Origin of the sequence: Klebsiella oxytoca NBRC 105695 (assembly GCF_001598695.1) — a bacterium.
In the GTDB taxonomy this organism is placed as follows: Bacteria; Pseudomonadota; Gammaproteobacteria; order Enterobacterales; family Enterobacteriaceae; genus Klebsiella; species Klebsiella oxytoca.
Map to the genome: position 1 here is coordinate 230,687 of NZ_BCZK01000004.1, position 115,343 is coordinate 346,029.

Sequence of the window (115,343 nt, forward strand, 5' to 3'; positions counted from 1 at the left end):
TCAAACTTTTACCCCTCCTGGCATTGATTCACTTCGTTGGGTCTGGTATTTAACCAGCACATTTATTTCGATGCGCGAAATTATTCCGATTGGGATTTCCATAAGCTGAATCGATTTTATGATTTGGTTCAAGTCTTCCTTTAGCGGCATAATGTTTAATGACGTGGTAGACGTTAACGGCCTGAAGGTTTCCACAGCGATTCTCAGCTGCTGGTGCCGAAGCCGGACACGTAATGCCGGCGCTAACGATACAGGCTAAAGTTTGGCCGTTAGGCTAAACTTTAGGTCCACAACACTAAACCTATAAGTTGGGGAAATATAATGTTCCAGCAAGAAGTTACTATTACCGCTCCGAACGGTCTGCACACCCGCCCTGCTGCTCAGTTTGTTAAAGAAGCAAAAGGCTTCACTTCTGAGATCACTGTAACCTCCAACGGCAAAAGCGCCAGCGCCAAAAGCCTGTTCAAACTGCAGACTCTGGGCCTGACCCAGGGTACCGTTGTAACTCTCTCTGCCGAAGGCGAAGATGAGCAAAAAGCAGTTGAGCATCTGGTTAAACTGATGGCTGAACTCGAGTAAGTTCACGGGTTCTTTTTAATATCAGTCACAAGTAAGGTAGGGTTATGATTTCAGGCATTTTAGCATCCCCGGGTATCGCTTTCGGCAAGGCTCTTCTGCTGAAAGAAGATGAAATTGTCATCGACCGGAAGAAAATTTCTGCCGATAAGGTTGATCAGGAAGTTGAACGTTTTCTGAACGGCCGCACCAAGGCCTCCGCCCAGCTGGAGGTCATCAAAACCAAAGCTGGTGAAACTTTCGGTGAAGAAAAAGAAGCCATCTTCGAAGGGCACATCATGCTGCTGGAAGATGAGGAGCTTGAGCAGGAAATCATAGCCCTGATTAAAGATAAGCACATGACTGCCGATGCGGCAGCCAATGAAGTTATCGAAGGTCAGGCTACTGCCCTGGAAGAACTGGACGATGAATACCTGAAAGAGCGTGCTGCTGACGTACGCGACATCGGTAAGCGCCTGCTGCGCAACATTCTCGGCCTGGCCATCATCGATCTTAGCGCAATTCAGGATGAAGTTATCCTGGTTGCCGCAGACCTCACCCCGTCTGAAACCGCACAGCTGAACCTGAACAAGGTGCTGGGCTTTATCACCGACGCGGGCGGCCGTACTTCCCACACCTCCATCATGGCGCGTTCTCTGGAACTGCCGGCCATCGTGGGCACCGGTAGCGTCACAAGCCAGGTGAAAAACGGCGATTATCTGATTCTCGACGCTGTAAATAACCAGGTTCTGGTTAACCCGAGCGACCAGCAGATCGAAGAGCTGCGTAACCTGCAGGCTCAGGTCGCTGAAGAGAAAGCGGAACTGGCTAAGCTGAAAGACCTGCCGGCAATTACGCTGGACGGCCATCAGGTTGAAGTTTGCGCCAATATCGGTACCGTACGCGACGTTGAAGGTGCCGAGCGTAACGGCGCAGAAGGCGTTGGTTTATATCGTACTGAATTCCTGTTCATGGACCGTGATTCGCTGCCAACTGAAGAAGAACAGTTCGCGGCTTATAAAGCAGTTGCCGAAGCATGCGGCTCTCAGGCCGTTATTGTTCGTACCATGGACATCGGCGGCGACAAAGAGCTGCCGTACATGAACTTCCCGAAAGAAGAGAACCCGTTCCTCGGCTGGCGCGCCGTGCGTATCGCCATGGATCGCAAAGAAATTCTGCGCGACCAGGTACGTGCCATCCTGCGCGCCTCTGCTTTCGGTAAACTGCGCATCATGTTCCCGATGATCATCTCTGTTGAAGAAGTGCGTGCACTGAAAAAAGAGATCGAAATCTACAAGCAGGAACTGCGCGACGAAGGTAAAGCATTTGACGAAGCAATCGAGATTGGCGTAATGGTGGAAACCCCTGCCGCTGCGACTATTGCACGTCACTTAGCCAAAGAAGTTGATTTCTTTAGTATCGGTACCAATGATTTAACGCAGTATACTCTGGCAGTTGACCGTGGTAATGATATGATTTCACATCTTTACCAGCCAATGTCCCCGTCTGTGCTGACGCTGATTAAGCAAGTTATTGATGCTTCTCATGCTGAAGGCAAATGGACCGGCATGTGCGGTGAGCTTGCGGGCGATGAACGTGCTACACTTCTGTTGCTGGGTATGGGTCTGGACGAGTTCTCTATGAGCGCCATTTCCATCCCGCGCATTAAGAAGATTATTCGTAACACGAACTTCGAAGATGCGAAGGTATTAGCAGAGCAGGCTCTTGCTCAACCGACAACGGACGAGTTAATGACGCTGGTTAACAAGTTCATTGAAGAAAAAACAATCTGCTAATTCACGAGATGCGCGGCCCAAATTACTGCTTAGGAGAAGATCATGGGTTTGTTCGATAAATTGAAATCTCTGGTTTCTGATGACAAAAAAGACACCGGAACTATTGAGATTGTTGCCCCGCTCTCTGGCGAGATCGTCAACATCGAAGACGTGCCGGATGTAGTGTTTGCGGAAAAAATTGTGGGTGATGGCATTGCTATCAAACCTACTGGCAACAAAATGGTTGCGCCGGTAGATGGTACCATCGGTAAAATTTTTGAAACCAACCATGCGTTTTCAATCGAATCTGATAGCGGCATCGAGCTGTTCGTTCACTTCGGTATTGATACCGTTGAACTGAAAGGCGAAGGCTTCAAACGTATCGCTGAAGAAGGCCAGCGTGTGAAAGTCGGCGACCCGGTTATCGAATTCGATCTGCCGCTGCTGGAAGAGAAAGCCAAGTCTACCCTGACTCCGGTTGTTATCTCTAACATGGACGAGATCAAAGAGCTGATCAAACTGTCCGGTAGCGTAACCGTGGGTGAAACTCCGGTTATCCGCATCAAGAAGTAATTCTTGCCGCAGAAGAATGGCGCCTCTCAGGGCGCCATTTTTTTATCTCGCCGCTTTGAATGGCCGATAGCACTTCTCCCGTGAAAGTATTTTCATCCCCTCAGGGCCGCTTTCCAGAATCCGCTTCTCGCTATCAGAAACCTGTAAATCACACTGATATCCGCCAACGGCGCCAAATAGCGACCCCACTTCGCAAACATCCTCCAGCGCTTCGCTGCCGGTCGTCTCAAAATGGCCGACGACTCTTCCCTGCTGACGAACCACTAAACGATAGCTCTTCATATCCCCTCTCCTGCCGGCGGAAGAATAAGCTCGTCGCAGCCCTGTTCATCGGTCCAGGTCATTACCGCCAGCACCCGCTGCGCGGCGGCATGAGCGGCATCACCCAGCGGTATTCCGCACACCAGGCCGCTCGCCAGCTCGGCGCAAAAAAGATCGCCCGTTCCCTTAAGGTCGGTTTCTACGCGCGGATGTTCGATCACCTCGACCGATTCTGCGCTAACCACCAGCACGTTGATCGTGGCGCTATCCGCTCCCGGCGCGCTGGTAATAACGACCCATTTCAACGAATCCGAGAGCAGGCTGCGGGCGGCGACAATCGCCTCCTGCTGATTATGGCAAGGCAGTCCGCTTAGCGTCTCCAGCTCAAACAGATTGGGCGTGATTCCCTGTGCCAGCGGGAGCAAATGAGTACGATAGGCTTCCGGAATCTCGGCCTTAACATAAATACCGCTATCCACATCGCCAATGACGGGATCAACGAGAATACACAGCTCGGGATGATGCTCGCGAATGCGCTGCAGCCATTGCGCAAGGCGCTTAATCTGCACCGCGCTTCCCATATAGCCGGTCGTGACCGCCCGCAACTCGCGCAGGGCGTCACGCTCCTCCAGCGCCTTTAAATAACCGGCAAACCACTCTTCCGGGATGACGCCGCCATAGTAGGTGTCATAGTGCGGAGTATTGCTGAACAGCACCGTCGGCACCGCGATAACCCGCAGGCCGTGCTGCTTTATCGCCGGTATCGCAATACTGTTTCCTACGCTGCCGTAGACCACCTGCGACTGCACGGCCACGATATCGACCTGTAGTGCCCGACTTTTATCGTTGAAGAGCACCGATTGTATTTCATCCTGCTGGCCCATCCTTTCTCCCCCCCGCTGGACAGCGGGTCATACTCTGATTATCATTCGTCCTATGCTAAATTTCATTTTGTCATAGGTCAATAATGATCGTTGGAAAAACTGCCAGTGAGATCTTCGATAATATCCGCCATCTGGTGCAAAGCGGCGTACTCAAACCTGGCGATGTTTTGCCGCCGGTACGCGAACTGGCTGGCAAGCTGTCGGTTAACCGCAATACGGTCGCCGCCGCCTATAAGCGACTGGTGACCTCCGGTCTGGCCATTAGCCAGGGGCGTAACGGTACGGCCATTAAGACGCATAATACGCTTCCCGCCCTTGAAGGTGGCGATCCCTCTTCGCCGCTAAAAGATATCTCCAGCGGCAACCCCGATCCCACGCGCCTGGCGAACGTCAAAAACTACCTCAGCGCTATCGCCGCCGCTCCACGCCTGTACGGCGATGCGGCGGTTGACCCACGGCTGGCCGCGTGGGCCCATGCCTGGATGAGCAAAGATTCAGGCGTGGACGCGGAGATTAACCTCGCCAGCGGCGCTATCGATGCGCTCGAACGTCTGCTGTGCGCCCTGCTGCTGCCGGGCGATAGCGTGGCTATCGAAGATCCCTGCTTTCTCAGCAGCATTAATATGCTGCGCTATGCCGGCTTCACCCCCTCGCCGGTGCCGGTCGACGCTGAAGGCATGCAGCCTGATGCCCTTGAGGAGGCGCTGCGCAACGGCGCCCGGGCGGTGATCATCACCCCGCGAGCACATAATCCGACGGGCTGTAGCCTTAGCGAGCCCCGCGCCCGGGCAATACGCGATATCCTGGCCCGCTATCCGCAGGTTCTGGTGATTATTGATGACCATTTCGCCCTGCTCTCCTCAACGCCCTGGCACTCTCCGCTGGCCGCCGAAAGCCGGCGCTGGGCGCTGGTACGCTCGCTGTCGAAAACCCTTGGGCCGGACATGCGTCTGGCTATCGTTGCCAGCGATTGCGAAACGTCGGCGGCGCTGCGCCTGAGGCTTAATTCCGGTAGCCAGTGGGTCAGCCATCTGCTGCAGGATCTGGTCATCGCTTGTCTTAATGATGACGCATTTATGGCATCGCTGACGGAGAGTCGCCGCCACTATCGTCGGCAACATGAAAAGCTGATCGCCGCGCTCGCTCGCTGCGGGATAACCCACCTGACGCCAGGAGACGGCCTGAACTTTTGGTTTCCGCTGGAGGAACCAAGCCAGCCGGTAGCGCTTCGCCTGGCGCATGCTGGCTGGCTGGTCCGCGAAGGCGAAACGTTCGGAATTCGCGCCCCTTCACACGGGCTGCGGCTGTCACTTGCTACGCTCAGCGATGAAGAAATTAATAAGCTCGCCAGTGACTTATGTCAGATATTACAACAACAGTGACGGGAGTTAACGCTATGCAGATCCACTTTATCGTCCATGAAGTCTTTGAAGCGCCGGGAGCTTATCTGCACTGGGCGCAGGCGCGCGGTTACGATACCAGCTGGTCGCGGGTTTATGCCGGGGATGCGCTACCGGAAAATGCTAACGCCTTTGATATGCTGGTAGTGCTGGGCGGCCCGCAATCTCCGCGTACCACCCTAGCCGAATGCCCATATTTTGATACCCACGCCGAGCAGCGTTTGATTGCGCAGGCCATTGCCGCCGGGCGGATCGTGGTGGGGATTTGTCTCGGTTCGCAGCTTATCGGCGAAGCGCTGGGCGCGCCGGTCATGCAAAGTCCGGAGAAAGAGATCGGCCACTTTCCGATAACGCTCACCACCGCCGGCCAGCAGGACGGCAAACTGGCCCATTTTGGCCCGTCGCTGGTCGTGGGCCACTGGCATAACGATATGCCTGGCCTGACGCCGGAAGCGGAAGTGCTGGCCTCCAGCGAAGGCTGCCCGCGGCAAATTGTGAAATATCGCGATCGGGTTTATGGCTTCCAGTGCCATATGGAATTTGACGCTGAGGTCATCGAACTGCTGATCGCCCATTCACAGCAGGAGCTCAGCGCCGCCAGAGGCAGACGCTTCATCCGCAGCGAACAGGAGATGCGCGCCTGGGATTACCGCGAAATGAATCAGAAGCTGTGGACATTTCTTGATAAGCTGACGGAAAAGTAAGCAAAATGCTTTTATTAAAGCCCGATAATTTAAGGATCGCCTGAAATGCACAATCCCAATCCGCAGCTTAAAGCCGCCATTGAAGCCTGCGATCGCGCTATCTCGCAGGAAGATTACGCGACGTTGATGGAGTATTACGCCGACGACGCCGCGCTGGTGGTCAAACCGGGCATGGTCGTCAAGGGCAAAGAAAATATCCGTAAAGCGTTTATCGCCATTGCCGACTATTTCCAGCACCGGCTGGTGGTAACGCAGGGGAAAATGGAGATTATTGAAGGCGGCGGCAATGCGCTGGTGATCATGGAAACCCGGCTGGATATACCGACAGCGGAAGCCGGGATAACTCAGGTTACGCGCCGCGCAACCTACGTCTTTCGGCAGCAGGGCGAGCGCTGGCTGTGTACCGTTGATAACTCTTACGGTACGGATCTGCTTGACGCGCCCGAAGTTTAAATTCCCGCGCCCTGGGTAAAGTGCTCTTCGCCAAATACGCCGGTCGAAAGGTAGCGATCGCCGCGATCGCAAACGATCGCTACCACTACCGCGCCAGGATTTTCACGGGCAATGCGTAGCGCGCCCGCCACCGCGCCGCCTGAACTCACACCGCAGAAAATCCCTTCCTGCACCGCCAGCATCCGCATGGTGTTTTCCGCGTCCTGTTGATGAATATCCAGCACCGCATCCACCAGCCGCGCATTAAAAATCCCCGGCATATATTCGGCAGGCCAGCGGCGAATGCCGGGAATACTGCTGCCCTCTTCCGGCTGCAGCCCCACGATGCTCACCGCTTTAGCCTGTTCGCGCAGAAAGCGGGAAACGCCGGTAATGGTGCCGGTAGTGCCCATGCTGGAGACAAAATGGGTTATCCGCCCTTCTGTCTGCCGCCAGATTTCCGGCCCGGTAGTGGTGTAGTGGGCATAGGGATTGTCCGGATTGTTGAACTGGTCCAGCAGCTTGCCTTCACCGCGCTGGGCCATCGCCAGCGCCAGATCGCGAGCCCCTTCCATCCCCTGCTCTTTGGTGACCAGAATCAGCTCCGCCCCGTAGGCGCGCATGGCCGCACGTCGCTCCTGGCTCATATTATCTGGCATCAGCAGCTTCATCTGATAGCCTTTAAGCGCGGCGATCATCGCCAGCGCAATGCCGGTATTGCCGCTGGTTGCTTCAATCAATACATCGCCGGGCTTAATTTCGCCGCGCTTTTCCGCTTCAACAATCATCGAAAGCGCGGCGCGATCTTTTACCGAACCGGCCGGGTTATTCCCTTCCAGTTTGACCCAGATTTCGCTGCCGTTATCTGGTCCCAGACGCTGTAGCTTCACCAGAGGCGTGTTGCCGATTGTTTGTTCTAATGTATTCACGGTTTTGCCCAATAAAAAGGCCGGGAAGCGTTTACCCGGCCTGCAAACATCCCCGGATGGCGACGCAGGCGTCTTATCCGGGCTACCCAATCCTGCCGTTGCGAAAACGGCGATAAACATGCGGATTAAGCTATCAGGCCGATTCGGCCAGAGCAAGCTCCTCGCGCGGCTCAATACGCTCACGACCGTTGTACAGGCGGGCATTCTGCAAGCCGACAAACAGGCGTTCCCCGCGATACGGCGCCTCTTCGCCCTGATACACCACGGTGAGCGGTTCGTCATACCACCCGAGAGGCTGCACAACTAATTGGGTGTAGTGGCCTTTCGGGCTCGCTTCCAGCACCTGTACCGGCAACGGTGAATCCAGGCTGGTGCGCCGGCTGATATCCACTTCCCACGGCCGCAGGAACAGATCCACCGGCCCCTGATACGCCGGGGTATAGCCTAACGGCCAGCGATGCGCGCCCACGTGAAACTGTCCGCCGCGAATGGTGCCTTTCAGGCGGTTCACTTCGCCCATAAATTCCAGTACAAAGCGGGTTGCCGGCTCGCGCCATACCCGATCGGGCGCATCCGCCTGTTCAATATTGCCCTGGCTCATCACCACCACGCGATCCGCGACTTCGGTCGCCTCTTCCTGATCGTGGGTAACGAATACGCTGGTAAACTTTAGCTCTTCATGCAGCTGACGCAGCCAGCGTCTCAGTTCTTTACGTACCTGGGCATCCAGCGCGCCGAAAGGCTCATCCAGCAGCAGAATTTGCGGTTCGACCGCCAGCGCGCGCGCTAACGCGACGCGCTGCTTCTGTCCGCCGGAAAGCTGGGCCGGATAGCGATCGGCCAGATGCGCCAGCTGAACCATCTCCAGCAGTTTGGTAACTTTCGCTTTGATCCCGGCGGCATTTGGCCGTTCACGCTTAGGCAGCACCGTCAGGCCGAAGGCAATGTTGTCGAACACCGTCATATGACGAAACAGCGCGTAGTGCTGAAACACAAAGCCAACTTTACGGTCGCGAGCGTGCACCCGGCTGACGTCGGTACCGTGAAAACGAATGTGCCCGCTGGACTGATTCTCCAGCCCGGCAATGATGCGCAGCAGCGTGGTTTTCCCGGAGCCTGACGGCCCCAACAGCGCGACCATCTGTCCGGAAGGGATATCCAGCGAGATATCATTCAGCACCTGGGTGCGACCAAAAGACTTCTTAATATTGGCAATCTCAATGCTCATGATTTCCCTCCAGTTGCGCGCGTTTTTCCTGATTGGCCAAACGCCATTGCACCATACTCTTCAAAAACAGGGTCAAAATAGCCATTAACGTCAGCAGAGCCGCGGCGGTAAACGAACCAACGGTATTGTAGTCCTGCTCCAGTAGTTCTATTTGCAGCGGCAGCGACAAGGTTTCGCCGCGGATAGAGCCGGAAACAACCGATACGGCGCCGAATTCGCCGATCGCGCGGGCGTTAGTCAGCACCACGCCATACAGCAGCGCCCAGCGGATGTTTGGCAGCGTCACCCGACGGAACATCTGCCAGCCCGAAGCGCCGAGCAGAATCGCCGCTTCATCCTCATTACTGCCCTGGCTCATCATCACCGGCACCAGCTCGCGAACCACAAACGGACAGGTCACAAAAATGGTCGCCAGCACCATACCGGGCCAGGCAAACATAATCTGTAGGTTATGCTCATCCAGCCAGCCGCCAAGCGGGCCATTAGAGCCATAAAACAGCAGATAAACCAGCCCCGCCACCACCGGCGAGACGGCAAACGGAATATCCAGCAACGTCAGCAGCAGCTGGCGGCCGGGAAAGTTAAAACGCGTCACCAGCCATGCCAGCAGCGTGCCAAACACCAGATTCACCGGCACGGTAATTAAGGCGATCATCACCGTCAGCCAGATGGCGTGCAGCATGTCCGGATCGGCCAGGTTATGCAGCACCGGCATCAGACCTTTGCTGAAAGCCTGCACGAAGATATAGACCATCGGTACAATCAGGATAAAGGCGGAAACCAGCATCCCGATACCGATCAAAAACCATTTCCCCCAGTTAATGCGGGGGGCGTCATAACGCTTTAACTGAGCAACGATCGCCATTAATGACCTACCACGCGTCGACCAAAGCGACTTTGCAGGGTGTTGATTGAGAACAGCAGCAGTAACGATGCCGCGAGGATCACCGACGCAATCGCGCTGGCGGCAGGGTAATCAAACTCCTGCAAACGAATAAAAATCATCAGCGAGGTCACTTCCGTTTTCCACGCGATGTTACCGGCGATAAAAATAACCGCGCCGAACTCTCCCAGGCTGCGGGTAAACGACAGCGCGACGCCGGCCATCAGCGCAGGTGAAAGCTCCGGCAGCACCACTTTGCGAAAGCTCTGCCAGCGCGTCGCGCCCAAGGTTTCCGCCGCCTCTTCATATTCCGGCCCCAGCTCTTCCAGTACCGGCTGCACCGTACGAACCACAAACGGAATACTGGTAAAGGCCATCGCCACGGCGATACCCAGCCAGGTATAGGTCACTTTAATATCAAGCTTCGCCAGCCATTCACCATAAAAGCCGTTGACGGAGAACAGCGAGGCCAGCGTCAGGCCCGCCACCGCCGTCGGTAGCGCAAACGGCAGATCCATCAGCGCGTCCAGCAACGTGCGCCCCGGAAAGCGGTAGCGCGTGAGGATCCACGCCATCAGCAGGCCAAATACGCCGTTAAAGATCGACGCCACAAAGGCCGACAGCAGGGTGACTTTATAAGCGGCTACCACCTGCGGGTTGCTGATCACATCCCAGTATTGACTCCAGGTCATTTCCGCGAGCTGCATCACCAGCGCGCTCAGCGGCAGCAGCAGAATTAAGCACACGAACAGCAGGCTGGTGCCGAGGCTCAGGGTAAAGCCCGGCAGCACGCGCTTTGAGGCAACAGCAAACATTACTTACGCCCCGCCGCCAGCAGTTTGTCCAGCTCACCGCCGCTGGCAAAGTGGGTTTTCATCACTTCCGGCCAGGAGCCAAACTGGTCCTCCACGCGGAACAGCTCGGTCTGCGGGAATTTATCTTTCAGCGAATCCATCACCTTCGGGTTGTTCACGCGATAGTAATAGTCGGTGATGATCGTCTGCGCCTGCGGGCTGTAGAGCCAGTTCAGATAGGCTTTTGCCGCTTTCTCCGTTCCGTTAGCCTGAACGTTTTTATCTACCCAGGCCACCGGGAATTCGGCCAGGATATTGGTCTTCGGGATAACCACTTCAAATCCCTGATCTTCGTACTGTTTACGGATGTTGTTCACTTCCGATTCGAAGCTGATCAGCACATCGCCCAGACCGCGCTCGGCGAAGGTCGTGGTAGCCCCGCGACCGCCGGTATCAAACACTTCGACGTTTTTCAGGAACTGGGTCATGAACTGCTCGGTTTTCGCTTTATCGCCGCCGTCAGCCTTGTCCGCAGCGCCCCACGCCGCTAAATAAGTGTAACGCGCGTTGCCGGAGGTTTTTGGGTTCGGGAAAATCAGCTTCACGTCGGAACGCACGAGGTCATTCCAGTCGTGGATATTCTTCGGGTTGCCTTTACGCACCAGGAAGCCCATGGTGGAGTAAAACGGCGAGCTGTTATTCGGCAGACGGCTTTGCCAGTCGGCGGGAATCAGTTTGCCTTTGTCGTGCAGAATCTGTACGTCGGTCACCTGATTGTAGGTCACCACGTCGGCCTTAAGCCCCTGCAGAATTGCCAGCGCCTGTTTTGATGACCCGGCATGAGATTGTTTAATCGTCAGCTTATCGCCGCCGTTATCTTTCGCCCACTGCTGTTCAAACTGCGGGTTAAGGGCGGCAAACAGCTCGCGGGAAACATCGTAGGAGCTGTTCAGCAGTTCCGTCGCCTGCGCCTGCGCAACCAGCAGCACAGAAGCAGCCAGCGCCAGATATCCTTTTTTCAGTGATTTAACGGCCATTGCGCACCCTTATCAATATGATGATTTTCTGCTGATCATCATATTTATAACGGCTATGAAAGGAGTAACGGTTTTATATACCGTTTGGCGATTTGGAAGTCGAAAAGAGAATAAGAGAATGGCAAAGCTTATCTGAATCACGCATCCATAACCGGAAAACGGGCGACGCTTGCCGACCGCGCCGAACGTTTCCCTCTCCCTGCGGGGAGAGGGTGAGGAGGAGATCTTACAGCGCCAGCAGCCTATCCAGGGACGGCGCGAAGTAGTATCCGCCGGTCACCGGTTTGGTAAAACGCAGCATCGCGTCGCGCTTACCGTCGGTATCACCGAACATACTCAGCAGCTGCTGTTCAATATTGTGCAGACGCGCGCAGTAGGCGCAAAAGTAGAGGCCGTGAGTACCGCTGGCGGTACCGTAAGGCAGGCTCTGACGCACAATCTTCAACCCTTTCCCTTCTTCTTTTAAATCCACGCGGCTCAGGTGAGAGGTTTCCGGACGAGCATCGCCGTCAATCTCTTCGTTGACCTCTTTGGTACGGCCGATCATCATCTCCTGCTCGGGAACGCTCATGCGGTTAAGCTGCTTGAGGTTGTGCTCCCAGCGTTGCACGAATACGTAGCTGCCGCCCGCATCCACGCCATCCTGAATCACCGCCACTTCACGACGAGTCTCTTCCCCCGCCGGGTTTTCGGTACCGTCAACAAAACCGCTGAGGTCGCGCTCTTCAATCCAGCGGAAGCCGTGAATCTCCTCTTTGACCTCAATCGCGGCGCCAAAAGCGGACATGGCCGCCTGAGCGACGGAGAAGTTCAGCTCATGCTGCGCGGACAGGATATGAATCAGCACATCATATTGGGTCGACGGAGCCAGACCTTTACCGTAGCCCGGGAACGCTTTTAACTCTTCGGCCCCTACGCCGCCGCTCAGATGGCGCCAGACGTGATGACCGAAAGCGACGACTGCTCCCAGCTTAGCTTCCGGATATTTTGTCTGAAAGGTGGCTAACTTATCGGCAAACACTCTGCTGGCTTCGCGCAGTACGTCCACATCGCCTTTGACATTCGCTTCAATCCAAATCGCCGCACGGCAATGTTCCGGCAAAATGCCGCTCTGAACCTGAGACATCGCTCCTCCTGAAATAGTACAGCCACAACGCTGTGGCTTTTAAGGCGCTATTGTACCCGCTTTTTCAGGACGTCGAATCACTTCAGATCAAATTAGCGACGCCAGATAATTTTGCTCACCTTCCAGTTTTTCAGCGTGTCATCGGAAGGCATTAACTCCTCAGGGCCGCTCCAGTTACCGGTAAAGGCATAGCTAATATGCTGGCTGCCCTCGGCCTTACACTCCACCACCGCACCGTTATCGTTGCTGCCTTTCTGACAGTTGCCAAACGCTTTGCTGTAAATATCGCTAAACGGGGTCCCGATTTTCACGCCGCTGGCGGCTTTGATGTTGCTATCCCGCACGTCGATACGGCTAATAGTCCCGCTCTCGCCGTTAATGGTCAGCGCAACCTTGTCATCTTTTAACGCTTCGAAGTAGCGCACAATATTGCCGTTAGCCGTTTTCATGCCGCTGCGCAGGCGGTAGCTGCTGCCGAGCGCATCGCCGATCGCCTGCTCGTTCAGCGGCGTTGTCGCCGTCAGGTTGCCTACGCCCTGTTCGGTTACTTGCGTAGAGGAACCAAACCAGTTCCACGGATAAGCCGACGACCAGTTAACCGAGCTCATCGTCGAGCAGCCGGTTAACGCCAGCGGTAATGCGCAGAGAAGTAAACGTCGCGATTTCATGACTCAGTCCTTTCTGATTAATTCAACGCAAGTTGGAGTGCGCGATCGGCAAAAAGTGCCGTTAAACCTGCTCTTCGCGAAAACAGGCTTTCAACCGACGGTTGCTTAACAGCCACCAGAGCGCATAAAGATCCGCCGCCAGCAGGGAGATGGTCACCGCCGAGGGCGATTCTCCGCTCAGCCACAGCAGCGGCTGCCAGACCAGCAGCAGGCTCTGAGAAAGCACCAGAAGCCAGCGCATCATCGGCCAGAGGCGAGGAAAACGCTGACGATGACCGCTGATGAGAAATGCCAGTACCGCCGGGATGCCGGGCAGCAATCCCAGCCAAAAATTATCGTGATCCGGATAAAACAGATTCAGCAGCGCGTCACCCTGCTGCCGCGACGCGCCGGCCATCAGAAACAGCACCCACGTACGCGCCTGAAGCAGCAGCACGCACCAAAAAAGGAACGGCAAGCGCAGGCGGCCGTGGGTATCAAAATCGGCGGGGATAAACTCAGTATTCTTCATCTTCAATTAAGCGTTTGCCGAGGCAAAGCACGTCCGAATGCTCATAGCCAAGGCGTTCGTACATCCCCTGAACCACATCATTATCTTCGCGGATCATAATGTTTATTTTCGGGCAGCCGCGGGCAATCAGCTTTTTCTCCAGCCGATTAAGCAGCGCGTTAGCAATACCGCGACCGCGATATTCCGGATGCACGCCGAGATAATAAGCAGAGCCGCGGTGACCGTCGTAACCGCCCATCACCGTACCAACCACTTCACCGTTAACTTCGGCCACCAGAAACAGGCTGGCGTCGTGGTTCAGCTTACGCTCAATATCCATTTCCGGATCGTTCCATGGCCGCAGGAGATCGCAGCGCTCCCACAGGGTAATAACCTCTTCGAAATCTTGTTGGCGAAAAACGCGTATCTCCATGGTATTGCCCACCATTAACGGTTAAAAACAGAGATTATGGCGCGATTGTGCCCGCTAGCCAATATCAGGCGCAATGAGCCGCAAAAAATGGCATAATATGACTTTGTCATGTATTGAAATGAAAAGTAAAACAATTCTTATTTTGAATGGTCGTATCAAAAAACACGATACGATATAACATTAGTCACCACTTGTTTGCAATTCAGGCCGAATGAGCACTTTTAAACCATTAAAAATACTTGCTTCGCGCCGCCAGGTGCTGAAAGCCGGGCTGGCAGCAATGACGCTTTCAGGGATCGCCTCTCAGGCCAGCGCGAAAGAACAACAGCCATTGAAAACATCCAATGGGCACAGCAAACCCGTAGCGAAGAAAAAAGGCGCCAGGCGCGTCGTGATGCTCGACCCGGGCCATGGCGGTATTGATACCGGCGCTATCGGCCATAACGGTTCAAAAGAGAAGCACGTCGTGCTGGCTATCGCCAAAAACGTGCGCAGCATCCTGCGCAACAACGGTATCGATGCGCGTCTTACGCGCAGCGGCGATACCTTTATTCCACTCTATGACCGCGTGGAGATCGCCCATAAGCACGGCGCCGATCTCTTTATGTCGATTCACGCCGATGGCTTCACCAACCCGAGCGCCGCCGGCGCCTCCGTTTTCGCCCTCTCCAACCGCGGCGCCAGTAGCGCCATGGCGAAGTATCTCTCGGATCGCGAAAACCGGGCGGATGAAGTGGCCGGCAAGAAAACGACCGATAAAGACCATCTTTTGCAGCAAGTGCTGTTCGATCTGGTGCAAACGGACACCATCAAGAACAGCCTGACGCTCGGCTCGCACATCCTGAAAAAGATTAAGCCGGTGCATAAACTGCACAGCCGCAATACCGAACAGGCTGCGTTCGTCGTGCTGAAGTCGCCATCAATTCCGTCGGTGCTGGTGGAGACGTCGTTTATTACCAACCCGAACGAAGAAAAACTGCTGGGCACCACCGCGTTCCGGCAGAAAATCGCCACGGCAATAGCCAACGGCATTATCAGCTATTTCCACTGGTTCGATAACCAGAAAGCCCACTCGAAGAGACGTTAATGAAACCCGACGCGCACCAGGTAAAAGCTTTCCTTCTTCAGCTCCAGGATGACATCTGCCAAAAGCTTAGCGCCGTTGACGGTAGCGAATTTATCGAGGATAGCTGGCAGCGGGAAGGCGGCGGCGGCGGACGCAGCCGGGTACTGCGCAATGGCGGTATCTTTGAGCAGGCTGGCGTGAATTTTTCCCACGTGCACGGTGATGCAATGCCGGCTTCCGCAACCGCGCATCGTCCTGAACTGGCAGGCCGCAGCTTCGAAGCGATGGGCGTCTCGCTGGTCGTACACCCGCGCAGCCCGTACATCCCTACCAGCCACGCCAACGTGCGCTTTTTTATCGCGGAAAAAGCGGGTGCCGATCCGGTATGGTGGTTCGGCGGCGGCTTTGATTTAACCCCCTACTACGGTTTTGAAGAAGATGCCGTTCACTGGCATCGTACCGCCCGCGATCTGTGCCAGCCCTTTGGTGAAGAGGTTTATCCGCGCTATAAAAAGTGGTGTGACGACTACTTTTTCCTCAAGCATCGTAACGAGCAGCGCGGCATCGGCGGTCTGTTTTTCGATGATTTGAATACCCCGAACTTTGACCATTGTTTCGACTTTATGCAGGCGGTGGGCAACGGCTTCACCGAGGCGTATCTGCCGATTGTCGAGCGGCGTAAAGAGAGAGTCTGGGGCGAGCGCGAGCGCGATTTCCAGCTCTACCGTCGCGGGCGCTACGTGGAGTTCAACCTGGTGTGGGATCGCGGTACCCTGTTTGGTCTGCAAACCGGCGGCCGTACCGAGTCCATTCTGATGTCGATGCCGCCGCTGGTGCGCTGGGAATACGACTACCAGCCGGAAGCGGGCAGCCCGGAGGCCGCGCTAAGCGAATTCATTCAGGTACGTGATTGGGTTTAAAGTTGCCAGATGGTGCGATCCGTAGGCCAGATACGGCGCTGTTTTGCCTGATGGCGCTACGCTTATCAGGCCTACGATGACGGCACGATTCGCCAGCCGGTAAATAACGCGTAATCAAACCCACTGCCGCATCCGCTGATGCAGCGTCAACGACGGTTTCTCGGCGAACAGCTGTTGATAATCGGTGGCGAACTGGCCCAGATGCCAAAAGCCCCACTGCATCGCGGCATCTTTCACCGTTGCGCTCTGCGACCACGGGCTAATCAGCTCCCGGCGCACCGCGTTCAAACGAATGCGCTTCAGCCAGGCGTTCGGCCCGATCCCCAGAATCGCGTGAAAGGCATTTTGCAGCGTGCGGCGGCTAACGTGCAGCTGCTGACACAGATCGAGAACCGTCAGCGGCTCCGACATATTCTCCAGCACGAACTCCCGCGCCCGGGAAAGCAGCCGCCGGTAGCTCTGATGGCTGATGCTCTCGGCGGTGACCATCGGCTGCGCCTCCTCCAGCATCGCCCCCATCGCCAGCAGGAGATTATCGCCCAATACCTTGCGCACAGCGGGCTGATGAAGGTTTTCCGGATTCTCGCTAAACGTCGCCAGCGCCTGCTGCACAAAGCCCCATAGCGCTGCCTTGTGCTCCTCTTTGACCTCCAGCGCCGACTGGTTACGCAGCATATGCAGCACCCGCTCCGGGTGATGCAGGAAGCTGGCCTGACGGGAAATGACATCCTCTGAGATAACCACTCCCAGAATGGTGTAATCATCCGGCGTGCTGAGTTCGAACTCGGTGCCGCCGGGTCGGGTGGCGATCTCGGCGCTGCCGAGACACTGCGATCCTATAAACCCCTGCTCGCCGCGGGTTGTCGGGATACCGAACCAAAAAGAGTTCGGCCACACCAGGCAGGATTGACGCAGCGCCAGACCGGTATACTCGCGAAAAACCTGAATATCATCGAGCAGGATTTCGGTAAATTCACCGTGAAATTTCCCCGGATGCAGCTGATCGTAAATCTGCTGCCAGGCGGTAATCGTCAGGGCATGTTCATAGACATCGGTGGTCCGTCGCTGGTGGACGTTATCCACCTCGACCATCGGCGTCAATTTAACGTCTTCGGGTAATGCTTCATGATAAAGATGGTGCAGGCTGGCCGGTGTTTTCTTTTTCATGATCTTATCAACCGGGAGCGCTCTCGCGTTCCCGGCACCTCCGACTGGTTAATTTTTTAGACGATAGCGACTACTGCGTTTACGCAACGATCCGGTAGAAAACAGCTGTTCCAGCGCCTTTCTGGCTTCGTCAAGCGACCAGCCAAAATGGGCGGCCACCTCCCCTGCCGTCATTCCCTGACGCGTCGATGCCAGCAGCGCCAGTAAAGGCTCAGAGGACTCCGCTATCACCGGTGGCTGCGGGGCTTCCGGCTGCGGCTGAAAGCCGCCGATCAGCCGCTGGGTGTCCTCTTCCGGGCGCCCTATCTCCCGACGGCTAACAACGCGCCCCGTACGCTGCGCCGCAGCGCTTCCGGCATCCAGCGCCGCCCGGCACGCCGCCAGGTCGCCTTCCACCACGAGGGTTAACCTGCCGGGATCGAGAACCTCATGGCTGAGCAGCCGCACGTTGGCCGCCTTCAGCATCGCATCCGCCGCATCAACGGCGGCGACCATGCCGTCAACTTCCAGTAATCCCAGGGCGTTGATCATCGCTTCCCCCTTACGCGCGCTGGATTGGATGACGGGCAATATCCAGAACGGCATCGGTAAAGGCATTGCAGGCTGCCTTACAGGCGGCCTGGCTCCCCGTCAAGAAGGCGGCCGAATAGTTGGTTTCCGACGGCGGCGGCACGTAGGTCACCAGCTGCACGTCGGCCGATTTCATCGCCGCGTCAATGCCGAAAGTGGCCTCCAGCGGCGGCGCCACCAGATAGGCGATCGGATCGCCCAGCGCGATGCCTGAAGAAGACGAGAGATAAGAGCCGGTACGCGACACCACGTGCGCCAGGAACGCCGTATCTTCGGCATCGTTGGCCCACTGAAACGCCGCTCCGCTTTCGATATGCGCCATCATCGCGTCCAGGCCAGCGCGAACTTCCGCCGGGTTCGGGCCGCCCAGCATAATCAGCACTTCCCCTGCGGTTGGCGACGGGCCGTGAGCTGCGCCAGCGTAGAGGGAGCGCCCGTAAACCACTTCAACCATCGCCTGTTTTGTCGCTTCGTCAGCGGCAATATAGGTCACATCATCCGAATCCGCCGTGATGAGTCCGAGGCTACGTATATGCGGCGGTAATTTAAGCTCGCGGGCAAAGCCGTCATTTACCGAAGCAATCACGCGCATGGCCGTCACCGAAGGGCGAATTAAATCTAATGCAGGCATGATGCCTCCTTAACGAGTCATATTGATGCCGGAAGCTTTCTGCTCCAGCATGCGTTTGGCCAAATCGACGATCACCGCAGCGGCTTCTACCGGCGGCGTGCCGCCCTGGTGAATATTGGAAATACAGGTCCGGTCCGCTTCAACGGTGGTTGCCACGCGCGGCGAATACACGGCGTAACAGGAGAGGCTTTCCGACTGCCCCAGCCCGGGACGCTCGCCTACCAGCAGGATGACCACCTTCGCGCCGAGGATTTCGCCAATCTGATCTTCAATTTTGACCCGTCCGTAGCGGACGAAGAACGGCGTACCGACCTTCAGCCCGGCCTGCTTCAGCCCCGACAGCAGCGGCGGCAGGATCTCTTCATAGTTGACGGTAATCGCGTCCGTAGAGAGGCCATCGGATACCACCACCTGAACGTCAGGATTCGCCACGCACTGCGCCTTCAGCGCGTCAATCGCTTCCGGACTCAGGCGACGGCCCATATCCGGGCGCGTCAGGTAGAGGTTCTTGTCGCTAATCTCGGAACGCACCTCGAGCAATCCCTGGTTTTTCACCCACTCTTCCGGAACCTCTTTCAGCACCGTATCCTTGGAGCGCGAATGGTCGGCGAGGAAGCGCAGCAGCGCGAGGGTGCGCGGACGCGGGCCGGCGCGGCCGGTGCAAACGCGCGCCGCCGTGCTGCGTTTCAGTTCGGCCAGCACTTCCGCGCGATGCGGCTGCTGCACGCCAATCCAGCCTTTAGCCTCTGGCGATCCTAAATCCAGCGCGCAGCTCTCCGCCGCGACCTCACACCGGCTGCCGCACTTCGTCGCCGCAGCCTGAGGCGCCGCTGCGGCCGTCTGCGGTTGTCCCATTGACGCCATCACGCTACGTACAATTTCTTCAATCTGCTTTTGATCCATCATGTGTCATCCCCGCGTCATCAAAAGAACAGTGACGGATCGCCCGCCCGTTGGGTCAGACGACCGTTTGCCATAATGCCCATGGTTTCCAGCCAGCGTTCGAACTCCGGCGACGGCCGTAGATTCAGCAGCTGACGGACGGTGGCGGTATCGTGAAACGCGGTGGTCTGATAGTTGAGCATGATGTCGTCGCCGAGCGGCATGCCCATGATGTAGTTGCAACCGGCGGTGGCGAGCAGAATCATCAGGTTTTCATTGAGATTCTGATCGGCGTCAGCATGGTTGGTGTAGCAGCAGTCGCAGCCCATCGAGATGCCGCTCAGCTTGCCCATAAAGTGATCTTCGAGACCGGCGCGAATAATCTGCCGGTCGTTATAGAGGTACTCCGGCCCGATAAAGCCCACAACGGTATTGACGAGGAACGGATCGTAGTGCCGCGCCAGGCCATAGTTGCGCGCCTCCATCGTCACCTGATCGGCGCCGAAGTTCGCGCCAGCCGACAGCGCCGAGCCCTGCCCGGTTTCAAAATAGAGGCAGTTTTCTCCGGCGATACGGTTGAACTCGGCGCCGACCGCCCGCGCTTCATCGAGCATCGCCAGCTCCACGCCGAACTCTTTTAGCCCCTTTTCGCTGCCGCAGATGCTCTGGAAAATAAGCCCTCCCGGCGCGCCGCGGCGGATCGCTTCAATCTGGGTAGTGACGTGCGCCAGCACGCAGCCCTGAGTCGGGATATTAAACTTGTCGATAACGCCGTAGACGGTATCGAGGACGCGGGTCAGGTTCTCCACGTCATCGGTCACCGGGTTAACGCCGATCACCGCATCGCCCGCGCCGAACGAGAGCCCTTCGTAGATTTGCGCCGCAATGCTCTGCACGTCATCGCGGGTATCGTTCGGCTGCAGGCGACAGCTAAAGGTGCCCGGCAGGCCGATGGTGGTGTTGGCTTTTTTAATCACCGGCATTTTCTTTGCGCCGTAAATCAGGTCGGCGTTGGAACAGACCTTCGCCACCGCCGCCACCACTTCTGAGGTCAGCCCTTTGCGCACAAACGCAATATCGTCGCTGGTGACTTCATCGTTGAGCACGTATTCGCGCAGGTCGCTGATGGTCCAGTTTTTAATCCGCTGATAAGCGGTTTCGTTGACATCGTCCTGAATCAGGCGCGTCACGCAGTCCTCTTCATAAGGGATCACCGGGTTATTACGAATATCGGCGACCGTCATATCGGAGAGCACCTGCTTCGCCGCTACGCGCTGCTGCGAACTTTCTGCCGCCACGCCCGCCAGCACATCCCCCGAACGCAGTTCGTTGGCTTTAGCCAGCACCTCTTTTACATCCTTAAACTGATAAACATTGCCGAACAATGTGGTCTTTAATTTCATAAGTCGTTCCCTCAGGAAGGAAATGCGAGTGATTTCACCGTCACCGGCACAACCGATCCGCCAAAAAGAGGCGTACCAATGTCGATATAGTCCCCCGCCCGTACGCTCACCTCATCGATGACCGCCAGCGGGAGTTGTTGCAGCTGCGGGCGCAGCAGCATGCCCAGCGCTTTGCCAAAGTCCTGCTCGGCCACCACCAGCAGGGGATGCGGATTGGGAAAGCGCGCGACAAAAGCCAGTAGCGCGTCAATCACCACCAGCAGGGCGGCGTAGCGCACCGGCAACGAAGCAGGAAGCGCCAGCACGTAAGCATCCGATCCCGGATCCAGATCGAGCTGCAGCAGCGCCTGCTGCCAGGCGCTCAGCAGATCGGATTCATCAAGCGGGATCGCCACCGGCAGATTGCGCAGCGGGAGCTGAACCCCTTCCAGCCAGATAGTGCTGCCGGAAAGCGAGAGCGTATGCGCGCCGGCGCCAATCACCGTGGCGCGCACGGTTTGCGCCGGAAACTGCACGTTCATCTTCCGCAGCCGCGGATGCTCGTGCAGCGCCGTGGCCAGCAGCGGTCCGATATCCGCAAAACAGAACGGGTCGGCAGGCTGGTTGCGGTAGCACTCGCCCACTCCGCCGGAAAGGGTAATCACCTCGGGTACCGCGCCTGCGGGCAGCAGGCCGGTTTGCATCAGCCGTTGCGCCAGCGGAGAGAGCGTGCCGTCGATAACTTCGACGATCAGATCCGCCATCCGACGCGCTACCTGCGCTAACTGCGAAGCACTCAACGCGCGCGCATCGACGCCTGCGCCAAAAACCTCATCGACGATCATTTGCCCCGGCTGATGGGCATAAACCACCCGTCCCTGGCCGTCGGTCTCCAGCAGGCGTCCGCCAACGTTCAGGCAGGCGGTGGCGCTGACTTTTCCCGCTTCAAATAGCGCGTAATTTGAGGTACCGCCGCCGATATCAATGTTCAGCACCCGGCACATCCGCTGTTCAGAAAGGGTTTGCGCCCCGGCGCCGTGACCGGCAATCACCGATTCCAGATGCGGCCCGGCGCTGGCCACCACAAAGTCACCCAGCGACTGCGAGAGCGCCATCACCGCCGCCCTTGCGTTGCGGGTTTTCGCGCTTTCGCCTGTGATAATGATCGCCCCGGAGTCCACCGATTCTGGGGCAACCTCTGCGGCCTGATACTGCGCCAGAATCAGCGCCTTGAGTTCGTCCTCCTTCAGACCGCCCTGTTTATCAACCGGGGTAAAGAAGACCGGGCTTTGCCAGCTAATTTCGCGTTTGATGAATTCGTAGCGCGGCACCTGCGACACCGCCGCACGGTTAACCAGCTCAAGGCGGGAGAAGATCACCTGAGTGGTGGTGGTGCCGATATCGATGCCGACGCTCAGCAGCTGGCGAGTTTTCACGATTGCGTCTCCGCTTCGGTTGTCGCCGCCGCCGGTGCGTTTTCATCTTTCGGCACCAGCAGCATCGCCACGCCAATGGCGGTAACGCCGCCGATCAGCTTGCCGACGATCATCGGGAAGATCATGGCGTTCATGTTGGCGGCGGCGAAGCCTAAATGGTCGCCCAGCGCGAAAGCGGCGGAGACGGAGAACGCGCAGTTAATGACTTTGCCGCGAGTATCCATCTGTTTCATCATGCCGAACATCGGGATGTTGTTGGCCAGCGTCGCCACCATGCCTCCGGCGGCCATATTATTGATTTTCAGCAGATTACCGACGCGCATCAGCGGCTTTTCAAACCAGCGGGTCAGCAGCAGCACCATCGGATAAGCGCCGAGCAGCACGCAGGATATCGATCCAATGACTTCAATGGCGCGCATCACCTCGCCGGGCTGGTCGCCGGGAGCCATAAAGATCGGATCAAGTCCCGGGATCAGATCCCAGCCCAGCAGGAACTTGATGACCGCTGCCGCCAGGCCGATGGTGATCAGCGCCACCAGAAATTTGGCGAAGATCTGGAAGCCGTTGATCATTTTTTCCGGAATAAACTTCAGCCCCAGCGCGACCAGCACCGCGACGATAAGCACCGGGATCATATTCATCAGGATCAGCGCGAAGGTAAACTCTACCGGCTGACCGTTAATCTCCACGCCGGAGTACATGGCCACCAGACCGCCGGCGATACAGCCGATCGGAATCGTAACGATCCCGGCCAGCACGCCCAGCGCCAGGTAGCGGCGGTCAGAGGGTTCGATGATGCCGAGCGCGACCGGAATGGAGAACACCAGCGTCGGCCCCATCATCGCCCCGAGGATCAGGCCGGAATAGAGCCACGCCGCCACGTCGCCGCCCGCCAGCTCTTTGGCGAGGAAGAAACCGCCCATATCGCAGGCCAGCAGCGTGCCGGCAAACATCGACGGGTTGGCGCCGAGCATTTCATACAGCGGAATAATCACCGGCCCGAGCAGGTGCGCCAGTACCGGCGCCAGCGCGGTCATCCCGACCATCGCCAGGCCCAGCGCCCCCATCGCCATAAACCCCTCTTCGAACTGGCCGCCGGAGCCCTCAATGCTTTTACCAAACTTGCCGAGAAAGCGCGCCGAGCCGCCAAACTGCGACAGGATCCTGTCCACGGCGGCAATCAGCATAAAGAACATCATGATGTACATGATGATTTCGTTAATTCCCATAGCCCTTACTCCCTGTCATTCGTTATGTGTAAAGACGTCCCATGGGCATACAACCAACGCCAGGACGGTAGCCCGGCATCGCCTCCGGGAAATTCTGTAACGTTTTGCGCACTTCTCCCGGGGGCGGCGCTTTGCGCCTTGCCCGGGCTACGGGCTGGTAGCCCGGACAGACGCGCAGCGTCGCCTCCGGGATAATCAGCCGGGGTTAACGCCGCATCAGTGCGCCGCCGCGTACAGATCGATAATCTGCTCCCGGCTGGCGGTGCGTGGATTAGTGCGCAGACAAATGTCCTCCTGCGCCGCCTGCGCCCATGCGCTGAAATGTTCGGCCATCGCGCCGGCATCCGAGAGTCGTTTGCTCAGGCCCACTTCAGCAATCAGCTCGCGTACGGCGGCGATAGCCTCACGATCGTCGGTTTTCTTACCGGTTAACGCCCGGCCGATTTGGCTGAAACGCTCGCGGCGCACCATGCGGTTAAACTCCATCACCGTCGGCAGCAGCATGGCGTTGGCCTGGCCGTGCGGAATATGCAGCGCTGCGCCAGGCTGATGCGCCATCGCATGACATAAGCCCAGACCCGCGCTGGAAAAGGCCATCCCCGCCATACAGGAAGCCAGCAGCATACTTTCGCGCGCGGCAAGATCCTGGCCGTAGCCAACTGCCTTCGGCAACGACTGGCCGATCATCGCTATCGCGCCAATCGCCAGGCTGTCGGTGAAGGGCGTCGCGTTGAGCGCGCTGTATGCCTCAACGGCGTGGGTCAGCGCGTCAATCCCGGTCATTGCCGTCACCTGTGGCGGAACGCCTTCGGTCAGGGCGGCGTCGAGAATCGCCACGTCCGGCATGAGCGAGGCATGGGCCAGCACTTGCTTACGCCCGCTGACTGCATCGATAATCACCGTCACGTTGGTGGTTTCCGAGCCGGTTCCGGCGGTGGTCGGCACCGCAATCAGCGGCAGACGCGGGCGCAGTACGCTGCTTTCCGTCATCGCGCTTAACGTCTGCTCCGGGTTGGTGACTAACAGCGCGACCGCTTTCGCCGCGTCCAGCACCGAACCGCCGCCAAAGGCCACCACGCCGTCGCACTTCGACTCGCGCAGCTGCGCCACCGCCGCGCAGACATCGGTAATGCACGGTTCTCCCGGCGGACAGGGCCAGACGGTCATCGTCACCCCTTTCATTGCCAGGCTGCGAGCAAGCCCGGCGGTCATTCCCGCCTGATGCAGGAAACTATCGACCATCACCAGCAGATGGCTTAGGCCCCTCGCTTGCGCCTCCTGTCCGCAGGCGCTCAGCGCGCCGAGGCCGCACAGCGTTACCGGCGGCACGCTGAAGGTTTTCACCCGCTGCAGATTCAGGGTATCGAACGCCTGAAAGAGCGCCGTCTGCAGTTCAGCTTGCATAGATTCCCTCCGCTATCTCTCTCCCGCTGCTGGCTATCGCCAGCGGGGTCATAAACAGGCTGTGCTGCGGTAAATGCACCCGTAATTCCGGGAAGCGTTTGCGAAACAGCGCGTCCACGCCCGGCTGCATACAGGAGCCGCCCGCCAGCCATAAATCGGCAATGCCATGTCCTTCAATATGGTGAGCAACGATCTCCGCCATTTTTTCGTACACCGGCTTCACCACCGGCCAGATCTCCTGCGCGTTGCTGCGCTTGTACTGCTCCGCCTCTTCCAGCGGGATGCGACGATTTCCGGCGAGGGTCAGGGAGATATGATGGCCGCCGGTCGCTTCATCGGCGGAGTAGGTCACCAGACCCTGCTTAACGATGGCGATGCCGGTGGTGCCGCCACCAATATCCACCACGCCGGCGTTATCAAGCTGCAGCAGATCCGCCACCGCGGTCGGTTCATCCAGCACGTGGCTAACTTCCAGGCCGGCAGATTCGAGTACGTTGATCGAAATACGCGGGTCGGTACCCGGCGGAAACGAGGTCGCCGCATGGGTGAAGCGGCAGCCGAGCTGCTGTTCAAGAACGTCGAGATGGCGGCGCACGAGGGTAACGGCGCCGAAGAAATCCCAGACGATGCCGTCGCGCACGACGTCAGCCCAGTCCAGGCACACTGCAACCGGCTGGCCATCGCCATCGACCACCATCGACACGACATCGCAGGTGCCTAAATCCACGCCCAGCCACAGCGGCGAACCGCTGTTCGCAGGCGTCTGGTTACACAGGGCCGCGGCTTTTTGTAGCCTGGGAGTGAGCCAACGTTGTTCGTCGTGCGCCATCTCTTTCACTCCTTATACGATGCGGAACGCATCCACCAGCACGCAGCGACGCAGACGGACAAAGGTACGTGCGCTGGTTACCCCCTCCCCGGTCGGCGTAGTGATGGTCATGGTGGTCCAGCCCTCTCCGCCCAGCCCGAGCCCGGCAATGCACGGCCCGTTTTTGACGAAAATGCTGGTATCAATGGCGTTGGCCATCTGATTCATGTTGTCGATATTGCGCGAGTGCATCGCCGCCGTATGGTGGCAGCCGCCTTCCAGCTGTACCGCCAGCGCGATAGCGTCATTGACGCTGGCCACCCGTACGACAGGGAGTACCGGCATCATCAGTTCAGTCACGGCAAACGGATGGCTGGCCGGCGTTTCAACAAACAGCAGGCGCGTCTGCGGCGGAACGCTCAGGCCAATAGCGGCGGCAATCTTGCTCGCGTCACGTCCCACCCAGTCACGGCTGACCGTACCTTTGCCGCGCTCATCGATATTCTTCAGCAGCACCGGCTGAAGCTGCTCGGCCTGGGCCGCGCTGAGCTTCACCGCCTGCTGGCCTTCCATCAGGCGCATCAGCTCGTCGGCGACGCTATCGACGACAATCAGCACCTTTTCGTCAGCGCAGATAATGTTGTTATCAAACGAGGCGCCTTTGACGATGGACTGCGCGGCGCGCGCCAGATCGGCCGTTTCGTCGACCACTACCGGCGGGTTACCGGCCCCGGCGGCAATCAGACGTTTATTGGTATGCTTGCGTGCGGACTCCACCACCGCTTCGCCGCCGGTGACCACCAGCAGACCAATGCCGGGATACTTAAACAGCCGCTGGGCCGTTTCGATATCCGGGTTCGCCACGGTGACCAGCAGATTGGCCGGACCGCCCGCGGCAATTACCGCCTGGTTGAGCAGCATAATCGCCCGCTGAGAGACTCTTTTCGCCGCCGGATGCGGGGCGAACACCACGCTGTTGCCCGCGGCAATCAGGCTGATAGCGTTATTAATCACCGTTGCCGCCGGGTTGGTGGAGGGGGTGACCGAGGCCACCACGCCCCACGGCGCGTTTTCTATCAACGTCAGGCCGTTATCGCCGGTCAGCACCTGCGGGGAGAGACATTCGACGCCCGGCGTGCCGCGCGCCTGGGCCACGTTTTTGGCAAATTTATCTTCAACGCGTCCCATGCCGGTTTCGCTGACGGCAAGCTCCGCTAATTCTCTGGCATGTTTTTCGCCTGCCTCACGAATGGCGTGAATCGCCAGCTGGCGCATCGCCACGCTTTTCAGCCCCTGCTGAGCCAGCTTTGCCGCCGCGACGGCGTCATCAAGGGAGGCAAAGACGCCCATCTCATGAACGGCGCTGTCCGGCTGGCTGCTGTCCTTCATTTTCAGCAGTACGGCTTGCACCACCTGTTCAATATCCTGTTGGTTCATGATGTTCAGTCCTATTTATGGAAAATCACCTGGCCGCCGGCCACCGCTTCATCGACGATACCGATGACGCACAAATCCACAGGAGACGCGTCGCTGCGGTGTGCCTGTCGCGCCGAGCTGCCGCTGACCAGCAGCACCCATTCGCCGGGCCCCGCGCCGATGCTGTCGATGGCGACGGCGCACTGTCCGTCGGGCTTGCCCGCAGCATCAATCATCTCCACCATCAGCAGCTTGTCGTGCGCCAGCCCCTGATGGCGGACGGTGCAGACAATTTGTCCCGTGACGACTGCCAGTTTCATACCCGCCTCCCTGGATTGCGTGGTGAGTCATGGGCCGGATAAGCGCAGCGCCATCAGGCAATGGCGCGCGTTAATGCCGAAGGACAACCCCGGCGCGCCTTATCCGGCTAACCATCAGATGTTGCTGTCGCCTTTGAAACTGATGGGGAACACCTCCTCCAGATCGCCGTGCGGACGCGGAATCACGTGCACTGAGACCAGCTCGCCGATACGCTGCGCCGCAGCGGCGCCGGCATCGGTAGCGGCCTTGCACGCCGCCACGTCGCCGCGCACCATCGCGGTGACCAGTCCGCCGCCAATCTGCTTCACGCCAACCAGCTTCACGCGCGCGGCTTTTACCATCGCATCAGAGGCCTCAATCAGCGCAACCAGGCCCCGGGTTTCAATCATTCCTAATGCTTCCATTGTGTTTTCCTCTTGCGTAAGGGGGTCCAGAACGGGACCGTTCATTCAACCTGCATGGGTAAGCGGCAATCGCTGCTTACGTCACTCCGGCGCGGCACGGCTGCCACTAACGCCAGTTCGATAATTTCCTGCACGCTACAGCCTCGGGAGAGGTCATGGAGCGGTGCGGCCAGCCCCTGAATCAGCGGCCCGATCGCACGATAGCCGCCCAGACGCTGGGCGATTTTGTAGCCGATGTTGCCCGCCTCCAGCGATGGAAAAACCATCACATTGGCCCGTCCCTGCAGCGGGCTGTCGGGCGCTTTTTGCGCGGCGACCTCCGGCACGAAGGCGGCGTCAAACTGCAGTTCGCCATCCACCATCAGCTGCGGAGCGCGCTGACGCACGATCTCTGTGGCCTGCTGTACGTTGGCGACGTTGGGGTGGCGGGCGCTGCCGTTGCTGGAAAACGACAGCATCGCCACCCGCGGCTCCTCGCCGGTAATCGCCTGCCATGTCTCAGCGCTGGCGATAGCGATATCCGCCAGTTGCGCCGCCGTCGGCTGCGGCACCACGCTGCAGTCGGCAAATCCCAGCGCCGGTCCGACGTACTGCGGCAGCATCAGAAAGATCGACGACAGCGTTTTGCAGCCAGGCTGAAGGCCAATAATGCGCAATCCGGCGCGCAGTACGTTCGCCGTCGAGGAGAGATTGCCGGCAATACACACGTCGGCCTTTCCGGCGCTGACCATGGCGGCGGCGAACATCAGCGGGTCGTTGAGTTTTTCCTCCGCGTCCGGCGGCGTTTTTTCCCCGGCCCGATCCAGCCAGCGCCGGGCAAAGGCGGCGCGCATTTGCCGGTTGCTGTACGGATCGACAATCTGCATTCCGTCCATCGGCAACCGGTGGCTGAGGGCGAACTGACGCAGAGCAAAAGGGCTGGCGATCAAAATCGGCTTTGCCAGCCCCTGCTGCTGCAGGTAGTGCGCCGCTTTAAGAACGCGAATGTCCAGGGCATCCGGAAACACCACCCGGGCGGGCGAACGCAAAGCCAGCTGACGCGCGCGTTGGATAATCATTGCTCTCCTCCCAGGCTTTGTTGGATCTGGCTGACGGTTAGCGGATGGTTTGCCACGCATAAAATCATCATCACGTAGACGGTGCTGGAGAGGCGGTTGAGCGCCTGCAGAATGTCCGGTCGTAGGACCTCAAAGCTGCGGGTAATAAAGACCTGGGCGGCGATCGTTTCCGTCTCCCGAACCCGGGTGCGCAGCAGATTGAGCAAGGCGGCATCGCGGCCGTGAGCGGCTTCAGGCACCAGATGATCGTGGCCGAGATAGCGCAGCGGCTGGTGGGAAAGGCGATGCAGTTCATCCTCGTTCAGGCCGACGATGGACTGCGCCGCCAGCGGTTCATCCATAGCGTCGGCGCGCATAATATTGCCCAGACGCGAGCGGATATCCGCCAGCCAGGGCTGCCATGGCTCCGCCAGTTCAATTTGCAGCCATACCGCCAGGGCGATGGTGGCGTCGAGCGCGGCGCGAAAGCCCAGGCGCGGATCGCTTTTAGCGACCATTTTGTCCGCCGTCAGATGGGTCAGGGTGTCCGGTTTTTTTTCGACCGGCTGGCGGCACAGTTCGCAGCAGGCCTGCGGATGTGTGTCGCTGCTGGTTAAACCGTGTACCGGCTGCGGCTGCTGCGCGTCGTCATCGACAAACAGGCTTCCCTGCTCATCGAGAAACTTAATGCGCAAACGGCGGCTCTCCAGCAGTTCCCGGGCCGAAGGCGTCAGACGAGCGTCGGCGGGCAGATGAATTTCTGCCCCTTCGCTGAGCGTATGGTTCGCTCTGAGCCAGGCTTCGGTAATAAAATCTTTCATAGCGATTGCCAGTTCGCAGGCCAGGCGACGTACAGGAAGCGCACGGTCGATGGCGTGCCGAATTCAATGCTGGAGCCTTTCGGGATAAACATCACATCGCCGGCTTTGGCCACCATGGTTTCACCTTCATGGCGTACGTGGAGTTCTCCCTCCAGCACCATGTCGACTTCGTCATAGTTCAGCGTCCATGGGAAAAAGGCGTTTTCCCACTGCATAAATCCAGCGGCCATACTGCTACCGTCCTGCCCGGTGACTAAATCCGTTAAGCCGACGCAGTGCGGTTCCGCGCCGTCGAAGCGGCCAAATTTCACGCTGCTGCCGTCAATGACTTTGACGCCGCCTTTACCGGTGACCGCCTTAAAGCTGGGCTGCATATCGCCCAGCGCCAGCGACTGTTTTTCTTGCATCACCTTGTCCATCAGCTGCGCGACCAGACTTTCGGTAAACTGCCCTTCCGGCAGCTGGGCAATAATGGTTTCGCGAATGCGCTGGCTTTCGGTTTTGCCCTCCTCCACCGGTACCGCCGCTTCTGGCGCGGACTCATCGCACTCTTTGATGGCGACGCCCAGCAGCTCCGCGACTTCACGAGCTTCCGGGGTGATGATGCTGGCGCGCAGCACAACCGATATTTCCTCTTCACCTCGCGCGTGGGCCGCACGAATATCGTTAGCTGTGATTAGTTTCTTCACCTGCCCCTTCCTCCTTTTGGCTGAGCTCACTCAAGTAATTCACCAGCTGCTCTACGCTTTGCGGGTCGTGAGCGTTGAGCGCGAAAATTGGCTCTTGAAACCCCATCTCGTACAGCAGTTGCCGCACCGCGGCGACGTTAGCGTCCGGCATGTCCGTTTTGCTAATCGCGGCGATATGGCGTTTATTCGCCCCAATATCCAGTAACCCGGCGGGTAGACGACTTTCGGTATCATTTGCCGCGTGGACATAAATCAGCGTATCGACATCCTGCAGCGTGGTAATTAATGCGTGATACCAGCGAGGATGACTAAAATATTCTCCTGGGGTGTCGATATCGCCTTTTTCATTAAATTCCACGGCCTGCGTTTTTCTCGCGAGGGAATAATTCCCGTGCAGCGCATTAAATAGCGTTGTTTTTCCCGCGCCCACCGTACCGACAAATGCAATACGCTTCATCGCAGCCTCTAATTAGCTTTTAGTTAACTCGCAGAGGGTGTAATTTAATAATCGACCAAGCCCGCTAACCGTCTGAATCAGCGCCTCTTCAACCGCTCCCACTGAGCCGTAAATCACCAGCGCGCCGCTGAACCTGTCGAGAAAACCGATATGCACATCGGCGGCTTTCATCGCTAAATCACCGGCGATCATGGCGGTTTCGCCAGGGGTTAAGGTCATAATGCCGATAGCGCCGGATTCGGGAACGCCGATCTTTTTCGCCAGTTCTGCCCCAGGGTGCGCAATCAGGTGCGCCAGCGTCACCTGCTTGCCGGGGACAAACTCCTGAATGATGCGTTCTTTATCCATAACTCACCGCTCCGCTAAAACTTGCGCTTATCGTGACAAGTTTCCGCTGGAGTAAATAACAAAATTCGGCAAGTTGATTTGAAAAGTGAGATAGATCACTTATAAACAGAAATAAAAAAGCGCGGGAGAATTCCCGCGCCTGAATTAATTAAATGATAATTACAGCGGCTGAGTTTGCGCTTCAACAACCGCCAGCGCGACCATATTCACGATACGCCGTACCGACGCAATTGGCGTCAGGATATGTACCGGCTTTGCGACCCCCATTAGCACAGGCCCCACGGTCACGCCTTCCGAGCTGGAAACGCGAAGTAAGTTGTAACTAATACGGGCCGCTTCCATATTCGGCATCACCAGGATATTGGCTGAACCTTTCAGCGGGCTGTCCGGCATCCGCTCATTGCGAATGCTTTCCACCAGCGCGGCATCGCCGTGCATTTCGCCATCGATCATCAAATCCGGCGCCTGCGTCTTCACCAGCTCCAGCGCCTGGCGCATTTTGCTGGCGGACGGGCAGTCCGAAGAACCAAAGTTCGAGTGCGAAAGCAGCGCTACCCGCGGCTCAATCCCGAATCGACGAACGGTTTCTGCCGCCATCAGGGTGATTTCGGCAATTTGCTCCGGCGACGGATCGTGGTTAACGTAGGTGTCAGCGATAAAGGTGTTGCCGCTCGGCAGCAGCAGCGCATTCATCGCCCCTGCCGCATGAACCCCTTCGCGGTAGCCAAACAGCGGCTGTATTACGCTGTAGTGCTCGTGATAGTCGCCAATGGTGCCGCAGATCAACGCATCGGCTTCGCCGCGCTGCACCATGATCGCGCCGATGACCGTGGTATTGCTGATCACCGCCCGCTGCGCCTGCTCCTGGGTGATCCCGCGGCGCTTCATCAGGTTGTAATACTCGTTCCAGTACTCTTTAAAGCGCGGATCGGATTCGTTATTCACGATCTCAAAATCAACGCCGGCTTTGATCTGCAGCCCCAGCTTCTGAATACGCATCTCAATGACGCCGGGCCGGCCGATAAGGATCGGTTTCGCCAGCCCCAGGGAGACCAGTTCCTGAGTCGCGTGCAGCACGCGGGTATCTTCGCCTTCCGCCAGCACCACCCGCTTCGGCTCTTTGCGCGCCTGCGAGAAAATCGGCTTCATGAACAGATTCGTTTTGTAGACAAACTCGCTGAGCTTCTCGATGTAGGCATCAAAATCGGCGATTGGGCGCGTTGCGACGCCGGAGTCCATCGCCGCTTTCGCCACCGCCGGAGCAATCTTGACGATCAGCCGCGGGTCGAACGGCTTCGGAATGATATATTCCGCGCCGAAGCTCAGGTCCTGATCGCCGTAGGCGGAGGCCACCACTTCGCTCTGTTCTGCGTGAGCCAGTTCGGCAATCGCATGCACCGCCGCCAGCTTCATCTCTTCGTTAATCGCCGTTGCGCCGACGTCCAGCGCGCCGCGGAAGATGAACGGGAAGCACAGCACGTTGTTCACCTGGTTCGGATAGTCGGAGCGGCCGGTGCAGATAATGGCGTCGGAGCGCACCTCTTTCGCCAGCGGCGGCAGAATTTCCGGCTCAGGGTTAGCCAGCGCCAGAATCATCGGCGCGCGGGCCATCTTTTTAACCATTTCCTGGGTCAGCACTTTCGGGCCCGAGCAGCCGAGGAAAATATCCGCCCCGTCAATCACATCATCCAGCGTACGTTTGCCGCTGTCTTCTACCGCATAGGCCGCTTTCGTCTCCGCCATATTCGGCTCACGGCCCTTATAGATAACCCCTTTCGAGTCGCAGACCACAATGTTGTGTTTCTGCATTCCCAGCGCTACCAGCAGGTTCATACAGGCAATCGCCGCCGCGCCCGCGCCTGATACGACCATCCGCACGTCGGAGATATTTTTCTCCACCACCCGCAGACCGTTCAGAATCGCCGCGGTACTGATAATCGCCGTCCCGTGCTGATCGTCATGGAAGACCGGAATATTCATGCGCTCGCGCAGCTTCTGCTCAATGTAGAAGCACTCCGGCGCTTTAATATCTTCGAGGTTGATACCGCCGAAGGTCGGCTCCAGCGCTGCAACGACGTTGATAAATTTGTCCGGGTCAAGCTCATCAACTTCAATATCGAATACATCGATACCGGCGAATTTTTTAAACAGAACGCCTTTACCTTCCATTACCGGCTTACCGGCCAGCGCGCCGATATTGCCCAGTCCCAGCACCGCCGTGCCGTTGGACACCACCGCCACAAGGTTGCCGCGGGCGGTATATTTATAGGCTGCCAGCGGATCCTTCTCGATTTCCAGACAGGGGGCGGCGACACCCGGCGAGTAGGCCAGAGCCAGATCGCGTTGGGTAGCAAGCGGTTTTGTCGGGGAGACCTGGATTTTTCCGGGGACCGGGAATTCGTGGAAATCAAGGGCGCTTTGTTTTAACTGCTCATCCATTTTATCGTTCCTTTCACGTATCGATCGTAGGGGGTGAAACGTAATGGCGTACCTGGTGTTCACCCTAAAGGGCTACCTAGTATCTCGCCTGACGGCTTCGTAAACTTTGAACACCGCCATACTCTCGCCATAACAAAGTTATGTTTGTTATCGATTTATAATGTTTATGTAACTTAGATTCGGAGGCAATGATAGCCCCGTCTGCTATGCTTTTTAGTTATGCAACTCATCACCCTCTCTATCCTAAACCAATAAAAACTCATGCAACTCATTGTTTCAGGAGCACATTATGTCCCGTAGAGAACTAGCCAACGCCATCCGCGCCCTGAGTATGGATGCAGTACAGAAAGCCAACTCCGGCCACCCTGGCGCGCCAATGGGTATGGCCGATATCGCCGAGGTGCTGTGGAACGATTTCCTTAAGCACAATCCTGAAGACCCAAAATGGTACGACCGCGACCGTTTTATTCTCTCCAACGGTCACGCATCAATGCTGCTCTACAGCCTGCTGCATCTGACGGGTTACGATCTGCCCATCGAAGAGATAAAAAACTTCCGTCAGCTGCATTCAAAAACCCCGGGTCACCCGGAGATTGGCTATACGCCGGGGGTGGAAACCACCACCGGTCCGCTGGGGCAAGGACTGGCAAATGCCGTGGGTCTGGCTATCGCCGAGCGCACGCTGGCGGCGCAGTTTAACCAGCCGGAACACGAAATTGTCGATCACTTCACCTACGTGTTTATGGGCGATGGCTGCCTGATGGAGGGGATTTCTCATGAAGTGTGTTCCCTGGCGGGGACGTTAGGACTGGGCAAGCTGATCGGCTTCTACGACCACAACGGCATTTCCATCGATGGTGAAACGAAGGGCTGGTTTACCGATGACACGGCAAAACGCTTTGAGGCCTATCACTGGCATGTGGTGCATGAAATTGACGGCCACGACCCCGAAGCCGTGAAGAAAGCGATTCTGGAAGCCCAGAGCGTGAAGGACAAACCCTCGCTGATTATCTGCCGTACGGTGATAGGCTTCGGTTCGCCGAATAAAGCCGGGAAAGAAGAGGCCCACGGCGCCGCGCTGGGGGAACAGGAAGTGGCGCTGGCGCGTCAGAAACTCGGCTGGCATCACCCGGCGTTTGAGATCCCGAAAGAGATTTACCGGGCCTGGGATGCGCGTGAAAAAGGGCAAAAGGCGCAGAAAAGCTGGCAGGAGAAGTTTGCTGCGTATCAGCAGGCCCATCCGCAGCTGGCGGCGGAGTTTACGCGGCGCATGAGCGGCGGACTGCCTGAGTCGTGGGATGAAACGACGCAGAAGTATATCGCCGATCTGCAGGCTAACCCGGCGAAAATCGCCACCCGTAAGGCTTCGCAAAATGCCCTCGATGCCTACGGCCCGCACCTGCCGGAACTGCTGGGCGGCTCCGCCGACCTCGCGCCCAGCAACCTGACCATCTGGAAAGGGTCAACTTCGCTGAAAGAGGATCCAGCGGGTAACTATATCCACTACGGCGTTCGTGAATTCGGGATGACGGCCATCGCCAACGGCATCGCGCATCACGGCGGGTTTGTGCCCTATACCGCCACTTTCCTCATGTTCGTCGAATATGCCCGCAACGCGGCGCGTATGGCGGCGTTGATGAAAGCGCGGCAAATCATGGTCTATACCCACGACTCCATCGGTCTCGGCGAAGATGGCCCGACGCACCAGGCGGTCGAACAGCTGGCCAGCCTGCGCCTGACGCCAAATTTCAGCACCTGGCGACCGTGCGATCAGGTAGAAGCCGCGGTGGCGTGGAAGCTGGCGGTAGAGCGCCATAGCGGACCGACGGCGCTGATCCTCTCCAGGCAAAATCTGGCGCAAATGGCGCGCACGCCGGAGCAGGTACAGAATATCGCCCGCGGCGGCTACGTGCTGAAGGACGCAGGCGGCAAGCCGGACCTGATCCTGATAGCCACCGGTTCGGAAGTCGAGATAACCGTGCTGGCGGCGGAGAAGCTGCTGGCCAAAGGGGTGAACGTGCGCGTGGTTTCCCTGCCATCGACCGATGTCTTTGATGCGCAGGATGAGGCGTATCGGGAATCCGTCCTGCCCTCGGACGTCAGCGCCCGCGTCGCCGTCGAAGCCGGCATCGCCGACTACTGGTATAAATACGTGGGGCTAAAAGGAAAAATCGTCGGTATGACCGGCTATGGCGAATCGGCGCCGGCCGATAAGCTCTTCCCTTACTTCGGCTTTACCGTTGAGCATATCGTCAGCGTAGCGGATGAGCTACAGAACGGGTAACCCATAGCGTGGGCCAGGCGTCTGGCCCCTGCCAGTTATCGCACTGCGGCTGCTGCGCGTAGCGTACCAGGCTAAACCGCTGGCCGTCATAGCGCCAGCGCGTTTGGATACCGCAATCGCCGGGTGCGCGCCCTTTATCGAGGGTCACCAGTTCCTGGTGCCGATCGTCGTAGCTGGCGTTCACCAGCTCGACGTCACGCGGCGCATCGCCGGGTGGCTGGAAGGGCAGCGTGAGTCGTACCGGATGAGCAATATATGGCCGCTGGCGCGAAACCAGCCAGGCCAGCCAAATGGTATTATAGGCGCCCGCTTCGCAGCTGGTCATCAACAGGACCTTCTCGTCGGTCAGCGCGGACACCCGTACCTCGCGGCGAAACGGATCCAGCGAACAGGCGCTGCTGTTCATGCGCTCATTGCCATAATCCATCAGATCGTTAAGTTCATCGCGGCTCAGGGGCGACTGCGCCCCCTCCATTTTCACCACCGATCGCAGCGCCGGCGCAGGCGGTACGCTGAGCGGCGGCTCTTCCCCCTTGCCGACCCATGCGGTCTCGCTCCCCACCCGCTTTTGCCGGCTATCAATAAACAGCAGGGCGGCTTTGAGCCCCTGCAGAGAAACAGTCTGGAGACCCTTTTCAAGCGTGATGGTCTGCGCGTTTTGCACTTGCTGCAGGAATGCGTCAATGGTGACGTTATCGTCAGTTTTCAGCAGTTTGTCGGCAATCTGCCAGTGTGTATCGCTCAAGGCCAGGGGTTTGCCATCGAGCTGAAGCCGGGGCGCTATCGGCGCCAGCGCCGCCACCGGGTTGCCCACGCCTCCCTGCTCAATACGCAGGCTGGCGCTGGTTGCCGCTCCGGCGCTGCGGGTAAGGGTCATCACCAGGCCGTGGTGTAGCCCGACGTTGCGGGCTACGCAGAAGTTCTGATTGTTGCAGGTCACCTGCCAGTCGCTGAAGAGCTGTTGCGCCGGCGCCGCCCGCACCAGCGATGCCGGCAGCAAACCGCAAAGCAGAAACAAAATAACCCGATACCACATGAGCGGCACAACCCCGATGAACACGCCATAAACAGCGGCTATGTTCGCCAGCGGCGAGGTTTTACTCAATCGGATTTATCAGAGATCCCCGTTCATCAGCCCGGAGTTTTGCAAATATTGCAGCAGGATCACCGCTTTGCCGTCGCGGATTTCCCCGTTGGCCATCATCTCCAGCGCCCGATGATAAGGGAGCTCCAGCACCTCGATCTCTTCATCATCAACGCCGCCACCGTCGTTGGCCCGCTGGGTATCGTTATATTCGGCAATAAAGAAATGGATAAGCTCGGTGACGCCGCCGGGCGACATAAACAGTTCAAACAGTTTGCGCACTTCGCCGACTTCGAAGCCGGTCTCTTCAATGGCTTCTTTACGCACGCACGCCTCCGGCTCGTCGCTGTCCAGCAGCCCGGCGCAGGTTTCGATCAACATCCCGTCTTCGTTGCCGTTTACCCAGGTCGCGATGCGGAACTGGCGAACCAGCACGACGGTCTGCTTATGGCGGTTATACAGCAAGATGGTCGCACCGTTGCCGCGATCGTAGACTTCGCGTTTATGGCGAACCACGTTGCCGTCGCTGCGCGTCAGCTCATAGGTCATGTTGCGCAAAACGAACCAGTTTTCGGAGAGGATTTTATCTTTGATAATGTTGATATTGAGTGACATACGGGCCCCACAGCGTGAAATAACGATGTCATACTACGCTGCGGAACCCGCTTTGTCGTTAGTGAAGCGAAATCGGTTTAACCTCGAGGAAGTCCATGATCCCCTGCGCCGCGTGGCGGCCTTCCGCCATTGCAGTTACCACCAGATCGGCGCCGCGCACCGCATCGCCGCCGGCAAACACCTTACGATGAGTGGTCTGGTAACGATAGCGACTTTCCACATTGGCCTTTATTCGGCCGCGGCTGTCGAGCTTCACGCCCACCGATTCCAGCCACGGCATACCGTGCGGATGGAAACCGAAGGCCATAATCACCGCATCGGCGGGCATCACGAACTCGCTTCCGGGGATTGGCGAAGGGCTGCGGCGTCCCTGTGCATCCGGCGCGCCAAGCTGGGTTCGCAGGAAGCGCACGCCGTTGACGTGCCCCTCTTCGTTCAGCTCCAGGGTGACCGGCTGGACGTTAAATTCAAATAATGCCCCCTCTTCGCGCGCGTTTTTCACCTCTTTCTTCGAACCGGGCATGTTGGCTTCATCGCGACGATAGGCGCAGGTGACCTGCTTTGCGCCGTGGCGCAGCGCGGTGCGCACGCAGTCCATTGCCGTATCGCCGCCGCCGAGTACCACGACGTTCAGTCCCTCGGTATTGACGTAAGGCTCTTCCGGCAGCTCCAGCAGCCCCATAACCTGTTTAGTATTCGCGATCAGAAACGGCAACGCATCGTAAACGCCGGGCGCGTCTTCATTCGGCAGATCCGCTTTCATGGAGCGATAGGTTCCTGCGCCAATAAATACCGCATCATATTCATCAAGCAGCGTCGTCAGCGGAATATCCTTGCCTATTTCACAGTTCAGCTCAAAGCGTACGCCCATTTGGGTGAAGATTTCACGCCGCCGGGCAAGCAGGGATTTATCCAGCTTGAAGGCCGGAATGCCAAAGGTCAGCAGGCCGCCGATTTCCGGATGGCGGTCAAACACCACCGGGCTTACGCCGTTGCGCACCAGCCGGTCGGCGCAGGCGAGACCGGCTGGACCGGCGCCGATAATCGCCACCCGCTTACCGCTGTTCACGACCTGCGAAAGATCCGGCCGCCAGCCGTTGGCCAGCGCCTGGTCGGAGATATAGCGTTCAATGTTGCCGATAGTCACCGAACCGTGCTCATCGCGCAGCGTGCAGGCCCCTTCGCACAGGCGGTCCTGCGGGCAGACGCGACCGGTTATTTCCGGCAGGCAGTTGGTCTGATGAGAAAGCTCAACGGCGGCGGCGATATCCCCCTCTTTCACCCGCTCAATCCACTGCGGAATATGGTTGTGCAGCGGGCAGGTCCATTCACAAATGCTGTGTTCGCCGCATTTCAGGCAGCGTTCCGCCTCGTGATTGGCCTGTCCGGCGCTGAACGGAAGATAAATTTCGGCAAAATTAGCCTTACGCGCTGCGGCGGATAGCTTGTCGGGCTCGCCGCGCGGCGGCGTCGCGGCCATCTGTGCGACTTTCCCGGCGGAGCAAGATGCCATCGGGGCGCCGGGGTGACCCAGACGCGCCGCGCGCTGACGCCGCTGTTTCGCCAGATTCATCAGCGTGCTGTCCGTCGCCAGCTCCAGCGCCCCGGCCGGGCAGTTTTGCACGCAGGCAGGCCCCTCTTCGCGACCGTTACACAAATCGCACTTATGCGCCGTCGCTTTGACTCTGCCCTCCTGTACCGGCGTCAGGACGATTTGCATCACGCCAAACGGGCAGGCAACCATACAGGATTTACAGCCGATGCATTTTTCCTGATTCACCTGGACGCTGCCGTTAAGCTGGCTGATGGCGTCATTTGGACAACTGCGTGCGCACGGCGCGCCTTCACAGTGGTGACAGGTTACTGCGTTACGCTTTTGCTCATTTTTGATAACCGTAATGCGCGGCAAAAAACGCTGCGGGGTCAATACATGCTGCTCATCGTTATGCGCCATGACGCAGGCAACTTCACAAGCCTTGCATCCGATGCACTTATGACTATCGCTTAAAATAAAGTGGTTCATGACATCCTTCAGTCTTATTGGTGAATAACCCCTCAATTCGCATGACTATCTATTACCCGACAAGGCGGGGCTGGAACAATGTGCAATTGCACAGGTCGCCGATTTTTTGGTAATAACCCGAGTTGGATCAATTTTTTTGACTTAAATGAAATTACGTTTTATTTAGCTAAGTGATAATAGGCCGCGTCTGCGGCGACGCGCAGAAAGGATGACGTCGGTAGAGGGAGAAGGACGGTTCTTTACGCTGCCATAAAAGGCACACGATAAATTACACTATCTCCTTATTTTCTCCACGATTGCCTGCGCCCTTGCCGCTAGAGTGTCACAGGCTCTGCAATAACAAAAAAATGTGCAAAATGAGGTCCTAATTCTGATGGCGAATTTTTTTATCGATCGCCCCATTTTTGCGTGGGTTCTGGCAATCCTGTTATGCCTGACCGGTACGCTCGCAATTTTGTCGCTTCCCGTTGAGCAATATCCCGAACTTGCCCCTCCTAACGTCAGGATCGCAGCAAACTATCCCGGGGCCTCGGCACAAACGCTGGAAAATACCGTTACCCAGGTTATCGAGCAGAATATGACCGGCCTCGACAACCTGATGTACATGTCATCCCAGAGCAGCGGCACCGGGCAAGCCACCGTGACGCTAAGCTTTACCGCCGGTACCGATCCGGACGAAGCCGTCCAGCAGGTGCAGAACCAGCTGCAGTCGGCGATGCGTAAACTCCCGCAGGCCGTCCAGAACCAGGGCGTGACGGTGCGTAAAACCGGGGACACCAACATCCTGACGATTGCTTTCGTCTCTACCGATGGCAGCATGGATAAACAGGATATCGCCGACTACGTCGCCAGTAACATTCAGGACCCGCTCAGCCGGGTAAACGGCGTCGGCGACATTGACGCCTATGGTTCCCAGTATTCGATGCGTATCTGGCTCGATCCGGCCAAACTCAACAGTTTTCAGATGACGGCAAAAGACGTCACCGATGCCATCTCTTCACAGAACGCGCAGATTGCCGTCGGCCAGCTGGGCGGTACGCCTTCGGTAGATAAACAGGCGCTCAACGCGACAATTAATTCGCAATCGCTGTTACAAACCCCGGAACAGTTCCGCAATATCACCCTTCGGGTTAATCAGGACGGCTCGGAAGTTACCCTTGGCGACGTCGCGACCGTGGAAATGGGAGCGGAGAAATACGATTACCTCAGCCGCTACAACCGCCAGGCGGCTTCCGGGCTGGGGGTTAAGCTGGCCTCTGGCGCAAACGAAATGGCGACCGCCGAACGCGTCATCAGCCGTCTGAACGAGCTGTCGCAATACTTCCCGCATGGTCTGGAATATAAAGTCGCTTACGAAACCACCTCATTCGTTAAGGCGTCGATTACCGACGTGGTGAAAACGCTGCTCGAAGCCATCGCGCTGGTGTTCCTCGTCATGTATCTGTTCTTGCAGAACTTCCGCGCGACATTAATCCCAACCATCGCCGTTCCGGTGGTGCTAATGGGGACTTTCGCCGTCCTCTACGCCTGCGGCTACAGCATCAACACCTTGACCATGTTTGCGGTGGTGCTGGCGATAGGCCTGCTGGTGGACGACGCCATCGTGGTGGTGGAAAACGTCGAGCGTATCATGAGCGAGGAGGGCCTCTCGCCGCGTGAAGCGACGCGAAAATCGATGGGGCAAATTCAGGGTGCGCTGGTCGGTATCGCCATGGTCCTATCGGCAGTATTCGTGCCAATGGCCTTCTTCGGCGGCACCACCGGCGCGATTTATCGTCAGTTCTCGATCACCATCGTCTCGGCAATGGTGCTGTCGGTTCTGGTGGCGATGATCCTTACCCCGGCGCTGTGCGCCACGCTGCTCAAACCGGTGCATAAAGGCGAAACCCACGGGCAACGGGGTTTCTTTGGCTGGTTTAACCGCACGTTTAACCGCAACGCCAGCCGCTACGAAACCGCCGTCGGCAAAATTCTTCACCGTTCGCTGCGCTGGATAATGATCTACGTCCTGCTGCTGGGGGGGATGGTGTTTCTGTTCCTGCATCTGCCAACGTCATTCCTGCCGCTGGAAGACCGCGGCATGTTTACCACGTCGGTGCAATTGCCCAGCGGTTCGACCCAGCAGCAAACCCTGAAGGTGGTCCAGCAGGCGGAAGACTATTTCCTGAAAAACGAAAAACAAAACGTCGAATCGGTGTTCGCCACCATCGGCTCCGGCCCCGGCGGCAACGGACAGAACGTAGCGCGTATGTTCGTTCGCCTGAAGGACTGGGACCAACGCGATCCTACAACCGGTTCCTCTTTCGCTATCATCGAACGCGCGACCAAAGCGTTTAACAAAATAAAAGAAGCTCGCGTCTTTGCCAGCAGCCCGCCGGCCATCAGCGGCCTGGGCAGTTCCGCCGGTTTCGATATGGAACTGGAAGACCATGCGGGCAACGGACACGAAGCGCTGATGGCCGCCCGCGATACCCTACTGGAGCTGGCCGCTAAAAATAACCAGCTGACCCGCGTTCGCCACAACGGCCTTGACGATAGCCCGCAGCTACAGGTGGATATCGATCAGCGCAAAGCCCAGGCGCTGGGCGTCTCCATCGATGATATCAACGACACCCTCCAGACCGCGTGGGGGTCAAGCTACGTCAACGACTTTATGGACCGCGGCCGCGTGAAGAAGGTCTATGTTCAGGCGGCCGCGCCGTATCGCATGCTGCCGGACGACATTAATCTGTGGTACGTACGCAACAGCAGCGGCACGATGGTACCCTTCTCCGCTTTCGCCACCTCCCGCTGGGAGACCGGTTCGCCGCGTCTGGAGCGCTACAACGGCTATTCAGCGGTAGAAATCGTCGGTGAAGCCGCGCCGGGCGTCAGTACCGGTACCGCGATGACAATTATGGAAGAGCTGGCCCGCCAGCTGCCAAACGGCTTTGGCCTTGAATGGACGGCGATGTCGTATCAGGAGCGCCTCTCCGGCGCGCAGGCTCCGGCGCTGTACGCCATTTCGCTGCTGGTCGTGTTCCTGTGCCTGGCGGCGCTGTACGAAAGCTGGTCGGTGCCGTTCTCGGTGATGCTGGTGGTGCCGCTGGGGGTCATCGGCGCCCTGCTGGCGACCTGGATGCGCGGTCTGGAAAACGATGTCTACTTCCAGGTGGGACTGCTGACGGTGATCGGTCTGTCGGCGAAGAACGCCATTCTCATTGTCGAGTTTGCCAATGAGCTGAATCAGAAAGGCGAGGACCTGCTTACCGCCACGCTCTCCGCCTGTCGCCAGCGTCTGCGGCCGATCCTGATGACCTCGCTGGCGTTTATCTTCGGCGTGCTGCCGATGGCCACCAGTACCGGTGCGGGTTCCGGCAGTCAGCATGCCGTTGGCACCGGGGTCATGGGCGGGATGATTTCAGCCACGGTGCTGGCAATCTTCTTCGTACCGCTGTTTTTCGTGCTGGTGCGTCGTCGCTTCCCGCTCAAGGAACGGCCGCAATAATCAGGATGCGCCCTGGCGATATGTCGCCGGGGCCAAATAATAGAAAAGGCGACCGGATGTGTCGCCTTTTTGATGTGGTCGCTTCAACTGCATTATTATTCTGCCTGTGAAATCGCCATGCTTTTATTGCGGAAATCTATTTACGAAGCATGCCTTCGATAAAGTCTTTCCAGTTCCCCAGTTCATGTTCAATCATAATAGCCTCTCTTATTATTATGGGTGATTTTATGCAAATTCATTGATGGTTAAAAGCGCGTTTGCACTATCGTTCTGATAACTCTAATTACCCCCTGCGGAATGATTTCTTTCGTTCGTAAGTACTATGACCCGATTCCGGGCATTTTAATGTGACCGACAGCAACAATTAGCAACATTTGTTCATCAGCCAGAAGCGCCTGGCGCTGCCTTATGACCAGCACTGGTCGCGGCCAATCGCTCAAAAAACAGCCAGAATGTAACGTTAAATATCTCTGGCGGGGAAAAAACGATATTTATTAATGTAATTCACGTATTATTTATTCAGGGTTTATATATTCGGAAGATTCTTAGCTAATCATTTAATTCAACGGAAAAGGTTTAATCATGCTCACCATGTACGGGATAAAAAACTGCGACACCATTAAAAAGGCCCGCCGCTGGCTGGAAGCCCATCAGATAGAATATCGCTTTCATGATTATCGTGTCGATGGCCTGGATCGCAATTTATTAGACACCTTTATTGCCGAGCTCGGCTGGGAAGCGCTGCTCAATACTCGCGGTACAACCTGGCGCAAGCTGGACGAAACGGTTCGCACCGGTATCAATAACGCCGACGCCGCGGCGAAACTGATGCTGGAAATGCCGGCAATCATCAAACGCCCATTGCTCTGCGCGCCCGGTCAGCCTATGCTGCTGGGTTTCAGTGAATCAAGTTATCAGCAGTTTAACGAGGTGTAGTCTATGTCTTGCCCGGTCATTGAGCTGGCTCAGCAGCTTATTCGCCGCCCTTCCCTCAGCCCCGATGATGCGGGATGCCAGGCGTTAATGATTGAACGTCTGCGTGCGATTGGCTTTACCGTTGAACCGATGGATTTCGGAGATACCCAAAACTTCTGGGCCTGGCGCGGGCGCGGGGAAACGTTAGCGTTTGCCGGCCATACCGATGTCGTTCCGTCGGGCGACGCCGATCGCTGGATTAACCCCCCCTTTGAACCCACCATTCGCGACGGCATGCTGTTTGGCCGCGGCGCCGCAGATATGAAAGGCTCGCTCGCGGCGATGGTGGTCGCGGCAGAACGCTTTGTGGCTCAGTATCCGAATCATAAAGGTCGTCTGGCCTTCCTGATCACTTCAGATGAAGAGGCCAGCGCCAAAAACGGTACCGTAAAGGTTGTTGAAGCGCTGATGGCGCGCAATGAGCGCCTGGATTATTGCCTGGTCGGCGAACCGTCCAGCACCGAAGTCGTCGGCGATGTCGTCAAAAACGGCCGTCGCGGCTCGCTGACCTGCAACCTGACCATTCACGGCGTACAGGGGCACGTGGCCTATCCGCATCTCGCCGATAACCCGGTCCACCGCGCCGCCCCGATGCTGGCGGAACTGGTGAACATCGAATGGGATAAGGGCAACGAATTCTTTCCGCCGACCAGTATGCAAATCGCTAACGTGCAGTCCGGGACCGGCAGCAACAACGTCATTCCCGGCGACATGTTCGTCCAGTTCAACTTCCGCTTTAGCACGGAGCTGACCGATGAAATGATTAAAGCGCGCGTCGTGGCGCTGCTGGAGAAATACGAACTGCGCTACAGCGTGGACTGGTGGCTCTCGGGGCAGCCGTTCCTGACCAGCCGCGGTAAGCTGGTTGATGCGGTGGTTAACGCTATTGAGCACTATAATGAAATAAAACCGCAGCTGCTGACTAACGGCGGCACGTCCGACGGACGCTTTATCGCGCGTATGGGCGCGCAGGTGGTTGAACTGGGGCCAGTGAATGCCACCATTCATAAAATAAACGAGTGTGTGAATGCCGCCGACCTCCAGCTACTGGCGCGGATGTATCAACGCATTATGGAGCAGCTGGTCGCCTGACGGCATCAATAGAGAAGAGGTAAGCGCATGGATTGGCTATCGAAGTACTGGTGGGTCCTGGTGTTGGTATTTTTGGTGGGCGTGATGATCAACGTGATTAAAGATCTTACCCGCGTTGATCATAAAAAATTTCTCAACAATAAACCGGAGCTGCCGCCGCACCGCGACTTCAATGATAAGTGGGATGACGATGACGACTGGCCGAAGAACGACCCGTCAAAGAAGAAGTAAAATCTTGTTTTTGTAAGGTTTTCCCGGTAGCGCATCGCTGAGGAGGCAACGGGTTTACAGCCCGTCAGCGGGCCGGTAGCCCGGACAGATGCGCAGCATCGCCTCCGGGAAATGATTCCACTCTGCGCTCTTATCCCGGGGGCGGCGCTTAACGCGCCTTGCCCGGGCTACGGGTTTACAGCCCATCTGCGGGCCGGTAGCCCGGACAGATGGGCAGCATCGCCTCCGGGAAATGATTCCACTCTGCGCTCTTATCCCGGGGGCGGCGCTTGACGCGCCTTGCCCGGGCTACGGGTTTACAGCCCGTCAGCGGGCCGGTAGCCCGGACAGATGCGCAGCATCGCCTCCGGGTTTATTATTTATAGCAGTTCAATAATATCGCTGTCTTTCGGCGTGCTGCCGCTGAGCGCTTCGTCGAAATAGTGCTTCGGTACGGTAAAGCGCAGATGATCGAGAGCAAACTGCATGCTGCGATCGTCAATCGCGTGCCCCAGATCCTCAACGATATCCAGCGTCACATCCCCGCCGGCCTGCTGCAACGCCTCCTGCCCCGCAACCGCCCACGCCAGATCGATAACCCGATCTTCACCGCCGTGGATCAGGTGAATCGTGGTCGCGGTCGTCGCCGTCTCGGGCAGAGTCGCATAGCGGCCGTTGAAGGCAATCACCCGCGATGCCAGACCCGGTTCGGCTTTAATGCTTTCCAGCGACATAATCGCCCCCTGCGAGAAGCCGATCAGCGCCGTCGCCTGCGGGCTGACGCCGCTCTGTTGTTGCCAGTAGCGCACCGTTTCAATAAAGGTCGGCATAATCGCATCTACGCGCTGCTGGCGATTTTCTTCGCTGACGCCCTGGACAGAAAACCACTGGCGTCCCGGAGCCGGGCCGCACGGCTCCGCGCCGCCGATGCTGACGATAAGCGCATCGGGAAAGAGCGGCGCAAACCAGCTACCGATTTGCCCCATGGCCACCGGGTTATCGCCGACGCCATGAAACAGCAGCAGCAGTTGCTGTGCAGGTGTTGCGGGGCTTTGAACGATAAAATGATCGTGTTTCATGGCTTTCTCCTTAATGTCTGCAAGGAAGTTTACGCCGCGGAGGGAATATGACCATGCCATTTAACTGATGAAGTTAGTTAAAAAATTGCAACATCTGAACCTGCCGGCGCAGGTCGTTGGCGCGGTTTTCATCCAGGCTGAGCAGCGCCTGCGCCGCCTCTTCGCGCAGCCTGGCCAGCAGCGCTTTCCGTCCGGATAAACCTAACGTTCGGCAAAGCGCGGTCTCATCCTGCTGCTGCAGGCGGGCCCGCAGCGCCGGAAGCGGCAGCACCACCAGCATAAGCAGGCGATTGAGGCTACCCGCCGAGGTCAGCAGCGGACGATGGGCAAAAGCAAAACCCGCTACCTCCAGCCAGTCTTCTTCAGTAAGAATAGTCGCTTTCAGCGCCGTCAGCGGCACAGGTTCATCTCGCCACTCGCGCAGCCAGAATTCGTCGCGCTGCAGCCGTTGGGCTTCTTCGCTTGCCAGGCAATGTCCCGCTTCGCTGAGAGGATAGAGCGCCATCGCGGTGTAACAGCCACTGCTGGCTTCCCGATGCGTGCCCAGCCGCACCAGCGTAAAACCGCAGCTTTGCCAGAAACGCCAAAGTTCGGGAGTATAGCCAAAACTGACTGAGAGATAATCCCGGTCCGCAGCCTGAGCCGCCGCCCGGGCCACCAGCCGCTGCCCCAGCCCCTCGCGCTGGCGAGCCGGATGCACGGCAATACGGCTGATGCGCAGGCCCGTCAACGTGGCCGCCAATGGGCTACCGCCATGCGCCGCCAGCGACTGCGCCACCAGATTTCCGCGCGGACGCCGATAGCCGGCCCATACCGCCCGGCTAAGCGACTGCTCAAGACCGCCCTCCTCCACCAGCCACAACGCCCCGGCGATGCGCTCGCCGCTATGGGCGCAGGTAAAATGCTGTCCTGGCGCATCCAGCATGCGCCGGAGATCCAGCGGCGACGTGCGATAGTGGGCCCCGGAGAGCAGCTGATACATCGCTTCCGGTAACGCAGGCTGCCGCCGCCAGCACTGCTGGCTGACGTTCTCCAGCGCGATATCGCCGCCTGGCGCATGCTGGAAAGTCTCATCATTGAACAGCAGCAACTGTGCAATTGTCGCTTCCAGCGGACAGCCGCTAGCCCAGCGGATGGGCGTCGTGAGGCTAAACTGCCTTAGGTGCGCGAAGCTGGCGCAAAATTTAAGTAAAAAACCGCGTCCGGTCCCTTCATATCCCTGAACGGTGGTGATCAGCAGCGTTCTCGGGAAACGGGAAACAAGCTGGCGCAGCAGCGGCCCGGGGATGGCGGCAGCCTCGTCGACTATCAGCCATCCCGCTCGACGTCCGGACGCCAGTAATGCATCGGGCGCCATAAAGTTAACGCTCTCCCCGGCGAAAGCCGCCATCACCTCCGTCGCTCCGCGCGCCGGCGCGGTAACGATGGCGTCACCTTTTAACTGGCGGAGAAGCATTCCCGCGAGAGCGGACTTCCCTCGCCCGCGTTCGGCGGTCAACGCGGCAATACCGGGGGGGAAATCGGCCAGTTCGGCAAGAACGGCGGCCTGCTCCGCCTGCGGATGACCATCGGCGAAATGCCATCGCGGGCGCTCGGGAAATACGGGTACGACCCGTTCATGGCCCTGCCGCCAGAGAATGGACGCTTTATCCGCAACAATCTGTTGGCAAAAACGATAAACAAAGTTCGGCGTGGGAATGGGATCGGGAGCGTCGCTCCAGCGCCGGGAATCCGCATCAGGACGGGCCGGCCATTGGGCGAAGTCGGGGGTGAGCAATACCAGCCAGCTACCGGCGCGTAGCGTACCGGCTAACGCGGCGAAAGCGGCAACATCAAAGCCCGCGCGGGCATCGAAAAAGGCGTGCTGGTATTCGCGGCCCAACAGCGATCTCAGATCTGCAGGCGGGACGTACGGCGCAGGCATCGGCTGTGGGCCAACCCACAGTCCGTCTCCGGCCAGCGCTGTGCGTATTTGTTGCGCCTGAAGCTGAGTCCAGGCATCGTCGCCGCTGAGAACCAGCAGACGACGAATGCCTTCGCGCGCCATCTGCGCCGTCAGACGACGCAGTTCATCCATGACAGAAGAGCATTACAGCGCATTGCCGAAGGTGTTGCACTGCGCCGGGTCGCCGCTATCGAAGCCGCGTTTAAACCAGGTATAGCGCTGCTGCGACGTTCCATGGGTAAAGCTGTCCGGCACCACCCGCCCCTGGCTCTGCTGCTGCAGGCGATCGTCGCCAATCGCCTCTGCGGCATTCAGCGCTTCCTGGAGGTCGCCGGTCTCCATGTAGTCCTGCTTCTGCATGTTGTAGCCCCAGACGCCAGCGAAGCAGTCCGCCTGTAGTTCCATTTTCACCGACAGGCGATTCGCTTCCGCCTGCGAAGCGTTTTGCTGTAGCTGACGCACTTTCGATTCAATACCCAGCAGCTTTTGTACGTGGTGGCCAACCTCGTGGGCGATAACGTAGCCCTGTGCGAAATCGCCGCCGGCGCCAAGCTTGCTTCTCATCTCATCGTAGAATGACAGGTCGATATACACCGTGCTGTCCGCCGGGCAGTAAAAAGGCCCCATAACGGATTGACCGGTACCGCAGGCGGTCCGCGTCGCGCCGCGGTACATCACCAGTTTGGGCTGCGGATACTGGCGGCCCATATCTTTAAATATTGCTCCCCAGGTATCTTCCGTGTCCGCCAGAATCACCTTAGTGAATTTTGCGGCTTCTTCATCCTGCGGGCTGATGGAGCGTTGGGTGGTGGTTTGCTGCGGAGATACCGGCTCGCCGGTCAGCATGCCGGTTAAATCGACGCCGTAATAGCCCGCCACCAGAACAATAATCAGCAGCACAATGCCGCCTTTGCCGCTGGGGAGACGAAAACCACCCCCGCCGCCCATTGGCGAACCAGATTGACTACGACGATCTTCAACATTGTCGCTCTCGCGACGTCCTTGCCAGCGCATAAGCACCTCAATTCATCATATTAACCAATGAATAAGATCGTAGGCGGTTCAGCGAAGGATTACCACAGGAAACAGCAAGAAGAGCGCCAGAAGAAGAAAACTTCTCCTGGCGTAGGGGATTAGTCGAGCTTCACGCCCAGGCGATGAGCGACTTCTTCGTAGGCTTCAATCAGGCCGCCGAGGCTCTGGCGGAAACGGTCTTTGTCCATTTTATCCATGGTCTTTTTATCCCACAGACGGCTGCCGTCCGGAGAAAACTCATCCCCAAGCACCACTTCGCCTTTGAACAGACCAAATTCCAGCTTGAAGTCCACCAGGATCAGGCCCGCATCGTCAAACAGCTTTTTCAGCACATCGTTAGCTTTGTAGGTCAGCTCCTGCATACGCGCCAGGTTCTCTTTGCTCACCCAGCCAAAGGTTTCGCAGTAGGATTCGTTGACCATCGGATCGTGCATGGCGTCGTTCTTCAGGAACAGGTCGAACAGCGGCGGGTTCAGCTCGATGCCCTCTTCAATCCCTAAGCGTTTCACCAGCGAACCGGCAGCGCGGTTACGCACCACGCACTCCACCGGCACCATATCCAGCTTTTTAACCAGACACTCGGTATCGGACAACAGCGCTTCCATCTGGGTCGGGATACCCGCTTCCGCCAGCTTGCTCATAATGAAATGGTTGAACTTGTTGTTCACCATGCCTTTACGATCGAACTGCTCAATGCGAGCGCCGTCCCCTGCTGACGTATCGTTACGGAATTCGAGTATCAACAGATCCGGGTTTTCGGTGCTGTATACCGTCTTCGCCTTACCACGATACAACTCAGCTTGCTTTTGCATCTTTGTCACTCCAGTGATGATTAACGATAAAAATTTGTGCTTTTCTGCCGACGCACACGTTTGCGTCACTATACATTAAAAAGGGCCGGATTGCTCCAGCCCTGTTAATTACTTACTTAATGCGGCCTGGAATACGGCAACCAGGGCATCATTTTGCGACTGCGTCAGAGTATGGCCTTTCGGGTCGATGAACTGCAGACTGCTGCGGTTATCGAGGTCCCCGACCTGCAATTTATAATCGCCGGACACCAGCTGTGGGTCGCGAGCGCCCAGATCGGTCCAGCCGCTGTCGGAAAGCGGTTTATAGGTCACGGACAAGTTACCCTGAGAGCGAGAACTATCAGTTACCTTCATACCCATTTTTTCCAGCGCGCCCGGCAGGCGTTGCCATACCAGATTAAACGGTGCGCGAACGATCAGCATCGGCAGGCCGGTATCATCAGCCCCGCTCTGCACGTCGAAGGTTGCCCCGGCATTTTTCTGCGCGGCGTTCTGCGCGCTGGTCGCGTTCAGATCCAGACCTTCGGAAATGACGTTCAGCATGGCGGTACTGTAGCGCTGCAGCGAAGCCGGATCGGCAACAGGTTTACCCGCCTGCTCCAGATTCACCAGCTTCACGATCACCGCCTGCTGGTAGCCCTGCTGTTTAACTGAGATTTGATAGCGACCACGATACTGCTGGTCTTCATCGAGGCGATTCCATTCGACCCAGTCGGTATTCAGCGTCTGGCTGGCATCGTCGCGTTTAGCGATAGTGTAGTTTTTCGACTGCACGATGCTTGCCACCTGCGCCCACAGCGAACCGCTGCGCCCGTTTTCCACCATCAGCGTTGCGGTATCACCGTTAAACTGCGTGCGCGCGCCGCTGACCAGCGCCAGAGGCTGGGCTGGCGGACGAATATCCAGCGCTTTGCCTGTATTACCGGTGCTGGTCGCAACCGGAATATTATAATCACCCACCTGAACCGGCAGAATCATACCTGCTGGCGCGTGAAGTTCACTAAGCGGCGTAGCCTGCAAATAGGCCTCGTCGCCGCTCACCTGACGCTTATAGCGCGAGTCAGAACTACAGGCCGCGAGGAGTAGAACCAGCGAAACACCCGCAACCTTCGCCAGGCGCGACTTCTGTACTGAGTAAGCCATCAAATCTCCCTAAACTTTACAGCAAACCGGCATGCTTCAGCGCTGCGGTAACAACCTTCGTACCGTTTTCGGTAATCGGGGTCATCGGCAGGCGTAGCGTATCGGTCGCCACAAGACCCAACGCCTTACAGGCCCACTTGACCGGGATAGGGTTGGGTTCGACAAATAATTTGGTATGCAATGGCATCAGACGCTGGTTAATCGCACGAGCTTCGGCAAATTGACCTGCTAGCGCCAGTCGGCACATCTCGGCCATTTCACGCGCCGCAACGTTTGTCGTTACGGAAATCACGCCATGGCCGCCTAGCTGCATAAAGTCCATTCCGGTCGCGTCATCGCCGCTCAGCAGAATAAAGTCATCTGAAACCAGCTCTTTGATCTGATGAACCCGGCTTAAGTTCCCCGTCGCTTCCTTAATACCGATAATATTTTTGATTTCCGCCAGACGACCAACGGTTTCAGGCAGCATATCGCAACCGGTACGGGAGGGCACATTATACAGAATTTGCGGCAGGTCAGTATGTTCTGCGATAGCTTTAAAGTGTTGGAAGAGTCCTTCCTGAGTCGGACGGTTGTAATAAGGCGTTACCGTCAGGCAGCCAACCACGCCGCTATCGTTAAATCTTTTAGTCAGGCTAATCGCCTCTGCGGTTGCATTAGCACCGGTACCGGCAATGACCGGGATACGCCCGTCGGCCAGTTCCAGCGTCTGCATGACCACGTCACCATGCTCTTCATGGCTCAATGTTGCGGACTCTCCGGTAGTACCTACCGAAACAATCGCCGAGGTTCCGTTGGCGACATGGTAATCAATCAGTTTTTTCAGGCTTGACCGGCAAACGTTGCCGTTTTCATCCATCGGCGTGACAAGCGCTACAATACTTCCCGTAAACATGGGCCATCCTCAGAGCATAAGTGGGACAAGATTCTCAATGTTACGTTTGGTGCCGCAATAAAAGCAAGAGAGCCGATGCCATCAGGGATGTTGTATGCCGGTTTTTTTTATGCTTTCCTAACGTTACCTCACCTTTTTAAAGGAAGAACAGGTTTGACAGCCTCATTACAACACTATCTGGTTATTACCGCGTTGGGTGCTGACCGCCCTGGCATCGTGAATACGATCACTCGTCACGTCAGCAGCTGCGGCTGTAATATCGAAGACAGTCGGCTGGCCATGCTTGGCGATGAGTTTACGTTTATCATGCTGCTTTCCGGTTCGTGGAATGCGATTAACCTGATTGAATCAACTCTGCCGCTGAAAGGCGCCGAGCTGGATCTGCTTATCGTGATGAAGCGTACAACCGCAAGGCCGCCGCAGGCGATGCAGAATAGCGTCTGGGTTCAGGTTGAGGTGCCGGATTCACCGCACATCATTGAGCGATTCACGGCTCTGTGCGATACGTGGAAAATGAACATTGCCGAACTGGTTTCCCGTACTCAGCCGGGAGCGAACGACGATTCAGCACAGCTTTTTATTCAAATCACCGCCCACAGCCCGACTACGCAAAATGCATCAAATATCGAACAAGCGTTCAAAGCCCTATGTACAGAACTGAATGCACAAGGCAGTATTAACATCGTTAATTATTCACAGCATGATGAACAGGATGGAGTTTGAGTGATGAACCCACTGAAAGCCGGTGATATTGCACCGAAATTTAGCTTACCGGACCAGGACGGCGAGGAAGTAAATTTGACCGACTTCCAGGGACAGCGTGTTCTGGTTTATTTTTATCCCAAAGCCATGACCCCGGGCTGCACCGTACAGGCGTGCGGTTTACGCGATAATATGGACGACCTGAAAAAAGCAGGCGTTGAAGTTCTGGGAATCAGTACGGATAAACCAGAAAAACTCTCCCGTTTCGCCGAAAAAGAGCTGCTGAACTTCACTCTGCTGTCTGATGAAGATCATCAGGTGTGCGAGCAGTTCGGTATCTGGGGTGAAAAAACCTTTATGGGGAAAACCTACGACGGTATTCATCGTATTAGCTTCCTCATCGATGCCAATGGCAAAATCGAACATGTTTTTGATGACTTCAAAACCAGCAATCACCACGACGTGGTGCTGAACTGGCTGAAAGAAAACGCCTGACGCACGAGTAAACGCAAGACGCCGGGTCATCGCCCGGCGTCTTTTTTTAGGCCATTCTTTGCGGCTTCGCGCTAATGCTCGTCTTCCACTATCAGGCCATCCGGCCAGGCATGCACCACCGCTTTGATGAGCGTCGCCAGCGGGATCGCGAAGAACACTCCCCAGAATCCCCACAGACCACCGAAAATCACCACCGACAGAATAATGACCAGCGGATGCAGGTTAACGGCTTCCGAGAACAGTACCGGCACCAGCAGGTTGCCGTCCAGCCCCTGAATAATCAGGTAAACCGCAAACAGGCTCCAGAACTCGGTGCCCGCGCCAAACTGGAACAACGCCACGCCCACCACCGGAATAGTGACCACAAAGGCGCCGATATAGGGAATTAATACCGAGAATCCGACCAGTACCGCCAGCAGCAGCGAATAGTTAAGGCCAAAAAGGATAAAGCCAATCCACGTCGCCACGCCGACGACGATCATCTCCAGCACCTTACCGCGGATATAGTTGGTAATTTGCTGGTTCATCTCTTTCCACACCTGCCCGGCCAGGCCGCGGTTGCGCGGCAGCACCCGACGCACGGCGTTAAGCATCTGCTCTTTATCTTTCAGCAGAAAGAAAACCATCAGCGGAACCAACACCAGGTAGACCGCCAGCGTCAGCAGCCCGACCAGGGAGGCCAGCGAATATTTCACCACCGAATCGCCGACGGTTAACATCCGGCTGCGCATGTTCTCCGCCATCGCGTCGATAATCCCGGCATCCATTAAGGCCGGATAACGGCGCGGCACCGTGGCGGCGAAATCGGAAAGCTTATTCAGCATTCCCGGCATATCGCGAATCAGATAAATACCCTGCTGCCAGGCAACAGGCATCACCACGAACGCCATCAGGAGCAGAATACCGACGAACAGAATCAGCACAACCGACGTGGCCCAGGTACGTGAAAAACCGATACGCTCCAGTCTGACGGTAGGCCACTCCAGCAAATAGGCCAGAACAATCGACACTAACAAAGGCGCCAGCAGGCCGCTGAAGAAAAACATAATGCCGAACCCAGCCAGCAAAATGACCAGCAGCGCTATCGCCTCCGGATCGCTGAACCGTCGACGGTACCACTGCATTAACATCTGAAGCATAAAACCCTTCCCTGAAGAGCAAAGCTGTAACAATCTCAGGAATTGTATCGAAATGTCACAAAAAAGACTTCGCTTTTTATGGGTAAAACCACAAACATTAATGACCGGGTGAGTATCATATTTGCAACGCCGCGAACGACGGCTAAACTCGCTGAACCTGCTTGCGGTCAGGGAACATTACGCCGCACAATCGGTCAAACTGGCACACCTACATTACAGGACAGAGGTTATGTTCAGGCAGTTGAAGAAAACGCTGGTGGCGACCGTCATAGCGTCGCTGACGCTGGGTTCAATATTACCTGCTTTTGCCGACACCGCAGACACCCTGCCGGACATGGGCACCTCCGCAGGAAGCACGCTCTCCATCGGCCAGGAAATGCAGATGGGAGACTACTATGTACGCCAGCTGCGCGGCAGTGCGCCGTTAATTAATGACCCGCTGCTGGTGCAATATATTAACGGTTTAGGCATGCGCCTGGTCTCGCACGCCAATTCCGTGCGCACCCCGTTCCACTTTTATTTAATCAATAACGATCAGATTAACGCCTTTGCTTTCTTCGGCGGCAACGTGGTGCTGCACTCGGCCCTGTTCCGCTACTCGGATAACGAAAGCGAGCTGGCATCGGTCATGGCGCACGAAATTTCTCACGTTACCCAGCGCCACCTTGCCCGCGCCATGGAAGACCAAAAGCGTAACGCCCCGCTCACCTGGGTCGGTGCGCTGGGTTCAATTCTTCTGGCGATGGCCAGCCCGCAGGCCGGTATGGCCGCGCTGACCGGTACCCTGGCGGGTAGCCAGCAGGGAATGATCAGCTTTACCCGTCAAAACGAAGAAGAGGCCGACCGCATTGGTATTCAGGTCCTTCAGCGCTCTGGGTTCGACCCGCAGGCGATGCCGGCGTTTATGGGAAAACTGCTCGACGAGTCGCGCTACTCCACCCGTCCGCCGGAAATGCTGCTGACGCACCCGCTGCCGGAAAGCCGACTTGCCGACGCCCGCAACCGCGCGAATCAAATGCGCCCGGTTGTCGCACAGTCCTCAGCTGACTTCTATCTGGCGAAAGCCAGAACGCTCGGTATGTACACTTCCGGCGATAATAAGCTGGGCAATGACCTGCTGAGCAGCTGGGAAAAAGGCAATATTCGCGAACAGCACGCCGCCCAGTACGGTCGCGCTCTGCTGGCAATGGGCAACAACAACTACGATCTGGCGCGCAAAACGCTACAGCCGTTGCTGACCGCAGAACCGCAGAACGCCTGGTATCTCGACCTGGCCACCGATATCGACCTCGGGCAAAAAAGAGCGACAGACGCGATTAACCGCCTGAAAAGCGCTCGCGAACTGCGCACCAACCCGGTGCTGCAGCTCAACCTCGCCAACGCCCTGCTGGAAGGAGGACAACCGGCGGAAGCCGCGAATATCCTTAACCGCTACACCTTTAATAATAGAGATGACATCAACGGTTGGGAGCTGCTGGCGCAGGCGGAAGCCAAACTGGGCAATCGCGATCAGGAGCTGGCTGCCAGAGCAGAAGGGATGGCGCTGGTAGGCCGCCTCGATCAGGCGATTACCCTGCTCAGCAGCGCCAGCTCGCAGGTGAAATTAGGCAGCTTACAGCAGGCCCGCTACGATGCGCGTATCGATCAGCTGCGCCAGCTGCAGCAACGCTTTAAACCGTACCAGAAAATGTAAGGAGATCTCATGTCCGATACGGTCAAAATCTATCACAACCCGCGCTGCTCCAAGAGCCGCGACACGTTGAGCCTGCTGAAGGCTAACGGTATCGACCCTGAAGTGGTGCTCTATCTGGAGACGCCGCCGGATGCCGCCACGCTGCGCCAGCTGCTGAAGATGTTAGGGGTGGCCAGCGCGCGCGAGTTAATGCGCCAGAAAGAAGATCTCTATAAATCGCTGGATCTCGCTAATCCGCAGCTCAGCGAAGATGCGCTGATCCAGGCAATGATCGATAATCCAAAACTGATTGAGCGCCCTATTGTCGTCAGCCACGGCGAGGCCCGTATCGGCCGCCCGCCGGAGCAGGTACTGGAGATCGTTAACTAGCATCATCCTGCCGCGGTTGGCTTCGGAAGCCGCGGCCCGCTACAGCTTGAGGATCTCTTTGACGAAAGGAATGGTCAGCTTGCGCTGGGCGGTTATAGAAGCGCGATCGAGCTGATCGAGCGTCATAAACAGCGAGCGCATTTCACGATCCAGGCGCTTGAGGAGGAACCGGCAGACGTCTTCCGGCATTTCAAAGCCGCGCAGCCTCGCCCGCAGCTGAAGCGCCTGGAGCTTATCTTCATCCGATAGCGGCTGCAGCTTGTAGATTTGTCCCCAGTCGAGGCGCGAGGCAAGATCCGGCAGGCCCAGCTTGAGCTGGCGCGGCGGTCGATCGCCGGTGATCAGCAGCCGGGTTTTACCGGATTCGAGGATGCGGTTGTAGAGGTCGAAAATCGCCATTTCCCACAGCTCATCGCCCGCCACGCATTCAATATTGTCGATGCAAACCAGCGATAGCTGCTCCATTCCGTCCAGCACTTCAGGAACAAACCACGTCCGTTTATCCAGCGGCACATAGCCCACCGCATCACCGCGCTGGGAAAGTTCCGCGCATGCTGCGTGCAGGAGATGGCTGCGCCCCGCCCCTTCGCGTGACCAGATATAGATGTATCCGCTATGCTCCTGCCGCAGCACATTTTGCAGGGCGGCAAGAAGAGAAGGGTTATCACCCGGCCAGAAACTTGCGAAAGTTTCATCATCGGGAAGATACAGTGGCAAAGAGAGCTGTGCCGGTGCGTTCAGATGGACCTCAACATAGGCTTTCAGAAAAACGCGGAGAGTTTAGCACAGAAATACGCAAGGAGAGAACCGGGCAGGATCGCCGCCCGGTATAAGGATCAATGTTTTGCTTCTTCGCTATCGGCAGCGTCGAGAACGACCTCTTCCGGACGCAAGACGCCGATCAGTTTAAAGATCAGACTCAGGCCGACGCCAACAATCGTCGCCAGCGCCATGCCTTTCAGTTCGGCGGCGCCGATATGCACTTTTGCACCGCTCACGCCGATAATCAGGATGACGGAGGTCAGAATCAGGTTCTGCGCCTTGTTGTAATCGACTTTTGATTCGATCAGCACGCGAATACCCGATGCGCCAATCACTCCGTACAGCAGCAGAGAGACGCCGCCCATTACCGGCAGCGGGATAATCTGGATCGCCGCCGCCAGCTTGCCGACGCAGGAGAGCAGAATCGCGATGATCGCCGCGCCGCCGATAACCCAGGTACTGTAAACGCGGGTAATCGCCATCACGCCAATGTTCTCGCCGTAGGTGGTGTTCGGCGTGGAGCCAAAGAAGCCGGAGATCACCGTGGAGAGACCGTTGGCAAACATTGAACGATGCAGGCCCGGATCGCGGATCAGATCTTTTTTGACGATATTGGCCGTTACCACCAGATGCCCAACGTGCTCGGCGATCACCACCAGCGCAGCAGGAAGAATGGTGAAAATCGCAAACCATTCAAAGCGCGGGGTGTAGAAGGTCGGCAGCGCGAACCAGTGGGCCTCGGCGATGGGCGTCGTGTCGACAACGCCCATTACGAAGGAGAGCGCGTAGCCAACCAGGACGCCGATTAAAATCGGGATAATCGCCAGGAAACCGCGGAACAGCACTGAACCGAAGACCGTCACCGCCAGCGTCACCATCGAAATGATGATGGTTTTGCTGTCCGGCGATTGTCCCTCTGCGGGCAGCAGACCGGCCATATTCGCCGCGACGCCCGCCAACTCCAGCCCGATAACCGCAACAATCGCGCCCATCGCCGCCGGGGGGAACATCACATCAAGCCAGCCGGTGCCGGCTTTTTTGACAATAAAGGAGACGATGCAAAACAGCACGCCGCACATGATAAAGCCGCCGAGAGCGACTTCGTAGCCCAACGGTAGCAGAAGCAGTACCGGAGAAATAAACGCAAAGCTCGATCCCAGATAAGCCGGGATTTTGCCTTTGCAGATGAAAAGGTATAACAGCGTTCCGATGCCGTTAAACAGCAGTACCGTGGCCGGATTGATGTGAAACAGAACGGGCACCAGTACCGTTGCGCCAAACATGGCGAACAGATGTTGCAAACTAAGCGGGATTGTCTGTAAAAGCGGCGGTCTTTCACTCACCCCGATAGCACGGCGCGTCATGGCATTTTCCTCTGAGAGTCGTTTGTTGATTGCTGTTGGTGTGTTTTATTCAAAAAAAAGCCGACTCTTAAAGTCGGCTTTTTCTACTTCATCGTTTATTTCGTACCAAAAATCTTATCGCCGGCATCGCCGAGCCCCGGAATAATGTATCCGTGCTCGTTCAGGCCCTGGTCGATGGACGCGGTATACAGCTCAACGTCCGGATGCGCTTTCTCCAGCGCGGCGATACCTTCCGGCGCGGCCACCAGAACCAGCACCTTAATGCTGGAGCAGCCGGCTTTTTTCAGCAGGTCGATGGTGGCGATCATCGAGCCGCCGGTTGCCAGCATCGGGTCAACCACCAGCGCCATGCGTTCGTCGATATTGGATACCAGCTTCTGGAAGTAAGGAACCGGCTCAAGGGTCTCTTCGTTACGATAGATGCCTACCACGCTGATGCGCGCGCTTGGCACGTGCTCAAGCACACCTTCCATCATCCCCAGACCCGCGCGCAGAATCGGCACAACGGTAATTTTTTTACCCTTGATCTGCTCAACTTCTACCGGGCCGTTCCAGCCTTCGATGGTCACTTTTTCAGTCGCCAGATCGGCGGTGGCTTCATAAGTCAGTAAGCTGCCAACTTCTGAGGCGAGTTCACGGAAGCGTTTGGTGCTGATGTCGTGCTCACGCATCAGGCCCAGCTTGTGTTTGACGAGTGGGTGTTTCACTTCCACGATCTTCATTCTCTTTCTCCTCTGAGGGGCAGCCACAAAAAAAATCGCCGGATTATACCGCCTTTTTCCTTTTACGCCATAGCCGATATGTTTGACCGGGATCAACCAAAATGCTTTACGCTGCCTGAGCCAGTATAAAACAAAATAAAAAAACCCCGCGAAAGCGGGGCTGAATGGGGCTTTAGGGCTGTTTATAGCTTTTCGCCGTTGCTGCTGATAACCTGCTGATACCAGGCAAAAGATTTCTTGCGGCTACGCGCCAGGGTGCCCTTACCTTCATTGTCTTTATCTACATAGATAAACCCGTAGCGTTTTTTCATCTCGCCGGTACCTGCGGAGACCAGATCGATACAGCCCCACGGGGTGTAGCCCATCAGGTCGACGCCATCCTCAACAACCGCTTTTTTCATCTCGGCGATATGGGCGGAGAGATAGTCGATACGGTACTGGTCATCTACCGAACCGTCCGCTTCGCGCACGTCAATGGCGCCAAAGCCGTTCTCCACGATAAACAGCGGCAACTGGTAATGGTCCCAGAACCAGTTCAGGGAGTAGCGCAGCCCGACCGGATCAATCTGCCAGCCCCAGTCTGACTTCTGCACGTACGGATTGGAAACCAGGCTGGTGGTTTCGTCATAATCCAGCAGCGGATTGTCATCCGTTGCTTTCGTGGCAAACGACATATAGTAGCTAAAGCCAATATAATCGACGCAGCCCTGAGTCAGCGCCGCGCGGTCTTCTTCGGTGATATCCAGTTTAAAACCGCGGCGCTCGAAGTAGTTCAGCAGGTGCTGCGGATATTTGCCGCGCACGTGAACGTCGGTAAACCAGTAGCGGCGATGCATGGCGTTCATCGCCATCATCATATCGTTGGGCGCGCAGCTCAGCGGGTAAATAGGACACATGGCGATCATGCAGCCCACCTGCAACGACGGGTTAATTTCGCGGGCGGCCTTAACCGCCAGCGCGCTGGCGACCAGCTCATAGTGCGCTGCCTGATACATCACCGGCTCACGGTCTTCACCCGGCAGATACTTCAGTCCGGAGTTAGTAAACGGGGCAAAATCTTCGTGGAAATTGGCCTGGTTATTGATCTCATTAAAGGTCATCCAGTACTTCACTTTATGCTGGTAGCGGGTAAACACCACCCGGGCAAAGCGGACGAAGAAATCAATCAGCTTACGGTTACGCCAGCCGCCGTACTCCGTCACCAGATGGTACGGCATTTCGAAGTGGGAGAGCGTAATCACCGGCTCAATGCCGTGCTTCAGGCACTCGTCGAACAGGTCATCGTAAAACTGCAGGCCGGCTTCGTTAGGTTCTTGCTCATCGCCCTGCGGGAAGATCCTCGTCCAGGCAATGGAGGTGCGGAAACACTTGAAGCCCATTTCGGCAAACAGCTGAACGTCGTCTTTATAACGATGGTAGAAATCAATCGCCTCGTGGTTGGGATAGTTTTTCCCTGGCAGGACGCCATCAGTGATTTCGCGCGGTACGCCGTGCGCGCCTGCAGTCATGACGTCGGCGACGCTCACCCCTTTACCGCCCTCTTTCCAGCCGCCTTCCAGCTGATGCGCCGCTACCGCACCGCCCCACAGAAAACCTTCTTTAAATCCAGACATGTTCTCTCCCTATGCGCAGTCGCCGCTCTGCGACCGGTGTTGCTGATTGAAATGGTAAACCGCGCCTACCAGCCCGGCATCGTTGCCGTGGCTGACGGTGTCGAGATACTCCGCAATGCCAAACCAGGCCAGATGCTCGCGCAGCAGCGCCAGAAATCCCGGTCGTTCCACAATTCCACCGCCGATCAAAATCGTTTGCGGATCGAATAAGTTAACGAGGTTGTAAAGCCCGGAACCCAGGCCGTTAAAGAACTCAGCGACCAGCCGTCGACAGGTCGCGTCGCCCGCATCGTAGCGGTCAAAAATCTCTTCGCCGGTGACGTCATCCAGCGCTTTGCCGAGATGCTCAGCGTAGCGATGGCGCAGCACGCGCAGCGTGCAGTTTTCGTTCATCGAATAGCGCCGCACATCGCGGGTGCCCGGACGCGCGGTTTGCATATAACCGAATTCGCCGGCGCGGAAACGTGCGCCGTGGACCAACTGGTTATTACAGAAAATCGCCCCGCCGATGCCGGTGCCGATGGTCAGGACCAGGAAGTTGCTCATGTCGGCGGCTTTACCCCGCCAGCGCTCGGCCAGCAGCACGCAGTTAGCATCATTTTCAATGGCGACGGGCAATCGCACCTGCTGCTCAAGCCAGGCCTTGATAGCGAAGTTATCGAACTTACGGATGGCGCCGCCCATTTCGATAAAGCCGGTGTGCGGATTAACGTAGCCGGGAGCGCTGATCGCCACTCCTTTACATTCCGGGTGAGCGGCGATCCACGCCAGCATCGCCTGCAGGATCTGGTCGCCATCGCTGTCGATAAGGGTCTGCTTTCCTTTATCCAGCAGCTCGCCTTCGCGCGTCATTACCCCCATTTTTAACGCCGTGCCACCGATATCGAATGCGGCAATTTTCATCCTCAGCTTTCCTCCAGAATCCATCAAATTCTCGGTTTATCTCGCGTAGCAGCAGGAAAGAAACCGGTTTCAGTGGCATGATGATTATTCCTGAGAACGCTGGCAAGCAGAAGAATGTACCCGGTTTCATTTTCGTGAACGGTATCAAATTTGCGCACTTATCGGCCGTTTTACATCGACTGCAAAGCAGGCTCGCAAACGTTTGCTTTCCCTGTTAGAATTGCGCCGTTTTTTATTGCTACCGCAAACGCGTGGAGACTTCGCAGTGACCGATAAAACCTCTCTCAGCTATAAAGATGCCGGCGTGGATATTGATGCAGGCAACGCTCTCGTCGACCGTATTAAGGGCGTGGTGAAGAAAACTCGCCGCCCGGAAGTGATGGGTGGACTGGGCGGATTCGGCGCGCTGTGCGCGCTGCCGCAGAAGTATCGCGAGCCGGTTCTGGTCTCCGGCACCGACGGCGTCGGCACCAAGCTGCGTCTGGCGATGGACCTGAAGCGCCACGACACTATCGGTATCGACCTGGTCGCCATGTGCGTAAACGACCTCGTGGTTCAGGGCGCCGAGCCGCTGTTCTTCCTTGATTACTACGCGACCGGCAAACTGGATGTTGATACTGCGGCTAGCGTAATCAGCGGCATTGCCGAAGGTTGTCTGCAGTCAGGCTGCGCGCTGGTGGGCGGCGAGACGGCGGAAATGCCGGGCATGTATCACGGAGAAGATTATGACGTGGCTGGTTTCTGCGTCGGCGTGGTAGAAAAGTCAGAAATTATCGACGGCAGCAAAGTAGCCGATGGCGATGTGCTGGTGGCGCTGGCCTCCAGCGGACCGCACTCTAACGGCTACTCTCTGGTACGCAAAATTATCGAAGTCAGCGGCGTTGACCCGCAAACCACCGATCTCAACGGCAAACCGCTGGCTGACCACCTGCTGGCCCCGACCCGAATTTATGTGAAGTCCGTGCTCGACCTGATTGCCAACGTAGACGTGCACGCTATCGCCCACCTGACCGGCGGCGGCTTCTGGGAAAATATCCCGCGCGTCCTGCCGGACAACACCCAGGCGGTCATTGATGAATCTTCCTGGCAGTGGCCGGAAGTGTTTAACTGGCTGCAAACCGCGGGTAACGTCAGCAGCCACGAAATGTATCGCACCTTTAACTGCGGCGTCGGCATGATAATCGCGCTGCCGGCAGACGCGGCGGATAAGGCGATTGCCTTCCTGAACGACAAAGGTGAAAACGCGTGGAAAATAGGGTATATCAAAGCCTCTGATTCCGAACAGCGTGTGGTCATTGAATGAAAAACATCGTGGTGCTGATTTCCGGCAACGGTAGCAACCTGCAGGCGATTATCGACGCCTGCGCCCGGAAAAAAATCAACGGCACCCTGCGTGCAGTCTTCAGCAACAAGGCCGACGCGTTCGGCCTTGAGCGCGCGCGCGCGGCGAATATTCCGGCTCACGCCCTCGCCGCCAGCCAGTTTGCCAACCGGGAAGCCTTCGATCGCGAGCTGATGCACGAGATCGACGCCTATGCGCCGGATCTGGTAGTACTGGCCGGCTATATGCGTATTCTTAGTCCGGCTTTTGTCGCCCACTATCAGGGGCGGATGCTGAATATCCACCCTTCCCTGCTGCCAAAATATCCGGGGCTGCATACCCATCGCCAGGCGCTGGAAAATGGCGATGAGGAGCACGGGACGTCGGTGCATTTCGTGACCGATGAGCTGGACGGCGGTCCGGTGGTATTGCAGGCAAAGGTGCCGGTTTTCGCTGAAGATACCGAAGACGACATTACCGCCCGCGTACAGGCGCAGGAACACGATATCTATCCCCTGGCTATTAGCTGGTTTGTCGACGGCCGCCTGCGCGCGGAGGGCAACGAAGCCTGGCTTGATGAAGTGAAGCTACCGCCGCAAGGCTACGCTGCCGAAGAGTAACCTCCCGCCCTGCGTTTATCCACGCGGGGCTTTTTTTTGATTAAAATCGTTTAACAATCAAATATATTGGAGAAATAATTCTTCTTACTGTCATATTGTTGTGACAGAGTGAATCGCTATGCGGAAAATTTCGTCATAATAGTCTATGTCCTGTGAGTAAAACGGAGTGTGAGCTGTAATGGGCCAGGAAAAGCTATACATCGAAAAAGAACTCAGCTGGTTATCCTTCAACGAGCGCGTACTTCAGGAAGCGGCGGACAAAAGCAATCCGCTGATCGAGCGCATGCGTTTTTTGGGGATTTACTCCAACAACCTCGATGAATTTTACAAGGTGCGCTTTGCCGAACTGAAGCGCCGCATCATCATTAGCGAAGAACAAGGCAGTACCGCACACTCTCGCCATCTGCTGGGAAAAATCCAGGCTCGCGTGCTCAAGGCCGATCAGGAGTTTGACGGTTTATACAATGAGCTGCTGCTGGAGATGGCGCGTAACCAGATTTTCCTGATTAACGAACGCCAGCTCTCCGTCAACCAGCAGTCCTGGCTGCGCAACTACTTCAAGCTGTATCTTCGTCAGCACATTACGCCGATCCTGATTAACCGCGAAACGGATCTGGTGCAGTTTCTGAAGGATGATTACACCTATCTGGCCGTCGAGATTATTCGCGGGGATAGCATCAATTACGCGCTTCTCGAGATTCCATCAGACAAGGTGCCGCGTTTTGTGAATCTGCCGCCGGAAGCGCCGCGCCGTCGCAAGCCAATGATTCTGTTAGACAACATTCTGCGCTATTGTCTGGATGATATCTTCAAGGGCTTTTTCGATTACGATGCGCTGAATGCCTACTCGATGAAAATGACGCGTGATGCCGAATACGATCTGGTGCATGAGATGGAATCGAGCCTGATGGAGCTGATGTCCTCCAGCCTGAAGCAGCGTCTGACCGCCGAGCCGGTGCGCTTCGTCTATCAGCGCGATATGCCGGACGCGATGGTCGAAATGCTGCGCGACAAGCTCTCCATCTCTAACTACGACTCTATGCTGCCGGGCGGTCGTTACCACAATTTTAAAGACTTTATCGGCTTCCCCAACGTCGGCAAAGCCAATCTGGTGAATAAACCGATGCCGCGTCTGCGCCATCTGTGGTTCGATAAATTCCGTAACGGCTTTGATGCAATTCGCGAACGCGACGTGCTGCTTTATTATCCGTACCACACTTTCGAACACGTGCTTGAGCTGCTGCGCCAGGCCTCTTTCGACCCGAGCGTGCTGGCCATCAAAATCAACATCTACCGCGTAGCGAAAGATTCACGAATCATCGACTCGATGATTCACGCCGCCCACAACGGTAAGAAAGTGACCGTGGTCGTGGAGCTACAGGCGCGTTTCGATGAAGAAGCCAATATTCACTGGGCTAAACGCCTGACCGAAGCTGGCGTGCACGTCATTTTCTCCGCCCCGGGTCTCAAAATTCACGCCAAGCTGTTCCTGGTTTCGCGTAAAGAGGGTGATGAAGTCGTGCGCTATGCGCACATCGGTACCGGCAACTTCAACGAAAAAACCGCGCGTCTGTACACCGACTATTCGCTGCTGACCGCCGATGCGCGCATCACCAATGAAGTCCGCCGGGTATTTAACTTTATCGAAAACCCCTATCGTCCGGTCAGCTTCGATTACCTGCTGGTATCGCCGCAAAACTCGCGCCGACTGCTTTATGAGATGATCGATCGCGAGATCGCCAACGCGCAAAATAGTCAGCCATCAGGAATCACCCTGAAGCTGAACAATCTGGTCGATAAAGGCCTGGTAGACCGCCTTTACGCCGCCTCCAGCTCAGGCGTTCCGGTTAATTTGCTTATTCGCGGCATGTGCTCGCTGATCCCTGGCCTCGAAGGAATCAGCGAAAATATACGCGTCATCAGCATTGTTGACCGTTTCCTTGAGCATGACCGCGTTTATTGCTTCGAAAACGGCGGCGATAAGCAGGTTTGGCTATCGTCCGCGGACTGGATGACGCGCAATATTGACTATCGTATCGAAGTGGCCGCGCCGCTGCTGGATCCGCGTCTGAAACAGCGCGTACTCGATATTTTCGATCTCCTCTTCAACGATACGGTCAAAGCACGCTATCTTGATAAAGAACTGAGTAATCGCTACGTGCCGCGCGGCAATCGCCGCAAAGTGCGCGCACAGATGGCGATATACGACTACCTCAAATCACTTGAACAGCCCGATTAACCTATGCCAATAAACGAAAATGCCCCTCGGCCGCAGGAGTTCGCTGCGGTCGACCTCGGTTCGAACAGTTTTCATATGGTGATCGCCCGTGTCGTTGACGGAGCAATGCAGATCATCGGTCGTCTGAAACAGCGCGTACATCTGGCCGACGGCCTGGATGAAAACTCTGTACTGAGCGAAGAGGCTATTGCGCGCGGGCTGAACTGCCTGTCGCTATTCGCCGAGCGCCTGCAGGGTTTTGACCCATCCAGCGTCTGCATCGTCGGCACGCACACGCTGCGCCAGGCGACAAACGCCGCAGAATTCCTCAAGCGCGCGGAGCAGGTCATCCCCTACCCGATTGAAATCATCCCCGGCAATGAAGAAGCGCGTCTGATTTTTATGGGCGTTGAGCATACGCAGCCGGAACGAGGCCGTAAGCTGGTCATCGATATCGGCGGCGGCTCTACCGAGCTGGTTATCGGCGAGGATTTCGAACCTCGCCTGGTGGAAAGCCGCCGTATGGGCTGCGTGAGCTTCTCTCAGGCCTATTTTGCTGGCGGCGTCATCAATAAAGAGAATTTCCAGCGCGCGCGACTTTCAGCCGTGCAGAAGCTGGAAACGCTGGCCTGGCAGTTCCGCATCCAGGGGTGGAACGTGGCCCTGGGCGCGTCCGGCACCATTAAAGCTGCTCACGAAGTGCTGGTGGCGATGGGCGAGAAAGACGGGTTCATCACTCCGGAGCGCCTCGAGATGCTGGTCGAAGAGCTGCTGAAGTATAAAAACTTCGACTCGCTGAGCCTGCCCGGGCTGTCTGAAGATCGAAAAGCCGTTTTTGCGCCCGGTCTGGCTATCCTGTGCGGAGTATTTGACGCGCTGGCGATTAAAGAGCTGCGCTTGTCCGACGGCGCGCTGCGCGAGGGCGTGCTGTACGAGATGGAAGGACGTTTCCGTCATCAGGATATCCGTAGCCGCACCGCGCAAAGCCTGGCGAACCAGTACAACATCGACCGTGAGCAGGCGCGACGCGTGCTGGAGACCACCACGCATATTTATGAGCAATGGCAGGAGCAGAATCCCAAGCTTGCCAATCCGCATCTGGCGGCGCTGCTGAAATGGGCAACCATGCTCCATGAAGTTGGCTTAAACATTAACCACAGCGGCATGCACCGTCATTCGGCTTATATTCTGCAACATAGCGATCTGCCGGGCTTTAATCAGGAACAGCAAATGCTGATGGCCACCCTGGTTCGCTATCACCGTAAAGCGATTAAGCTGGATGATTTGCCGCGTTTTACGCTGTTTAAGAAAAAGCAGTTTCTGCCGTTGATTCAGCTGCTGCGCCTTGGCGTGCTGTTGAATAACCAGCGCCAGGCGACGACCACGCCGCCGACCCTCACGCTGAAAACCGAGGCCAACCACTGGACGCTGACCTTCCCGCACGACTGGTTTAGCCAGAATGCGCTGGTACTGCTCGATCTGGAAAAAGAGCAGGAGTACTGGGAAGGCGTACCTGACTGGTGGCTAAAAATCAGCGAGGAAGAGAAGCCTGACGCGGCCAGCTAGTTTATCTCACGCGGGCCGGACTTCCGGCCCGTTGTCCTGTCAAGCCTCAACCAGCGCCTCAAGCGGCGCTGGTCTGCCAATCTCGTAGCCCTGCATATAGTCAATCCCCAGCGAAATTACCGCCTGGCGAATCTCCGGCGTTTCGACATATTCGGCCACTACCTGCATGTTTCTCATCCGGGCCAGCAGGCAAATGGAAGCAACGGCCTGATAGTCCAGACTGCTGGAGACCAGATTACGAATAAAACTGCCGTCAATTTTCAGCAAATCCGCATTCATCGTTTTCAGCCGCGCGTAGCTGGCATAACCGGTGCCAAAATCATCAATTGCCACCCGGCATCCCAGCTCCTGAAGCTGCGCCAGGGTTTTACGCGCCTGTTCCGGATTTGTCAGTGAATGGTTTTCAGTCAGCTCAAAAATAATCTGCCAGGGCTCAATGTCGTAATGCTCCAGCAGCGCTTGCACCTGTTGATGAAAATGGCTGTTGCTCACTGAAAAAGGTGAGATATTTATCGCCAGACGCATTCCCGGCAGCTTCTTGCGCTGCTTGTCCATAAACATAAGCGTATGTTCGAGTACCCAGCTATCAATACGCGCCGAGAAGCCAAACTCGTGTGCTACCGGTAAAAAGATATCCGGCATGACGATTTCATCATTGTCGTTCAACATCCTGAGCAGGACTTCGTGGTAGCTATCCCCGCGGATGCCGACAATCGGCTGCGCCATCAGGAGGAACCGATCCTGATCAAGCGCCTTCACCAGCTGATTCATTATCGCGACTTTGTCTTTCAGCTCTTGCTGCAGATTGATGGCGCCGCGGCGCTGTAAGTTTTCAGGGCTTCCGGTCGCCAGAGAAAGGTCGGCCGCGCTGTTGAGTTCGCCAAGCAGCAAATGCAGATGCATCACCGGCGAGCGAACGTTGCAATAGCTGAATCCCACGGGCGGCTGCAGCGGCATACCATTCCAGACAAAACGAAATTTTTTGAGGTGCTCATAGAGCTGGGGAATGCGCTGCTGATGGCCTTCACTGTTCAGATGAACCACCAGCTCATGCCCTGCCATCTGGTAGATATCCTCCCCAGGGCGCAGTAACTCGCTGAGCGACTCGGCCAGCAGCTGCTTGTACTGAATACGCAACAGAACACCGTAGTGGCGGCCCAAGATTTCCAGTTCAGGAATGCGCAGGAAACACAGCACGGACCAGGAGGATTTATTTAACGCCCGACTCAGCGCCCGGATATTAGGCAAGCGAACGACCGGATCGATGAAGGCCATCCGACGCATGCGCGAGTAAAAAACTCGCTGCTGCGTCGCCAGCATTGCCATATAGGCGATAATAAATGAAAACACCAGATAGCTGGAGGAGGTGATCGCCAGCTGATTGTTATAAATCGGGGAATGCGGGAGATATTGATAGTGAAAGTGAATAATAATAATTAAAACAAGTGACCAGACTAATGAAATAAAGCGATAGCCAAAGCGCATCGCCCCCCATAACATCACCGGCATCAGCAAGGATAACGTATAATTTGTACTGAATATGGTGCTCGTACTATTCAGCGGCATCAATAGAAGGAATAATAGAATTATCAGCACCACTGCCCATATAACAAATTCAAAGCGCTTTATTTTTGGGTCGATCTGTAAGCGAATTTGCGATATAAACCCGCGGATATAAAGCGGATTGCGGATAGTTCGAATAACGAAGTAGCACAACGGCACGCCGGTTAAACATCCCGCCATCAGGGCCTGGAAGGTGATAAGCGAACGCAAACTTAAGGGATTGACCCCTATCAACCCGGTAGCACGTGGATGAATGCCCAGATACTCGGCCAGCTGCGACAGGATAAGAAAGATCAGGGACGGCAACAGCATCTGCCAGAACAATCGCTGAGGCATCAGACTTACGTTGCCATGCGATATTTGCTGCCTTCGCGGGACAAAAACGCGATAACCGCCCCAGCATAAAACGGTCGGAATAAGAAAATGGAAAATGACGCCGATAGTATCTTCCAGCGACATGCCGCGCGTAATGGAAAGCAACAACCCGAGAACGATCCCCGGTAATGCGGCCCAGCCGAAAAACAGCATCAGGCTCAGTACTAGCGCCAGGGGTAAATAGTAAAGAGAGACTTCATTACCATCCAGCAACGCAACGGTATTAGCCCATCGTGACACGGGAAGCAAACATACAGGTAAGATAAGCGGTAGCGCCCACCATTTATCCCGATATTGCCTGTAAAGTTTAATTAAGTTCATAGATGCTCTACGGATAACCCTAAATCCTGCAGGGTGTATTCAGGCAGGCATCCAACCAACCGTCATAATCGCGCCAGGAATAACAACGCGGAACTGGCTGGTGATTTTAGTTATCGCTGCGAACAGACGATTGATATAAATCAAGAAATCACGTAGCTGATATTAATAATACCGTTTTTTTAACATTCATCCGCCATAAGCAGAAAGCATGTAAATACGAGGATTATCTTATATAACATTAATTAATGTTTTGCCTGCGGGATTTTTACATCCTCATCAATTGACCCTTCCGCTTTCCTGTGCCTTAATACGCACATCGCCCAGCCTTTGGGTATACTTTAAGGAACCTTTTGTGAGTCAGGCACCCAGTATGCGTAAACGACATCGATTTAACCGTCGCATGACCCGTATCGTACTGCTTATCAGCTTTATCTTCTTCTTTGGACGCTTTGTCTACTCCTCCATTGGTGCCTGGTACCATCATCAGGACAAAAAGCAATCGCAGCAATCCACTATCACCGTTGAGCCTTCGGATTCAGCAAAAGCGCCTGAGCAAAAATAAACGCTCAAAAAGACTAATGCCGAAGCACAACCAGCACACCAGCCATCACTAACAATGTGCCCGCTATTTGTGCCAGCGAAATGGGTTCTCCCAGTAACCACCAGCTAAAGAATACGGTTAGCATTGGTCCCAGAAGGCCGATCAGCACGGCGCGTTCCGCACCAATGCGCTGCACGGCCGCCGACTGCCAGAAGATCGGTAATACGGTTGAGAAGAGCGCCATCGCGCCACACCATAGATATACCTGCCACGGCAGGTTAAGCGCGGATAACGGTTGAGCAAGATAAAAATGGGTTTGCGTGGCAAGAGATGAAACCAGCAGGGCAAGAACCGCGAACTTCATCGACCCCATACGCCGGATTGCCACCTCTGACCCGGCATTATAAATGGCATACAGTAAGGCCGCTGCGGCGATCAGACCACCACCGAGCACCAGGCTATGCATATCACCGCTAATCTGCAGATCGTGGACAAACGCCAGCAAAATTCCCGACCAGGAGAGCGCTAAGGCCAGGAGTACCTTTTTTTCGAAACGCTTACCCAAAAACAGGACGCCAATCAGAATAGTGAGCGCCGGGTAGGTAAATAAGATCAGCCGCTCAAGCCCGGCGGTAATATAGCGCAGGCCCATAAAATCCAGGATCGCCGAACCGTAATACCCCACTATTCCCAGCAGCAGTAGCAGCAGATAATCACGACGCTGCAGTGGTACACCGCTACGCAGCACCCGTAGAGCAACCAGGATAACGAAAGGTAACGACAGGGTCATCCGCAGCATGAGTAAAGTAATGGCATCTACCGTTGCCTGCTCGTAGGCAAGCTTGACGAATATTGCCTTAAACGAGAAACCAAAAGCCGCGCAGACGGAAAATAGCACGCCGATCAGCTGTGAAGATGACGCTTTATTCATCGTGAGGCCTGCTGCAATAAAGCTATCTGTCGCCACATCTCCGGCGAGTTTGAATACATAGGGAAATGCCCGCAATGCGGAATTTCCGCCAACTTTACACCACGGCGGGCAATAGAAGATAAATAGCTTAGCCCGGCATTCTGGTCGCCGTACATAAACATTTTTGGACACGGTAAATTAAGGAATTTCGCCATTAGCTCACCGTGGTCAGAATAATCCACCATCGAAGAGAAAATCCCCGGCACCGCTTGAGCGCGAACCTTTTGCGGCAGGCTGCTGGCATAGAGCGCGCTGGCCCAGGCTGGCGATTGGCGAGTGCGTTCAATAAAGCGCGCGAAGAAACGTTCCGCGTCCGGCTCAGCATATTGCACAATTTGCCGGCTCAAAAAGCAGTCTTCCGGCGCGATATTGCCCTCAATATTCACAAAACTTAGCACTCGCTCGGGGAAAGCGTGCGCCAGCAGAAGCGATGTTAATCCTCCCATTGAATGCCCGACCAGGTGAAAGCGCGTAAACCCCGCGTGGGAAATCACCTTCAGCGCCGTCTCAAGCAGAAAGGGTAACCCCATCTTGCTGTAATCAGCGCATTGGCTCTCACCACAACCCGGTGCATCCCAGGCAATAAACGGCTGCCCCTCAAAGGCTCGATGGCGCACGAAATCAGCGTAATCCTCTTTGCTGGAGCCAAAACCGTGAAGAAAGACGACCGGCTCCCCCGTTCCTTCACGGCTAATGGACGCGATATCAAGCCCGATGCCCTGCACCGTCATTGGCAAGCGCTGCCATGTCAACTCCGGCTGTATATTCATCATATCCTCATTGCTTATCATTCCTGGGCTGGAATCATAACCAGCTATGTTGATATGTAAATTCTTATAAAATAAACTCTGTGATACTAAATAAGTAACAGAATATCTCTCATGAGCAATATTGATTTTCGTCGTATTAAGCAGCTGTGGATGTTTCTCGCAGTAGCGGAAGAGGAACACTTTGGCCGCGCGGCGCTGCGCCTCGGGATGTCGCAACCGCCGCTAACGGAACAAATCAAGCTCCTGGAGCACGGGCTGAAACTCCAGCTGTTCGAGCGTTCGCGGCGCGGGACCCGCCTGAGTCCGGCCGGAGCCGCACTCCTGCCCGCGGTACGCCAGTTCGCCGACCAGCTCAGCCAGTTGGGCAGAACCGTCGATGAAATCGCCGCAGGCCACTCGGCGGTATTGAATATCGGGGCGATAACCTCGGCCATGCTGGAGACCTTACCCCCACTGCTTGAGGAGCTTAAGCGCGCTACGCCCGGGCTAACAGTATTTATCCGGGAAATCGATAGTGTCGATGCGATCCCCGCACTGGAGAACGGTGAACTGGATCTGGCTTTTGTGCGCCTGGAAGGTGAGACCGAAGGCCACATCACGACTTTGCCGCTGGAAGAGTCACGCCTGGCTGTCGCGCTACCGGTCGATCATCCGCTGGCCTTACAGCATCGCGTCAGCCTGCGCGCGCTGGCAAAGGAGCCGATGGTAATGTCTGCTCGCCAGGTCAGCCCGGCCTGGTTTGATCTCCTCACCTCGCTGTGTCGCACCCACGGTTTTACTCCCCGCATTCTGCATGAGGTCCGCTCGGTAAGTTCACAAATTGCGTTCGTCAGCTGCGGCCAGGGCATCGCGCTGGTTCCCGCCTCCACCCGCAAACTGGCGCCGGCTAATGTGGTGATAAAGGCCCTGGAAGAGAAGCAGATGGTTGTTACCGCGGCGGCGGCGTGGAACAGCGAGCGTCACCACCCGCTGGTTGATTCAGCCATTGCTTTATTGAAAACACGCTACGCCTGACCATTCTCCAACTTCTGCAGTAAACGCAGGATCTCAGCAATACCTTTGCTGATAATTTTATCCTGCCGCATGATTATGCCTAACTGACGATGCAGCAGCGGAGTCAGTGATTGAACATTTAAGCCAATACGATCCTGCGGATGCTCTACCGCCATTCTCGGCACAATGCTGAACCCCAACCCCGCACGTACCATGCGCTTAATCGCCTCAATGCTGCCTAACTGCATGACTGGCGCTATCGCCCGCCCATCGGCAAGAAACCAGCCATCGATCAGATCCCGGGTTCCGCTTCCCGATTCAAAAGCGATTAGCGGTAATGATTGCAGAATCTCTGGCGTCAGCGACCACGGTAACTCATCCTGCACATCGCTGAAAATACACACAAACTCCTCCTCTAACACCGGCATAACCGCCAGACTGCGTCCATTCGCCGGTAGCGTACAAAGCCCAAGGTCGAGCCGATTCTCTTCAATAGCCCGAACCACCTCAAGCGTATTGCCAACCGTGACCCTCACCGTCAATAAAGGATGCTCATGATGTAGCTTCTGCAGTAACGGAGGTAGCAGATGAATACAGGCGGTTGCTCCGGATCCCAGCGTTACCGAGCCGCTGATTTCACGATTGAATTCACTCACCGATTGCACCGCCGCGCCCACCGCCAGTTCAATCTGCTCACTATGCGCCAGCAATGCGATTCCGGCCGCCGTCGCTTTAATTCCCCGCCCGGTGCGCTCAAGCAGCCTGGTTTGTAGAAACTGTTCCAGCTGACGTACCTGCAGGCTGACCGCAGGCTGCGACAATCCCAGTACGTCTGCCGCAGCGGAGAAGCTCCCGCGCTGTACGACCAGGCGGAACGTCGCCAGATTTCCCAGATTGAGCGTCATCATCACAAAGTTTCTCTTATAAGGGTCATAAACGGACCGGCCTGCCTGCACAATAGCGCGCAAGGTATGCTGCCGACAACAGCGTAACTGAATGGAAAATCATGAATACACCTGCGAACTCGCACTCCGCGCCGGGCTTTATCACGCTGGCCGCCGGGTGCAATCAGCTGATTAACTGGGGAATCTCGTTTTATATGCCCGGCACTTTTGCCAGGGCTATCGCTCAGGAGACCGGCTGGACCGCCACGGAAATCTATTTCGGACTGACCCTCGCCATGCTCATGATGGCGACGCTTTCTCCGTTTATCGCCCGGCTTCTTGCCCGCTTTGGCGGCCAGCGAATAGTTATTACCGGTACGCTGGCGATTTCAGCGGGGTGTCTGCTGATGGCTTACGTCCATAGCCTGACGGGCTGGTTCGCCGCCTGGCTTCTGACCGGCATCGGTATGCGGCTGGCGCTGTACGACGCGCTGTTCGCGGCGCTGGTGAATCTTTACGGGCAGCGGGCCAGGTTGACCATATCGCGCGTGACGCTGGCCGGAGGATTAGCCTCGGCCCTGTTCTGGCCGCTTGGCGCCTGGCTGCTGACGCGGATGGACTGGCGGCACGCGCTGCTGATCTACGCCCTGTTTGGCCTGCTTAGCGCTCTGCTGTTGTGGAAAATGCCGAATACCAAATTACCGTTGCCGGTAAGGGTGAAAAAAAACCAGCAGCTGTCAAAGCATGATAGACGTCCGGCCCTGCTGTACGCGTCGTTGATTGCGCTGGTTACCTTTGTATCCAACGGCACGTCAACGCATCTTCCCGAGTTCATCGCCAGCGTTGGGCTTCCTGTCGCGGTGGGAATGCTATGGGGAATTGGACAAACCGGCGCGCGTTTTCTCGAAGTGGTATCCGGCTCCGCGCTCACGCCGCTGCGGCTAACGATATTGACGACCTCGCTGATGCCGCTCTGCTTTGCGCTTGGACTGAGCGGCGCTTTTCTGTCGTGGGCGGCCGGAGGATTTGTACTGGGTTACGGCGCGATCAACGGCCTGACCACCGTGTTTAAGGCCACTTTACCGCTGCAGCTCTTTGCCGCCGAGGATTATGCCCGGCTAACCGGCATTCTGTTGATTCCCGCGCAACTGCTGGCCGCCATATCGCCGTTTGCCTACGCATGGCTAAATCATCATTTCGGGTTGAGGGGAAGCTTAGCCGTTTCCGCCGTGCTGGCTGTGATGGTGGCAGCTTTGGCGATGGCCATTGCATGGTGTCAGCAGGAGAATACGCCAGCGGCGATTGAAGAACGGGGATAACAGTAGAAGCCCGGCGTATCGGTATTCATCGCCTCAGGTAATTCCGTAATCCTTTGATATTAACATGAAAAATGCCATTAATGACGTCAATCATTAATGGCATTATTTTTATTCAATTACCGCAAAGAATAAATTTTATTCCCACTCAATGGTAGCCGGCGGCTTACCGCTGATGTCATACACCACGCGGGAGATACCGTTAACTTCATTGATGATGCGGTTGGACACGCGGCCGAGGAAATCGTACGGCAGGTGCGCCCAGTGAGCGGTCATAAAGTCGATGGTTTCAACTGCGCGCAGGGAGACCACCCAGTCGTACTTACGGCCATCGCCCATTACGCCGACGGAACGCACCGGCAGGAATACGGTGAACGCCTGGCTCACTTTGTTGTACAGGTCAGCTTTGTGCAGCTCTTCAATGAAGATGGCATCCGCGCGACGCAGCAGGTCACAGTACTCTTTCTTCACTTCGCCCAGCACGCGCACGCCGAGACCCGGGCCCGGGAACGGGTGACGATACAGCATGTCGTACGGCAGGCCCAGCTCGAGGCCAATCTTACGCACTTCATCTTTGAACAGCTCGCGCAGCGGTTCAACGAGGCCCATCTTCATCTCTTTCGGCAGGCCGCCCACGTTGTGGTGAGATTTGATAACGTGCGCTTTGCCGGTTGCGGAAGCCGCAGACTCGATCACGTCAGGGTAGATAGTCCCCTGCGCCAGCCATTTCACGTCTTCCAGCTTCAGCGCTTCTTCGTCAAACACTTCAACAAACACGCGGCCGATGATTTTACGCTTCGCTTCCGGATCGTTTTCGCCCGCCAGCGCAGCCAGGAAACGCGCCTCGCCTTCGACGTGAACGATGTTCAGACCGAAACGATCGCCGAACATATCCATAACCTGCTGAGCTTCATTAAGACGCAGCAGACCGTTATCCACGAAGACGCAGGTCAGGTTTTTGCCGATAGCGCGATGCAGCAGCATTGCGGTAACAGACGAGTCCACGCCGCCGGAGAGGCCGAGAATGACTTTATCGTCGCCCACTTGCTGACGAATACGTTCGATGGCGTCGTCGATAATTTTGGCCGGGGTCCACAGCGCTTCACACTGGCAAATCTCGCGTACAAAACGCTCCAGCATGCGCAGGCCCTGACGGGTGTGGGTCACTTCCGGGTGGAACTGCACGCCGTAGAAGCGCTTCTCTTCGTTGGCCATAATGGCGAACGGGCAGGTTTCGGTGCTGGCAACGGTAACGAAGTCAGACGGGATGGCGGTGACTTTGTCGCCGTGGCTCATCCAGACGTCCAGCATAGCGTTGCCGTCCGCGCTCAGCGCATCTTCAATGCCGTGGATCAGCGCGCTATCGGTCTGAACTTCAACCTGCGCGTAGCCAAATTCACGCTCATTAGAGGCTTCAACGTGGCCGCCCAGCTGCATCGCCATGGTCTGCATACCGTAGCAGATGCCAAAGACCGGCACGCCAGCTTCGAAGACATACTGCGGGGCGCGCGGGCTGTTATCTTCGGTAGTGCTTTCCGGGCCGCCGGAAAGAATGATGCCGTTAGGATTGAACTCACGAATTTGAGCTTCAGTCACGTCCCATGCCCACAGTTCACAGTAGACACCTAATTCACGAACGCGACGCGCAACCAGCTGGGTGTATTGAGAACCGAAGTCCAGGATAAGAATACGATGTTTATGAATGTTATCCGTCATTGACGATAATTCCGAGGCAAGTGATACAGGTTAAATAAATCGCCCGGCGCGTGGCCGGGCGATGAAAATCAGGAGCCCATGCGGTAGTTCGGGGATTCCTTGGTAATGGTCACGTCGTGAACGTGACTCTCCTGGATACCCGCGCCGCTGATGCGCACGAATTCCGCTTTGGTCCGCAGGGTGTCGATGGTACCACAACCGGTCAGGCCCATACAGGAGCGCAGTCCGCCCATCTGCTGGTGAATAATCTCTTTCAGACGGCCTTTATAGGCGACGCGACCTTCGATACCTTCCGGTACCAGTTTGTCGGCGGCGTTATCGGTCTGGAAGTAGCGATCGGAGGAGCCTTTAGACATCGCGCCAAGGGAACCCATACCGCGGTAAGATTTGTAAGAACGCCCCTGGTAGAGTTCGATTTCGCCCGGGGACTCTTCGGTACCCGCCAGCATCGAGCCAACCATGACGGCTGAAGCACCAGCGGCGATAGCTTTGGCGATATCGCCGGAGAAACGAATACCGCCGTCGGCGATAACCGGAATACCGGTGCCTTCCAGCGCTTCAACCGCGTCAGAAACGGCGGTGATCTGCGGAACGCCCACGCCGGTCACGATACGCGTCGTACAGATGGAGCCAGGACCGATACCCACTTTCACCGCGCTGCAGCCGGCTTCCGCCAGCGCACGTGCGCCCGCGCCGGTCGCCACGTTGCCGCCGATGATTTGCAGGTCAGGATATTTTGCGCGGGTATCGCGAATACGCTGCAATACGCCCTCAGAGTGACCGTGAGAAGAGTCGATCAGCAGAATATCGACGCCCGCGGCAACCAGCGCATCAACGCGCTCTTCGTTACCCGCGCCCGCGCCAACCGCTGCGCCAACGCGCAGGCGACCCTGCTCATCTTTACAGGCGTTCGGTTTACGTTCCGCTTTCTGGAAATCTTTAACGGTGATCATGCCGAGAAGATGGAAGCTGTCATCCACAACCAGGGCTTTCTCAACGCGTTTTTCATGCATTTTGGCAAAGACCACTTCGCGGCTTTCACCTTCGCGAACGGTAACCAGACGCTCTTTCGGCGTCATATATACGCTAACCGGCTGGTTCAGGTCGGTGACGAAACGCACATCGCGGCCGGTAATGATGCCGACCAGCTCATTGTCTTCGGTCACAACCGGATAGCCAGCAAAACCGTTACGTTCAGTCAGCTCTTTAACTTCGCGCAGAGTCGTAGTCGGCAGAACGGTCTGCGGGTCGGTAACCACGCCGGACTCATGCTTCTTCACGCGCTTAACTTCTTCCGCCTGACGCTCGATAGACATGTTTTTATGAATAAAACCGATGCCGCCTTCCTGTGCCAGGGCAATCGCCAGACGCGCTTCCGTCACGGTATCCATTGCTGCGGAGAGCATAGGAATATTCAGGCGAATGGTTTTCGTCAGCTGGGTGCTGAGATCGGCGGTGTTTGGCAGAACGGTTGAATGAGCGGGAACGAGGAGGACGTCGTCAAACGTCAGAGCTTCTTTAGCGATACGTAGCATGGGCAATATCTCGACCAGGGTGGATAAATATTGCCGTGGCATTATACAGAGCGTAACCGATTGCATCTACCCTTTTTTGCAAATAATACTTGCGATCCCCTCTCAGCAGGTTACTATCGACTGAATAACCTGCTGATTTAGAATTTGATCTTGCTCACATGTTGCCATCTCAATCCCCCTCAATTTACACGGTTAGCCGCCTCAATCAGTCGGTCCGGCTGCTGCTGGAACGTGAAATGGGCCAGGTATGGATCAGCGGCGAGATTTCCAATTTCAGCCAGCCCTCTTCCGGTCACTGGTACTTTACCTTAAAAGACGATAACGCCCAGGTGCGCTGCGCAATGTTTCGCAACAGCAACCGCCGGGTGACCTTCCGTCCGCAGCACGGGCAGCAGGTGCTGGTTCGCGCCAACATTACCCTTTACGAGCCGCGCGGCGATTATCAGATTATCGTGGAGAGCATGCAGCCTGCGGGCGAAGGACTGCTTCAGCAGAAGTATGAACAGCTGAAGGCCGCCCTGGCGGCGGAAGGCTTGTTCGATCAGCAGCATAAAAAAGCGCTTCCCTCCCCTGCGCACTGCGTAGGCGTCATTACCTCTAAAACCGGCGCCGCGCTGCATGATATTTTACAGGTGCTCAAGCGTCGCGACCCTTCCCTGCCGGTGATTATTTATCCGACCGCCGTTCAGGGCGAAGACGCACCGGGGCAGATTGTTCGCGCGATTGAACTGGCCAACGCGCGCCGCGAATGCGACGTACTTATCGTCGGACGCGGCGGCGGTTCGCTGGAAGATTTATGGAGTTTTAACGACGAGCGGGTGGCGCGGGCGATATTTACCAGTCCGATTCCCATCGTCAGCGCCGTGGGCCATGAAACTGACGTCACTATTGCCGATTTCGTCGCCGACCTGCGCGCGCCAACGCCTTCCGCGGCGGCAGAAATTGTCAGCCGTAACCAGCTGGAGCTGCTGCGCCAGCTCCAGTCAGGACAGCAGCGTCTTGAGATGGCGATGGACTACTTCCTTGCCAACCGCCATCGTCGCTTTACCCAGATATTTCACCGCCTGCAGCAGCAGCATCCTCAGCTGCGCCTTGCTCGCCAGCAAACGGAGCTGGAAAAGTTGCGTCAGCGCATGCGTTTCGCTCTTGAGACGCAGATGAAGCGCGCCGATCAGCGCCAGCAGCGCGCTACGCAGCGTCTGAATCAGCAAAATCCGCAGCCGCGTATTCACCGTGCCCAGAGCCGTATTCAACAGCTGGAATATCGCCTGGCGGAAAATATCCGCAGCCGCCTCGGCGAGCAGCGCGAGCGCTTCGGCAATATGGTCACGCATCTGGAGGCCGTCAGCCCGCTGGCGACGCTCGCCCGCGGCTATAGCGTGACTTCCGCCAGCGACGGCAAAGTGCTGAAGCAGACCAAACAGGTACGCGAGGGAGACCTTCTCACTACCCGCCTGAACGATGGCTGGGTGGAGAGCGAAGTGAAAAACATCACGCCGGCGAAGAAAACGCGCTCCCGTAAAAAAGCCTGATTATTCTGCCTTTTCAACCGGGGATAACTATACTGCTCTCATGCCCTTTTTAAACGGTTCTATCCGGCTAAGGAGCGTGATATGCCTGTTGCTTATCCTCGTTATGTGATTCCGCCCTATATTTTACGCCGCATTGTCGACCATGGCTCGCTTCAGCAGCAGCGCTGCGCGCAGAATACCCTCAGCCATGTTCAGTCCCTGATGGCGCATGTTCCCGGACGCCCCGCGGCTCCCCATGTCACCACACCGGGCCAGCTTGAGCGCGACATTTACGATGCCGGGCAAACCCAGGAACTACCGGGAACGCAGGTCCGTTTTGAGGGGCAGCCCTCCAACGGTGATGTGGCCGTTGATGAAGCCTATGACTATCTCGGCATCACCCATGAGTTTTTCTGGAAGAGCTACCAGCGCGATTCTCTGGATAACCGCGGGCTAAAGCTCACCGGCAGCGTCCACTATGGCCACGAATATCAAAATGCGTTCTGGAACGGCCAGCAAATGGTATTTGGCGACGGTGATGGCGAGATTTTTAATCGCTTTACTATCGCCATTGACGTCGTCGCGCACGAGCTAAGCCATGGCGTGACGGAGAGCGAAGCCGGTCTTATCTACTTCGAACAATCCGGCGCGCTTAACGAATCACTCTCGGACGTCTTTGGCTCGCTGGTCAAACAGTATCAGCGCCAGCAAACGGCGGACAAGGCGGACTGGCTAATAGGTGAGGGACTGCTCGCGAAAGGCATTCACGGCAAAGGTCTGCGCTCGATGTCTCAGCCCGGCTCCGCTTACGATGACCCCATCCTTGGCAAAGATCCGCAGCCCGCTCACATGAAAGATTTTGTGCATACCCAGCAGGATAACGGCGGCGTACATATCAATTCCGGCATTCCTAATCACGCCTTTTATCTCGCCGCCCGCGAGATCGGCGGTTTTGCGTGGCAAAAAGCGGGCCACGCCTGGTATGACGCAGTGTGTGATAACTCTCTGGCAAAAGACGCTGATTTTTCAACCTTTGCCAGGCTCACGGTTCGCCATGGCGAAAAACGTTTTGGCAAAGAGATCGCTGATGCCATTACTCAAGCCTGGGGGCGCGTCGGAGTGGTGCTATGAATCTTGCCGATCTTAGCGATGATGCGATTATTGAGCTGGCTCGCGAGGGGGGCGTCGCCTGGATCCCGGCGCTCAGTGGAATGCGTAAGATTGTGGTTGCGAAGCTCAACGAGCAACAGAAGCAGCGGATCGCTTCAATTCTTCAACAATCGCTACCGCTGGGCAAGCCGCCGGGGCAGCCCGACTCGCCGGGCAGCGGCGACCAGCGTTTTTTTCGCATTCAGATCGTCAGCGAGCAGCACTACCACAGCCTGATTATTCTCATCCCGGAGGAGCGTGCGCCAGAATCACTGGTTGAACTCTGGCGCGACGGTGAAAGCTGCGTCAGCGATAAAAATTAAACCGGCACAAACTCGACGCGTTTTTTTGAAATCAGCCCGTGGCCATTCTGACAAAAATAATCTACCGCGCCGCAGGCTTTTAATACTTCCAGCGGCTTGTGGCAGTCCGGGCAGCGGGCTTCAACAACATACTCTTTCGCGCAATGCGCGCAGTGGACGCTATTGCCCTGCACAGCAAGCTGCGCATGGCACACGGGGCAATCAAATTCCATGGTGACTCCTGACGACGGGTATGTGGCTTTATTTTATCACGGTTGCACAATCTGTGGCTGCTGCCAGCCACTGAACTCCAGCAGACTATTCGCTCCCAGGCGGATCGCCGCGTTTATTTTACTCACCCTGCATACTGAACCGGGACTGAGCAAAAGCGTCGTACACCTGCTTATCGGTGAACGGCGGGAAGGTGGCCCGCCTAGCGGCATCAATCAGCGCAGCGCAATATTTTTTATTACCTTCACTCGTTGTGATGCTATTCAGTTTCCCCTCATAGCTGAAACTCACATGGATCGTGCATTTTTTCCCCGTCCAGCCGTAGCGATTGGATAACCGGGAATCAATAGACTCTTTTATCGATCTCGCCTGCCTGCCATATTCATCGTCATCGCTGAATCGTCCAGAGCTACAGCTCCCAAGCGCTGAAGTTTTATGACAGTCAGCAGGATGAAACGGCGTACAGCTGCTGGTTAATATGACCAAAGCGAACATCACGATTGTTTTTTTCATATCCCTGTTCCCGGCGTTTATTTCGATTGTCCCTACGTTATTTCACGTGCATTCATCTTAGCGAAAAGGGACGCCCCCGCTTTGAATACTGCCGGGCTGGTTTGGCGCTGGCACCTCAACGGAACACGGCCCCGGCGTGAAATGAATGGTAATGATGTTATTGCTGGAAGGCTTCCCTTTAACGTATCGCCATTTTCCCATTGCGGCCCTGACTTCATTATCAAACATTCCGGAGGGATCGGAGCTTAATAACTGAACGTTAGTCACCCGCCCATTCTCGTCAACGTCAAATTGCGCTTTAACCTGACCCGGTATCCCTTTTTTTGCGGCTTTCGCTGGATAAGCAGGCTTAACGCGCGGTTCAACAGGTTGTGATTCAGCGGTACAGGCTATGGGAAAAAGAAACAGCATCAGGAGAGTTAAAAAGCTTTTCATTCTGACCTCATTGTCACAAAAATATTTATCCTCCCTGGTTTTTCTCACATTTATAACGCAGCCTCAAGCGAGTTTATTATTCTGCGCATGATCGGTGGCCGATAATAAAAAAGCCCGACGGATGCGGGCTTTATATTTTTAATGCTGACGGATAGCTTATTTGCTTTTCTTGATGTGTTTAATCAAGCGCTTACGCTTACGCATCTGATTAGGCGTCAGAGTATTACGCTTGTTGGCAAACGGGTTTTCCCCTTCCTTGAACTGAATGCGAATTGGCGTGCCCATCACTTCCAGTGATTTACGGAAGTAGTTCATCAGGTAGCGCTTATACGAATCCGGCAGATCTTTAACCTGATTACCGTGAATAACCACGATCGGCGGGTTATAACCCCCGGCGTGGGCATATTTCAGCTTCACGCGACGACCGCGCACCAGCGGCGGCTGATGGTCTTCGGCAGCCATGGTCATGATGCGGGTCAGCATAGCGGTACCCACGCGACGGGTTGCGCTGTCGTACGCTTCGCGCACGGATTCAAACAGGTTGCCTACGCCGCTGCCGTGCAGCGCGGAGATAAAGTGCACGCGGGCAAAGTCGATAAAGCCCAGACGGTAGTCCAGAGTCTCTTTCACCTGCTCTTTAACTTCCTGGCTCAGGCCGTCCCATTTGTTAACGACAATCACCAGCGAGCGACCGCTGTTGAGGATAAAACCCAGCAGAGAGAGATCCTGATCGGAAATCCCCTCCCGCGCATCAATCACCAGCAGCACCACGTTGGCGTCTTCGATCGCCTGCAGGGTTTTAATCACCGAGAATTTCTCGACGACATCGGTGATCTTACCGCGTTTGCGCACGCCGGCGGTGTCAATCAGCACGTATTCACGCTCGTCGCGCTGCATCGGGATGTAGATGCTGTCGCGGGTCGTTCCGGGCATGTCGTAGACCACTACGCGGTCTTCGCCCAGGATACGGTTGGTGAGCGTTGACTTACCCACGTTCGGGCGACCCACTATCGCCAGCTTAATCGGCAGATCCTGTGGGTTAAAATCTTCTTCCGGCTCTTCAACTGCTTCGCCGTTCTGCTCGGCTTCAAACTGTGCCCAGTATGCCGCGTCTTCGTCCACTTCTTCCGGCGGGTTCACCTCATCAACCCACGGCAGCAGGACGTGCTCCAGCAGACTGGTGACGCCGCGACCGTGTGAAGCGGCGATAGGATAAATCTCGCCTAACCCCAGCGACCAAAAATCGGCGATCGCCTGATCGGCATCGATGCCGTCAGTTTTGTTTGCCACCAGGAAGGTCGGCTTTTCGCGGGAGCGCAGATGTTTAGCGATTGCCGAGTCCGCCGGCATCAGGCCCGCCCGCGCATCGACCATAAACAGCACCACGTCCGCTTCTTCAATCGCCAGCAGCGACTGTTCCGCCATCCGCGTTTCTACGCCATCTTCGGTACCGTCGATCCCGCCGGTATCGATACAGATAAATTCGCGGCCTTCCACTTCAGCACGACCGTACTTACGGTCACGAGTCAGCCCCGGGAAATCCGCGACCAACGCATCGCGAGTGCGCGTTAAGCGGTTAAAAAGCGTGGATTTTCCAACGTTAGGGCGCCCGACAAGCGCGACCACAGGTATCATGTTAAATGCCTCATACTAAAATCGATACAACGCCATTTACACGGCGTTTTTAAAAAAGCCAAAACGGCCCCTGTCTGCCAGGGGCCGTTTCTCAAAAATAGACTACCGCTGTTGTTAACGCGTAATCGCGTACAGCGTACCGTCTTTCGCCTGAATCAGCAGTTTGCCGTCAGCAACAACCGGATCGGTCAGGAAGCCTGAGCTGTCTACCTTCTGCTGAGCCACAAAGTGACCATCTTCCGGGTTGACCCAGTGCATATAGCCTTCGCTATCGCCAACAACCAGGTTGCCATTATACAGCACAGGCGCCGTCAGCAGACGGTGCAGTAGATCGCTTTGCGTCCACAGCGTCACGCCGCCGTCGGTGGTGAGCGCCAGCAGACGGTCGTTTTGATCAACCAGGTAAATACGGTTGCCGTCGACGATGAAATCGTTCACTGAACCCAGCTCGCGTTTCCACATAATCTGGCCGCTGCGCAGATCCAAAGCCGTCAGGTTGCCGTTATAGGCCAGCGCATAAATCACACCGTTCACGATAACCGGCGTCGTATCGACGTCGTTAAGACGGTCGATTTCCGTCGGACCGGTGGCGGTAGAGATACGTTGCTGCCAAATCATCTGCCCCTGCTGCATCAGCACCGCGCTGACGCGACCGTTATCGCCGCCCACAATCGCTGCGCCGTATGCGGTAGCCGGAGCGGATTCGCCGCGCAGAGAGAGCGCTGGCATATCCAGGTTAACGGTCCATTTCACCGCGCCGTCAGCTTCGTTCAGCGCCTGCAGCTGACCGTTAGTGGTGTGAATCAACACCATACCGTCACTGACGACCGGACGGGAAATCGCTTCACCCGCTACGCTTGCTTCCCATGCGACGGTGCCGTCGCTGGTATTCAGCGCGTAAACTTTCGCTTTTTCGCTACCGATATACACATGGCCACCCGAGACGGTCACGCCGCCGGAGAGCAGCGCAGGCGCGCGGGAGAACCAGCCGTCTTTCTCGGCCAGGTTAACCGACCACACCTCTTTGCCGTCGCCTGAATTCAGGGCTTTAACGGTGCCTTTACGATCGGCGGCATACACAACGCCATCAGCAAAAGCCGGGTGCAGGTTAGAGTAGAATTCGCCAATACCGCCGCCAACGGAGGTGCTCCAGGACGTGGACGGCGTAAACTGGTTTTCCACCGTCGGCAGTGGCGACATTTTCACCACATCTTCTTCGCTGTTAAACAGCGAACAACCGCTCAATAAGGTAACGGAAAGCAGCCCTGGCAAAAGTAATTTACGCAATTGCATCGAGTCCCTCTCAGATGGACAAATTATTTATTTTCATACGCATCATTTCGCTGAGCGCCGGCGAAGCATCGCTTTTCGCGCCCGCTTCCCAGGCCGCTTTCGCCCCTTGCTTATCGCCTTTGCTCAGCAGGATCTCGCCGCGCAGGTCGGCGACAATCGCGGTCCAGCCTTCGCCTTTCACGGCATCCAGGGTTTTCAGCGCGGCATCAGGCTGCTTAAGCTGTAGCTGTACGCGAGCAAGACGCATATTGATAACCGATTTCAGGTTATCATCAGAAGCAGCGGCAAGCCCCTGCTGAAGCTGCTTTTCAGCGTTCTGCAGATCGTTTTTCTCAACAAACTGCTGCGCCAGCTCAAGAGAAGCAAACGCACCATAGGTGTTTTTGCTGTCGGCGGCAAATTTCTGCGCCGCGTTCAGCGCCTCTGGTTTATCCGCTTTAAGCGCGGAAATCGCATTTTCATAAGCCAGAGACGAGCCTCTGGCGGTATCCAACTGATGGGAGGTCCAGTAGCGCCAGCCAACCAGCGCGCCAACGCCCAAAATCACCCCAACGGCCAGCGCTTTGCCATTTTCAGCAAAGAAGCGCTTCAGCGCGTCGACCTGATCGTTTTCGTTATTGTAAAGTTCCACGCAGTCCTTCTCCTGACTAATGTTTCCCGGGAAATTAACCCAGAAGTGTGCGCAAATGCGCGGCAACGCTATCCTGCGTTACGGTAGTTTGCTCACCTGAGCGTAAATCTTTCACTACCACGTTTCCGTCAGCGATTTCTGCTTCGCCCAGCACCAGCGCAACGCGAGCGCCCCATTTATCAGCGCGAGCAAACTGCTTCTTAAAGTTGCCGCCGCCGTGGTTGGTCATCAGCTTAACGCCGGGTAACGCATCGCGTACCTGTTCAGCCAGACGCATTGCTGCGGACTGGGTGTCAGTTCCGGAGGCTACCAGGTATATATCGACAACAGGATCGGCTTTAAATTCCGGATTCACTGCCTGAACCAGTAAAACAAGACGTTCCAGCCCCATCGCAAAGCCGACGCCAGGCGTTGCGCGACCGCCAAGCTGCTCAACCAGACCGTCATAACGCCCACCGGCACAGACGGTTCCCTGTGAGCCGAGGCTGGTGGTAACCCACTCAAACACGGTGCGGTTGTAATAGTCGAGACCGCGCACCAGACGCTGATTCACGGTATAGCGAATACCGGCATCGTCCAGCAGCGCGCAAAGCCCGGCGAAGTGCGCTTTGGACTCTTCGTCAAGATAATCACCCAGCGTCGGCGCATCGTTCAGCAGCGCCTGAACTTCCGGGTTTTTAGAATCCAGCACGCGCAGCGGGTTGGTGTACATGCGGCGTTTGCAGTCTTCATCGAGCTTATCCTTATACTGCTCAAGATAAGCCACCAGCGCGTCGCGATAGCTGGCGCGAGCTTCCAGCGAACCGATAGAGTTCAGCTCAAGGGCAACGTGGCTGGAGATCCCCAGTTCACGCCACCAGCGGGCGGTCAGCATGATCAGCTCGGCATCGATATCCGGCCCCTGCAGACCGAACGCTTCCGCACCAATCTGGTGGAACTGACGATAGCGGCCTTTTTGCGGACGCTCGTGGCGGAACATTGGCCCGATATACCACAGGCGCTGTTCTTGATTGTACAGGAGACCATGTTCGATGCCGGCGCGTACGCAACCCGCCGTACCTTCCGGACGCAGGGTCAGGCTATCGCCGTTACGGTCCTCAAAGGTATACATCTCTTTTTCAACCACGTCGGTCACTTCGCCGATAGCGCGTTTGAATAACGGGGTCTGCTCTACAATCGGCATACGGATTTCGCTGTAACCGTAGCTACCAAGCACCTGCTTCAGTGAGCCTTCAATGCGCTGCCAGAGAGCGGTTTCGCCCGGCAGATAATCGTTCATGCCGCGAATGGCTTGAATGTTCTTTGCCACGTTTATTCTCTTTATATATACAAAAATGAACCCCGGCGCCTCGCGCCCGCAGGTTCAATCATACACGGGAAGCGTATCGCTTCCCAACACGTTATTTCGCTTCAACCTGCTGAATATCGATACGACGCGCCTCATCCAGCATCGATGCTTTAGCGCGAATACGCGCTTCCAGCTGATCGATCATATCGTCGTTATCCAGTCGGTCTTTACGGACGCCGTCTTCGTACAGGCCGCTTTTCTTGTTGCCGCCGGTCACGCCGAGCGTCGACACCAGCGCCTCGCCTGGACCATTCACCACGCAGCCAATGATCGAAATGTCCATCGGCGTAATGATGTCTTCCAGGCGCTGCTCCAGGGCGTTAACGGTACCGATAACGTCAAACTCCTGACGTGAACATGTCGGGCAGGCAATGAAGTTGATCCCGCGAGAGCGAATGCGCAGCGACTTGAGAATATCGAAGCCAACTTTGATCTCTTCAACCGGATCCGCCGCCAGAGAAACGCGCAAGGTATCGCCGATCCCTTCAGACAGCAGCAATCCGAGGCCGATCGCGGACTTCACCGCGCCACTGCGCGCGCCGCCCGCTTCGGTAATCCCGAGATGCAGAGGCTGGTCGATCTGTTTCGCCAGCAGACGATAGGATTCGACCGCGAGGAACACATCGGAAGCTTTTACGCTGACTTTAAACTGATCGAAATTGAGACGATCGAGATGATCGACATGGCGCATTGCCGATTCCAGCAGCGCCTGCGGAGTCGGTTCACCGTATTTCTCCTGGAGATCTTTTTCCAGAGAACCGGCGTTTACCCCGATACGGATGGGAATATTTTTATCGCGAGCGCAGTCCACCACCATGCGGATACGCTCTTCGTTACCGATATTGCCCGGGTTAATACGCAGACAATCAACGCCGTATTCCGCGACCTTCAGCGCAATGCGGTAATCGAAGTGGATATCGGCAACCAGCGGTACGCTCACCTGCTGTTTGATAAGCTTAAAGGCTTCTGCCGCGTCCATCGTTGGCACCGAAACACGAACGATATCCGCGCCAACGCGCTCAAGGGCTTTAATTTGATTTACCGTCGCCGCCACATCGGTGGTGCGCGTGTTTGTCATCGACTGTACGGCGATGGGGGCGCCATCGCCAATCGGCACATTCCCAACGTAAATTCGCTTTGATTTTCTACGTTGAATCGGAGCCTGGTTATGCATGAAAAATCTCCCGCGTTACCCGTCTGTTACTGCGCCGGTGATTGTTCGGCATTAAGGGTCAGACGTGCAACCTGGTTAGTTCTGATAAAACGACTCAAATCGACTGGTTTACCCAGATACTGTATCTGTACCGCCGCCGGTGCACCGATTTTCAGTTTATAAGGTGCCTGGCCGCTCAGATTGAGATTACCGCCTTTACGCTGCAACCCGCTGAACAGCTTTTTACCCGTCGCATCGCTCACTTCAAGCCAGCAGTCGGCGGTGAAATTCAGCACCAGATCCTGAGCCGAGGCCGGCGCAGCGGCCACGTTTGCCTGGTCGGTCGGTAGCGGCGAAGTTGGACTGGCGGGCGCTGGGGTAGCCGCCGTGTCAACGTTCGCCTGAGAAGGCGCAACAACGGCGTTGTTATCGACCGGGGCCGCAGTCGCAGCCGGAGCCGAGGTGGCTGGCGCAGAAGAGGTCTCTGCCGGCGCGCTGTTAGCAGCGGTATCGGCGGAAGAATTCGCCGAACCATTGTCCAGAGGAATACTTTGGCTGTTGTTATCGCCAGCGTTCAGCTCGGCGGAGGACTGATCGGCCATGGTGGAGATCTCGTCCTGCTGCGCTTTGTGGTCCTGCCACCACCACGCGCCGCTGAGGCCAATCACCACGAACAGCACCAGCCAGGTAAAACTCATTAGCCAGCCGTCGCGTTTTTTGCGACGTTTACCCAGCGAGAAGCTCTGCATTGGCGCCACTTTTGCCGCACGAATGGGAGCCTGCTTCGCCATCATCGGCAGCAGTTCTTCTTCAGGGATGTGCACGAGGCGGGCATAAGAGCGGATATAGCCGCGCAGGAAGGTTGAAGCCAGATCGGCGGGTGCCTTATCGTCTTCAATATCACGAACCGTGGAAACCTTCAGGCATAAGCGCTCAGCCACCGCTTGCTGGCTGAGCCCGAGTTGTTCACGGGCGTTACGCAAACGCGCGCCCGTAGTGTTTGCTTCTTGATGGTCTTGAGTGGCTTCAGTATTCATTCGCTACAACTACTGGTACGTGAAATTTAAAATTCAGCGCCGGTGACCCCGCGCCGCGAGACATCTGCTCAACGTCAGACAAACAGTATAAGTCCGTATGACGTACTATCACAGAGACTTATCAATATTGAATGCTAAGCGGTTGTTGTACCGCTACATACTGCCTCAAAGTCGACAAAAACGCACCGTAATTATTAACCAGAACAGCGTATTTCGCCCGGCTATACAACATAAATATGCAGCGCACCGCCCAGGCTGTGCGCTGCATCATTTATCAAACTGCCTTCACGTCGATCGCTTCGCCCTGCATACGTTTACGCAGCGTACGTTTGGTTCGGTCGATAACGTCGCCGGCCAGCTGGCCGCAGGCTGCGTCGATATCGTCACCGCGAGTTTTACGCACGATAGTGGTGAAACCATACTCCATCAATACCTTGGAGAAACGGTCGATGCGACTGTTAGAACTGCGGCCATACGGCGCTCCCGGGAAGGGGTTCCACGGGATGAGGTTGATCTTGCACGGCGTATCTTTTAACAGCGCCGCCAGCTCGTGGGCATGCTCGGTACCGTCGTTGACGTGATCCAGCATGACGTATTCGATCGTCACGCGGCCCTGGTTGGCATTGGACTTCGAAATATAACCACGTACCGAGTTCAGGAAGGTCTCGATATTATATTTCTTGTTGATCGGCACGATTTCGTCACGAATGGTATCGTTCGGCGCGTGCAGAGAGATAGCCAGCGCGACGTCAATCATATCGCCAAGCTTATCAAGCGCAGGCACCACGCCGGAAGTGGAGAGCGTGACGCGACGTTTTGAGAGCCCAAAGCCGAAGTCGTCGAGCATGATTTCCATAGCCGGAACCACGTTGGTCAGGTTCAGCAGCGGCTCGCCCATGCCCATCATTACCACGTTGGTAATCGGACGCACGCCGGTGGTCTTCACCGCACCGACGATTTTCGCCGCGCGCCAGACCTGGCCGATAATTTCCGAAACCCGCAGATTGCGGTTAAAGCCCTGCTGCGCCGTGGAGCAGAATTTACACTCCAGCGCACAGCCCACCTGAGAAGAAACGCACAGGGTGGCGCGATCGTCTTCCGGGATATACACGGTTTCGACGCGCTGATCGCCAACGGCAATCGCCCATTTGATGGTGCCGTCGCTGGAGCGCTGTTCTTCAACGACTTCCGGGGCGCGGATTTCCGCGACTTCCTTTAATTTGCCGCGCAGAACTTTGTTGATGTCGGTCATCTCGTCAAAGTTATCGCAGCAGTAGTGATACATCCATTTCATCACCTGATCGGCGCGGAAAGGCTTTTCGCCCATGTTTTTGAAAAACTCGCGCATCTGCTGACGATTCAGATCCAGCAGGTTGATTTTGGCATCTTTGTTCGGCACCGTCAGTGCGGCGCTATCAGGTGTGACTATTTGTTCAGACATAATTGATTCCGGCCTCGTTATTACACGTTATGGCCCCTGGAGGGTTAAAAAGAAACGCCCCGGGAGCGACTGCTCAGCCGGGGCGCTGTATTCTACAAATTCTGGCCCATCAATACTACGTCTGCACGCAGCAATGATGAAAAAATCTGTAACTGCCAGGCAGCTCCTCGTGACCGGGGTGAACGCGCGCAGCCAACACCGCGACGGTCGAAAAGGCGACGAGGATGGTATCTCCAAAGTATTTTACGTCACGGCGAAGCGGCGAGTTCGCAAATCCCCGGGAGTATAGATAACGATGTGACCGGGGTGCGCGAATGAAGCCAACAAAGCGGTGGCGTGAAAGACGCGGGAGATTAGCGGGTGCGCGGGCAAACCTCGCCTTCAGCAAAGAAAAACGCGATTTCGCGCGCAGCGGATTCAACGGAATCGGAACCGTGGGTGCCGTTCTCGGTGAAGCTGTCAGCGTAGTCTGCGCGCAGCGTACCCGCCAGCGCGTTCGCCGGGTTAGTTGCGCCCAGCAGGTCACGATGACGCTGAACCGCATTTTCGCCTTCCAGCACGGAAACAACGATCGGACCGGAAGTCATGAACTCAACCAGACCGTCAAAGAACGGGCGACCTTCGTGCTCAGCATAGAAGCCGCGAGCCTGCTCAACGGTCAGATGCAGCATTTTAGTGCCAACGATTTTGAACCCTGCAGCTTCAAAGCGAGAAAAGATGCCGCCAATAACGTTTTTTGCCACCGCGTTTGGTTTGATGATGGAAAAAGTACGTTCAATAGCCATGATAACCTCTTTATATATGTTGTTCTGTTTTGCAGATGAGCAGATGAGACCGATAAATACGGCGCGAATTATAATCATCATCTAAGGCGATTGCCTATGTGTTTAGGTAACATTTTTTTAAAAAAAAGCGACCTTAAACAACAAATCCAGCCCATTAAGGCAAGTTCTGTTTATTGCACCGTGAAGTTCGCGGCAACAATTTGCCCCGCCTCATCCATCACCACCAGTTGATAACGGTCAGGGCGATCGATGCCAAGCGTCGCACTGCCCCCTTCCGCCAGCAGCGGCTCGCCGTTCAGAAACCACCAGCGCCGCCCTTCCCCTCCGGTCGTTTGCAGCGACAGCATCACCCTCTGCTCGCCGGGCAGTCGTTTAACGACTGCGCCCTCGCGTATGCCCGAGAGCACCAGCGGTGCGGCATCAGCGCTTTGGACCGGCGGACACGCCGCCGAAACTGCAGGCAGCCTGACCCGACGTCGTTCGCCTGCGGGTAGCCAGGGTTCGAGCGGCAGCGGCCAGACGTCGAAGCTTTTCTCTACCGCGCCGGGGCAATCTGCCGCCACCCGCTGTCCTTTTTCGTTCAGCCAGACCGGAAAGCGGATCCCACGCATACCTTCCTGTCCAGGGAGCAGCAAGGTCGGCGGCTGACTCTCATCAAGTAGCCAGGTGGCCAGCCGTCGGCGACAGTTCGCATCCCCCGCAGGTAAATACTGCCCGCCGGGCCAGCAAACCGTCCCGGCGCTGACCGATGAGGGACGCGGGTCGCTCGGCAATCCGCCGCGGCTCATTGCCGGCCGCGCCAGCAGCATATTATTGACCTGATTCAGCAGCGGCACCGCGCTGGCGAAACCAAACTGTCCGACAACCGGCGTGCCGTCAGGTCTTCCGGTCCAGATACCTATCAGATAGCGGGCGTTCACGCCGATTGCCCAGGCATCGCGATAGCCGTAGCTGGTTCCGGTTTTCCACGCCAGCGGCACCACCTGTACCAGCGATGTATCGGGAACCGGCTGCGCTTCGCCGGCCAGAATGCGCCGCACAATCCAGGCGGCCCCCGGCGACAGCAGCGGTCGTTCAACCAGCGGTGAATCAGGAGTGATGCGCAGTTGCCCCGCCTTACCGTGACGGGCGAACGCGCTGTACGCCGCCACGATATCCGCCAGACGCGCGCCGGCGCCGCCGAGGATCAGCGATAGATTCGGCTCCGCGCCGGCGGGCAGCATCAGCGGCAATCCGGCATTGCGCAGCCTGGCGGCAAAACGCTTCGGCCCGTAGGCCTCCAGCACCTGCACAGCCGGAAGGTTCAACGAGCGAACCAGCGCTTCGCTGGCGCTTACCGGCCCGTGAAAACCGCTGTCAAAGTTGCCCGGCCGGTAGTCGCTAAACCGGCGCGGGACATCCTGTAATAGCGAAGCCGGATGGATCAGTCCCTCATCCAGCGCCATGCCGTAGACAAACGGTTTCAGTACCGAACCCGGGGAGCGGATCGCCGATACCATATCAATGTGGCCAAAGCGGCTATCATCACTGATATCCGCCGATCCTACCCAGCCGCGCACCTTCATATTGGTATGGTCGACCACCACCATCGCTAAAGAGCTGCGCGGCGGCAGGCGCGATTTCCAGTTCAGCGCCAGATCTTCCAGCTGCCGCTGCAGCCCGGCATCCAGCGTCGTTACTACCTTCTCAGACCGGCTGCTCGCCAGCGCGCGGCGGGAGAAAAGCGGCGCCAGCTGCGGCATCTGCCGCGGAAACAGCCAGACGGGCTCTTCGATAGCTTCTCGCACCGGCTGCGGCGGCCACACGCCCTGATTTTCCATTCTCAGCAGCACTTTATCGCGCGCCGCCTGCGCTCGTTCCGGCCAGCGGTCCGGGCGCAGCCTGCTTGGCGCCTGCGGCAGAACGGCCAGCAGCGCCGCTTCGCCGTAGCTTAGCTGTGCGGGCGGTTTACCGAGATAAGCCCAGCTGGCCGCGCCAATCCCCTGCAGCGTGCCGCCGAACGGCGCCCGATTGAGATAGAGCGTGAGGATCTCGCTTTTTGACAGATGCCACTCCAGCTGCAGCGCCCGCCATAGCTGACGCAGCTTGCCGCCGAAGGTGCGGGGATGAGGATCGAGCAGGCGCGCCACCTGCATGGTCAGGGTGCTCCCTCCGGAGATCACTCTCCCGGAAGTGAGATCCTGCCAGGCGGCGCGAGCGATCGCCAACGGGTTAACGCCGGGATGCTCCCAGAACCAGCGATCTTCATAGTGGATCAGCGCCTGCAAATAGCGCGGCGAAACATCAGCCAGCGTTACCGGATAGCGCCAGACGCCCTGCGCATCGGCAAAGCGCCACAGCGGCGTACCGTCTTCCGCCACCACTACTCTGGCAGGGGTAACCTCACGCAGCGGCAGCGGCCACAGCCGGTCTGCCGCCAGCAGCAATAGCCACAGCAAAAAAATAAACGCCGCCAGCCAGCGCCAGCGGCGTTTGATACGCCTCAGCGCCCGCATTTATGGCGCAACGGTTAGCGGTCCGCTGGCTGCGCCAGTTGCCCGCCACTGCGGCACGTACATCGACTCAACCTGCGGCTGCGGTACCTGATAGGTGCCCGGCGTCACCGCGCGCGCCAGATAAACCAGCGTCACCGGCTGGCCTTCATTGATAGCTACCGCGGCCACAAAGCGATCGTCGCGAAACTCAATGTGCTGGATATCGGCCTGCTGCATCTGGTTAAGCAGATTTTGCACCACCTCGCCGTTCTCCTGCAGACTGGCGCTGCTGTTGGCCAGATTCTGGTTTTCCAGCTCCAGCCCCGCCGGGAGTAAATCCACTACCAGCGCGTCCGGGACGTTACGCTTAGCCGTCACCTCCAGCTTCACCAGCACTAGTTCGCCGCTGCGCAGCGAAGAGAGCGATTTCTGCTGACCCTGGGTATCGAAAACTTGCCGTTCAATGCCCAGTACGTTGCCCCCCGGCTGCGGCGCGTTCTGCGGGTAGCCGCTGCTATCGAGACGCAGCCACAGCGGCTGCTGACCGGTATTGGTCACCTGCAAGGCCGCCAGCTGATCGCCGGTCAGGTTACGGGTTTGCGCTTTCTCGCCGGAGAGCGGTTCGGCCTGCACGGAGGTTTGCGCCTGCCAGCTGCCGGGAAGATCCTGCAACGTACGTCCGGCCAGGAACAGGGCATTACTCTCCTGCGTCGAGAGCCAGCGCTGGCCGTAGGCTTCTTCCGCCAGATTGCTGAGCAGCGTATTTTGCGCTTCCGGCAGCAGTTTGTTCTCCTCCAGCAGCGCCAGCTTCAGCGCATCGTCGCGCAGCTCGCTGCCGTAATCGCCGAGCCAGCGGTTCGCCTCCTGCCGCGACGTGCTCAGCGCCAGCTTCAGGGCTTCGTCGCCGCGCGGCGCATCGCCCATCAATTTCAGGGCCACGCCCAGCTGCAGTAGCGGCAGACCGGAACGCGCCTGGTCGTGACGGCTCCAGATTTCGCGCAGCGCGCCGAGCGGCGCTTTCTGCTGCCGTGCCAGCACCAGCGCGGCGTAGGCCTGAGCGGCAAAACGGCTGGCCTGGGCATCATCGCTGTAGCGGACGGCGATCAGCCCCGGCTCCTGTAAATAACGCAGCAGGCGCTGGTTGCCGTTATTGACGGCATTGGTTGGTACGCTATAGCCCTGCTCGCCCGCCCGGACGAGGAAGTCCATCGTGTAGGCGGTTAGCCAGTACTCTTCCGGCCCCTCTCTGTCCCACAGGGCGAAACCGCCGTCATCGCGCTGCATCTGCAGCAGGCGAGAAATGCCGATATCCACCGCCGCGCGTCGTTTTTCATCGCTATCGCCGCCGATCCCCAGGGCTTTAAGCTGGGCGGCGTTGGTATAGAGCGACGGGAATAGCCCGCTGGTGGTCTGCTCCAGGCAGCCGTAAGGATAGGCCTTCAGGTCGCGAATATAGCGCGCCAGGTTCAGCGGCGGCTTGCCGCTAAACACCAACTGCCCCTGCAACGTGGCCGGCGAGAAACCCTCGCTTTGCGCCGCCGGAGCCTGCCAGCTTTCCCCCGGCTGGAGGACAGCGCCGGAATTCACGGTTTGCGCCGGGAAGGCGGGACGCACGCCCAGCTTCCACTGCTTCTGCATTGGCGTGAAAGTTTCACCCGGCAGGTTCAGGCCGCTGATGGTGGCATTTACCTCACCATCGCCAAAGCCTTGTAGGGCGCGAACGGGCACAAACAGGGTGCTGCGCGCGCCGGGCGCCAGATGCACCGGCGGTATTTCTCCCCCTGCAAGCTGCAGCAGACCGCTGGCTGCCAGCGCAACGTTGAGAGTCTGCGGCTTATCGGTCAGGTTGCTGAGATCCAGCGCCAGGCGAGTGGTATCTCCGCTGGCGAGGAAACGCGGCATATTCAGCTCCGCAATCACCGGCGCCGCCACGATCGTTTTTTCTTCGCTGCTGCCGAAATCATCAGCCGTCCACGCCTGCGCCATGATCCGCAGTTCGCCGTTAAAGTCGCCGATTGGCAGGGTCACCGTCCCTTCGCCTTTCTCATCCAGCACAACCGGCTGTGCCTGCTGGGCGATAATCGTCACGTGATTAACCGGCGGCTTACCGCCGCGTTTCAGTTCATCGCCGTCGCCGCCGAAGCGCAGGCTGGCGAGCCTCCCCTGTCCTTCAATGACCTGACCATAGATATCGTAAATATCGGCGCCGTAGCGTTTCTGGCCAAAGAACGCGTTCCAGGGATCCGGCGTGGCGTAGTCGGTAATATTGAGTACGCCGCTATCGACGGCAGAGAGCAGAACGTTAACCTGTTTCGGCGTCTCGCCTTCTTTGAGGCTGGCCTTAATCTTCACTTTCAACGGCTGGTCAGGACGCATTTTATCCGGTGCTTCCAGCGCCAGATTCAGGCGACGGTTATCATCGCCAAGCGGCAGGTGCAGCAGCCCCACGGCCCGTTTTGGCGTTGCGGACTGGGATTTATCCCCCGGGCGAATCACCAGGGTGCTGAGGTACAGGTCGTGACGATTCCAGGCTTTATCCACCGGGATAGATAATTCCATCCCTTCCGCCGGGACGTCAATCTCCTGCCACCACAGCGGCCCTTCGCTTGATTCCACCAGCGCGTAGCCTTTACCGGCAGCCGGAGCGGCAATATGCAGCTTGATCGTATCGCCGGGTTTATAGGCCGGTTTATCCAGCTTCATGGTAACGCGGTCCGGACGCGCCGCCCCCTGGCCTTCGCTGTTATCCTGCCAGCTGTACCCTGCCCAGAAGCGTACGCTGCTGACGACATCATCCGGCCCTTTGACTTCCAGGCGATAGGCGCCCCACTCGACCGGGAAACTGACTTTCGCCGTTTGCCCGGCAGAGAGATCGAGCGATTCCTCACCTTCCTGAAGATCTTTTTGATCGAACTGTGACTGCCAGCCTTCGCTCTCGGACCAGTTCCAGTAGTAGTCGCGACGTTCGCGAATTAATCGCACCTGCAGCCCGGAGACCGCTTTCTTTTCGCCTTTGGCATCGGCGTAGACAATTTCAAATGCGGCGTTGCTGTTTTCATCCACTACCGGCTGCTTGATCGTGCTGTCGGTACGATAGTCATAAACCTCTTTCAGGGCGAATTCCGGACGGATGCCAGGCAGCGTTTCGGCCGGCCAGATCGGCTGCCTGACGGTGCGCGTAACCGGTCTGCCGCCGGACTCCAGCAGGCTGGCCTGCAGGATCACCTGCAGCGGCGAGCGGCTCTCCTGCCACTGGCTGGCGGCGGTGACTTCCGCATGTCCCTGGTCATCCAGGGGGGTCTGCACTTCATCCAGGCTGCGGGAAAGATTCTCCTCGGCAATGTCGCCAAACTGGAAGCCCGGCAGCGCAGGTACCGCGTCGCGCAGCGGACGCAGGAACAGTTTACCCTGCAGCGAGTTGCCGCTGGCCGGCGCGCCGTACAAATACGCCCCGCTTACGGCAAAGCTGACATCCGCAGCCGGCGAAACGGGGGCATTTTGCGGCGTGAGATTCAGCGCCATGCGCTCAGGCATAAAATCTTCAACGTGAAAATCCCACTCGCGCGGCTGGTTATCGCCGGTACTGGCGCGAATGTGCCACATCCCGGTCGCCGCGCCGCTATCGAGCGGATAAGTAAATTGATACAGGCCATTGATCGGTTTGCTGACCGTCGAGCGGATTATCTGGCCATCCGGCTGCACCACTTCCAGCTTTACCGGCTGTTCGGGAAGCGGCCTGCCGTCGCTATCGCGCAGTAACGCGTTGAGGATCACCGTTTCGCCCGGGCGGTAGAGATCGCGCGGACCAAACATAAACAGCTGCTTGCTGAAGCCCGGCGCGCCGGCAATAGAAAACTCAGCCAGATCCAGCGCCGGAAGTTTAAGATCCAGCAGAGTGGTTTGCCCGTCCTTACGCGCCAGCAGCAGCGCCGCGTCTTTATCCGTTTGTAACGTCACGTGCCCCTGAGCGTCGCTCTTCGCCTGCGCCAGGGTTTGCCCTTTGGCGTTCAGCAGCTGCACATCGATACCGGACTGCGCCGCGCCGTTTTCCAGACTCTGGGTAAAGACATCCAGCCGATGGTGATAACGGTGCGCGGATACGCCAATATCGCTGAGGGTGAACAGCGTCGCAGCGTTGCTATAGCTGTAGCGGCCCGCCTGATTCATCACCGCGATATAGACGCCCGGCTCCTGCAGTGGCTTGATATCCGCCAGCGGCAACAGCAGTTTTTCGCGCGTATTGCGCGCGGGGTTGAGGTCAAAACGGCCGGTGTAGACCAGATCGGCCATCTTCAGCAGCTCGTCCGACTCCCAGTTGCTCAAGGAATTACGGTATTCCCATTGGCTGACGAAGGCCGAAAGTGATTCAGGTTTAATCCGGAAAAAATTGACGTCGATGTTATCGACATTCAGCGCCATCACCGGCAGTCCGGCCACGACTTTCCCCGGCAGCAGCGAGCCGCGGCTGGCAAAGCCGATGCTCGGGGCGATGTCGCGGGTAGTAATGGTTTTTTCAAAGCTGCTGTCAAAAGTCGCTTTATTCAGCGCCGCCAGGGTGGGATCCACCGAAACGATCAGCTCGCGTTTTGGCTCAAGATGGCGAAGACGCAGCTCTTTAAGGTTGGGCGCCAGCTCCCACGCCCCGTCAACTTTGCCGCTTTTTTTGTCGACCAGATGCACGCTGCGGGAGAAATCCTGATCCGGCTGTAGAGGAATAGAAAAAGTCAGCACCAGCGTCGCCGCGCCGTCGAGCTGAACTTCAGAGGCATCCAGCAGCGTTAACGCTTTGCCTTTGCTTTTCTCAGCCAGCGCCGCCAGCTGGGCGCTGTCCGGCTTCGCGGGCGCGTTATCCGCCGCTGCGGATGCCGCCGGCGCGGCCGCCTGCGGTTTGCCGCTGTCGTCGCAGCCGGTTATCGATAGCGCGGTAAGTAGCGCCAGAGACAGCGCCGCCAAACGAAATGGTTTCATCCTTCTAACCCCTCGGCCCGCAGGCCAGATACATTCAGTGAACACATTATTATGCGTTAACGGCAGAATTACCAATAGCCCGCCAGCCCGCAATATTGGTAGATAACCGGGGCGGCGACCCCGCGAACCACGGATAGCTGGAGTGAATTAATTTAGCGGATATATCGCGCTACGATTTTTCTTACCTCGACCTTTAATATCCTCAACCATTGGCACTTTTTATTCTGAAATTCCCCTCTCTGCGGCCATATAAATTGACAAGGCGCGAGCTTTCTATTTATTGTTCGGGATATCAGTGCCTTTAAAATATAAATCATTACCCTGGCGATGATAGTGACTGTCCGTTCCACAGTCTTCCGGAAAGCACAACATCAACCCATCTCATATTCCTTATATGGGATAAATAATATGGAAGTTATTTATGTCTCAAATGGTCGCACTGTCGATTATTATTTTAATTCTTTATATCGGCGACGTTGTTTCTACCCGCACAAAAGCCTGGATTCCCTCGGTATTTGTCTGCGCCGTTCTGTTTTTAGTCGGCTACTGGACATTTTTTCCGGCAGATATCATTAGCCGGGCCGGGATCGGTACGCCAGTTGCCATAATGCTCATGTATCTGTTAATCACTAATATGGGCACCCTGCTGTCGCTGAAAGAGCTGGCGCAGCAGTGGAAGACCGTGGTCATCTCTCTCGCCGGTATTGCCGGGATCGCGGTGGCCGTCTTTGCGGTGAGCATGATGCTATTCGATCTTAACACCGCGCTGGTCACCATTCCTCCGCTGGTCGGGGGTATCGTGTCATCGCTGATTATGTCGCAGGGCGCCAGTAACGCCGGCCTGGTAGACCTGTCGGTTTTTGCCATTTTGATTTACGTGATGCAGGGGTTCGCCGGATATCCGCTGACCGCGATTATGCTGCAACGAGAAGGCAAAACGCTGCTTGCCCGCTACCGCAGCGGCGAACAGCGCCCTGATGACATTGCCGAAGAGCACGCGATGCTCGCCGTCGGCGAGGAGAAAATGCCGCGCCTGTTCAGTAAAATCCCCGTCAGCTACAACAGCAATTACTTTAAATTCCTGCGTCTGGCGCTGGTCGGCTGTCTGGCCTGGGTCGTCGCTGACCTCGCAAAGCCAATCGTGAATATCAGCCCCTTCGTACTGTGTCTGTTTTTTGGCGTCGTATTTACCTCGTTAGGCTTCCTTGAAAAACATACCCTGCATAAGGCTAACGGCTTTGGCTTCGCCATTATGGCGTTGATGCTCTTTATCTTTGATACGTTGAACAAAGCCACGCCGGAGATGCTGCTGCGTCTGCTATTCCCGATGGTAGTGTTAATCGCCACGGCGGTGATAGGTATGTTTGTTGTCTCCTGGCTGGTCGGAAAACTGCTTGGCGTCAGCGGTCCGATGGCATTCGCCATCTCTTTGACCGCGCTGTACGGTTTTCCCGCCGACTACATTATTACCAACGAGGCCATCAACGCCCTCACCCACGATGAAAAAGAGCGCCAGATGCTCACCCACCATATGCTGGGCCCGATGCTGGTTGGCGGATTCGTCTCCGTCACCATGGTTTCGGTGGTGTTAGCCGGAATTCTGGTCGGCTATCTGACGCCGGTGCTCGGTTGAGCGCGTTGAATTTTTAGCAAATTATGGAGCCATTGATGATTAACCCTGATATCACCGCGATTATCGCCAGACAAGAACAGGCGATGATCGCTTTTCGCCGCGACCTGCACGCCCATCCGGAACTTCCCTGGGAGGAGAAGCGCACGACGGATCGCGTCGCCGCCGAACTGGAGGCTATCGGTATCCCTTACCGCCGCACTCATCCCACCGGAATCATCGCCGACATCATCGGCGGCAAGCCGGGTAAAACCGTAGCTCTGCGCGCCGATATGGATGCGCTGCCGGTACGGGAGCTGAACGATCCGCTCGACTATAAATCACAAACGCCCGGGAAAATGCACGCCTGCGGCCACGACGCCCATACCGCCATGCTGCTGACCGCCGCCCATGCATTATATGATGTTCGCGAACAGCTGACGGGCAACGTACGGCTCATCTTTCAGCCTGCGGAAGAGATTGCCGAAGGGGCAAAGGCGATGATACAGCAGGGGGCGATTGATAACGTGGATAACGTTTTCGGAATGCATATCTGGTCGGGCACGCCGTCCGGAAAAATCTCCTGTAACGTCGGTTCATCCTTTGCCTCAGCCGATTTACTGAAAGTGACCTTCCGCGGCCGCGGCGGCCATGGTTCGATGCCGGAGGCCTGCGTCGATGCGGCGGTCGTCGCTTCCGCTTTCGTGATGAATCTACAGGCTATTGTGGCGCGAGAAACTTCCCCGCTGGAATCTGCGGTAGTGACTATCGGCAAAATGGATGTCGGCACGCGCTTTAACGTCATCGCCGAAAACGCCGTTCTTGACGGTACCGTACGCTGCTTTAGTCTTGAAGCGCGCCAGCGGCTGGAAACGGCGATTAGCCGCTATGCCGAGCATACTGCCGCAGTGTATGGGGCGACCGCTCAGGTTGACTACTGCTACGGTACGCTACCGGTGATCAACGAAGAGCGCAGCGCGCTGCTGGCGCAGTCGGTTATCCGCGACGCATTCGGCGATAGCGTCCTTTTCAACGAAAAGCCGACTACCGGCGGAGAAGATTTCAGTTTTTATATGGAAAATATCCCCGGCGCCTTTGCGCTGCTTGGCTCAGGAAATAAAGAGAAAGGCAGCGACTACGCGCACCATCACGGCTGCTTTAATATTGACGAGCAGGTGATGAAAAGCGGCGCTGAACTCTACGCGCAGTACGCCTGGCGCTATCTGCAGCAAAACGCGTTTTAAGCCCCCCTCCCCCGACGCAGCTCGGGGGAGCATCACATTCCCACCGCCTCTTCTTGAAAATGCCTTGTCGATATCGCAAAAAACAACAACAATCACTCTATTGTTGATGACACGGAGGCACTCATGTCTACCTCGTTTTTTGTCGCTGCCGACTGGCTGGCAGAGCATATTGATGACCCGGAAATCCAGATTATCGACGCGCGGATGGCGCCGCCGGGACAGGAAGAGCGCGATCTTAACGCTGAGTATCAGGCCGGTCATATTCCCGGCGCCGTCTTTTTTGATATCGAGGCCCTCTCCGATCACACCAGCCCGCTGCCGCACATGATGCCGCGCGCGGAGGCGTTTGCCGTCGCCATGCGCGAACTAGGCGTCAGCAGCGATAAGCACCTGGTGGTATACGATGAAGGTAATCTCTTCTCTGCGCCGCGCGCCTGGTGGATGCTGCGCACGTTCGGCGTTGAAAAGGTGTCGATTGTTGCGGGTGGGCTGGAAGGCTGGCGCCGCGATGGGCTACCGCTGGAGCAAGTCCTTCCCGAACTGCCGGAAGGGGATTTTGACGGACGCGTCGATCCGCTGGCGATCAAGCGGCTGACCGATGTGCTGCTGGTCAGCCATGAAGGATCGGCGCAGATCGTCGATGCGCGTCCGGCAGGACGCTTTAATGGCCAGGTGGCAGAGCCGCGACCGGGCCTGCGCTGCGGGCATATTCCCGGCGCGCTAAACGTGCCGTGGACTGAACTGGTGATTAACGGCGAACTTAAAACCACTGATGAACTCAACGAGATTTTTGCGCGCCAGGGCGTCGATTTTGAACGGCCGATTATTGCCAGCTGCGGCTCCGGCGTAACGGCGGCGGTCGTCGTGCTGGCGCTCACTACTCTCGGCGTTAACGGCGTTAGCCTGTACGACGGCTCATGGAGCGAATGGGGCGCGCGGACGGATTTACCGATTGAGCCGGCCCAATAGGCAGTAGATAGCACAACGGGGGCCCGGGCCCCCGTTGTGTTAAATAATACGATTTTGCTTAAAGTCGCGCAGGAAGCTGCCCCAGCGCTTTTCATAAAATGGCGTAATGTGGGCGATCATAAAGTGGCTAATTCCCTTTTCACCCTCCACCACCTGACAGATGTCAATCGGCTCATCGCCGGGAAGCGTATCGGTCGCCACGCTGCCGGTCGCCTGAATAACCTCCTCAATATCGCCTTCCGCTTCAATGCCAATCAGCAGGTTGGCTGGCGCATCGGCGCTGTCTTTGATAGAGCATAAAAACGCGCGCTTCACCGTTTTCAGCGTCTTAAACAGCGTGGTCAGCGAGTCCACCATCTGCGCGGGCGGCTCGGCAACCTCAGACAGCAGCAGCGACTCTCCGCCTTCCAGCACGGTCTGGGTGCTGAGCGGGCTGCCCTCTTCGCCCAGCAGATGGCTGATCTCACGCGGCGCAAACTCTTTGCCGGTGGCGAGTTTGGCATTGAGATAGAGCGTCTCGCCGAGGGTCATGGCAAATAGCGTGCGCACCGGCATCACCACGAAAGACTGTTCGTCCTCAACGGCCTGCTGCAGCGCCGCCAGCGAGGTGAAGAAAGGAATGACCGATGTACCATCATCTTTTTCCCAGTGCTGCAGATCCAGTACGCTGTCTTCAACGACCTGCTCGCCCTGCGCGGCGGCTCCCGGTACCCAAACGGTGGCTTCCAGCAAACTGCGGAAAAAAGCCGGACGATGGCCTGGTTCTATAGCCGCCTTCTCCAGCAGGATTTCTAGCTCATTTTTAGTTTCGGACATAGTAGTTCCACAACGATGATCCCTCCGCCCCGACGCTCTCCTCAGCGGGAGAAAACCGAACGTTGTCTCATCCTCAGGGAGAGAGTCAGGGTGAGGGGAAAGAGTTATTCCGCGGTCAACAGATTCGCAATAGTGCGCACGCCGAGGCCGGTCGCGCCCGCCGACCACTGCTCAACCGCAGATTTGCGGTAGGTCGCCGAGCAGTCGATGTGCAGCCAGCCTTCATGGTAATTCTCCACGAAGTGGGACAGGAAGCCCGCCGCGGTGCTGGCGCCGGCCGGATAGGCCGCGCTGCCGGTATTGTTCAGTTCAGCAAAGTTGGACGGCAGCTGGCCGCGGTGGAACTCAGCCAGCGGCAGACGCCAGAAAGCTTCGTTTTCAGCCTGCGCGCTCGCCAGCAGGCGATTCGCCAGCCTGTCGTCAAAGCTGAACAGGGCGTGATAGTCATTGCCCAGCGCGGTTTTCGCCGCGCCGGTCAGCGTGGCGGCATCGATGATCAGCTCCGGCTTTTGCGCCGAAGCATCGATCAAGCCGTCCGCCAGCACCAGACGACCTTCCGCATCGGTGTTCATGATTTCCACGGTTTTGCCGTTGCGATAGTGAATAATATCGCCCAGTTTGAAGGCGTTACCGCTAATCAGGTTATCGGCACAGCACAGATACAGCTTCACGCGCTTGTTCAGGCCGCGAGTAATGGCGAACGCCAGCGCGCCGGTTACCGTCGCCGCGCCGCCCATATCGGACTTCATTGAGTCCATAAATGCGCTCTGCTTGATGCTGTATCCGCCTGAGTCAAAGGTAATGCCTTTGCCGACCAGACAGGCGTATACCGGAGCTTCTTTGTCGCCAGTCGGGTTATAGTCCAGCGCCAGCAGGACCGGCGGACGCTCGGATCCGCGGCCGACGGTGTGGAGGCCCAGGTAGTTCTGCTCGCGCAGATCTTCGCCCTTAGTGATGCGATAAGAGACGTTATCGCAGGCCACGCTGCACAGCAGGTCTACCGCACGCTGCGCCAGCTGTTCCGGCCCCAGCTCTTCCGCCGGGGCGTTGATGGTGTCGCGCACCCAGTCAATAATGGTCAGGCGGTTATCCAGTTCGCTTTTCTGCGCATCGTCAAGAGCTGGCCACTCAACTTTGCGACTGCCTTTCGGGCCTTTATAACCCGCCCAGAACGCCCATGCGCGGTCGGTATCCCAGCCCTCGCCGTCAAGCGCGACATGTTTAATACCCATGCCGTCAATTTTACGCGCCGCGCGCTGAATCAAACCCAGGTCGTCTTTGCCGTTCAGGTGCAGGGCGATGCCGTCGTTATTCATGCTGTAAGACGCTTTTTCTCCCCAGCGCGCATCGGCTGGCTGAGCGGTAAGCGTAATTTTCATAGCTTCGGTCATTATCATTATCCTTCTTAGCAAACGGGCCGCCGTATGGCAGCCCGTAAAGTTCTTTCGCTCGTTGATTCACTCGGCTTAAAACCACCGGGTAAATCATGACGCGAAAATTATTCGGCTTCGTCTAACCAGACTAGCAGAATCGCCTCAAGAATTTTTTCATTGGATGCGTTTGGATCGTCATCAAACTCTTCCAGGTCGCAAATCCACTGATGCAGATCGGTGAAGCGAACGGTTTTCGGGTCGAGATCCGGGAAAGCGTCGTACAGCGCTTCGCCGATTTCACGACTATCGGTCCATTTCAGTCCCATATTAATGCTCGCGTGCGTGGTTGATGGTGTAACGCGGAATTTCGATGACCAAATCTTCGTCAGTCACCCGCGCCTGGCAGCTCAGACGGCTGTCGGGTTCAAGCCCCCAGGCCTTATCCAGCATGTCGTCTTCATCTTCGGTACTTTCAGCCAGCGAGTCAAAGCCTTCGCGCACGATGCAGTGGCAGGTGGTGCAGGCACAGGATTTTTCGCAGGCGTGTTCAATCTCAATGCCGCTACGCAGAGCAGCATCAAGAATGGTCTCACCGGTCTCAGCTTCCACAACTACGCCATCCGGACACAGGTCCTGGTGGGGCAGAAAAACAATTTTTGGCATTTTAAACCTCGTCCACGGATTGGCCTTTCAGCGCGATACGGACCGATTGATCCATACGACGTGCGGCAAATTCCTGGGTTTGTGTGTCGATATTTTTAATCGCTTCTTTGATTGCATCGGCATCATCGCCTGCCGCTGCGGCGCGTACTTGCTCCGCGGCGTCATCGATAGCCTGACGCTCTGCGGCGCTTAACAGCGCGGCGTCGGAGGCCAGCGCGCTGACCAGACTTTCCAGCACGCGTGCGGCTTCAACTTTTTGCTCGGCCAGCATACGCGCCTGGACGTCCTGTTCGGCGTAGCTCATCGAATCTTTAATCATGCTGGCGATCTCGCCGTCGGTCAGACCGTAGGACGGCTTCACCTGAATTGAGGCCTCGACGCCGGTCGATTTCTCCATCGCCGTCACGCTCAGCAGACCGTCGGCATCCACCTGGAAGGTCACGCGAATATGCGCTCCGCCCGCCGGTAATGCCGGAATGCCGCGCAGCGCAAAGCGCGCCAGGGAACGGCAGTCCTGCACCAGCTCGCGCTCGCCCTGCATAACATGGATAGACATCGCCGTCTGGCCATCTTTGAAGGTGGTGAACTCCTGCGCGCGCGCGACAGGTATGGTGGTGTTACGCGGAATAACCTTTTCCACCAGGCCACCCATGGTTTCCAGCCCCAGGGAGAGTGGGATGACATCAAGCAGCAGCAGTTCGCTGTCCGGCTTATTGCCTACCAGAATGTCCGCCTGAATCGCCGCGCCGATGGCGACGACTTTATCCGGATCGATAGAGGTCAGCGGCGTACGGCCAAAGAACTCGCCGACGCGTTCACGCACCAGCGGCACGCGGGTCGAGCCGCCCACCATCACCACTTCCAGAACCTCTTGCGCCTCAACGCCTGCATCTTTCAACGCGCGACGGCAGGCCAATAATGTACGTTTTACCAGCGGCGCGATCAGCTCATTAAACTGGCTGCGGGTCACTTCACCCTGCCAGCCACCGACATTCACCCGCGCCGTATCGGCATCGCTGAGGGCGATTTTTGCCGCGATGGCCGCGTCGAGCAGCTCACGCTGCAGGCGGTTATCGCTGCGATCGTTCAGGCCAGCCTGCTCGCGCAGATAATCGGCCAACAGATGATCGAAATCGTCACCGCCGAGCGCGGAATCGCCGCCGGTCGCCAGGACTTCAAATACGCCGCGACTCAAGCGCAGCACGGAGATATCAAAAGTGCCGCCGCCGAGATCGTAAACCGCGATAGTTCCTTCCTGACCGGAGTCCAGACCGTAGGCAATCGCCGCCGCAGTGGGTTCGTTCAGAAGACGCAGGACGTGCAGGCCCGCCAGACGCGCGGCATCTTTGGTACCCTGACGCTGGGCATCATCGAAGTAGGCCGGCACGGTGATCACTACGCCGTCAAGCTCGCCCGCCAGCGCCTCGGTGGCGCGTGCGGCCAGCGCCTTCAGAATATCGGCAGAAACGCGAACCGGATTGAGCAGTCCGCCCGTTGTCTGAATCATCGGCAGGCCGTTTTCGCTGGCCTGCAGGTGATAAGGCAGATGCGGGTAGCGGGCCTCGATATCGGCCAAAGAGCGCCCCATCATGCGTTTGACGGAGCTAATGGTGTTGACCGGATCCTGAGCGGCGTTTTGTCGCGCGTCGTAGCCCACCGTCAAACCCGAAGCCTGATAGTTCACCACCGATGGCAGCAAATAGCGCCCCTGATGGTCGGGCAGGGTTTCGGCCTGGCCGCTACGCACGGTAGCAACCAGTGAATTGGTGGTGCCCAGGTCGATACCCGCCGCCAGACGTCGCTGGTGCGGCGCGGCGCTCAGGCCAGGCTCACTAATTTGTAATAAGGCCATAATTGCTTCCGAAAATTAAAAATCGAGCAGTTTTTCTTCGAGTTGTTCCGCACTGCTTCGCAGTTTATCGAGAAAACGCAGCTTGCGCACGGTATCCGCCGCCGCCTCCCACGTCTCGTTATTCAGTTGTTCAACCATCAGCTGATGCCGGGTATCAAATTGCGCTTTGACCCGCTTGATAAAACTTTCCAGCCGCGCTTCATCTTTCGCCTTGCCTATCTCATCAAGCTCTTCGCGCAGTTCCAGCTGTTCCATCAGGAACGCGGTATCGCGCACGGTATGCTGCTCGCTGGCGAGATCGAATCCGTGAAGCGAAAGGAGATATTCGGCGCGGGTCAGCGGGTGGCGAAGGGTTTGCCACGCCTGATTGATGGTGGCGGACTGCTGCACCGCGGCAAGCTGTTCGGCCGCGCTGCCGCTGGCGAACTTGTCCGGATGATACTGGCGCTGTAGCTCCTGGTACCGGGCAGCCAGAGGTTCTAACGAAAGGGTATAGCTGGCCGGTAACCCGAAGAGGGTAAAATAGTCCATAACAACCTCAGGGTTAACGAGATAAAGCAAACCCCACTTACGGATGTCCGCAGTGGGGTTAAGATGACATTGCAATTACACGTTAAAGCTTTCGCCGCAGCCGCACTCGTCTTTCACGTTCGGGTTGGTGAACTTAAACCCTTCGTTAAGACCTTCTTTGACGAAGTCCAGCTGCGTGCCGTCGAGGAACTGCAAGCTTTTGCCGTCGATCACGACCTTCACGCCTTTGTCTTCAAACACGGTGTCTTCTGCCGCCGGCTCGTCAACAAACTCCAGTACATAAGCCATACCCGAGCAGCCGGAAGTTCTGACTCCCAGGCGCAGACCAAACCCTTTACCGCGGTTGGCCAGAAAGGTGTTGACTCGCGCTGCTGCACTGTCGCTTAAAGTAATCGACATAACAAACCTCAACTCTTAATTATTTTGCTTCACGTTTGCTTTTGTAATCCGCAATCGCGGCTTTAATCGCGTCTTCCGCCAGAATAGAGCAGTGAATTTTCACCGGCGGCAGTTCGAGCTCGTCGGCGATATCGGTGTTTTTAATCGCCTGAGCTTCGTCCAGCGACTTCCCTTTCACCCATTCGGTCACCAGGGAGCTGGAGGCAATAGCGGAACCGCAGCCGTAGGTCTTGAAACGCGCGTCTTCAATGATACCTTCATTGTTGACTTTAATCTGCAACTTCATCACGTCGCCGCACGCCGGTGCGCCAACCATACCGCTGCCGACGTTTTCGTCGCTATTGTCGAAAGAGCCGACGTTGCGCGGATTCTCGTAATGATCGATAACTTTTTCGCTGTAAGCCATGATGAATTCTCCTTATTGGTGCCGAATTAGTGATGTGACCATTCAATGCTGTTCAAATCCACGCCCTGCTTGAACATTTCCCACAGCGGAGAGAGTTCGCGCAGACGGCCGATGGAGTTACGGACCAGATTGATGGTGTAGTCAATCTCTTCTTCGGTAGTAAAACGACCTAAAGAGAAACGAATAGAGCTATGCGCCAGCTCGTCGGTCATCCCCAGCGCACGCAGCACGTAGGACGGCTCGAGGCTTGCGGAAGTACAGGCTGAACCGGAGGAGACCGCCAGGTCTTTCAGCGCCATAATCAGCGACTCGCCTTCAACGTAGTTAAAGCTGACGTTGAGAATGTTCGGCGCGCCCTGCTCGAGATCGCCGTTCAGGTAGACCTCTTCCATATCTTTTACGCCGTCCCACAGACGGTTACGCAGGCCGCGCAGGCGGGCCATTTCGCTTTCCATCTCTTCTTTCGCGATACGGTAAGCTTCACCCATACCGACGATCTGGTGGACTGGCAGCGTCCCGGAACGCATACCGCGCTCGTGACCACCGCCGTGCATCTGCGCTTCGATACGGATACGCGGCTTACGACGCACGTACAGCGCGCCGATGCCTTTCGGGCCGTAGATTTTGTGGCCGGAGAAGGACATCAGGTCCACTTTCAGCTGGCTCAGATCGATAGGCAGCTTGCCCACGCTCTGGGTCGCGTCAACGTGGTAAATGATACCGCGGGCGCGGCACATCTCGCCGATGGTAGCGATATCCTGCACCACGCCGATTTCGTTATTCACGTGCATAATGGAAACCAGGATGGTGTCATCACGCATCGCGGCTTCCAGCTCTTTTAAATCGATAATGCCGTTACGCTGCGGGGCGAGGTAGGTCACTTCAAACCCTTCGCGCTCCAGCTGACGGCAGGTATCCAGCACGGCTTTGTGTTCGGTTTTGCTGGTGATGATGTGCTTGCCTTTTTTCTGATAAAAGTTGGCTGCACCTTTAATCGCCAGGTTATCGGACTCCGTCGCGCCGGAGGTAAAAACGATTTCGCGCGGGTCAGCGCCGACCAGCTCGGCAATCTGATTACGGGCGATATCTACCGCCTCTTCAGCCTGCCAGCCAAAACGGTGTGAACGAGAGGCCGGGTTACCAAAGGTCCCGTCCAGGGTCAGGAACTGCATCATTTTCTCGGCAACACGCGGGTCCACCGGCGTGGTTGCGGAGTAATCGAGATAGATCGGTAATTTCATTGCTCTATAAACTCCGTACATCGCTTCAATGCAAGGAATCAGGCAACCGGCTGGATGTACGACCGAGTACACAGGATGTCGGAGCATCCCGGCCTGATTCGAAAATCTTTTTATCTTTTTTACTCAGTTCGTTTCAGCTTGCAGCACATCGCTGCAAGATGAAACTGAACGAGAACTACGCGCGCAGTTTGACGTCGATAGCGTCCTGAGCACGGGTATTACGCTGGGATTCATGGTTGTGCTGACGACCGGAGACATCGAGGATTTCCTGGTTATTCACCAGTTCGCCCAGCGTGATGTTATTCAGAAAACCGGTCAGTCGCTCGCTCAGATCGCGCCACAGCGCGTGAGTAAGGCACTTATCGCCGCCCTGGCAGCCGCCTTTACCCTGACAACGGGTGGCGTCAACGGATTCGTCTACTGCGCTGATAACTTCGCCAACCGCGATGCTACCCGCTTCTTTACCTAACAGATAACCGCCGCCTGGACCACGTACGCTGGAAACCAGACCATTTTTGCGCAGGCGAGAGAACAGCTGTTCCAGATAGGAAAGCGAAATTCCCTGACGCTCTGAAATATCAGCCAACGGAACCGGACCCGATTCAGAGTTGAGCGCAACGTCAAGCATCGCGGTCACGGCATAACGCCCTTTAGATGTCAGTCTCATGTCTTACTTAACCTCAAACTCGCCCCTGCCCGGGCTTTTTATTAATATGGGTATTGCATAGCAAGGGCAAGTCTGACATTCCCGAGTAAATTGGTCAACTATTTACTTGACTGTTTTAGTCAGGTATTTGGCTTTCCGTGCCGTTTCACTTCAGCGCGGCCTGACGCCCTCACTCCGCCCCTCTTCCACAGGGAGAGGGGAACCCGCAACGACCGTGCCAGCATCGCGCCGCCGGGCAACGGCGGGCACTATTATTCTTTATTTTTCTGCTGCTGCTCAATTGACGCCAGCATGCCGCGCAGGATGTTTAGCTCCTGGCTTTCCGGACGGGCGCGAGTAAACAAACGGCGCAGTTTGTTCATCACCTGACCCGGGTGGCTGGCGCGAATAAATCCGGTTGCCAGCAGCGTCTGCTCCAGATGACCGTAGAAACGCTCTAAATCATCCACCAGCGGATACGGGGTTTCCTCATGCTCAGCGACAGGTTCATTTTGTTCCTGCGCCGCCAGCCAGGCCATCCGGACTTCATAGGAGATAACCTGTACCGCCATCGCCAGGTTCAGCGAACTGTATTCCGGATTCGCGGCAATCGCCACGTGGTAGTGACACTTCTGCAGCTCTTCGTTAGTCAGGCCTACGCGTTCGCGGCCAAATACCAGCGCGATCGGCGCATGCTTCGCTTCCGCAACGCTTTTCAGACCGCATTCACGCGGATCGAGCATCGGCCACGGCAGCGTGCGGGAACGCGCGCTGGTTCCCACTACCAGGCTGCACCCCGCCAGGGCTTCATCGAGGGTATCAACGATGTTGGCATTGCCAATCACGTCGCTGGCTCCGGCCGCCAGAGCGATGGCCTGAGAATCAGGTTTAACCAGAGGATTAACCAGCCAGAGGTTGGTTAACCCCATGGTTTTCATTGCGCGGGCGACGGAGCCCATATTGCCGGTGTGTGAGGTTTCTACCAGTACGATTCGAATATTTTGCAGCATTATGGTTCTTCGGCTAAAGATTATTCGTGCATGCTATCATAAAACGGAGACATAAGCAGATTTCACTGTTACTATATGCGCCGTTTTTTCCCGTTCTTTAACATCCAGTGAGAGATACCGATGCATCCGATGCTGAACATCGCCGTGCGCGCAGCGCGCAAGGCGGGTAATTTAATTGCCAAGCACTACGAAACCCCTGACTCCGTAGAAACCAGCCAGAAAGGCAGCAATGATTTTGTGACCAACGTCGATAAAGCCGCAGAGGCGATGATTATCGAAACCATTCGCAAATCTTACCCGCAGCACACCATCATCACCGAAGAAAGCGGTGAGCACGCTGGTGAAGATCAGGATGTTCAATGGGTTATCGATCCACTGGATGGCACCACCAACTTTGTAAAACGTCTGCCCCACTTCGCCGTCTCCATTGCCGTACGCATTAAAGGCCGTACTGAAGTAGCCGTGGTTTACGATCCAATGCGTAACGAACTGTTTACCGCAACCCGCGGTCAGGGCGCGCAGCTGAACGGCTACCGCCTGCGCGGCAGCAGCGCTCGCGATCTCGATGGCACGATCATCGCCACCGGCTTCCCGTTCAAAGCAAAACAGCACGCGACCTCCTACATGAACATCCTCGGCAACATGTTTACCGAATGCGCGGACTTCCGCCGTACCGGTTCCGCCGCCCTGGATCTGGCCTACGTTGCTGCTGGCCGCGTTGACGGCTACTTTGAAATCGCGCTGAAACCGTGGGATTTCGCGGCCGGCGAGCTGATCGCCCGTGAAGCCGGCGCTATCGTCTGCGACTTTACCGGTGGCCATAACTACCTGCTGACCGGCAACATCGTTGCAGGCAACCCGCGCGTTGTGAAAGCGATGCTGGCCAATATGCGCGAGCAGCTGAGCGAAGCGCTGAAGCGTTAATTTCTCACCGCATGAAAAACAAAAAGGAAGCCGCGGCTTCCTTTTTTTATCGCTTCAAAACGGACGCAGGCCGCCGCCCGATGGCATCGCGCTGCTCCACATCACTATCGCCGCCGCCAGTAAGATGACGCCTCCGGCCAGCGCCAGCGTTGCCCAGCCAATCTGCTTCCACAGCGCCGGCGCCCGGCCGGCGCTCAGCCTGACCGCCAGCTGACGGAAGCCATGCACCAGCAGGGCCAGCGCGCTAATCGTTAACGAGGTACCTGCCGCCATCGCCATCGCGGCCGCCATGCCCCAGCTAAATACGCCGATAACCTTGCTGAATAACAGCACCATAATCGCTCCGGAGCAGGGCCGCATCCCCATTGACAGCACGATAGCCAGCCGCGCCCGCCAGTCGTCGCCGCTTTGCAGCTGTTCCGGCGCCGGCAGATGCTGATGCCCGCAGCCGCAGTTGGCGTGATGAACGTGATGCGCGGTGAAGGCGGTGAATGTCGGCCGGCGCAGCAGTACGCGCAGCTTTTTTAGCGCACGCCAGCACAGCAAAAGGCCCAGCGCGCCGACCAGCAGATAGCTTCCCTTTTCCAGCCAGAAGCTGCTCAGATGCAGCTGTCTTGCCGGCAGCCGCAGCAGCGTCAGCACCACGACGATTAAGGCGATGGCCACCAGCCCCTGCAGCAGCGAGGCGGCCAGGGTCAGACCGATGCTCGATTTCAGCTTCGATGGATGGGTTGCCAGCCAGGTGGTTATGACCACCTTGCCATGCCCCGGCCCCAGCGCATGCAGGACGCCGTAGGCGAAGCTAAATCCCAGCAGCGACAGCCCGGCAGCGGCAGGATTCTCCGCAACCGCCTGCAGAAGCCGACTCAGTTCGACATTCAGCGCGCGCTGCCAGACCGCGCTTTGCAGCAGCACCTGCGGCCAGGCCCGCCATAGCCAGAAGCCAGCTCCGGCTGCCAGCAGCAGAAACAGCGCCAGCGGCCACAGCTGACGCCAGCGCGGCGAACGGCCGTTTTGTGCAAAAATCACTGACATTGCAGCGTTACCTTTTGCGCGAAGTAATTCCCCAGTTCCATATCCTCCGGCGGCGCATCCGCTTTATCCAGCGACTGCGCGTAGGACAACATTTTTTCATTAGGTTTCGGCGTCATCACTTTTGCCGTGCAGCCCGCTGTCATTGCAGCCGGCAGAACAAAGTCTGCGTCCTGGTCATAATACATATCAACATAATAAGTTGGGTCGTAGGTGGAAAAGGTGAAGGTTTGCCCGGCCAGAGGCTGCGGCTTCGCCAGCGGCAGAGTAAAAGAGAGTACCGCCTGATGGCCGCTGCGCTCAAGGCCATAGCCATCGGGCCGATTATCAAACTTCACTCTCTCACCGTTATGCCACAGCTCGCTGAAATAGTGCTGGCCCAGTACGTTAGCCATCACTTCCGCCGCCAGCTTTTTCCAGATTTCGCTACCGGGTTTGGCGTTGCCCGCATCATAGAGCAGATCGGCGGAGGTGATTTCATCCATCGTCCAGCGCATTTTAAAGCCGGTAAGTTGCCCATTTTCCGCTACGGCCTCGGTTTGCAGACTAATGAAACTGTGCGGATGCGCCGCCGCAGATAGCGATAAAAACATGAAAAACGCTACGCTGACGCATTGTTTCACTCTCTTCATCTGTTCCTCGCGTGAAAAATTCTGTGAACCCCGCCAGCAATCCTGATGTAAAGACCCGGAAATGCCCTGTTCACCCGCAATACATTAACTACTCTTAACGAAAACCCTAACTGGAACTAACCGGATGATGACAGTGATTGAACCACCATCTGTGCTTTCCAGTCCACAGCGCCGTAGCCAGGTGCTCCTGATGTTTTATCTGCCCGGGCAGTCCGTGACGCCCGAATGGCTGGGTAACCTCACCCAGGTTGATGAGGATACCGCCCGGCAGGACATCGCGGAGACGGGACGCGAAATTCAGCGTTATCACCGCTTGACCCTGACTTCACAAGCGGACGGCA

At 56.8% G+C, this 115,343-nt stretch carries 108 protein-coding genes and 1 pseudogene (1 of these 109 cut by a window edge); 32 read left to right on the top strand and 77 right to left on the bottom strand.

What is annotated here, in order from left to right:
- The first annotated feature begins 321 nt into the window (after positions 1–321).
- Genes ptsH through crr form a run of 3 tightly spaced genes read left to right on the top strand, consistent with a single transcriptional unit; the run spans position 322 to position 2,903 of the window.
- The gene (ptsH, locus tag KO1_RS09115) at positions 322–579 is read left to right on the top strand and encodes a phosphocarrier protein Hpr (RefSeq protein WP_002913505.1); all 258 of its coding nucleotides are present in this window, start codon (positions 322–324) and stop codon (positions 577–579) included.
- Between the two features lie 44 nt (positions 580–623).
- A complete protein-coding gene (gene ptsI, locus KO1_RS09120) occupies positions 624–2,351 on the top strand; it encodes a phosphoenolpyruvate-protein phosphotransferase PtsI (RefSeq protein WP_004104336.1) in 1,728 nt (575 codons plus the stop codon).
- Positions 2,352–2,393: 42 nt separating this feature from the next.
- Positions 2,394–2,903, top strand: a complete 510-nt coding sequence (crr, locus tag KO1_RS09125; protein ID WP_000522253.1) for a PTS glucose transporter subunit IIA — start codon at positions 2,394–2,396, stop codon at positions 2,901–2,903.
- 42 nt (positions 2,904–2,945) lie between these two features.
- On the opposite strand, the gene KO1_RS09130 is transcribed toward crr, so the two are convergent.
- Positions 2,946–3,185: a hypothetical protein gene (locus KO1_RS09130; RefSeq protein ID WP_004104337.1), complete on the bottom strand. Its 240-nt coding sequence runs from the start codon at positions 3,183–3,185 to the stop codon at positions 2,946–2,948.
- Positions 3,182–4,048 carry a pyridoxine/pyridoxal/pyridoxamine kinase gene (pdxK, locus tag KO1_RS09135; protein WP_023321401.1) on the bottom strand — a complete coding sequence of 289 codons (867 nt, stop codon included), beginning with the start codon at positions 4,046–4,048 and terminating at the stop codon, positions 3,182–3,184. Before pdxK ends, KO1_RS09130 begins: the two co-directional genes overlap by 4 nt.
- Positions 4,049–4,131: 83 nt before the next feature.
- Between pdxK and ptsJ the strand changes: the two genes are divergently transcribed.
- The 3 genes from ptsJ to KO1_RS09150 are packed head-to-tail and all read left to right on the top strand — an operon-like array spanning position 4,132 to position 6,605.
- Positions 4,132–5,430 carry a MocR-like B6 salvage transcription factor PtsJ gene (ptsJ, locus tag KO1_RS09140; RefSeq protein ID WP_004114331.1) on the top strand — a complete coding sequence of 433 codons (1,299 nt, stop codon included), beginning with the start codon at positions 4,132–4,134 and terminating at the stop codon, positions 5,428–5,430.
- Positions 5,431–5,444: 14 nt separating this feature from the next.
- Positions 5,445–6,152: a type 1 glutamine amidotransferase gene (locus KO1_RS09145; RefSeq protein WP_023321402.1), complete on the top strand. Its 708-nt coding sequence runs from the start codon at positions 5,445–5,447 to the stop codon at positions 6,150–6,152.
- 45 nt (positions 6,153–6,197) lie between these two features.
- Entirely contained in the window at positions 6,198–6,605 is a 408-nt protein-coding gene (locus KO1_RS09150) for a YybH family protein (RefSeq protein ID WP_004114333.1), read from the top strand.
- Here KO1_RS09150 and cysM read toward each other — a convergent pair.
- The 9 genes from cysM to KO1_RS09195 all read right to left on the bottom strand — a co-directional run bounded on the left by cysM (position 6,602) and on the right by KO1_RS09195 (position 14,172).
- The gene (cysM, locus tag KO1_RS09155) at positions 6,602–7,513 is read right to left on the bottom strand and encodes a cysteine synthase CysM (RefSeq protein WP_024274538.1); all 912 of its coding nucleotides are present in this window, start codon (positions 7,511–7,513) and stop codon (positions 6,602–6,604) included. The two genes, KO1_RS09150 and cysM, sit on opposite strands and share 4 nt — an antisense overlap.
- A gap of 133 nt (positions 7,514–7,646) precedes the next feature.
- Positions 7,647–8,741, bottom strand: coding sequence for a sulfate/thiosulfate ABC transporter ATP-binding protein CysA (gene cysA, locus KO1_RS09160; protein ID WP_004104347.1), 1,095 nt, complete (start codon positions 8,739–8,741; stop codon positions 7,647–7,649).
- Positions 8,731–9,606, bottom strand: a complete 876-nt coding sequence (gene cysW, locus KO1_RS09165; protein WP_004104348.1) for a sulfate/thiosulfate ABC transporter permease CysW — start codon at positions 9,604–9,606, stop codon at positions 8,731–8,733. The genes cysA and cysW overlap by 11 nt, the downstream gene beginning before the upstream one ends.
- On the bottom strand, positions 9,606–10,439 hold the full coding sequence (gene cysT, locus KO1_RS09170) for a sulfate/thiosulfate ABC transporter permease CysT (RefSeq protein ID WP_004104350.1): 834 nt from the start codon (positions 10,437–10,439) through the stop codon (positions 9,606–9,608). The genes cysW and cysT overlap by 1 nt, the downstream gene beginning before the upstream one ends.
- Positions 10,439–11,455: a thiosulfate/sulfate ABC transporter substrate-binding protein CysP gene (gene cysP / locus KO1_RS09175; protein ID WP_004104352.1), complete on the bottom strand. Its 1,017-nt coding sequence runs from the start codon at positions 11,453–11,455 to the stop codon at positions 10,439–10,441. Before cysP ends, cysT begins: the two co-directional genes overlap by 1 nt.
- Positions 11,456–11,681: 226 nt before the next feature.
- Positions 11,682–12,581 carry a Dyp-type peroxidase gene (locus KO1_RS09180; RefSeq protein ID WP_024274540.1) on the bottom strand — a complete coding sequence of 300 codons (900 nt, stop codon included), beginning with the start codon at positions 12,579–12,581 and terminating at the stop codon, positions 11,682–11,684.
- Between the two features lie 92 nt (positions 12,582–12,673).
- Positions 12,674–13,249: an RpoE-regulated lipoprotein gene (locus KO1_RS09185; RefSeq protein WP_004104355.1), complete on the bottom strand. Its 576-nt coding sequence runs from the start codon at positions 13,247–13,249 to the stop codon at positions 12,674–12,676.
- A gap of 61 nt (positions 13,250–13,310) precedes the next feature.
- Positions 13,311–13,760: a DUF2919 domain-containing protein gene (locus KO1_RS09190; protein ID WP_004104358.1), complete on the bottom strand. Its 450-nt coding sequence runs from the start codon at positions 13,758–13,760 to the stop codon at positions 13,311–13,313.
- Positions 13,747–14,172: a GNAT family acetyltransferase gene (locus tag KO1_RS09195; RefSeq protein ID WP_004104360.1), complete on the bottom strand. Its 426-nt coding sequence runs from the start codon at positions 14,170–14,172 to the stop codon at positions 13,747–13,749. The genes KO1_RS09190 and KO1_RS09195 overlap by 14 nt, the downstream gene beginning before the upstream one ends.
- A 211-nt stretch (positions 14,173–14,383) precedes the next feature.
- Between KO1_RS09195 and amiA the strand changes: the two genes are divergently transcribed.
- Positions 14,384–15,259, top strand: a complete 876-nt coding sequence (gene amiA / locus KO1_RS09200) for an N-acetylmuramoyl-L-alanine amidase AmiA (protein ID WP_004104362.1) — start codon at positions 14,384–14,386, stop codon at positions 15,257–15,259.
- Positions 15,259–16,158, top strand: a complete 900-nt coding sequence (gene hemF / locus KO1_RS09205) for an oxygen-dependent coproporphyrinogen oxidase (protein WP_004104363.1) — start codon at positions 15,259–15,261, stop codon at positions 16,156–16,158. Before amiA ends, hemF begins: the two co-directional genes overlap by 1 nt.
- Before the next feature lie 114 nt (positions 16,159–16,272).
- Here hemF and eutR read toward each other — a convergent pair whose 3' ends face one another.
- The 18 genes from eutR to maeB all read right to left on the bottom strand — a co-directional run bounded on the left by eutR (position 16,273) and on the right by maeB (position 33,599).
- Positions 16,273–17,325, bottom strand: a complete 1,053-nt coding sequence (gene eutR / locus KO1_RS09210; RefSeq protein WP_004104364.1) for an HTH-type transcriptional regulator EutR — start codon at positions 17,323–17,325, stop codon at positions 16,273–16,275.
- Positions 17,326–17,373: 48 nt separating this feature from the next.
- The gene (gene eutK / locus KO1_RS09215; protein ID WP_016809547.1) at positions 17,374–17,856 is read right to left on the bottom strand and encodes an ethanolamine utilization microcompartment protein EutK; all 483 of its coding nucleotides are present in this window, start codon (positions 17,854–17,856) and stop codon (positions 17,374–17,376) included.
- A gap of 10 nt (positions 17,857–17,866) precedes the next feature.
- Positions 17,867–18,526 (bottom strand): ethanolamine utilization microcompartment protein EutL, encoded by a 660-nt coding sequence (eutL, locus tag KO1_RS09220; RefSeq protein WP_004104369.1) that lies wholly within the window; start codon positions 18,524–18,526, stop codon positions 17,867–17,869.
- Positions 18,527–18,535: 9 nt separating this feature from the next.
- Positions 18,536–19,429, bottom strand: a complete 894-nt coding sequence (gene eutC, locus KO1_RS09225) for an ethanolamine ammonia-lyase subunit EutC (protein WP_024274541.1) — start codon at positions 19,427–19,429, stop codon at positions 18,536–18,538.
- Positions 19,430–19,449: 20 nt separating this feature from the next.
- Positions 19,450–20,811, bottom strand: coding sequence for an ethanolamine ammonia-lyase subunit alpha (gene eutB, locus KO1_RS09230; RefSeq protein ID WP_004104373.1), 1,362 nt, complete (start codon positions 20,809–20,811; stop codon positions 19,450–19,452).
- Positions 20,812–20,822: 11 nt separating this feature from the next.
- On the bottom strand, positions 20,823–22,226 hold the full coding sequence (gene eutA, locus KO1_RS09235; RefSeq protein ID WP_016809545.1) for an ethanolamine ammonia-lyase reactivating factor EutA: 1,404 nt from the start codon (positions 22,224–22,226) through the stop codon (positions 20,823–20,825).
- Positions 22,223–23,455: an ethanolamine utilization protein EutH gene (eutH, locus tag KO1_RS09240; protein WP_004104378.1), complete on the bottom strand. Its 1,233-nt coding sequence runs from the start codon at positions 23,453–23,455 to the stop codon at positions 22,223–22,225. Before eutH ends, eutA begins: the two co-directional genes overlap by 4 nt.
- Before the next feature lie 216 nt (positions 23,456–23,671).
- The gene (gene eutG, locus KO1_RS09245; RefSeq protein ID WP_049591730.1) at positions 23,672–24,859 is read right to left on the bottom strand and encodes an ethanolamine utilization ethanol dehydrogenase EutG; all 1,188 of its coding nucleotides are present in this window, start codon (positions 24,857–24,859) and stop codon (positions 23,672–23,674) included.
- Positions 24,849–25,688 carry an ethanolamine utilization protein EutJ gene (gene eutJ, locus KO1_RS09250; protein ID WP_064344182.1) on the bottom strand — a complete coding sequence of 280 codons (840 nt, stop codon included), beginning with the start codon at positions 25,686–25,688 and terminating at the stop codon, positions 24,849–24,851. The genes eutG and eutJ overlap by 11 nt, the downstream gene beginning before the upstream one ends.
- Positions 25,689–25,700: 12 nt before the next feature.
- A complete protein-coding gene (locus tag KO1_RS09255; RefSeq protein ID WP_064406902.1) occupies positions 25,701–27,104 on the bottom strand; it encodes an aldehyde dehydrogenase family protein in 1,404 nt (467 codons plus the stop codon).
- Between the two features lie 11 nt (positions 27,105–27,115).
- Positions 27,116–27,403, bottom strand: coding sequence for an ethanolamine utilization microcompartment protein EutN (eutN, locus tag KO1_RS09260; RefSeq protein WP_004104386.1), 288 nt, complete (start codon positions 27,401–27,403; stop codon positions 27,116–27,118).
- Positions 27,404–27,517: 114 nt separating this feature from the next.
- Entirely contained in the window at positions 27,518–27,808 is a 291-nt protein-coding gene (eutM, locus tag KO1_RS09265) for an ethanolamine utilization microcompartment protein EutM (RefSeq protein ID WP_000387720.1), read from the bottom strand.
- A 41-nt stretch (positions 27,809–27,849) separates the two neighbouring features.
- Positions 27,850–28,866 (bottom strand): phosphate acetyltransferase, encoded by a 1,017-nt coding sequence (gene pta, locus KO1_RS09270; RefSeq protein ID WP_004104391.1) that lies wholly within the window; start codon positions 28,864–28,866, stop codon positions 27,850–27,852.
- Entirely contained in the window at positions 28,863–29,666 is an 804-nt protein-coding gene (gene eutT, locus KO1_RS09275; protein ID WP_064406903.1) for an ethanolamine utilization cob(I)yrinic acid a,c-diamide adenosyltransferase EutT, read from the bottom strand. Before eutT ends, pta begins: the two co-directional genes overlap by 4 nt.
- Positions 29,663–30,355: an ethanolamine utilization acetate kinase EutQ gene (eutQ, locus tag KO1_RS09280; RefSeq protein WP_064371082.1), complete on the bottom strand. Its 693-nt coding sequence runs from the start codon at positions 30,353–30,355 to the stop codon at positions 29,663–29,665. The genes eutT and eutQ overlap by 4 nt, the downstream gene beginning before the upstream one ends.
- Complete coding sequence (gene eutP, locus KO1_RS09285; RefSeq protein ID WP_004114369.1) at positions 30,333–30,812, bottom strand: ethanolamine utilization acetate kinase EutP; 480 nt, start codon at positions 30,810–30,812, stop codon at positions 30,333–30,335. Before eutP ends, eutQ begins: the two co-directional genes overlap by 23 nt.
- 12 nt (positions 30,813–30,824) lie before the next feature.
- Positions 30,825–31,160: an ethanolamine utilization microcompartment protein EutS gene (gene eutS, locus KO1_RS09290; RefSeq protein WP_004104395.1), complete on the bottom strand. Its 336-nt coding sequence runs from the start codon at positions 31,158–31,160 to the stop codon at positions 30,825–30,827.
- 159 nt (positions 31,161–31,319) lie between these two features.
- Complete coding sequence (gene maeB / locus KO1_RS09295) at positions 31,320–33,599, bottom strand: NADP-dependent oxaloacetate-decarboxylating malate dehydrogenase (protein ID WP_004104396.1); 2,280 nt, start codon at positions 33,597–33,599, stop codon at positions 31,320–31,322.
- A 289-nt stretch (positions 33,600–33,888) separates the two neighbouring features.
- Here maeB and tkt point away from each other — a divergent pair, with 289 nt between their 5' ends.
- Positions 33,889–35,883 carry a transketolase gene (tkt, locus tag KO1_RS09300; RefSeq protein WP_004104397.1) on the top strand — a complete coding sequence of 665 codons (1,995 nt, stop codon included), beginning with the start codon at positions 33,889–33,891 and terminating at the stop codon, positions 35,881–35,883.
- Here tkt and KO1_RS09305 read toward each other — a convergent pair.
- From KO1_RS09305 to aegA, 3 genes and pseudogenes are all read right to left on the bottom strand, one after another.
- Positions 35,852–36,919 (bottom strand): DUF1176 domain-containing protein, encoded by a 1,068-nt coding sequence (locus KO1_RS09305; RefSeq protein ID WP_064406917.1) that lies wholly within the window; start codon positions 36,917–36,919, stop codon positions 35,852–35,854. The genes tkt and KO1_RS09305 overlap by 32 nt on opposite strands.
- A gap of 65 nt (positions 36,920–36,984) precedes the next feature.
- A pseudogene (gene nudK / locus KO1_RS09310) lies at positions 36,985–37,582 on the bottom strand (GDP-mannose pyrophosphatase NudK).
- A gap of 58 nt (positions 37,583–37,640) precedes the next feature.
- Positions 37,641–39,605 (bottom strand): formate-dependent uric acid utilization protein AegA, encoded by a 1,965-nt coding sequence (aegA, locus tag KO1_RS09315; RefSeq protein WP_024274544.1) that lies wholly within the window; start codon positions 39,603–39,605, stop codon positions 37,641–37,643.
- Between the two features lie 373 nt (positions 39,606–39,978).
- Here aegA and acrD point away from each other — a divergent pair, with 373 nt between their 5' ends.
- Entirely contained in the window at positions 39,979–43,092 is a 3,114-nt protein-coding gene (acrD, locus tag KO1_RS09320) for a multidrug efflux RND transporter permease AcrD (protein WP_004104401.1), read from the top strand.
- A 136-nt stretch (positions 43,093–43,228) separates the two neighbouring features.
- On the opposite strand, the gene ypfM is transcribed toward acrD, so the two are convergent.
- Positions 43,229–43,288 (bottom strand): protein YpfM, encoded by a 60-nt coding sequence (gene ypfM / locus KO1_RS28120; RefSeq protein WP_100181659.1) that lies wholly within the window; start codon positions 43,286–43,288, stop codon positions 43,229–43,231.
- A gap of 386 nt (positions 43,289–43,674) precedes the next feature.
- Here ypfM and KO1_RS09325 point away from each other — a divergent pair, with 386 nt between their 5' ends.
- Genes KO1_RS09325 through KO1_RS09335 form a run of 3 tightly spaced genes read left to right on the top strand, consistent with a single transcriptional unit; the run spans position 43,675 to position 45,390 of the window.
- The gene (locus tag KO1_RS09325; protein ID WP_004104403.1) at positions 43,675–44,028 is read left to right on the top strand and encodes an ArsC family reductase; all 354 of its coding nucleotides are present in this window, start codon (positions 43,675–43,677) and stop codon (positions 44,026–44,028) included.
- 3 nt (positions 44,029–44,031) lie between these two features.
- Positions 44,032–45,159, top strand: coding sequence for a succinyl-diaminopimelate desuccinylase (dapE, locus tag KO1_RS09330; protein ID WP_004104405.1), 1,128 nt, complete (start codon positions 44,032–44,034; stop codon positions 45,157–45,159).
- Positions 45,160–45,186: 27 nt separating this feature from the next.
- Complete coding sequence (locus KO1_RS09335; protein ID WP_049095255.1) at positions 45,187–45,390, top strand: YpfN family protein; 204 nt, start codon at positions 45,187–45,189, stop codon at positions 45,388–45,390.
- A 359-nt stretch (positions 45,391–45,749) separates the two neighbouring features.
- On the opposite strand, the gene ypfH is transcribed toward KO1_RS09335, so the two are convergent.
- The 6 genes from ypfH to dapA all read right to left on the bottom strand — a co-directional run bounded on the left by ypfH (position 45,750) and on the right by dapA (position 52,278).
- Positions 45,750–46,448, bottom strand: a complete 699-nt coding sequence (ypfH, locus tag KO1_RS09340; RefSeq protein WP_016809537.1) for an esterase — start codon at positions 46,446–46,448, stop codon at positions 45,750–45,752.
- Between the two features lie 73 nt (positions 46,449–46,521).
- Positions 46,522–48,525 (bottom strand): tRNA(Met) cytidine acetyltransferase TmcA, encoded by a 2,004-nt coding sequence (locus KO1_RS09345; protein WP_064406904.1) that lies wholly within the window; start codon positions 48,523–48,525, stop codon positions 46,522–46,524.
- 12 nt (positions 48,526–48,537) lie between these two features.
- Entirely contained in the window at positions 48,538–49,407 is an 870-nt protein-coding gene (gene ypfJ / locus KO1_RS09350) for a KPN_02809 family neutral zinc metallopeptidase (protein WP_049129515.1), read from the bottom strand.
- Between the two features lie 119 nt (positions 49,408–49,526).
- Positions 49,527–50,240 (bottom strand): phosphoribosylaminoimidazolesuccinocarboxamide synthase, encoded by a 714-nt coding sequence (purC, locus tag KO1_RS09355; RefSeq protein WP_004104417.1) that lies wholly within the window; start codon positions 50,238–50,240, stop codon positions 49,527–49,529.
- Between the two features lie 108 nt (positions 50,241–50,348).
- The gene (gene bamC / locus KO1_RS09360) at positions 50,349–51,383 is read right to left on the bottom strand and encodes an outer membrane protein assembly factor BamC (RefSeq protein ID WP_064406905.1); all 1,035 of its coding nucleotides are present in this window, start codon (positions 51,381–51,383) and stop codon (positions 50,349–50,351) included.
- Positions 51,384–51,399: 16 nt separating this feature from the next.
- Positions 51,400–52,278, bottom strand: coding sequence for a 4-hydroxy-tetrahydrodipicolinate synthase (dapA, locus tag KO1_RS09365; RefSeq protein ID WP_004104419.1), 879 nt, complete (start codon positions 52,276–52,278; stop codon positions 51,400–51,402).
- 153 nt (positions 52,279–52,431) lie between these two features.
- Between dapA and KO1_RS09370 the strand changes: the two genes are divergently transcribed.
- On the top strand, positions 52,432–53,001 hold the full coding sequence (locus KO1_RS09370) for a glycine cleavage system transcriptional repressor (RefSeq protein ID WP_004104421.1): 570 nt from the start codon (positions 52,432–52,434) through the stop codon (positions 52,999–53,001).
- A 3-nt stretch (positions 53,002–53,004) separates the two neighbouring features.
- Positions 53,005–53,475 carry a thioredoxin-dependent thiol peroxidase gene (bcp, locus tag KO1_RS09375; protein ID WP_004104423.1) on the top strand — a complete coding sequence of 157 codons (471 nt, stop codon included), beginning with the start codon at positions 53,005–53,007 and terminating at the stop codon, positions 53,473–53,475.
- 71 nt (positions 53,476–53,546) lie between these two features.
- Here bcp and KO1_RS09380 read toward each other — a convergent pair whose 3' ends face one another.
- Complete coding sequence (locus KO1_RS09380; protein ID WP_004104424.1) at positions 53,547–54,614, bottom strand: AI-2E family transporter; 1,068 nt, start codon at positions 54,612–54,614, stop codon at positions 53,547–53,549.
- Between the two features lie 229 nt (positions 54,615–54,843).
- On the opposite strand from KO1_RS09380, the gene bepA reads away from it, so the two are divergent.
- Entirely contained in the window at positions 54,844–56,307 is a 1,464-nt protein-coding gene (gene bepA, locus KO1_RS09385; RefSeq protein ID WP_004114384.1) for a beta-barrel assembly-enhancing protease, read from the top strand.
- A gap of 9 nt (positions 56,308–56,316) precedes the next feature.
- Entirely contained in the window at positions 56,317–56,676 is a 360-nt protein-coding gene (gene arsC / locus KO1_RS09390; RefSeq protein ID WP_024274546.1) for an arsenate reductase (glutaredoxin), read from the top strand.
- Between the two features lie 39 nt (positions 56,677–56,715).
- On the opposite strand, the gene KO1_RS09395 is transcribed toward arsC, so the two are convergent.
- The 5 genes from KO1_RS09395 to bglK form a co-directional block, all read right to left on the bottom strand.
- A complete protein-coding gene (locus tag KO1_RS09395; protein WP_213799324.1) occupies positions 56,716–57,417 on the bottom strand; it encodes a DnaA inactivator Hda in 702 nt (233 codons plus the stop codon).
- 95 nt (positions 57,418–57,512) lie between these two features.
- Complete coding sequence (gene uraA, locus KO1_RS09400) at positions 57,513–58,802, bottom strand: uracil permease (protein ID WP_004104428.1); 1,290 nt, start codon at positions 58,800–58,802, stop codon at positions 57,513–57,515.
- 95 nt (positions 58,803–58,897) lie between these two features.
- Positions 58,898–59,524: a uracil phosphoribosyltransferase gene (gene upp / locus KO1_RS09405; RefSeq protein ID WP_004104429.1), complete on the bottom strand. Its 627-nt coding sequence runs from the start codon at positions 59,522–59,524 to the stop codon at positions 58,898–58,900.
- Positions 59,525–59,706: 182 nt separating this feature from the next.
- A complete protein-coding gene (locus tag KO1_RS09410) occupies positions 59,707–61,137 on the bottom strand; it encodes a 6-phospho-beta-glucosidase (protein WP_024274547.1) in 1,431 nt (476 codons plus the stop codon).
- A gap of 9 nt (positions 61,138–61,146) precedes the next feature.
- Positions 61,147–62,040, bottom strand: coding sequence for a beta-glucoside kinase BglK (gene bglK, locus KO1_RS09415; RefSeq protein WP_024274548.1), 894 nt, complete (start codon positions 62,038–62,040; stop codon positions 61,147–61,149).
- Between the two features lie 265 nt (positions 62,041–62,305).
- Here bglK and purM point away from each other — a divergent pair, with 265 nt between their 5' ends.
- The 4 genes from purM to ppx all read left to right on the top strand — a co-directional run bounded on the left by purM (position 62,306) and on the right by ppx (position 67,765).
- On the top strand, positions 62,306–63,343 hold the full coding sequence (gene purM / locus KO1_RS09420) for a phosphoribosylformylglycinamidine cyclo-ligase (protein WP_024274549.1): 1,038 nt from the start codon (positions 62,306–62,308) through the stop codon (positions 63,341–63,343).
- Entirely contained in the window at positions 63,340–63,981 is a 642-nt protein-coding gene (gene purN, locus KO1_RS09425) for a phosphoribosylglycinamide formyltransferase (RefSeq protein WP_004114390.1), read from the top strand. The genes purM and purN overlap by 4 nt, the downstream gene beginning before the upstream one ends.
- 178 nt (positions 63,982–64,159) lie before the next feature.
- A complete protein-coding gene (gene ppk1, locus KO1_RS09430) occupies positions 64,160–66,220 on the top strand; it encodes a polyphosphate kinase 1 (RefSeq protein ID WP_004104435.1) in 2,061 nt (686 codons plus the stop codon).
- 3 nt (positions 66,221–66,223) lie between these two features.
- Complete coding sequence (ppx, locus tag KO1_RS09435) at positions 66,224–67,765, top strand: exopolyphosphatase (protein WP_004114392.1); 1,542 nt, start codon at positions 66,224–66,226, stop codon at positions 67,763–67,765.
- Between the two features lie 39 nt (positions 67,766–67,804).
- Here ppx and KO1_RS09440 read toward each other — a convergent pair whose 3' ends face one another.
- Positions 67,805–70,024, bottom strand: a complete 2,220-nt coding sequence (locus KO1_RS09440; RefSeq protein ID WP_024274550.1) for a sensor domain-containing phosphodiesterase — start codon at positions 70,022–70,024, stop codon at positions 67,805–67,807.
- A 370-nt stretch (positions 70,025–70,394) separates the two neighbouring features.
- On the opposite strand from KO1_RS09440, the gene KO1_RS09445 reads away from it, so the two are divergent.
- Positions 70,395–70,586, top strand: a complete 192-nt coding sequence (locus KO1_RS09445) for a YfgG family protein (RefSeq protein ID WP_004104447.1) — start codon at positions 70,395–70,397, stop codon at positions 70,584–70,586.
- A gap of 13 nt (positions 70,587–70,599) precedes the next feature.
- Here the strand turns inward: KO1_RS09445 and KO1_RS09450 are convergent, their stop codons facing one another.
- A complete protein-coding gene (locus KO1_RS09450; protein WP_024274551.1) occupies positions 70,600–71,496 on the bottom strand; it encodes a DMT family transporter in 897 nt (298 codons plus the stop codon).
- Positions 71,493–72,308: an alpha/beta fold hydrolase gene (locus KO1_RS09455; RefSeq protein ID WP_224227093.1), complete on the bottom strand. Its 816-nt coding sequence runs from the start codon at positions 72,306–72,308 to the stop codon at positions 71,493–71,495. Before KO1_RS09455 ends, KO1_RS09450 begins: the two co-directional genes overlap by 4 nt.
- 108 nt (positions 72,309–72,416) lie before the next feature.
- On the opposite strand from KO1_RS09455, the gene KO1_RS09460 reads away from it, so the two are divergent.
- Positions 72,417–73,319, top strand: coding sequence for a LysR substrate-binding domain-containing protein (locus KO1_RS09460; protein ID WP_024274553.1), 903 nt, complete (start codon positions 72,417–72,419; stop codon positions 73,317–73,319).
- Here KO1_RS09460 and KO1_RS09465 read toward each other — a convergent pair.
- Positions 73,310–74,206: a LysR family transcriptional regulator gene (locus KO1_RS09465; RefSeq protein WP_024274554.1), complete on the bottom strand. Its 897-nt coding sequence runs from the start codon at positions 74,204–74,206 to the stop codon at positions 73,310–73,312. The two genes, KO1_RS09460 and KO1_RS09465, sit on opposite strands and share 10 nt — an antisense overlap.
- 98 nt (positions 74,207–74,304) lie before the next feature.
- On the opposite strand from KO1_RS09465, the gene KO1_RS09470 reads away from it, so the two are divergent.
- Positions 74,305–75,501, top strand: a complete 1,197-nt coding sequence (locus tag KO1_RS09470) for an MFS transporter (protein ID WP_024274555.1) — start codon at positions 74,305–74,307, stop codon at positions 75,499–75,501.
- Positions 75,502–75,636: 135 nt separating this feature from the next.
- Here the strand turns inward: KO1_RS09470 and guaA are convergent, their stop codons facing one another.
- Together guaA and guaB are read right to left on the bottom strand one after the other, a co-directional pair.
- Entirely contained in the window at positions 75,637–77,214 is a 1,578-nt protein-coding gene (gene guaA / locus KO1_RS09475) for a glutamine-hydrolyzing GMP synthase (protein ID WP_004104468.1), read from the bottom strand.
- 68 nt (positions 77,215–77,282) lie between these two features.
- On the bottom strand, positions 77,283–78,749 hold the full coding sequence (guaB, locus tag KO1_RS09480) for an IMP dehydrogenase (protein WP_004104469.1): 1,467 nt from the start codon (positions 78,747–78,749) through the stop codon (positions 77,283–77,285).
- 158 nt (positions 78,750–78,907) lie between these two features.
- Here guaB and xseA point away from each other — a divergent pair, with 158 nt between their 5' ends.
- The 3 genes from xseA to KO1_RS09495 all read left to right on the top strand — a co-directional run bounded on the left by xseA (position 78,908) and on the right by KO1_RS09495 (position 81,732).
- Positions 78,908–80,281: an exodeoxyribonuclease VII large subunit gene (gene xseA, locus KO1_RS09485; protein WP_064406906.1), complete on the top strand. Its 1,374-nt coding sequence runs from the start codon at positions 78,908–78,910 to the stop codon at positions 80,279–80,281.
- 81 nt (positions 80,282–80,362) lie between these two features.
- On the top strand, positions 80,363–81,391 hold the full coding sequence (locus KO1_RS09490) for a M4 family metallopeptidase (RefSeq protein ID WP_004114405.1): 1,029 nt from the start codon (positions 80,363–80,365) through the stop codon (positions 81,389–81,391).
- Positions 81,388–81,732, top strand: coding sequence for a protealysin inhibitor emfourin (locus KO1_RS09495; protein WP_004104472.1), 345 nt, complete (start codon positions 81,388–81,390; stop codon positions 81,730–81,732). Before KO1_RS09490 ends, KO1_RS09495 begins: the two co-directional genes overlap by 4 nt.
- Here KO1_RS09495 and KO1_RS09500 read toward each other — a convergent pair.
- The 13 genes from KO1_RS09500 to KO1_RS09560 form a co-directional block, all read right to left on the bottom strand.
- Complete coding sequence (locus KO1_RS09500) at positions 81,729–81,944, bottom strand: zinc ribbon domain-containing protein (protein ID WP_064406907.1); 216 nt, start codon at positions 81,942–81,944, stop codon at positions 81,729–81,731. The genes KO1_RS09495 and KO1_RS09500 overlap by 4 nt on opposite strands.
- A gap of 118 nt (positions 81,945–82,062) precedes the next feature.
- A complete protein-coding gene (locus KO1_RS09505) occupies positions 82,063–82,455 on the bottom strand; it encodes a cell envelope integrity TolA C-terminal domain-containing protein (RefSeq protein ID WP_064406908.1) in 393 nt (130 codons plus the stop codon).
- Between the two features lie 57 nt (positions 82,456–82,512).
- The gene (locus KO1_RS09510) at positions 82,513–82,890 is read right to left on the bottom strand and encodes a TonB family protein (protein WP_049128986.1); all 378 of its coding nucleotides are present in this window, start codon (positions 82,888–82,890) and stop codon (positions 82,513–82,515) included.
- Positions 82,891–83,046: 156 nt separating this feature from the next.
- On the bottom strand, positions 83,047–84,525 hold the full coding sequence (der, locus tag KO1_RS09515) for a ribosome biogenesis GTPase Der (RefSeq protein WP_004104476.1): 1,479 nt from the start codon (positions 84,523–84,525) through the stop codon (positions 83,047–83,049).
- A gap of 114 nt (positions 84,526–84,639) precedes the next feature.
- Positions 84,640–85,818 (bottom strand): outer membrane protein assembly factor BamB, encoded by a 1,179-nt coding sequence (gene bamB / locus KO1_RS09520; RefSeq protein ID WP_004104478.1) that lies wholly within the window; start codon positions 85,816–85,818, stop codon positions 84,640–84,642.
- 10 nt (positions 85,819–85,828) lie between these two features.
- Positions 85,829–86,449, bottom strand: a complete 621-nt coding sequence (locus KO1_RS09525; RefSeq protein WP_004104480.1) for a YfgM family protein — start codon at positions 86,447–86,449, stop codon at positions 85,829–85,831.
- Between the two features lie 34 nt (positions 86,450–86,483).
- The gene (gene hisS, locus KO1_RS09530; RefSeq protein WP_004104483.1) at positions 86,484–87,758 is read right to left on the bottom strand and encodes a histidine--tRNA ligase; all 1,275 of its coding nucleotides are present in this window, start codon (positions 87,756–87,758) and stop codon (positions 86,484–86,486) included.
- Positions 87,759–87,849: 91 nt separating this feature from the next.
- Complete coding sequence (gene ispG, locus KO1_RS09535) at positions 87,850–88,971, bottom strand: flavodoxin-dependent (E)-4-hydroxy-3-methylbut-2-enyl-diphosphate synthase (protein WP_004104485.1); 1,122 nt, start codon at positions 88,969–88,971, stop codon at positions 87,850–87,852.
- Between the two features lie 26 nt (positions 88,972–88,997).
- Entirely contained in the window at positions 88,998–89,987 is a 990-nt protein-coding gene (gene rodZ, locus KO1_RS09540) for a cytoskeleton protein RodZ (protein WP_004104487.1), read from the bottom strand.
- A 274-nt stretch (positions 89,988–90,261) separates the two neighbouring features.
- The gene (rlmN, locus tag KO1_RS09545; protein WP_004104488.1) at positions 90,262–91,428 is read right to left on the bottom strand and encodes a dual-specificity RNA methyltransferase RlmN; all 1,167 of its coding nucleotides are present in this window, start codon (positions 91,426–91,428) and stop codon (positions 90,262–90,264) included.
- 353 nt (positions 91,429–91,781) lie between these two features.
- Positions 91,782–92,213, bottom strand: a complete 432-nt coding sequence (gene ndk / locus KO1_RS09550; RefSeq protein ID WP_004114414.1) for a nucleoside-diphosphate kinase — start codon at positions 92,211–92,213, stop codon at positions 91,782–91,784.
- A gap of 170 nt (positions 92,214–92,383) precedes the next feature.
- Complete coding sequence (pbpC, locus tag KO1_RS09555; RefSeq protein WP_064406909.1) at positions 92,384–94,708, bottom strand: peptidoglycan glycosyltransferase PbpC; 2,325 nt, start codon at positions 94,706–94,708, stop codon at positions 92,384–92,386.
- Positions 94,709–99,655, bottom strand: a complete 4,947-nt coding sequence (locus KO1_RS09560) for an alpha-2-macroglobulin family protein (RefSeq protein ID WP_047720795.1) — start codon at positions 99,653–99,655, stop codon at positions 94,709–94,711. It abuts the gene before it with no gap.
- A 421-nt stretch (positions 99,656–100,076) separates the two neighbouring features.
- On the opposite strand from KO1_RS09560, the gene KO1_RS09565 reads away from it, so the two are divergent.
- The 3 genes from KO1_RS09565 to sseA all read left to right on the top strand — a co-directional run bounded on the left by KO1_RS09565 (position 100,077) and on the right by sseA (position 103,477).
- The gene (locus KO1_RS09565) at positions 100,077–101,288 is read left to right on the top strand and encodes a hypothetical protein (protein ID WP_023321430.1); all 1,212 of its coding nucleotides are present in this window, start codon (positions 100,077–100,079) and stop codon (positions 101,286–101,288) included.
- Positions 101,289–101,323: 35 nt separating this feature from the next.
- Positions 101,324–102,508 (top strand): M20 family metallopeptidase, encoded by a 1,185-nt coding sequence (locus KO1_RS09570; RefSeq protein WP_004104498.1) that lies wholly within the window; start codon positions 101,324–101,326, stop codon positions 102,506–102,508.
- Between the two features lie 123 nt (positions 102,509–102,631).
- Positions 102,632–103,477 carry a 3-mercaptopyruvate sulfurtransferase gene (sseA, locus tag KO1_RS09575; protein ID WP_064406910.1) on the top strand — a complete coding sequence of 282 codons (846 nt, stop codon included), beginning with the start codon at positions 102,632–102,634 and terminating at the stop codon, positions 103,475–103,477.
- A gap of 39 nt (positions 103,478–103,516) precedes the next feature.
- On the opposite strand, the gene sseB is transcribed toward sseA, so the two are convergent.
- The 11 genes from sseB to trmJ form a co-directional block, all read right to left on the bottom strand.
- Positions 103,517–104,293: an enhanced serine sensitivity protein SseB gene (gene sseB, locus KO1_RS09580; protein WP_004104500.1), complete on the bottom strand. Its 777-nt coding sequence runs from the start codon at positions 104,291–104,293 to the stop codon at positions 103,517–103,519.
- Positions 104,294–104,397: 104 nt separating this feature from the next.
- Positions 104,398–105,684 carry an aminopeptidase PepB gene (pepB, locus tag KO1_RS09585; protein WP_004104501.1) on the bottom strand — a complete coding sequence of 429 codons (1,287 nt, stop codon included), beginning with the start codon at positions 105,682–105,684 and terminating at the stop codon, positions 104,398–104,400.
- A 107-nt stretch (positions 105,685–105,791) separates the two neighbouring features.
- Complete coding sequence (gene iscX / locus KO1_RS09590) at positions 105,792–105,992, bottom strand: Fe-S cluster assembly protein IscX (protein WP_004104502.1); 201 nt, start codon at positions 105,990–105,992, stop codon at positions 105,792–105,794.
- Position 105,993: 1 nt separating this feature from the next.
- On the bottom strand, positions 105,994–106,329 hold the full coding sequence (gene fdx, locus KO1_RS09595) for an ISC system 2Fe-2S type ferredoxin (RefSeq protein WP_004104503.1): 336 nt from the start codon (positions 106,327–106,329) through the stop codon (positions 105,994–105,996).
- A gap of 1 nt (position 106,330) precedes the next feature.
- Positions 106,331–108,181 (bottom strand): Fe-S protein assembly chaperone HscA, encoded by a 1,851-nt coding sequence (gene hscA, locus KO1_RS09600; RefSeq protein WP_004104504.1) that lies wholly within the window; start codon positions 108,179–108,181, stop codon positions 106,331–106,333.
- Between the two features lie 15 nt (positions 108,182–108,196).
- A complete protein-coding gene (gene hscB / locus KO1_RS09605; RefSeq protein ID WP_004104505.1) occupies positions 108,197–108,712 on the bottom strand; it encodes a co-chaperone HscB in 516 nt (171 codons plus the stop codon).
- Between the two features lie 75 nt (positions 108,713–108,787).
- Entirely contained in the window at positions 108,788–109,111 is a 324-nt protein-coding gene (gene iscA / locus KO1_RS09610) for an iron-sulfur cluster assembly protein IscA (protein ID WP_004104506.1), read from the bottom strand.
- A gap of 19 nt (positions 109,112–109,130) precedes the next feature.
- The gene (gene iscU, locus KO1_RS09615) at positions 109,131–109,517 is read right to left on the bottom strand and encodes a Fe-S cluster assembly scaffold IscU (protein WP_002913991.1); all 387 of its coding nucleotides are present in this window, start codon (positions 109,515–109,517) and stop codon (positions 109,131–109,133) included.
- Between the two features lie 26 nt (positions 109,518–109,543).
- Positions 109,544–110,758 carry a cysteine desulfurase gene (gene iscS, locus KO1_RS09620; protein ID WP_004134936.1) on the bottom strand — a complete coding sequence of 405 codons (1,215 nt, stop codon included), beginning with the start codon at positions 110,756–110,758 and terminating at the stop codon, positions 109,544–109,546.
- Between the two features lie 175 nt (positions 110,759–110,933).
- Positions 110,934–111,425 carry a Fe-S cluster assembly transcriptional regulator IscR gene (gene iscR / locus KO1_RS09625; RefSeq protein ID WP_004104510.1) on the bottom strand — a complete coding sequence of 164 codons (492 nt, stop codon included), beginning with the start codon at positions 111,423–111,425 and terminating at the stop codon, positions 110,934–110,936.
- Between the two features lie 251 nt (positions 111,426–111,676).
- The gene (trmJ, locus tag KO1_RS09630) at positions 111,677–112,414 is read right to left on the bottom strand and encodes a tRNA (cytosine(32)/uridine(32)-2'-O)-methyltransferase TrmJ (protein WP_004104512.1); all 738 of its coding nucleotides are present in this window, start codon (positions 112,412–112,414) and stop codon (positions 111,677–111,679) included.
- A 120-nt stretch (positions 112,415–112,534) separates the two neighbouring features.
- Here trmJ and suhB point away from each other — a divergent pair, with 120 nt between their 5' ends.
- Entirely contained in the window at positions 112,535–113,338 is an 804-nt protein-coding gene (gene suhB / locus KO1_RS09635; protein WP_004104514.1) for an inositol-1-monophosphatase, read from the top strand.
- 54 nt (positions 113,339–113,392) lie between these two features.
- On the opposite strand, the gene KO1_RS09640 is transcribed toward suhB, so the two are convergent.
- Together KO1_RS09640 and KO1_RS09645 are read right to left on the bottom strand one after the other, a co-directional pair.
- Positions 113,393–114,373, bottom strand: coding sequence for a nickel/cobalt transporter (locus tag KO1_RS09640; RefSeq protein WP_004104516.1), 981 nt, complete (start codon positions 114,371–114,373; stop codon positions 113,393–113,395).
- Positions 114,364–115,002, bottom strand: a complete 639-nt coding sequence (locus tag KO1_RS09645; RefSeq protein ID WP_004114434.1) for a DUF1007 family protein — start codon at positions 115,000–115,002, stop codon at positions 114,364–114,366. Before KO1_RS09645 ends, KO1_RS09640 begins: the two co-directional genes overlap by 10 nt.
- 124 nt (positions 115,003–115,126) lie before the next feature.
- Here KO1_RS09645 and csiE point away from each other — a divergent pair, with 124 nt between their 5' ends.
- Positions 115,127–115,343, top strand: partial view of a stationary phase inducible protein CsiE gene (gene csiE, locus KO1_RS09650; protein WP_004104520.1) — the beginning only. It continues 1,061 nt past the right edge of the window; 217 of the gene's 1,278 nt are visible here — the first part of the coding sequence; it begins with the start codon at positions 115,127–115,129; its stop codon lies off the right edge, out of view.

Excerpts from the sequence above, each read along its gene's own strand:
- ptsH (WP_002913505.1), top strand. The coding sequence starts at position 322 with ATGTTCCAGCAAGAAGTTACTATTACCGCTCCGAACGGTCTGCACACC.
- ptsI (WP_004104336.1), top strand. The coding sequence starts at position 624 with ATGATTTCAGGCATTTTAGCATCCCCGGGTATCGCTTTCGGCAAGGCT.
- crr (WP_000522253.1), top strand. The coding sequence starts at position 2,394 with ATGGGTTTGTTCGATAAATTGAAATCTCTGGTTTCTGATGACAAAAAA.
- KO1_RS09130 (WP_004104337.1), bottom strand. The coding sequence starts at position 3,185 with ATGAAGAGCTATCGTTTAGTGGTTCGTCAGCAGGGAAGAGTCGTCGGC.
- pdxK (WP_023321401.1), bottom strand. The coding sequence starts at position 4,048 with ATGGGCCAGCAGGATGAAATACAATCGGTGCTCTTCAACGATAAAAGT.
- ptsJ (WP_004114331.1), top strand. The coding sequence starts at position 4,132 with ATGATCGTTGGAAAAACTGCCAGTGAGATCTTCGATAATATCCGCCAT.
- KO1_RS09145 (WP_023321402.1), top strand. The coding sequence starts at position 5,445 with ATGCAGATCCACTTTATCGTCCATGAAGTCTTTGAAGCGCCGGGAGCT.
- KO1_RS09150 (WP_004114333.1), top strand. The coding sequence starts at position 6,198 with ATGCACAATCCCAATCCGCAGCTTAAAGCCGCCATTGAAGCCTGCGAT.
- cysA (WP_004104347.1), bottom strand. The coding sequence starts at position 8,741 with ATGAGCATTGAGATTGCCAATATTAAGAAGTCTTTTGGTCGCACCCAG.
- cysW (WP_004104348.1), bottom strand. The coding sequence starts at position 9,606 with ATGGCGATCGTTGCTCAGTTAAAGCGTTATGACGCCCCCCGCATTAAC.
- cysT (WP_004104350.1), bottom strand. The coding sequence starts at position 10,439 with ATGTTTGCTGTTGCCTCAAAGCGCGTGCTGCCGGGCTTTACCCTGAGC.
- cysP (WP_004104352.1), bottom strand. The coding sequence starts at position 11,455 with ATGGCCGTTAAATCACTGAAAAAAGGATATCTGGCGCTGGCTGCTTCT.
- KO1_RS09180 (WP_024274540.1), bottom strand. The coding sequence starts at position 12,581 with ATGTCTCAGGTTCAGAGCGGCATTTTGCCGGAACATTGCCGTGCGGCG.
- KO1_RS09185 (WP_004104355.1), bottom strand. The coding sequence starts at position 13,249 with ATGAAATCGCGACGTTTACTTCTCTGCGCATTACCGCTGGCGTTAACC.
- KO1_RS09190 (WP_004104358.1), bottom strand. The coding sequence starts at position 13,760 with ATGAAGAATACTGAGTTTATCCCCGCCGATTTTGATACCCACGGCCGC.
- KO1_RS09195 (WP_004104360.1), bottom strand. The coding sequence starts at position 14,172 with ATGGAGATACGCGTTTTTCGCCAACAAGATTTCGAAGAGGTTATTACC.
- amiA (WP_004104362.1), top strand. The coding sequence starts at position 14,384 with ATGAGCACTTTTAAACCATTAAAAATACTTGCTTCGCGCCGCCAGGTG.
- hemF (WP_004104363.1), top strand. The coding sequence starts at position 15,259 with ATGAAACCCGACGCGCACCAGGTAAAAGCTTTCCTTCTTCAGCTCCAG.
- eutR (WP_004104364.1), bottom strand. The coding sequence starts at position 17,325 with ATGAAAAAGAAAACACCGGCCAGCCTGCACCATCTTTATCATGAAGCA.
- eutK (WP_016809547.1), bottom strand. The coding sequence starts at position 17,856 with ATGATCAACGCCCTGGGATTACTGGAAGTTGACGGCATGGTCGCCGCC.
- eutL (WP_004104369.1), bottom strand. The coding sequence starts at position 18,526 with ATGCCTGCATTAGATTTAATTCGCCCTTCGGTGACGGCCATGCGCGTG.
- eutC (WP_024274541.1), bottom strand. The coding sequence starts at position 19,429 with ATGGATCAAAAGCAGATTGAAGAAATTGTACGTAGCGTGATGGCGTCA.
- eutB (WP_004104373.1), bottom strand. The coding sequence starts at position 20,811 with ATGAAATTAAAGACCACATTGTTCGGCAATGTTTATCAGTTTAAGGAT.
- eutH (WP_004104378.1), bottom strand. The coding sequence starts at position 23,455 with ATGGGAATTAACGAAATCATCATGTACATCATGATGTTCTTTATGCTG.
- eutG (WP_049591730.1), bottom strand. The coding sequence starts at position 24,859 with ATGCAAGCTGAACTGCAGACGGCGCTCTTTCAGGCGTTCGATACCCTG.
- eutJ (WP_064344182.1), bottom strand. The coding sequence starts at position 25,688 with ATGGCGCACGACGAACAACGTTGGCTCACTCCCAGGCTACAAAAAGCC.
- KO1_RS09255 (WP_064406902.1), bottom strand. The coding sequence starts at position 27,104 with ATGAACCAACAGGATATTGAACAGGTGGTGCAAGCCGTACTGCTGAAA.
- eutN (WP_004104386.1), bottom strand. The coding sequence starts at position 27,403 with ATGAAACTGGCAGTCGTCACGGGACAAATTGTCTGCACCGTCCGCCAT.
- eutM (WP_000387720.1), bottom strand. The coding sequence starts at position 27,808 with ATGGAAGCATTAGGAATGATTGAAACCCGGGGCCTGGTTGCGCTGATT.
- pta (WP_004104391.1), bottom strand. The coding sequence starts at position 28,866 with ATGATTATCCAACGCGCGCGTCAGCTGGCTTTGCGTTCGCCCGCCCGG.
- eutT (WP_064406903.1), bottom strand. The coding sequence starts at position 29,666 with ATGAAAGATTTTATTACCGAAGCCTGGCTCAGAGCGAACCATACGCTC.
- eutP (WP_004114369.1), bottom strand. The coding sequence starts at position 30,812 with ATGAAGCGTATTGCATTTGTCGGTACGGTGGGCGCGGGAAAAACAACG.
- eutS (WP_004104395.1), bottom strand. The coding sequence starts at position 31,160 with ATGGATAAAGAACGCATCATTCAGGAGTTTGTCCCCGGCAAGCAGGTG.
- maeB (WP_004104396.1), bottom strand. The coding sequence starts at position 33,599 with ATGGATGAGCAGTTAAAACAAAGCGCCCTTGATTTCCACGAATTCCCG.
- tkt (WP_004104397.1), top strand. The coding sequence starts at position 33,889 with ATGTCCCGTAGAGAACTAGCCAACGCCATCCGCGCCCTGAGTATGGAT.
- KO1_RS09305 (WP_064406917.1), bottom strand. The coding sequence starts at position 36,919 with ATGTGGTATCGGGTTATTTTGTTTCTGCTTTGCGGTTTGCTGCCGGCA.
- aegA (WP_024274544.1), bottom strand. The coding sequence starts at position 39,605 with ATGAACCACTTTATTTTAAGCGATAGTCATAAGTGCATCGGATGCAAG.
- acrD (WP_004104401.1), top strand. The coding sequence starts at position 39,979 with ATGGCGAATTTTTTTATCGATCGCCCCATTTTTGCGTGGGTTCTGGCA.
- KO1_RS09325 (WP_004104403.1), top strand. The coding sequence starts at position 43,675 with ATGCTCACCATGTACGGGATAAAAAACTGCGACACCATTAAAAAGGCC.
- dapE (WP_004104405.1), top strand. The coding sequence starts at position 44,032 with ATGTCTTGCCCGGTCATTGAGCTGGCTCAGCAGCTTATTCGCCGCCCT.
- KO1_RS09335 (WP_049095255.1), top strand. The coding sequence starts at position 45,187 with ATGGATTGGCTATCGAAGTACTGGTGGGTCCTGGTGTTGGTATTTTTG.
- ypfH (WP_016809537.1), bottom strand. The coding sequence starts at position 46,448 with ATGAAACACGATCATTTTATCGTTCAAAGCCCCGCAACACCTGCACAG.
- KO1_RS09345 (WP_064406904.1), bottom strand. The coding sequence starts at position 48,525 with ATGGATGAACTGCGTCGTCTGACGGCGCAGATGGCGCGCGAAGGCATT.
- ypfJ (WP_049129515.1), bottom strand. The coding sequence starts at position 49,407 with ATGCGCTGGCAAGGACGTCGCGAGAGCGACAATGTTGAAGATCGTCGT.
- purC (WP_004104417.1), bottom strand. The coding sequence starts at position 50,240 with ATGCAAAAGCAAGCTGAGTTGTATCGTGGTAAGGCGAAGACGGTATAC.
- bamC (WP_064406905.1), bottom strand. The coding sequence starts at position 51,383 with ATGGCTTACTCAGTACAGAAGTCGCGCCTGGCGAAGGTTGCGGGTGTT.
- dapA (WP_004104419.1), bottom strand. The coding sequence starts at position 52,278 with ATGTTTACGGGAAGTATTGTAGCGCTTGTCACGCCGATGGATGAAAAC.
- bcp (WP_004104423.1), top strand. The coding sequence starts at position 53,005 with ATGAACCCACTGAAAGCCGGTGATATTGCACCGAAATTTAGCTTACCG.
- KO1_RS09380 (WP_004104424.1), bottom strand. The coding sequence starts at position 54,614 with ATGCTTCAGATGTTAATGCAGTGGTACCGTCGACGGTTCAGCGATCCG.
- bepA (WP_004114384.1), top strand. The coding sequence starts at position 54,844 with ATGTTCAGGCAGTTGAAGAAAACGCTGGTGGCGACCGTCATAGCGTCG.
- arsC (WP_024274546.1), top strand. The coding sequence starts at position 56,317 with ATGTCCGATACGGTCAAAATCTATCACAACCCGCGCTGCTCCAAGAGC.
- uraA (WP_004104428.1), bottom strand. The coding sequence starts at position 58,802 with ATGACGCGCCGTGCTATCGGGGTGAGTGAAAGACCGCCGCTTTTACAG.
- upp (WP_004104429.1), bottom strand. The coding sequence starts at position 59,524 with ATGAAGATCGTGGAAGTGAAACACCCACTCGTCAAACACAAGCTGGGC.
- KO1_RS09410 (WP_024274547.1), bottom strand. The coding sequence starts at position 61,137 with ATGTCTGGATTTAAAGAAGGTTTTCTGTGGGGCGGTGCGGTAGCGGCG.
- bglK (WP_024274548.1), bottom strand. The coding sequence starts at position 62,040 with ATGAAAATTGCCGCATTCGATATCGGTGGCACGGCGTTAAAAATGGGG.
- purN (WP_004114390.1), top strand. The coding sequence starts at position 63,340 with ATGAAAAACATCGTGGTGCTGATTTCCGGCAACGGTAGCAACCTGCAG.
- ppk1 (WP_004104435.1), top strand. The coding sequence starts at position 64,160 with ATGGGCCAGGAAAAGCTATACATCGAAAAAGAACTCAGCTGGTTATCC.
- ppx (WP_004114392.1), top strand. The coding sequence starts at position 66,224 with ATGCCAATAAACGAAAATGCCCCTCGGCCGCAGGAGTTCGCTGCGGTC.
- KO1_RS09440 (WP_024274550.1), bottom strand. The coding sequence starts at position 70,024 with ATGAACTTAATTAAACTTTACAGGCAATATCGGGATAAATGGTGGGCG.
- KO1_RS09445 (WP_004104447.1), top strand. The coding sequence starts at position 70,395 with ATGCGTAAACGACATCGATTTAACCGTCGCATGACCCGTATCGTACTG.
- KO1_RS09450 (WP_024274551.1), bottom strand. The coding sequence starts at position 71,496 with ATGAATAAAGCGTCATCTTCACAGCTGATCGGCGTGCTATTTTCCGTC.
- KO1_RS09455 (WP_224227093.1), bottom strand. The coding sequence starts at position 72,308 with ATGATGAATATACAGCCGGAGTTGACATGGCAGCGCTTGCCAATGACG.
- KO1_RS09460 (WP_024274553.1), top strand. The coding sequence starts at position 72,417 with ATGAGCAATATTGATTTTCGTCGTATTAAGCAGCTGTGGATGTTTCTC.
- KO1_RS09465 (WP_024274554.1), bottom strand. The coding sequence starts at position 74,206 with ATGATGACGCTCAATCTGGGAAATCTGGCGACGTTCCGCCTGGTCGTA.
- KO1_RS09470 (WP_024274555.1), top strand. The coding sequence starts at position 74,305 with ATGAATACACCTGCGAACTCGCACTCCGCGCCGGGCTTTATCACGCTG.
- guaA (WP_004104468.1), bottom strand. The coding sequence starts at position 77,214 with ATGACGGATAACATTCATAAACATCGTATTCTTATCCTGGACTTCGGT.
- guaB (WP_004104469.1), bottom strand. The coding sequence starts at position 78,749 with ATGCTACGTATCGCTAAAGAAGCTCTGACGTTTGACGACGTCCTCCTC.
- xseA (WP_064406906.1), top strand. The coding sequence starts at position 78,908 with ATGTTGCCATCTCAATCCCCCTCAATTTACACGGTTAGCCGCCTCAAT.
- KO1_RS09490 (WP_004114405.1), top strand. The coding sequence starts at position 80,363 with ATGCCTGTTGCTTATCCTCGTTATGTGATTCCGCCCTATATTTTACGC.
- KO1_RS09495 (WP_004104472.1), top strand. The coding sequence starts at position 81,388 with ATGAATCTTGCCGATCTTAGCGATGATGCGATTATTGAGCTGGCTCGC.
- KO1_RS09500 (WP_064406907.1), bottom strand. The coding sequence starts at position 81,944 with ATGGAATTTGATTGCCCCGTGTGCCATGCGCAGCTTGCTGTGCAGGGC.
- KO1_RS09505 (WP_064406908.1), bottom strand. The coding sequence starts at position 82,455 with ATGAAAAAAACAATCGTGATGTTCGCTTTGGTCATATTAACCAGCAGC.
- KO1_RS09510 (WP_049128986.1), bottom strand. The coding sequence starts at position 82,890 with ATGAAAAGCTTTTTAACTCTCCTGATGCTGTTTCTTTTTCCCATAGCC.
- der (WP_004104476.1), bottom strand. The coding sequence starts at position 84,525 with ATGATACCTGTGGTCGCGCTTGTCGGGCGCCCTAACGTTGGAAAATCC.
- bamB (WP_004104478.1), bottom strand. The coding sequence starts at position 85,818 with ATGCAATTGCGTAAATTACTTTTGCCAGGGCTGCTTTCCGTTACCTTA.
- ispG (WP_004104485.1), bottom strand. The coding sequence starts at position 88,971 with ATGCATAACCAGGCTCCGATTCAACGTAGAAAATCAAAGCGAATTTAC.
- rodZ (WP_004104487.1), bottom strand. The coding sequence starts at position 89,987 with ATGAATACTGAAGCCACTCAAGACCATCAAGAAGCAAACACTACGGGC.
- rlmN (WP_004104488.1), bottom strand. The coding sequence starts at position 91,428 with ATGTCTGAACAAATAGTCACACCTGATAGCGCCGCACTGACGGTGCCG.
- ndk (WP_004114414.1), bottom strand. The coding sequence starts at position 92,213 with ATGGCTATTGAACGTACTTTTTCCATCATCAAACCAAACGCGGTGGCA.
- pbpC (WP_064406909.1), bottom strand. The coding sequence starts at position 94,708 with ATGCGGGCGCTGAGGCGTATCAAACGCCGCTGGCGCTGGCTGGCGGCG.
- KO1_RS09560 (WP_047720795.1), bottom strand. The coding sequence starts at position 99,655 with ATGAAACCATTTCGTTTGGCGGCGCTGTCTCTGGCGCTACTTACCGCG.
- KO1_RS09565 (WP_023321430.1), top strand. The coding sequence starts at position 100,077 with ATGTCTCAAATGGTCGCACTGTCGATTATTATTTTAATTCTTTATATC.
- KO1_RS09570 (WP_004104498.1), top strand. The coding sequence starts at position 101,324 with ATGATTAACCCTGATATCACCGCGATTATCGCCAGACAAGAACAGGCG.
- sseA (WP_064406910.1), top strand. The coding sequence starts at position 102,632 with ATGTCTACCTCGTTTTTTGTCGCTGCCGACTGGCTGGCAGAGCATATT.
- sseB (WP_004104500.1), bottom strand. The coding sequence starts at position 104,293 with ATGTCCGAAACTAAAAATGAGCTAGAAATCCTGCTGGAGAAGGCGGCT.
- pepB (WP_004104501.1), bottom strand. The coding sequence starts at position 105,684 with ATGACCGAAGCTATGAAAATTACGCTTACCGCTCAGCCAGCCGATGCG.
- iscX (WP_004104502.1), bottom strand. The coding sequence starts at position 105,992 with ATGGGACTGAAATGGACCGATAGTCGTGAAATCGGCGAAGCGCTGTAC.
- fdx (WP_004104503.1), bottom strand. The coding sequence starts at position 106,329 with ATGCCAAAAATTGTTTTTCTGCCCCACCAGGACCTGTGTCCGGATGGC.
- hscA (WP_004104504.1), bottom strand. The coding sequence starts at position 108,181 with ATGGCCTTATTACAAATTAGTGAGCCTGGCCTGAGCGCCGCGCCGCAC.
- hscB (WP_004104505.1), bottom strand. The coding sequence starts at position 108,712 with ATGGACTATTTTACCCTCTTCGGGTTACCGGCCAGCTATACCCTTTCG.
- iscA (WP_004104506.1), bottom strand. The coding sequence starts at position 109,111 with ATGTCGATTACTTTAAGCGACAGTGCAGCAGCGCGAGTCAACACCTTT.
- iscU (WP_002913991.1), bottom strand. The coding sequence starts at position 109,517 with ATGGCTTACAGCGAAAAAGTTATCGATCATTACGAGAATCCGCGCAAC.
- iscS (WP_004134936.1), bottom strand. The coding sequence starts at position 110,758 with ATGAAATTACCGATCTATCTCGATTACTCCGCAACCACGCCGGTGGAC.
- iscR (WP_004104510.1), bottom strand. The coding sequence starts at position 111,425 with ATGAGACTGACATCTAAAGGGCGTTATGCCGTGACCGCGATGCTTGAC.
- trmJ (WP_004104512.1), bottom strand. The coding sequence starts at position 112,414 with ATGCTGCAAAATATTCGAATCGTACTGGTAGAAACCTCACACACCGGC.
- suhB (WP_004104514.1), top strand. The coding sequence starts at position 112,535 with ATGCATCCGATGCTGAACATCGCCGTGCGCGCAGCGCGCAAGGCGGGT.
- KO1_RS09640 (WP_004104516.1), bottom strand. The coding sequence starts at position 114,373 with ATGTCAGTGATTTTTGCACAAAACGGCCGTTCGCCGCGCTGGCGTCAG.
- KO1_RS09645 (WP_004114434.1), bottom strand. The coding sequence starts at position 115,002 with ATGAAGAGAGTGAAACAATGCGTCAGCGTAGCGTTTTTCATGTTTTTA.